The organism is Novosphingobium sp. AAP93, assembly GCF_001296055.1.
Taxonomy (GTDB): domain Bacteria; phylum Pseudomonadota; class Alphaproteobacteria; order Sphingomonadales; family Sphingomonadaceae; genus Novosphingobium.
Window position 1 is genome coordinate 1 of the sequence record NZ_LJHZ01000016.1, and the last position, 97,729, is coordinate 97,729.

The 97,729-nt window shown below is 66.9% G+C and carries 99 protein-coding genes and 1 tRNA gene; 60 read left to right on the top strand and 40 right to left on the bottom strand.

Going from position 1 to position 97,729, the window contains the following annotated elements; all coding sequences use genetic code 11:
• Positions 1–93: 93 nt before the first annotated feature.
• Both IP83_RS02735 and IP83_RS02740 read right to left on the bottom strand, forming a co-directional pair.
• Positions 94–1,383, bottom strand: coding sequence for an acyl-CoA dehydrogenase family protein (locus IP83_RS02735; protein ID WP_054120677.1), 1,290 nt, complete (start codon positions 1,381–1,383; stop codon positions 94–96).
• Between the two features lie 92 nt (positions 1,384–1,475).
• Entirely contained in the window at positions 1,476–2,342 is an 867-nt protein-coding gene (locus IP83_RS02740; RefSeq protein ID WP_054120678.1) for an SDR family NAD(P)-dependent oxidoreductase, read from the bottom strand.
• Between the two features lie 185 nt (positions 2,343–2,527).
• Here IP83_RS02740 and IP83_RS02745 point away from each other — a divergent pair, with 185 nt between their 5' ends.
• From IP83_RS02745 to IP83_RS02755, 3 genes are all read left to right on the top strand, one after another.
• Positions 2,528–3,688: an acyl-CoA dehydrogenase family protein gene (locus tag IP83_RS02745; protein WP_054120679.1), complete on the top strand. Its 1,161-nt coding sequence runs from the start codon at positions 2,528–2,530 to the stop codon at positions 3,686–3,688.
• 156 nt (positions 3,689–3,844) lie between these two features.
• The gene (locus IP83_RS02750) at positions 3,845–4,984 is read left to right on the top strand and encodes an acyl-CoA dehydrogenase family protein (protein WP_054120680.1); all 1,140 of its coding nucleotides are present in this window, start codon (positions 3,845–3,847) and stop codon (positions 4,982–4,984) included.
• An 11-nt stretch (positions 4,985–4,995) separates the two neighbouring features.
• A complete protein-coding gene (locus tag IP83_RS02755; protein WP_054120681.1) occupies positions 4,996–5,796 on the top strand; it encodes an SDR family oxidoreductase in 801 nt (266 codons plus the stop codon).
• 18 nt (positions 5,797–5,814) lie between these two features.
• On the opposite strand, the gene IP83_RS19800 is transcribed toward IP83_RS02755, so the two are convergent.
• From IP83_RS19800 to IP83_RS02770, 4 genes are all read right to left on the bottom strand, one after another.
• Entirely contained in the window at positions 5,815–6,543 is a 729-nt protein-coding gene (locus IP83_RS19800; RefSeq protein WP_156309552.1) for a hypothetical protein, read from the bottom strand.
• A 132-nt stretch (positions 6,544–6,675) separates the two neighbouring features.
• Positions 6,676–7,329, bottom strand: a complete 654-nt coding sequence (gmk, locus tag IP83_RS02760; protein WP_054120682.1) for a guanylate kinase — start codon at positions 7,327–7,329, stop codon at positions 6,676–6,678.
• Positions 7,330–7,360: 31 nt separating this feature from the next.
• Positions 7,361–7,741, bottom strand: coding sequence for a hypothetical protein (locus IP83_RS02765; protein WP_231624877.1), 381 nt, complete (start codon positions 7,739–7,741; stop codon positions 7,361–7,363).
• A 2-nt stretch (positions 7,742–7,743) separates the two neighbouring features.
• Complete coding sequence (locus IP83_RS02770; protein WP_054120684.1) at positions 7,744–8,235, bottom strand: SspB family protein; 492 nt, start codon at positions 8,233–8,235, stop codon at positions 7,744–7,746.
• 93 nt (positions 8,236–8,328) lie between these two features.
• On the opposite strand from IP83_RS02770, the gene hisB reads away from it, so the two are divergent.
• The 15 genes from hisB to IP83_RS02840 all read left to right on the top strand — a co-directional run bounded on the left by hisB (position 8,329) and on the right by IP83_RS02840 (position 17,542).
• Positions 8,329–8,922 carry an imidazoleglycerol-phosphate dehydratase HisB gene (gene hisB, locus IP83_RS02775; RefSeq protein WP_054120685.1) on the top strand — a complete coding sequence of 198 codons (594 nt, stop codon included), beginning with the start codon at positions 8,329–8,331 and terminating at the stop codon, positions 8,920–8,922.
• Entirely contained in the window at positions 8,915–9,535 is a 621-nt protein-coding gene (gene hisH, locus IP83_RS02780) for an imidazole glycerol phosphate synthase subunit HisH (protein ID WP_082364437.1), read from the top strand. The genes hisB and hisH overlap by 8 nt, the downstream gene beginning before the upstream one ends.
• Complete coding sequence (gene hisA, locus IP83_RS02785; RefSeq protein ID WP_054120759.1) at positions 9,532–10,257, top strand: 1-(5-phosphoribosyl)-5-[(5-phosphoribosylamino)methylideneamino]imidazole-4-carboxamide isomerase; 726 nt, start codon at positions 9,532–9,534, stop codon at positions 10,255–10,257. The genes hisH and hisA overlap by 4 nt, the downstream gene beginning before the upstream one ends.
• Positions 10,254–10,463, top strand: a complete 210-nt coding sequence (locus IP83_RS02790) for a hypothetical protein (RefSeq protein WP_156309553.1) — start codon at positions 10,254–10,256, stop codon at positions 10,461–10,463. Before hisA ends, IP83_RS02790 begins: the two co-directional genes overlap by 4 nt.
• Positions 10,460–11,221 (top strand): imidazole glycerol phosphate synthase subunit HisF, encoded by a 762-nt coding sequence (hisF, locus tag IP83_RS02795; RefSeq protein WP_054120688.1) that lies wholly within the window; start codon positions 10,460–10,462, stop codon positions 11,219–11,221. The genes IP83_RS02790 and hisF overlap by 4 nt, the downstream gene beginning before the upstream one ends.
• 158 nt (positions 11,222–11,379) lie before the next feature.
• Positions 11,380–11,541, top strand: a complete 162-nt coding sequence (locus IP83_RS19805) for a PEP-CTERM sorting domain-containing protein (protein WP_304437611.1) — start codon at positions 11,380–11,382, stop codon at positions 11,539–11,541.
• Positions 11,542–11,667: 126 nt separating this feature from the next.
• Positions 11,668–11,991: a phosphoribosyl-ATP diphosphatase gene (locus IP83_RS02800; RefSeq protein ID WP_054120689.1), complete on the top strand. Its 324-nt coding sequence runs from the start codon at positions 11,668–11,670 to the stop codon at positions 11,989–11,991.
• Positions 11,992–11,993: 2 nt separating this feature from the next.
• Entirely contained in the window at positions 11,994–12,377 is a 384-nt protein-coding gene (locus tag IP83_RS02805) for a histidine triad nucleotide-binding protein (RefSeq protein ID WP_054120690.1), read from the top strand.
• 90 nt (positions 12,378–12,467) lie between these two features.
• Positions 12,468–12,935: a YbgC/FadM family acyl-CoA thioesterase gene (locus IP83_RS02810; RefSeq protein WP_054120691.1), complete on the top strand. Its 468-nt coding sequence runs from the start codon at positions 12,468–12,470 to the stop codon at positions 12,933–12,935.
• Positions 12,932–13,645 carry a protein TolQ gene (gene tolQ / locus IP83_RS02815; RefSeq protein ID WP_054120692.1) on the top strand — a complete coding sequence of 238 codons (714 nt, stop codon included), beginning with the start codon at positions 12,932–12,934 and terminating at the stop codon, positions 13,643–13,645. The genes IP83_RS02810 and tolQ overlap by 4 nt, the downstream gene beginning before the upstream one ends.
• A 3-nt stretch (positions 13,646–13,648) precedes the next feature.
• Positions 13,649–14,110, top strand: a complete 462-nt coding sequence (gene tolR / locus IP83_RS02820) for a protein TolR (protein WP_054120693.1) — start codon at positions 13,649–13,651, stop codon at positions 14,108–14,110.
• 10 nt (positions 14,111–14,120) lie between these two features.
• Positions 14,121–14,999, top strand: a complete 879-nt coding sequence (locus IP83_RS02825) for a hypothetical protein (protein WP_054120694.1) — start codon at positions 14,121–14,123, stop codon at positions 14,997–14,999.
• Positions 15,000–15,003: 4 nt separating this feature from the next.
• On the top strand, positions 15,004–16,380 hold the full coding sequence (gene tolB / locus IP83_RS02830) for a Tol-Pal system beta propeller repeat protein TolB (RefSeq protein ID WP_054120695.1): 1,377 nt from the start codon (positions 15,004–15,006) through the stop codon (positions 16,378–16,380).
• Between the two features lie 54 nt (positions 16,381–16,434).
• A complete protein-coding gene (gene pal, locus IP83_RS02835) occupies positions 16,435–16,974 on the top strand; it encodes a peptidoglycan-associated lipoprotein Pal (RefSeq protein ID WP_054120696.1) in 540 nt (179 codons plus the stop codon).
• A 22-nt stretch (positions 16,975–16,996) separates the two neighbouring features.
• Positions 16,997–17,542: a J domain-containing protein gene (locus tag IP83_RS02840; RefSeq protein WP_054120697.1), complete on the top strand. Its 546-nt coding sequence runs from the start codon at positions 16,997–16,999 to the stop codon at positions 17,540–17,542.
• Here the strand turns inward: IP83_RS02840 and IP83_RS02845 are convergent.
• From IP83_RS02845 to IP83_RS02870, 6 genes are all read right to left on the bottom strand, one after another.
• A complete protein-coding gene (locus IP83_RS02845) occupies positions 17,528–18,721 on the bottom strand; it encodes a CCA tRNA nucleotidyltransferase (RefSeq protein WP_054120698.1) in 1,194 nt (397 codons plus the stop codon). The two genes, IP83_RS02840 and IP83_RS02845, sit on opposite strands and share 15 nt — an antisense overlap.
• Entirely contained in the window at positions 18,714–19,316 is a 603-nt protein-coding gene (locus IP83_RS02850) for a CoA pyrophosphatase (RefSeq protein WP_054120699.1), read from the bottom strand. The genes IP83_RS02845 and IP83_RS02850 overlap by 8 nt, the downstream gene beginning before the upstream one ends.
• On the bottom strand, positions 19,313–19,882 hold the full coding sequence (locus IP83_RS02855) for a DUF1285 domain-containing protein (protein WP_054120700.1): 570 nt from the start codon (positions 19,880–19,882) through the stop codon (positions 19,313–19,315). The genes IP83_RS02850 and IP83_RS02855 overlap by 4 nt, the downstream gene beginning before the upstream one ends.
• A gap of 22 nt (positions 19,883–19,904) precedes the next feature.
• Positions 19,905–20,414, bottom strand: a complete 510-nt coding sequence (locus IP83_RS02860) for a GNAT family N-acetyltransferase (protein WP_054120701.1) — start codon at positions 20,412–20,414, stop codon at positions 19,905–19,907.
• Between the two features lie 73 nt (positions 20,415–20,487).
• Positions 20,488–21,153, bottom strand: coding sequence for an SDR family NAD(P)-dependent oxidoreductase (locus IP83_RS02865; protein ID WP_054120702.1), 666 nt, complete (start codon positions 21,151–21,153; stop codon positions 20,488–20,490).
• Between the two features lie 44 nt (positions 21,154–21,197).
• Positions 21,198–22,313, bottom strand: a complete 1,116-nt coding sequence (locus IP83_RS02870; RefSeq protein WP_054120703.1) for a TauD/TfdA family dioxygenase — start codon at positions 22,311–22,313, stop codon at positions 21,198–21,200.
• A gap of 240 nt (positions 22,314–22,553) precedes the next feature.
• Here IP83_RS02870 and IP83_RS02875 point away from each other — a divergent pair, with 240 nt between their 5' ends.
• Entirely contained in the window at positions 22,554–23,729 is a 1,176-nt protein-coding gene (locus IP83_RS02875) for an MFS transporter (protein ID WP_054120704.1), read from the top strand.
• A gap of 274 nt (positions 23,730–24,003) precedes the next feature.
• Positions 24,004–26,325: a hypothetical protein gene (locus IP83_RS02880; RefSeq protein WP_054120705.1), complete on the top strand. Its 2,322-nt coding sequence runs from the start codon at positions 24,004–24,006 to the stop codon at positions 26,323–26,325.
• 3 nt (positions 26,326–26,328) lie between these two features.
• On the opposite strand, the gene add is transcribed toward IP83_RS02880, so the two are convergent.
• Positions 26,329–27,441 carry an adenosine deaminase gene (gene add, locus IP83_RS02885; protein ID WP_231624878.1) on the bottom strand — a complete coding sequence of 371 codons (1,113 nt, stop codon included), beginning with the start codon at positions 27,439–27,441 and terminating at the stop codon, positions 26,329–26,331.
• Between the two features lie 258 nt (positions 27,442–27,699).
• Positions 27,700–29,094 carry a short-chain fatty acyl-CoA regulator family protein gene (locus IP83_RS02890; RefSeq protein ID WP_054120706.1) on the bottom strand — a complete coding sequence of 465 codons (1,395 nt, stop codon included), beginning with the start codon at positions 29,092–29,094 and terminating at the stop codon, positions 27,700–27,702.
• Positions 29,095–29,251: 157 nt separating this feature from the next.
• On the opposite strand from IP83_RS02890, the gene IP83_RS02895 reads away from it, so the two are divergent.
• The 3 genes from IP83_RS02895 to IP83_RS19810 all read left to right on the top strand — a co-directional run bounded on the left by IP83_RS02895 (position 29,252) and on the right by IP83_RS19810 (position 31,503).
• The gene (locus IP83_RS02895) at positions 29,252–30,847 is read left to right on the top strand and encodes an isocitrate lyase (protein ID WP_054120707.1); all 1,596 of its coding nucleotides are present in this window, start codon (positions 29,252–29,254) and stop codon (positions 30,845–30,847) included.
• A gap of 16 nt (positions 30,848–30,863) precedes the next feature.
• Positions 30,864–31,022 (top strand): hypothetical protein, encoded by a 159-nt coding sequence (locus IP83_RS20430; protein ID WP_169793754.1) that lies wholly within the window; start codon positions 30,864–30,866, stop codon positions 31,020–31,022.
• Positions 31,023–31,335: 313 nt separating this feature from the next.
• Positions 31,336–31,503 carry a hypothetical protein gene (locus IP83_RS19810; protein ID WP_197274255.1) on the top strand — a complete coding sequence of 56 codons (168 nt, stop codon included), beginning with the start codon at positions 31,336–31,338 and terminating at the stop codon, positions 31,501–31,503.
• A 4-nt stretch (positions 31,504–31,507) separates the two neighbouring features.
• Here IP83_RS19810 and ftrA read toward each other — a convergent pair whose 3' ends face one another.
• Positions 31,508–32,485, bottom strand: coding sequence for a transcriptional regulator FtrA (gene ftrA, locus IP83_RS02900; protein WP_197274256.1), 978 nt, complete (start codon positions 32,483–32,485; stop codon positions 31,508–31,510).
• Between the two features lie 84 nt (positions 32,486–32,569).
• Between ftrA and IP83_RS02905 the strand changes: the two genes are divergently transcribed.
• From IP83_RS02905 to IP83_RS02915, 3 genes are all read left to right on the top strand, one after another.
• Entirely contained in the window at positions 32,570–32,965 is a 396-nt protein-coding gene (locus IP83_RS02905) for a rhodanese-like domain-containing protein (protein ID WP_054120709.1), read from the top strand.
• Between the two features lie 6 nt (positions 32,966–32,971).
• Complete coding sequence (locus tag IP83_RS02910; protein ID WP_054120710.1) at positions 32,972–33,415, top strand: GNAT family N-acetyltransferase; 444 nt, start codon at positions 32,972–32,974, stop codon at positions 33,413–33,415.
• A 111-nt stretch (positions 33,416–33,526) separates the two neighbouring features.
• Positions 33,527–34,222: a glutamine amidotransferase gene (locus IP83_RS02915; RefSeq protein ID WP_054120711.1), complete on the top strand. Its 696-nt coding sequence runs from the start codon at positions 33,527–33,529 to the stop codon at positions 34,220–34,222.
• Here the strand turns inward: IP83_RS02915 and IP83_RS02920 are convergent.
• The 4 genes from IP83_RS02920 to IP83_RS02935 all read right to left on the bottom strand — a co-directional run bounded on the left by IP83_RS02920 (position 34,219) and on the right by IP83_RS02935 (position 37,386).
• Positions 34,219–35,388: an aminotransferase gene (locus IP83_RS02920; protein WP_054120712.1), complete on the bottom strand. Its 1,170-nt coding sequence runs from the start codon at positions 35,386–35,388 to the stop codon at positions 34,219–34,221. The two genes, IP83_RS02915 and IP83_RS02920, sit on opposite strands and share 4 nt — an antisense overlap.
• A gap of 113 nt (positions 35,389–35,501) precedes the next feature.
• Positions 35,502–35,576: transfer RNA gene (locus IP83_RS02925), tRNA-Gln, on the bottom strand.
• A 185-nt stretch (positions 35,577–35,761) separates the two neighbouring features.
• On the bottom strand, positions 35,762–36,607 hold the full coding sequence (yghU, locus tag IP83_RS02930; protein ID WP_054120713.1) for a glutathione-dependent disulfide-bond oxidoreductase: 846 nt from the start codon (positions 36,605–36,607) through the stop codon (positions 35,762–35,764).
• A 104-nt stretch (positions 36,608–36,711) separates the two neighbouring features.
• On the bottom strand, positions 36,712–37,386 hold the full coding sequence (locus IP83_RS02935) for an HAD-IA family hydrolase (RefSeq protein WP_054120714.1): 675 nt from the start codon (positions 37,384–37,386) through the stop codon (positions 36,712–36,714).
• Positions 37,387–37,445: 59 nt separating this feature from the next.
• On the opposite strand from IP83_RS02935, the gene glmU reads away from it, so the two are divergent.
• The 3 genes from glmU to IP83_RS02950 are packed head-to-tail and all read left to right on the top strand — an operon-like array spanning position 37,446 to position 39,712.
• Positions 37,446–38,807, top strand: coding sequence for a bifunctional UDP-N-acetylglucosamine diphosphorylase/glucosamine-1-phosphate N-acetyltransferase GlmU (glmU, locus tag IP83_RS02940; protein ID WP_054120715.1), 1,362 nt, complete (start codon positions 37,446–37,448; stop codon positions 38,805–38,807).
• Between the two features lie 5 nt (positions 38,808–38,812).
• Entirely contained in the window at positions 38,813–39,247 is a 435-nt protein-coding gene (aac(6'), locus tag IP83_RS02945; protein ID WP_054120761.1) for an aminoglycoside 6'-N-acetyltransferase, read from the top strand.
• A 12-nt stretch (positions 39,248–39,259) separates the two neighbouring features.
• The gene (locus IP83_RS02950; RefSeq protein WP_054120716.1) at positions 39,260–39,712 is read left to right on the top strand and encodes a DUF3291 domain-containing protein; all 453 of its coding nucleotides are present in this window, start codon (positions 39,260–39,262) and stop codon (positions 39,710–39,712) included.
• Positions 39,713–39,720: 8 nt separating this feature from the next.
• On the opposite strand, the gene IP83_RS02955 is transcribed toward IP83_RS02950, so the two are convergent.
• Positions 39,721–40,365 (bottom strand): hypothetical protein, encoded by a 645-nt coding sequence (locus tag IP83_RS02955; protein ID WP_054120717.1) that lies wholly within the window; start codon positions 40,363–40,365, stop codon positions 39,721–39,723.
• A 184-nt stretch (positions 40,366–40,549) separates the two neighbouring features.
• Positions 40,550–41,263 (bottom strand): glutathione S-transferase family protein, encoded by a 714-nt coding sequence (locus IP83_RS02960; protein WP_054120718.1) that lies wholly within the window; start codon positions 41,261–41,263, stop codon positions 40,550–40,552.
• 127 nt (positions 41,264–41,390) lie between these two features.
• On the opposite strand from IP83_RS02960, the gene IP83_RS02965 reads away from it, so the two are divergent.
• From IP83_RS02965 to IP83_RS02980, 4 genes are read left to right on the top strand one after another with little or no spacing between them, the layout of a single operon-like run.
• Positions 41,391–41,759, top strand: coding sequence for a ribbon-helix-helix protein, CopG family (locus IP83_RS02965; RefSeq protein ID WP_054120719.1), 369 nt, complete (start codon positions 41,391–41,393; stop codon positions 41,757–41,759).
• Positions 41,756–42,136, top strand: a complete 381-nt coding sequence (locus IP83_RS02970) for a PIN domain-containing protein (protein ID WP_054120720.1) — start codon at positions 41,756–41,758, stop codon at positions 42,134–42,136. Before IP83_RS02965 ends, IP83_RS02970 begins: the two co-directional genes overlap by 4 nt.
• A gap of 16 nt (positions 42,137–42,152) precedes the next feature.
• The gene (gene glmS, locus IP83_RS02975; RefSeq protein WP_054120721.1) at positions 42,153–43,976 is read left to right on the top strand and encodes a glutamine--fructose-6-phosphate transaminase (isomerizing); all 1,824 of its coding nucleotides are present in this window, start codon (positions 42,153–42,155) and stop codon (positions 43,974–43,976) included.
• Entirely contained in the window at positions 43,973–45,430 is a 1,458-nt protein-coding gene (locus IP83_RS02980) for a glycosyltransferase family 39 protein (protein WP_054120722.1), read from the top strand. The genes glmS and IP83_RS02980 overlap by 4 nt, the downstream gene beginning before the upstream one ends.
• On the opposite strand, the gene IP83_RS02985 is transcribed toward IP83_RS02980, so the two are convergent.
• Both IP83_RS02985 and IP83_RS02990 read right to left on the bottom strand, forming a co-directional pair.
• Complete coding sequence (locus IP83_RS02985; RefSeq protein WP_054120723.1) at positions 45,427–46,275, bottom strand: RMD1 family protein; 849 nt, start codon at positions 46,273–46,275, stop codon at positions 45,427–45,429. The two genes, IP83_RS02980 and IP83_RS02985, sit on opposite strands and share 4 nt — an antisense overlap.
• Entirely contained in the window at positions 46,268–47,167 is a 900-nt protein-coding gene (locus IP83_RS02990) for a homocysteine S-methyltransferase family protein (RefSeq protein WP_054120724.1), read from the bottom strand. Before IP83_RS02990 ends, IP83_RS02985 begins: the two co-directional genes overlap by 8 nt.
• 267 nt (positions 47,168–47,434) lie before the next feature.
• On the opposite strand from IP83_RS02990, the gene IP83_RS02995 reads away from it, so the two are divergent.
• On the top strand, positions 47,435–49,771 hold the full coding sequence (locus IP83_RS02995; protein WP_054120762.1) for a bifunctional diguanylate cyclase/phosphodiesterase: 2,337 nt from the start codon (positions 47,435–47,437) through the stop codon (positions 49,769–49,771).
• Positions 49,772–49,774: 3 nt separating this feature from the next.
• Here IP83_RS02995 and purQ read toward each other — a convergent pair whose 3' ends face one another.
• On the bottom strand, positions 49,775–50,455 hold the full coding sequence (gene purQ / locus IP83_RS03000; RefSeq protein ID WP_054120725.1) for a phosphoribosylformylglycinamidine synthase subunit PurQ: 681 nt from the start codon (positions 50,453–50,455) through the stop codon (positions 49,775–49,777).
• 106 nt (positions 50,456–50,561) lie between these two features.
• Positions 50,562–50,795, bottom strand: a complete 234-nt coding sequence (purS, locus tag IP83_RS03005; protein ID WP_054120726.1) for a phosphoribosylformylglycinamidine synthase subunit PurS — start codon at positions 50,793–50,795, stop codon at positions 50,562–50,564.
• A gap of 284 nt (positions 50,796–51,079) precedes the next feature.
• Here purS and IP83_RS03010 point away from each other — a divergent pair, with 284 nt between their 5' ends.
• From IP83_RS03010 to IP83_RS03025, 4 genes are all read left to right on the top strand, one after another.
• Positions 51,080–51,706 carry a TetR/AcrR family transcriptional regulator gene (locus IP83_RS03010; RefSeq protein ID WP_054120727.1) on the top strand — a complete coding sequence of 209 codons (627 nt, stop codon included), beginning with the start codon at positions 51,080–51,082 and terminating at the stop codon, positions 51,704–51,706.
• Positions 51,703–52,671, top strand: a complete 969-nt coding sequence (locus IP83_RS03015) for an HlyD family secretion protein (protein WP_054120728.1) — start codon at positions 51,703–51,705, stop codon at positions 52,669–52,671. Before IP83_RS03010 ends, IP83_RS03015 begins: the two co-directional genes overlap by 4 nt.
• Positions 52,672–52,808: 137 nt before the next feature.
• Positions 52,809–53,732, top strand: a complete 924-nt coding sequence (locus tag IP83_RS03020; protein ID WP_231624880.1) for an ABC transporter ATP-binding protein — start codon at positions 52,809–52,811, stop codon at positions 53,730–53,732.
• Positions 53,729–54,862, top strand: a complete 1,134-nt coding sequence (locus IP83_RS03025) for an ABC transporter permease (protein ID WP_054120729.1) — start codon at positions 53,729–53,731, stop codon at positions 54,860–54,862. The genes IP83_RS03020 and IP83_RS03025 overlap by 4 nt, the downstream gene beginning before the upstream one ends.
• Before the next feature lie 55 nt (positions 54,863–54,917).
• Here the strand turns inward: IP83_RS03025 and IP83_RS03030 are convergent, their stop codons facing one another.
• Positions 54,918–55,292, bottom strand: coding sequence for a hypothetical protein (locus tag IP83_RS03030; protein ID WP_054120730.1), 375 nt, complete (start codon positions 55,290–55,292; stop codon positions 54,918–54,920).
• A gap of 76 nt (positions 55,293–55,368) precedes the next feature.
• Complete coding sequence (locus IP83_RS03035) at positions 55,369–58,209, bottom strand: pitrilysin family protein (protein ID WP_054120731.1); 2,841 nt, start codon at positions 58,207–58,209, stop codon at positions 55,369–55,371.
• Positions 58,210–58,310: 101 nt separating this feature from the next.
• On the opposite strand from IP83_RS03035, the gene IP83_RS03040 reads away from it, so the two are divergent.
• Positions 58,311–60,212, top strand: a complete 1,902-nt coding sequence (locus IP83_RS03040; RefSeq protein ID WP_054120764.1) for a CocE/NonD family hydrolase — start codon at positions 58,311–58,313, stop codon at positions 60,210–60,212.
• A 135-nt stretch (positions 60,213–60,347) separates the two neighbouring features.
• Positions 60,348–60,815, top strand: a complete 468-nt coding sequence (locus IP83_RS21090; protein WP_072379701.1) for a DUF1643 domain-containing protein — start codon at positions 60,348–60,350, stop codon at positions 60,813–60,815.
• Positions 60,816–61,166: 351 nt separating this feature from the next.
• On the opposite strand, the gene purC is transcribed toward IP83_RS21090, so the two are convergent.
• On the bottom strand, positions 61,167–61,952 hold the full coding sequence (gene purC / locus IP83_RS03045; RefSeq protein ID WP_054120732.1) for a phosphoribosylaminoimidazolesuccinocarboxamide synthase: 786 nt from the start codon (positions 61,950–61,952) through the stop codon (positions 61,167–61,169).
• A gap of 299 nt (positions 61,953–62,251) precedes the next feature.
• Between purC and wrbA the strand changes: the two genes are divergently transcribed.
• The 8 genes from wrbA to IP83_RS03085 all read left to right on the top strand — a co-directional run bounded on the left by wrbA (position 62,252) and on the right by IP83_RS03085 (position 70,012).
• Complete coding sequence (gene wrbA, locus IP83_RS03050; RefSeq protein ID WP_054120733.1) at positions 62,252–62,851, top strand: NAD(P)H:quinone oxidoreductase; 600 nt, start codon at positions 62,252–62,254, stop codon at positions 62,849–62,851.
• A gap of 218 nt (positions 62,852–63,069) precedes the next feature.
• Entirely contained in the window at positions 63,070–63,480 is a 411-nt protein-coding gene (locus IP83_RS03055) for a ketosteroid isomerase-related protein (protein WP_054120734.1), read from the top strand.
• Entirely contained in the window at positions 63,477–64,064 is a 588-nt protein-coding gene (locus IP83_RS03060; RefSeq protein ID WP_082364441.1) for a GNAT family N-acetyltransferase, read from the top strand. The genes IP83_RS03055 and IP83_RS03060 overlap by 4 nt, the downstream gene beginning before the upstream one ends.
• Positions 64,064–64,963, top strand: a complete 900-nt coding sequence (locus IP83_RS03065) for a carbon-nitrogen hydrolase family protein (protein WP_054120735.1) — start codon at positions 64,064–64,066, stop codon at positions 64,961–64,963. Before IP83_RS03060 ends, IP83_RS03065 begins: the two co-directional genes overlap by 1 nt.
• A 41-nt stretch (positions 64,964–65,004) precedes the next feature.
• A complete protein-coding gene (locus IP83_RS03070) occupies positions 65,005–66,069 on the top strand; it encodes a glycerophosphodiester phosphodiesterase family protein (RefSeq protein WP_156309555.1) in 1,065 nt (354 codons plus the stop codon).
• A gap of 61 nt (positions 66,070–66,130) precedes the next feature.
• Positions 66,131–68,329, top strand: a complete 2,199-nt coding sequence (locus IP83_RS03075; protein WP_054120737.1) for an alpha-ketoacid dehydrogenase subunit alpha/beta — start codon at positions 66,131–66,133, stop codon at positions 68,327–68,329.
• Positions 68,330–68,482: 153 nt separating this feature from the next.
• Positions 68,483–69,511 (top strand): ACP S-malonyltransferase, encoded by a 1,029-nt coding sequence (locus tag IP83_RS03080; protein WP_054120738.1) that lies wholly within the window; start codon positions 68,483–68,485, stop codon positions 69,509–69,511.
• A 3-nt stretch (positions 69,512–69,514) separates the two neighbouring features.
• A complete protein-coding gene (locus IP83_RS03085) occupies positions 69,515–70,012 on the top strand; it encodes a low molecular weight protein-tyrosine-phosphatase (RefSeq protein WP_054120739.1) in 498 nt (165 codons plus the stop codon).
• Here the strand turns inward: IP83_RS03085 and ada are convergent.
• The 3 genes from ada to putA form a co-directional block, all read right to left on the bottom strand.
• Positions 69,996–71,066, bottom strand: coding sequence for a bifunctional DNA-binding transcriptional regulator/O6-methylguanine-DNA methyltransferase Ada (gene ada / locus IP83_RS03090; protein WP_054120740.1), 1,071 nt, complete (start codon positions 71,064–71,066; stop codon positions 69,996–69,998). The genes IP83_RS03085 and ada overlap by 17 nt on opposite strands.
• 20 nt (positions 71,067–71,086) lie before the next feature.
• Positions 71,087–71,761 (bottom strand): flavin reductase family protein, encoded by a 675-nt coding sequence (locus IP83_RS03095; RefSeq protein WP_054120741.1) that lies wholly within the window; start codon positions 71,759–71,761, stop codon positions 71,087–71,089.
• 91 nt (positions 71,762–71,852) lie between these two features.
• Positions 71,853–75,461: a bifunctional proline dehydrogenase/L-glutamate gamma-semialdehyde dehydrogenase PutA gene (gene putA / locus IP83_RS03100; protein ID WP_054120742.1), complete on the bottom strand. Its 3,609-nt coding sequence runs from the start codon at positions 75,459–75,461 to the stop codon at positions 71,853–71,855.
• Positions 75,462–75,555: 94 nt separating this feature from the next.
• Between putA and IP83_RS03105 the strand changes: the two genes are divergently transcribed.
• Positions 75,556–76,029 carry an Lrp/AsnC family transcriptional regulator gene (locus IP83_RS03105; RefSeq protein ID WP_054120766.1) on the top strand — a complete coding sequence of 158 codons (474 nt, stop codon included), beginning with the start codon at positions 75,556–75,558 and terminating at the stop codon, positions 76,027–76,029.
• 12 nt (positions 76,030–76,041) lie between these two features.
• Here the strand turns inward: IP83_RS03105 and IP83_RS03110 are convergent, their stop codons facing one another.
• Positions 76,042–76,494, bottom strand: a complete 453-nt coding sequence (locus IP83_RS03110; protein WP_054120743.1) for a MarR family winged helix-turn-helix transcriptional regulator — start codon at positions 76,492–76,494, stop codon at positions 76,042–76,044.
• 75 nt (positions 76,495–76,569) lie between these two features.
• Here IP83_RS03110 and IP83_RS03115 point away from each other — a divergent pair, with 75 nt between their 5' ends.
• From IP83_RS03115 to IP83_RS03130, 4 genes are read left to right on the top strand one after another with little or no spacing between them, the layout of a single operon-like run.
• Positions 76,570–77,361 carry a MipA/OmpV family protein gene (locus IP83_RS03115; RefSeq protein ID WP_054120744.1) on the top strand — a complete coding sequence of 264 codons (792 nt, stop codon included), beginning with the start codon at positions 76,570–76,572 and terminating at the stop codon, positions 77,359–77,361.
• Complete coding sequence (locus IP83_RS03120) at positions 77,358–77,819, top strand: tryptophan-rich sensory protein (RefSeq protein WP_054120745.1); 462 nt, start codon at positions 77,358–77,360, stop codon at positions 77,817–77,819. Before IP83_RS03115 ends, IP83_RS03120 begins: the two co-directional genes overlap by 4 nt.
• Before the next feature lie 25 nt (positions 77,820–77,844).
• Complete coding sequence (locus IP83_RS03125) at positions 77,845–78,624, top strand: hypothetical protein (protein ID WP_054120746.1); 780 nt, start codon at positions 77,845–77,847, stop codon at positions 78,622–78,624.
• A 47-nt stretch (positions 78,625–78,671) separates the two neighbouring features.
• Entirely contained in the window at positions 78,672–80,012 is a 1,341-nt protein-coding gene (locus IP83_RS03130) for an FAD-binding oxidoreductase (protein WP_082364442.1), read from the top strand.
• A 214-nt stretch (positions 80,013–80,226) separates the two neighbouring features.
• Here IP83_RS03130 and IP83_RS03135 read toward each other — a convergent pair whose 3' ends face one another.
• From IP83_RS03135 to IP83_RS03145, 3 genes are read right to left on the bottom strand one after another with little or no spacing between them, the layout of a single operon-like run.
• On the bottom strand, positions 80,227–81,201 hold the full coding sequence (locus tag IP83_RS03135) for a phosphotransferase enzyme family protein (RefSeq protein WP_054120747.1): 975 nt from the start codon (positions 81,199–81,201) through the stop codon (positions 80,227–80,229).
• Positions 81,194–82,471 carry an aspartate aminotransferase family protein gene (locus IP83_RS03140; RefSeq protein ID WP_054120748.1) on the bottom strand — a complete coding sequence of 426 codons (1,278 nt, stop codon included), beginning with the start codon at positions 82,469–82,471 and terminating at the stop codon, positions 81,194–81,196. Before IP83_RS03140 ends, IP83_RS03135 begins: the two co-directional genes overlap by 8 nt.
• Positions 82,446–83,837 carry a glutamine synthetase family protein gene (locus IP83_RS03145; RefSeq protein ID WP_054120749.1) on the bottom strand — a complete coding sequence of 464 codons (1,392 nt, stop codon included), beginning with the start codon at positions 83,835–83,837 and terminating at the stop codon, positions 82,446–82,448. The genes IP83_RS03140 and IP83_RS03145 overlap by 26 nt, the downstream gene beginning before the upstream one ends.
• Before the next feature lie 103 nt (positions 83,838–83,940).
• Here IP83_RS03145 and IP83_RS03150 point away from each other — a divergent pair, with 103 nt between their 5' ends.
• The 4 genes from IP83_RS03150 (at position 83,941) to IP83_RS03165 (ending at position 88,381) form a co-directional block, all read left to right on the top strand.
• Complete coding sequence (locus IP83_RS03150; RefSeq protein ID WP_082364443.1) at positions 83,941–84,687, top strand: GntR family transcriptional regulator; 747 nt, start codon at positions 83,941–83,943, stop codon at positions 84,685–84,687.
• 18 nt (positions 84,688–84,705) lie between these two features.
• On the top strand, positions 84,706–86,079 hold the full coding sequence (locus tag IP83_RS03155) for an APC family permease (RefSeq protein ID WP_054120750.1): 1,374 nt from the start codon (positions 84,706–84,708) through the stop codon (positions 86,077–86,079).
• 86 nt (positions 86,080–86,165) lie between these two features.
• Positions 86,166–87,332 carry a GNAT family N-acetyltransferase gene (locus IP83_RS03160; protein WP_231624881.1) on the top strand — a complete coding sequence of 389 codons (1,167 nt, stop codon included), beginning with the start codon at positions 86,166–86,168 and terminating at the stop codon, positions 87,330–87,332.
• Positions 87,333–87,463: 131 nt separating this feature from the next.
• The gene (locus IP83_RS03165; RefSeq protein WP_054120768.1) at positions 87,464–88,381 is read left to right on the top strand and encodes an acyl-CoA thioesterase II; all 918 of its coding nucleotides are present in this window, start codon (positions 87,464–87,466) and stop codon (positions 88,379–88,381) included.
• A gap of 1 nt (position 88,382) precedes the next feature.
• On the opposite strand, the gene IP83_RS03170 is transcribed toward IP83_RS03165, so the two are convergent.
• The 4 genes from IP83_RS03170 to uvrC form a co-directional block, all read right to left on the bottom strand.
• A complete protein-coding gene (locus IP83_RS03170; protein ID WP_143146604.1) occupies positions 88,383–89,144 on the bottom strand; it encodes a hypothetical protein in 762 nt (253 codons plus the stop codon).
• On the bottom strand, positions 89,141–90,445 hold the full coding sequence (locus tag IP83_RS03175; protein ID WP_054120753.1) for a hypothetical protein: 1,305 nt from the start codon (positions 90,443–90,445) through the stop codon (positions 89,141–89,143). Before IP83_RS03175 ends, IP83_RS03170 begins: the two co-directional genes overlap by 4 nt.
• A gap of 172 nt (positions 90,446–90,617) precedes the next feature.
• Positions 90,618–91,571, bottom strand: coding sequence for a hypothetical protein (locus tag IP83_RS03180; protein ID WP_054120754.1), 954 nt, complete (start codon positions 91,569–91,571; stop codon positions 90,618–90,620).
• 146 nt (positions 91,572–91,717) lie between these two features.
• Positions 91,718–93,697, bottom strand: a complete 1,980-nt coding sequence (gene uvrC / locus IP83_RS03185; RefSeq protein WP_197274258.1) for an excinuclease ABC subunit UvrC — start codon at positions 93,695–93,697, stop codon at positions 91,718–91,720.
• A gap of 131 nt (positions 93,698–93,828) precedes the next feature.
• Between uvrC and IP83_RS03190 the strand changes: the two genes are divergently transcribed.
• Complete coding sequence (locus IP83_RS03190) at positions 93,829–94,254, top strand: PilZ domain-containing protein (RefSeq protein WP_054120756.1); 426 nt, start codon at positions 93,829–93,831, stop codon at positions 94,252–94,254.
• Here IP83_RS03190 and IP83_RS03195 read toward each other — a convergent pair whose 3' ends face one another.
• Positions 94,255–96,762 carry a TonB-dependent receptor plug domain-containing protein gene (locus tag IP83_RS03195; protein ID WP_054120757.1) on the bottom strand — a complete coding sequence of 836 codons (2,508 nt, stop codon included), beginning with the start codon at positions 96,760–96,762 and terminating at the stop codon, positions 94,255–94,257.
• 242 nt (positions 96,763–97,004) lie between these two features.
• Here IP83_RS03195 and infA point away from each other — a divergent pair, with 242 nt between their 5' ends.
• The gene (infA, locus tag IP83_RS03200; protein ID WP_054120758.1) at positions 97,005–97,250 is read left to right on the top strand and encodes a translation initiation factor IF-1; all 246 of its coding nucleotides are present in this window, start codon (positions 97,005–97,007) and stop codon (positions 97,248–97,250) included.
• 43 nt (positions 97,251–97,293) lie between these two features.
• Positions 97,294–97,729, top strand: a 436-nt coding sequence (locus IP83_RS03205; protein WP_369816984.1) for a nucleoside triphosphate pyrophosphatase, incomplete at its 3' end; no start/stop codon positions are given.

Below are 97,729 nucleotides of genomic sequence, written 5' to 3' on the forward strand. Positions count from 1 at the left end.
GGGGGGGGGGGGGGGGGGGGGGGTGTGTTGGGGTTGAGCTCGAACATGCCCTCCCCCGGCCCCTCCCGCAAGCGGGAGGGGAGATTTCTGGCCTTACCGCGAGATCGCCATGTCGCCCGAGCTGAAGCCCGGATCGCTCGGCAGATCGGTGTGGCGCGCGTATTCGATGCGGGCGACGGCTCGGGCGTGGACTTCGTCCGGACCGTCCGCCAGCCGCAGCGTGCGCTGGTGCGCGTAGGCTTCGGCGAGGCCGAAGTCTTCCGAGACGCCGCCGCCGCCGTGGGCCTGGATCGCATCGTCGATGATGCGCAGCGCCATGTTGGGTGCCTGCACCTTGATCATCGCGATTTCGAGCGCGGCGGCCTTGTTGCCGACCTTGTCCATCATGTCCGCCGCCTTCAGGCAGAGCAGGCGGGTCATCTCGATATCGATGCGGGCGCGGGCGATGCGTTCTTCCCACACCGAATGCTCGGAAATCCGCTTGCCGAACGCGACGCGCGACTGGAGGCGGCGTGCCATCTTGGCGAGCGCTTCTTCGGCGACGCCGATGGTGCGCATGCAGTGGTGGATGCGGCCCGGCCCGAGGCGGCCTTGCGCGATCTCGAACCCGCGCCCTTCGCCGAGAACGACGTTGGAGACGGGGACGCGGACGTTCTCGAGCACGACTTCCATGTGGCCATGCGGCGCATCATCGTAGCCGAACACCGGAAGGTGGCGGATGATGTTCACCCCCGGCGCGTCCATCGGAACAAGCACCTGCGATTGCTGCTGGTGACGCTTGGCCGACGTGTCGGTCTTGCCCATGACGATCGCGATCTTGCAGCGCGGATCGCCGAGGCCCGATGACCACCACTTGCGGCCGTTGATGACGTATTCGTCGCCTTCGCGGACCATGCGGGTTTCGATGTTGGTGGCGTCCGACGAGGCGACCAGCGGCTCGGTCATCAGGAAGGCGGAGCGGATCTCGCCGTTCATCAACGGGCGCAGCCAGCGCTCCTTCTGCTCCAGCGTGCCGTAGCGGTGGAACACTTCCATGTTGCCGGTATCGGGCGCGGAGCAGTTGAACACTTCGCTGGCCCACGAAATGCGGCCCATTTCCTCGGCGCAGAGCGCATACTCGAGGTTGGTGAGGCCGGGGCCTTCAAACTCGAATGTGTCTTCCACATGGTGATGCCCGGCGTTGCGCGGGGGCATGAACAGGTTCCAGATGCCGGCGGCCTTGGCCTTGGCCTTCTCTTCCTCGACCACCTGCAGCACCTTCCAGCGGCCACCGCTGGCCTGCTCGGCCTTGTAGTCCTTGTGGCGCGGGCGGACGTTGGTCTCGATGAAATCGCGCACGCGATTGCGCCAGTAGACCTGCCGTTCGGTGGGTTCGAAATCCATGTTTGCTCTCCTGCGGTGCGCCGGGCGGCACCGTTCTTGTCTCTTGATTTAATCTGTCGGTTAAACCTTGCGCCAGATCAAGCGCAGAAAGTTCAGGCCTGTGCTTCGGCCGCCGCTTTCATCTGGCGGAGCGCTTCGAACATATCGGGCATTTCCGGATCCCACGAGTGGCGCGGGCCAATGGTGAGGCCGCCGTCGACGATGATCGAGGTGCCGTTCACGAAGCTTGCCGCCTCGCTGCACAGGTACGCCACGGCTTCGGCAATGTCGCTCGGCTGGCCGCCGCGCGCGACGGGCTGGGCGGCCTGGCTCATCATCGCGATGGCGCCCTTGGCCTGCGCTTCGAGCTCGGCGGGGACTTCGAGCGAGGTGGTGAAGATGTTGGTGTTGATGAAGCCGGGCTGCACCGCGTTCACGCGGATCTGGTGGCGGGCAAGATCGGCGGCGCTGGTCTTGGTGAGGTGGAGCACGCCCGCCTTGGCCACGGCATAGGCGTTGGGCGAGTAGCCCGGGCCGACCGCGGCGACGCTGGAGGTGTTGACGATGGCTGCGCCCCCTGTTCGTGTAGATGGGCGGCCGATCATGTGCGGCACGGCATAGCGGATGCCGAAGGCGACCGAGCGCAGCAGGAGGTGCATCGTGCGGTCCCAGCCGTCGGGCTCGATCTCGTCGATCTTGGCCATGTCGCCGCCCGCGCCCGCATTGTTGAACACGGCGTCGATCCCGCCGGTTTCGGCAGCGGCGCGGTCCATCAGCGCCTTGATGTCCTCGCAGTTGCAGACGTCGCAGCGCACGGTGTGCACCTCGCCGTTGGACTCGGCAGCGGTCTGCGCGAGGCCGGCTTCGTCGATATCGGCGGCATAGACCTTCGCGCCCTCGGCGGCGAACAGCAACGCGGTGGCGCGGCCGATGCCCGATGCGGCGCCGGTGACGACGACGGTCTTGTTGTGGAATCGCATGAGAACCTCTCCGTTGTTCTGATTTTGCCGCGAGCTTAGGCTCAAGCGGCTCCTCGTCAATGCCGAACGGCTTTACGCTACGGCATGCGGGGGCTGCGCGATTGGCGGAAAACCTTGGCAAAATCGGCGCTTGCCAGCGCGCGGCGAGTCGCCTTAACCTCTCGATTAAGAGAGGAGCAAAAGCCATGTCGGAGCTGGAAGCTTTCCGCGCGGAAATCCGCGCGTGGATCGAGGCGAACTGCCCGGAAGAGATGCGCAAGCCCGTGCAGGGCGAGGACGACATCTGCTGGGGCGGGCGCAATTTCGTGTTCAAGAGCGCGGCGCAGAAAGCCTGGATGGAGGTCTGCGCGGCCAAGGGCTATACCGTGCCCGATTGGCCCAAGCCCTATGGCGGCGCCGGGATGAGCCCGCCGGAAGCCAAGATCTGGCGCGAGGAGCTGGCACGCGCAGGGGCGCGGCCGCCGCTTTCAAGCTTCGGCATCTGGATGCTCGGGCCGGCGCTGCTGAAGTTCGGCACCGAAGAGCAGAAGGTACTCTACCTCAATCAGATTGCGCGGGGCGAGATTCGCTGGTGCCAGGGCTATTCGGAGCCGGGTTCGGGTTCGGACCTCGTCTCGCTCCAGACTTACGGCGAGGATAAGGGCGACCACTGGGTGGTCAACGGCCATAAGATCTGGACGAGCTATGCCGACAAGGCTGACTGGATTTTCTGCCTCGTCCGCACCGACAAGACCAATGTCTATCAGGGGATTTCGTTCCTGCTGTTCGACATGACGACGCCGGGCGTGACGACCAAGCCGATCAAGCTGATCAGCGGCAATTCGCCGTTCTGCGAGACGTTCTTCGACAACGTGGTGGTGCCCAAGCACCAGATCGTCGGTCAGCTCAACCGGGGCTGGGACGTGGCGAAGTACCTCCTCGGCCACGAGCGCGAGATGATCTCTGGCGCGGGCGGCGGCGAGCAGACTTCGACGATCGGCAAGGTGCTGACGCGCAATGGTCTCGACGATCCGATGCTGCGCGCGGAGCTTGCCCAGTTCGATATCGATGCGCTGGCCTTTGCGGCCTGCGGGGAGAAGTTCCTCGACGAGATCAAGGTAGGCAAAGCGCACCCCGCCAAGCCCAACATGATGAAGTACGCCGGGACCGAGCTCAACAAGCGGCGGCACGAGCTGCTGATGGCGGCGGGCGGCAGCACGGCGCTGGAGTGGGAAAGCGAGGAAACACGCGGCGGCGCACCGGCGCGTTCATGGCTGCGCACCAAGGCCAACTCGATCGAGGGCGGCACGAGCGAGGTCATGCTCAACGTCGTCGCCAAGCGCATTCTCGAACTGCCGGGGGCGTAAGGCTCGCACACCCCCACACCCCGCTCACCCTGAGCTCATCCTGAGCTTGTCGAAGGACGAAGGGTGCTGGCGCAACCGTCGGGCATGATGCTTCGACAAGCTCAGCATGAGCGGGATTGGGTTTTTTGATGTTATTCAAGGCTTAGGAGTGCATCCATGCCGCTGTACCATACCGAAGATCAAGCCATGCTGGCCGAGAGCGTCACCGGCTTCATGGCCGATGAAGGCGGGATCAAGAAGCAGCTGCGCCACTGGCGCGACATCAATTGCAAGGACGGCTTCGGCCACGGCTTGTGGAAGCAGTTTGCCGAGATGGGCCTCACCGGCATGCTGGCCGACGAGGCAGACGGCGGCCTTGCCATGGGCCACGTCGAGGCGGGGATCGTGCTCGCCGAGATCGGTCGCAACCTGACACCGTCGCCGTTCCTGACGACATCGGTGATGGGCGTGACCGCGCTGAACCACGCGTCGGACGACCTGCGCGGGCGCTGGCTGCCGGGGATCATCGCGGGCGAGACCGTGCTGGCCATGGCCATCGACGAAGGCGCCAAGCACAAGCCGGAGAAGATCGCCTGCCGGGCCGAGAAGGCGGGCAACGGCTTCCGCCTGACTGGCACCAAGGACTTCGTCATTCATGGCACGTCGGCGGATGCGATTATCGTGGCGGCGCGTACGTCCGGCAGCGATAGCGATGCCGACGGCGTGACGCTGTTTGCCGTGCCCAAGGACGCGGCGGGCATCGGGCACAATGCGGTGCGGCTGGTCGATAGCTCCATCGCCAGCCACGTTCGCTTTGATGGCGTGGAGCTCGATGGTTCGAGCGTGATCGGCGAAGTCGATGGCGGGCGCGCGGTGCTGAACAAGGTGCTCAGCGCGGGGCGCATCGGTGCGGCGGCGGAGCAGACCGGTGTGGCCGGCGGTGCCTTCGCGATGACGACCGGGTACCTCAAGACGCGCAAGCAGTTCGGCAAGCTGATCGGCGAGTTCCAGGCGCTGCAGCACCGCGCGGCGCATCTCTATTCAGAGCTGGAGATCGCCGAGGCGGTGGTGATCAAGGCGCAGCAGCTGCTCGACGGCGGCTCGGAGCGGGCGGAGCTGATGGTCTCGGTCGCCAAGGCCAAGGCGGCGCGCGCGTGCAACCTTGCCGTGCGCGAGGGCGTGCAGATGCACGGCGGCGTGGGCATGACCGACGAATACGACATCGGGCTCTACATGAAGCGCGAGCGTGCGCTGACCGAGTTCATGGGCGATGCCAATTACCATGCCGAGCGCGTCGCGCAGCTCAGCGGCTACTAAGGATACCTGACATGGATTTTGCCAAGCTTTTCAGCCTCGAAGGCCGCGTCGCGGTGGTGACGGGCGGTTCGCGCGGGATCGGGCGGATGATTGCCGAAGGCTTCATCGCGGCGGGCTGCGAGCGGGTCTACATCACGGCGCGCAAGGCTGCTGTGGTCGAGGAAACCGCCGCCGAACTCGGGCCCAAATGCATCGCGCTGCCGGGCGATATCTCGACCTTTGCGGGGATCGAGGCGCTGGCCGAGGACCTGGCCCAGCGCGAGAGCCGGATCGACATCCTCGTCAACAATGCGGGCGTCGCGTGGGGCGCGGAGTTCGACGATTTCCCGGAAATGGGCTGGGACAAGGTGATGAACCTCAACGTCAAGACGCCGTTCTTCCTGACGCAGAAGCTGCATGGCCTGCTCAAGGCGGCGGCAGGTGAGCATCCGGCCAAGGTGATCAACATCGCCTCGATCGACGGCCTGCGCGTCAACCCGTGGGAGACCTACAGCTATCAGGCCTCGAAGGCGGCGCTGGTGCACCTGACACGGCGCATGGCGGCGCGGCTGGTGAAGGACAACATCATCGTCAACGCGATCTGCCCGGGCGCCTTCGCTTCGGAAATGAACAAGGCGGCGGCGAAGAACCCTGAGGCTTCGGCGCGGGGCATCCCCTTGAAGCGCATCGGCAATCTGGAAGATATGGCGGGCGGGGCAATCTTCCTTGCAAGCCGCGCGGGCGACTATGTGATCGGTACGCCGCTGCCAATCGATGGCGGCATCGTGAACGCGTGGATCCCGGACAACCACATCAACCCGCTGGGGGAATGAGGGGGCTGCACTGTTTTCCTAGCGGAGAGATACTGGCTTATTCTTGCTAGGACTTTGGAGGTAAATCTTGGCTTGTCTGCTGCCGATAAAGTACCCAGCTGCGGTGATCAGCATGAATATTACATATCCCGATAGCGCGTTGGGAGAGAAAATCGTCTCCTCAAATCTGAAAAGGTAGGGGTACCAGCCGAAGTAACAAATTAGACAGCTGGATATAGACGCTACAAGCGCAAAGGGTGCAGGTCTCAATCGGCGCTTTCCGGCAAAGAATGCCAAAACTGCCGCATGTGCGAGGCAAACTAAAAATATACCCAATGACTCGATGTGATCATATAGGAGGTTTTGCCAAAATTGATCCCACGCAGCTTTGGTTCGGGCATCCCGATCGGCAAACCACTCAGGAGAACCGGGTGCGAGTGCCACTTTACCGTTCCAAGGCATGCGTGCCGAATTAGGGATTGTCATGTGGACCTGAGGGGACTGGCTTGGAGCTTGTTCTTTGCCAAATTTTTCTCCCGCATGGAGGATTCGCTCAATTTCAGGATCAAGCGTGGGTTTCGATTTTGGGGGCGGAGGTGATTTGGTGTGCGCAGAGGCGTCAATCGCGGCCTGCATCTTTGCGCCGATCTCTTTGAGACGAGCAATCTCGGGGTCGTCTGATGAGGCAGATGCCGTCGGCGCTGCAGCAAGTGCAAGGGCAAGCAAGAATGGCACGTTCAGTTCATCCGTAGTGACGATGAATGGCATAGTAACCCGGCTCGGGTGATTTGTCGCGCACAAGAGAACATCAGATCAAATGTCTGTCTGCATGAGATAACTTGCAAGCTACCGGCGCAGAGCCTCTCTCCCAACTCTCTCCCCTGAAGGGGAGAGCGCCATTCAGGGCCGCATCAATTCCCGCACGAAGCCGATCAGGCCCGTCTGGCGGGCGCGCTTCATGCGTTCGGCGTGGAGGATTTCGCGCACCTTGGCGAAGCACTGCTCGATATCGTCGTTGACGACGACGTAATCGTAGCCGTCCCAGTGGCTGATTTCGGCGCGGGCGCGTTCCATGCGAGCGGTGATGACTTCGGCGCTGTCCGTGCCGCGACCGGTCAGGCGGCGGCGCAGTTCGTCGATGCTGGGGGGCAGGAGGAAGACGCGGACCACGTCGGTCTCAAGCTTCTGGTAGAGCTGCTGCGTGCCCTGCCAGTCGATATCGAAGAGGAAGTCCTCGCCCGCGCGCAGGCCTGCCTTCACTTGCGCCTTGGGGGTGCCGTAGCTGTGGCCGAAGACGTGCGCCCATTCGAGGAACTGCTCGTCCTCGATCATCTGGTCGAACTGCTCCTGCGTGACGAAGTGGTAGTCCTTCCCGTCGACTTCGCCAGGCCGCATCGGGCGCGTGGTGGCGGAAACGGAGAGGCGGAGCGCGGGATCGCCTTCGAGCAGCATGCGCGAGATCGTCGTCTTGCCCGCGCCCGAGGGCGAGGACAGGATGAACATCAGGCCGCGGCGGTGGAGCGCGTCGGAAGTCTGGGGAGTCGGCTGGACCATGCGCGCTGTTGGCGCATGCCTGCCCTCCGGGTCAAGGGCGCTTGGCCTTTGGGCGGTTCTTGCGGTGCTCGTGGAGCGTCTTGGCGAGCAATGCGCCGCCGACGACGATGGCGCCGGGAACCGAGCGCGTGGCGATGCGCGTGGCGGCGGCGGTGATCAGGCGCATGCCGATGCCGCGCTTGGGCCTGGGTACTTTGGCGGCCTTTTCCGCCGCTTTTGCGCCCGCAGCCTTGGCGGCCGACTTCAGCACTTCGGGCGCGGCGCCGAGGATGCCGCGGTCGACGCCTTGCTTCAGCAGCCGGGAACCCGCGCGCATCGCGATGCCGGCAAGGATCGTGCGGGTAAGGGGACCGACCGGATCGGGCGATTCGGCAGGGACCTCGGAAGCTTCCGGAGCCGGCTTGCCGGGCACGGTCACTTCTTGCGGCCGAAATCCACGGTGACGACGTTGGAGCCGTCATCGGAGCCCGTCGGCTCGTTGCCTTCAGGCGAATCGTTCTCCGCGTCGTGCAGCGCTTCGTCTTCCTCGACATCGCCCGAGGTCTGGAACTGCAGGCCGAAATCGACAGCCGGATCGACAAAGGCGGTGATTGCGCTGAACGGGACCACCAGCGTGGACGGGATCTGGTTGAACGAGAGGCCGACGCTGAACCCTTCGGACGTGACTTTCAGGTCCCAGAACTTGTTCTGGAGCACGATGGTCATCTCGTCCGGAAAACGCTCCTTGAGGCGCGGCGGGATGGCCACGCCGGGGGCGCCGGTCTTGAACGTGATGTAGAAATGGTGCGCGCCGGGCAGCATGCCGCCCGCGCTTTCGACCTGGCCGAGCACGCGGCCGACCACTGCGCGCAGGGCTTCCTGCACGATTTCGTCGTAGGGGATCAGGCTGTCGGGTCCGTCGCTCATCACCCCCAAGGTGGCTTGGTGCGCCGCGCGGGTCAAGGGGGAGCGGTGTGCAGGCAATTGATTTTGGCCGGAAGTGGCCTATAGGCCGCCCTCATGCGCACCGGATCGATCGCCCGCACCACGCACGAAACCGACATCAAGGTCGCCGTGAACCTCGATGGCACCGGCACGTTCGATGTGAACACCGGGATCGGTTTTCTCGACCACATGATCGAGCAGTTCAGCCGCCATTCGCTGATCGACGTGACCTGCCACGTGAAGGGCGACCTCCACGTCGACCAGCACCACACGACCGAAGACAGCGCCATCGCGCTGGGGCAGGCGATCGCGCAGGCGCTCGGCGACAAGAAGGGCATCGCCCGCTACGGCACGGCCTATTCACCGATGGACGAGGCGCTGGCCCGCGTGGCGCTGGATATTTCCGGTCGTCCGGTGCTGGTGTGGAAGGCACAGTTCACGCAGCCGCGTCTTGGTGAGATGGATACCGAGCTGTTCGAGCACTGGTTCCAGTCGATCAGCCAGGCCGCCGGGATCACGCTGCATATCGAATGCCTCTACGGTTCGAACAACCACCATATCATCGAAAGCATCTACAAGGGCTTTGCCCGCGCGATGCGCAGTGCGGTCGAGATCGATCCGCGAAAAGGGGATGCGGTGCCGAGCACCAAGGGTATCCTCGGTGGCTGAAGTCCTCGCCTTGGTCGACTACGGCGCGGGTAACTTGCGCTCGGTCGCCAATGCACTGAAGGCGGCTGGCGCGGAAGGCGTCGCGGTGACGGCGGACCCCAATGTGGTGCGTGCGGCGGATCGCATCGTGCTGCCGGGTGTCGGCGCGTTCAAGGCCTGCATCGAGGCGCTGAAGGCGGTGCCGGGGCTGGTCGAGGCGATGAGCGAACGCGTGCTGGTGGGCGGCGCGCCATTCCTTGGCATTTGCGTGGGGATGCAGCTGCTGGCGGACCGGGGCATCGAGTTCGGCGTGACCGAGGGGTTGGGCTGGATCGGCGGCGAAGTGCGCGCGATCGAGCCGAGTGACCCGGCGATCAAGGTGCCGCACATGGGCTGGAACGATGTCGCCCCGATGCACCACAACGAGCTGATCGTGCCGGGCGAGGCCTATTTCCTGCATTCCTACCACTTCGTGCCCGAGGAAGGCGCGAGCATTGCGGCGATGACCGACCATGGCGGCGGATTGGTCGCGGCGGTGGGGCAGGACAATGTGCTCGGCGTTCAGTTCCATCCCGAGAAGAGCCAGGATTACGGGCTGGCCTTGCTCGCAAGATTTCTGGAGTGGAAGCCTTGATCGTATTTCCGGCCATTGATTTGAAGGGCGGACAGGTCGTGCGGCTGGCTGAGGGCGATATGGCGCGCGCGACGGTCTATGGCGATGATCCGGCGGCGCAGGCCATGCTGTTTGCCGAAGCCGGTTCGCAGTACCTCCATGTCGTGGACCTCGATGGCGCGTTCGCGGGCGAGGCGGTGAACCGCGCGGCGGTCGAGGGAATTCTAAAGGTCTTTCCCGGCCACGTGCAGCTGGGCGGGGGCATCCGCAACCCGATTGCGGTCGATGGCTGGTTCGATCTGGGCGTGAGCCGGGTGGTGATCGGTACGGCGGCGCTGAAGGACCCGCAGTTCGTGAAGGACATGGCCAAGGCCTATCCGGGCGGGATCGTGGTGGCGGTCGATGCGCGTGACGGGATGGTCGCGACCGAAGGCTGGGCGGAAGTCTCTGACGTTTCGATCGTGGACATGGCGCGGCGGTTCGAGGATGCGGGGGTCGCCTCGATCCTGTTTACCGATGTGGGGCGCGATGGCCTCCTCAAGGGCTGCAATATCGACGCGACGCTGGACCTCGCGCGAGCGACGCGGCTGCCGGTGATCGCCAGCGGCGGGGTGAAGGGCATCGACGATATCCGCATGCTGAAGATCCACGAGGCGGACGGCATCGAGGGCGTGATTACCGGGCGCGCGCTGTTTGAAGGGCGGTTGGATCTTGCCGCTGCGATTGCGATGGCTGAGGCGTGATGGTTTACCTTTGGGCCCTCGGAGTTGCGCTGGTGCTCTGGGAAATCATTGTCGGCATCCAGGCGAGAAAGATCTCACCGCTCGGTTATGTCTATCTTCGAGCGCATCGAGACAAAGAGCCGGTCCGGTTCTGGTTGTTTTTCAGCTTTGATGCGTTGTTTCTGATTGTTTTCGCTTTCTTACTCGTTGGTGAGCTTCGCCCATGACCGTCCGCGTCCGCGTCATTCCCTGCCTCGATGTGCGCGATGGGCGCGTGGTGAAGGGCGTGAACTTCGTCGATCTGCGCGATGCGGGCGATCCGGTCGAGCAGGCGCGGGCCTATGACAAGGCGGGCGCGGACGAGCTGTGTTTTCTCGATATTTCAGCGAGCCACGAAGGGCGCGGCACGCTGCTCGATGTCGTGGCGCGCACCGCAGAAGTCTGCTTCATGCCGCTGACTGTGGGCGGCGGGGTGAGGAGCGCCGAGGATGCGCGCGCGCTGCTGCTCGCGGGGGCGGACAAGGTGGCGGTCAATTCCGCGGCCGTCGCGCGGCCCGAACTGGTGCGCGACATTGCCGAGCGGTTCGGCGCGCAATGCGTGGTCGGCTCGGTCGATGCGCGGCGCACCGGTCCGGGCAAGTGGGAGATTTTTACCCATGGCGGGCGCAAGGCGACCGGGATCGACGCGCTGGCCCATGCCGAGCACCTCGCCACGCTTGGCGCGGGCGAACTGCTTGTCACTTCGATGGACGGGGATGGCACGCAGGCCGGCTACGACCTTGAACTGACGCGCACGATTGCCGATGCGGTGCCGGTGCCGGTGATCGCGAGCGGGGGTGTCGGCAATCTGGACCATCTCGTCGCGGGCGTGCGCGAGGGGCATGCGAGCGCAGTGCTGGCGGCCTCGATCTTTCACTTCGGCACGCACTCGATTGCCGAGGCCCATGCGGCCCTGCGCACGGCGGGGATTCCGGCGCGCGGATAGCCCTGCCGACTGTCGGAATTTCTGACAAATGCCGCCGGAACGCTGCGGACGTTAACTAGCGAAACCTGCTTATATCCTTGATTTTTCGGTTCTTGGCACAGGCATTGCATTAACTTTTTAGTCATCTTTGCTTCCCTAGGAACCTTCGCGTGTCGCGAATGCTCTCTGCCCTTGTCGTCCTTGTCCTCACCGCCGGCCCTGCCTTTGCGCAGGCGAGCGGGGGGACGGCGATTCCGGAACCCACCGATGGCGCGCTTTTCGCGATCGGGCTGGCCGGCCTGATCATTGGCCGCCGGGTGGCGAAGCGCAAAGAGGACTGAGCGCCCGGCGCCAGGTGTCTCGACTTCGCTCGACACGAACGGATGTACTTCGCCAGGCACGAACGGATGGCGGGTGCTGCTCCGCCAAACTTGACCTTCCCAATCCAGCACGCCATGCCCGCGCGCATGGACGAAACCACCCTCCTGTCCCGCCTCGAAGCCACCATCGCCGCGCGCCGCGCCGGTGATCCGGATGCCAGCTACGTCGCGCGCCTCAACGCCAAGGGGCGCGGCAAGATGGCGCAGAAGGTGGGCGAGGAAGCGACCGAAGTGGTGATCGCCGCGCTGACCGGAAGCCCCGAGGCGCTGGTCGGCGAAGCGGCGGACCTGCTGTTCCACCTGCTGGTGCTGATGGGCGATTGCGGCATTTCGCTCGCCGAGGTGACGGCGGAGCTGGAGCGGCGCGAGGGAACGTCCGGGATTGCCGAGAAAGCCAGCAGGAGCTCTTGAACATGGCGGTCGATGCCACGCAAGCCTATGACGACCAGAACGTCTTCGCGAAGATCCTGCGCGGAGAGATCCCGTGCCGGAAAGTCTACGAGGACGCGTGGAGCCTCGCTTTCCACGACATCAACCCGCAATCGCCGACGCACATTCTGGTGATCCCCAAGGGCGCCTATGTGAGCTGGGACGACTTTTCGGCGAAGGCCTCTGATGCCGAGATCACCGGCTTCGTGCGCGCGGTTGGCCATGTCGCGCGCGAGGCGGGGCTGGTGGCGCCGGGGTATCGGCTGCTCGCCAACACCGGCACCAACAGCCACCAGGAAGTACCGCACCTGCATGTGCACGTGTTTGCGGGCCGGCAGCTGGGGCCGTTGCTGGCGCGGGTGGACTGAAGCCGGGGCTGGGCTTCACCGTAATGGGTTAACAAATCGCAGCCTTTGATCTTGCCTCGCGAGTCGCGGCAAGGCTAGGACAGGCCGCGCATGCCTCTCCCGCTCCCCCCCTCCGGCTGTTTCGACGGCGCGCGGCACCTTTATGCGGTACGCGTATACTTTGAGGACACCGATCTTTCCGGGGTGGTCTATCACGCGAATTACCTACGCTGGTTCGAACGCGCGCGCTCGGACATGCTGCGTCTGCTGGGTATCGACCAGCGGGGCGCGCAGGAAGCGGGCGAGGGCGCGTTTGCCGTCACCGATCTGGCGCTCAAATATGCCCGCCCGGCGCGGCTTGACGACGATGTGCTGATCGAGAGCACTGTCGCCGAAGTTTCACGCGTGACGTGCAGTCTGGTCCAGAAGGCGTGGCGCGGCGAGGAACTGCTGGCCGACGGTCAGGTGCGTGTCGCTTTCGTCTCGCCGCAAGGCCGCGCGCGGCGGTTGCCGGCGCATTTCCATACCGCATTCACGGCGCTCACGGCGCCATCGCCCGAAGGGTCCGTCCATCCATGATGCTTTCCGTTCTTGCCGCTGCCGCAACAGGCATAACTGCTGGCATGCCGACCCGGCTCAACCCGGTCGCGCTGTTTCTCCATGCCGATATCGTGGTGCAGGTGGTGATGGGCGCGCTGGTGCTCGCCTCGGTGTGGGTGTGGATGATCATTGTCTCGTTCTCGCTCCGCATGGGGAGCGTCCAGCGCAAGTGCGACAAGTACGAGACCGCCTTCTGGGAAGCGCGCGATGTCGACGCCTTCCACAAGGAAAACGGCAGCAAGGACGTGCCGAGCGCGCGGGTGGTGACGGCGGCGCTGGCGGAGTGGCGGCGCTCGACCTCGGGCAAGACGATTGACCGCGAAGGCACGCGCCAGCGCCTCAACAGCGCGATGGAAAGCGTGGTGACGTCGGAGACCGACCGGCTGGCGGGCCGGCTCAATTTCCTCGCGACAGTGGGTTCGGTCGCGCCCTTTGTCGGCCTGTTCGGCACGGTGTGGGGCATCATGGACAGCTTCTTCAATATCGGCGCGCAGCAGAATTCCTCGCTCGCGGTGGTGGCGCCGGGCATTTCGGAAGCGCTCTTCGCAACCGCCATCGGTCTCTTCGCGGCGATCCCGGCAGTGATTGCCTACAACCGCTTCTCGCACCGCGTGAACCGCTTCGAGACGCGGCTGTTCCGCTTTGCCGACCGCTTTCATGCCACCTTGAGCCGCGAGCTGGAGCAGTAGGCCGTGGCGATGAACATGGCCTCGGGGGGCAGTGGCGGCCGGCGCGGACGGCGCGGACGGCGCAGCGCGGCGATGAGCGAGATCAACGTCACGCCGCTGGTCGACGTGATGCTGGTGCTGCTGATCATCTTCATGGTGACCGCACCGATGCTGACTGCGGGCGTGCCGATCGATCTGCCGGACAGCCAGGCCGAGGCGCTCAAGACCGAGCAGAAGGCGATCACCGTCAGCATGGACGGCGAGGGGCGCATCTTCCTCGACGATCAGGAACTCGCGCCGGGTGAACTCTCGGACCGCCTGACGGGCCTTGCCGTGGCAGGGCCGGACGGCAAGCTGCCGCAAGTGACGCTGCGCGCTGATCGCGGGCTTGATTATGGCCGCGTGGTGGCGGTGATGGGCGCGCTCAATGCGGCGGGGTTCAAGTCGATCTCGCTGGTCACCAACGGTTCAGTAACGGCGCCGTAGGCGGACGGGAATGAGCGCCTCTTCCTCCTCATCGGGCCTCTCGCGCGAGGAAGCGCTGGCGCTGGTCATCGCGCTCGCGGCGCATGCCGGGCTGATCGCGGCGCTGACGCTGTCGCCGCCAGGCAAGTCGATCATGTCCCCGCCCGAGCGGCTGACAGTGACCTTCGCCGACGAGACGGCGGAGACTTCGACGTCGCCCAATCCGAACGAGGAAGCCGCGCCTGAAACCGCGCCGGTGCTGGGCGAGCCTGCGCCGGAACCCGCGCCGCCGCAGCCGGTCCCGCAGGTCGCGCAGCCGCAGCCGAAGCCGGTTCCGCCCCCGCCTCCACCTCAGGCCAAGCCCGCACCGCAGCCCAAACCGGCGCCGCGCCCCACGCCCGTAGCGCAGCCGCGCGTGGCTCCGGCGCCCCCGCCCAAGCCCGCCGCCAAACCGGCTACCGTATCGCCCGCGCCGGACAATCGCCAGCGCCGCCGGCCGGACGCGCCGAGCGGGGCGAGCCAGATCGGCACCGATTTCCTCTCCGGTATCCCCACCGGCACGCGCCCCGGCGCGAAAGGCAATCCGGCCGATGCGGTGAGCGCCGAGGCCAAGGCGGCGATCCGCGTGACGATCAACCGCAAGGTGGTTCCGCCGTGGAACAGCTGCCCGCTGAGTGGTGTCGAGATCGAGAAGCTGCGCGCCAAAGTGACCTTCCAGCTAGACCGCGCCGGGAACATCACCAGCATTGCATCGCCGGTGCTTTCCGGCCAGACTCCCGCCAACTCGCCGCAAGTGGGCCGCTTCACCGAATGCGCGGTGCGCGCGATCCGGACGGCGGCTCCGTTCAACCTTCCACCGGAATCGTACGATTTCTGGAAGACCTACACGCTCAATTTCAGGAAAGAGTAGAGCCTTGCGTAGCACTCTTGTCGCCGGCCTTTGCGCGTTCCTTGCCGTCTCGCCTGCTCTGGCGCAGCAGGTGCCGTCTCCGCAGCCCAGCGCATCGGCGGCGGCGCCTGCGGACACCTCGCCGGAAGAGGATGTCGTCGGCACGATCAACAACGACGCGGCGATCGCGATTCCGGTGTTTCCGACCAACGAGATGCTGCCGACCGCAGCCGAGGGCGGGAACACCGAGGCGCTGGGCCGCAATCTGGCGCGGGTGATCTACGGCGATCTCAAGAACAACGGCCTGTTCCGCCCGGTCGGCCCCGATGCGCTGCCGGGTATCGGCTATGGCGAGGTGACCGCGCCGCAGTTTCCGAACTGGCGCGCCCGTTCGGCGGAGATGCTGGTGCAGGGCTTCGTCAAGGCGGGCGCGGACGGGCGGCTGACGGTCGGCTGCTACCTCTACGACGTGGCGCTGGGCAGCGAACTGGCGCGGCAAGGCTATGTGGTGAAGCCCGAGGAATGGCGGCGTGCGGCGCACAAGTGCGCGGACATGGTCTATTCGCGGCTTTCCGGCGAAAGCCCGTTCTTCGACAGCAAGATCGCCTATATCGCCGAGACGGGGCCGAAGGGAAACCGCCGCAAGCAGCTGGCGATCATGGATTCGGACGGGGCGAACCACCGCTTCATCACCAACGGACAGGCCACCGCGCTGACCCCGCGCTATTCGCCCGATTACTCCAAGATTGCCTACCTCAGCTTTCTGAATGGCACCCCGCGCATCTATGTCTACGATATCGGCAGCGGGCAGCAGCGATTGGTGACCGAAGGCAAGGGGCCGACCTTCGCGCCGCGCTGGTCGCCCGATGGCAAGTACATCCTCTATTCGATGGCGATTGCCGGCAACACCGACATCTACCGCGTGCCCGCGACCGGCGGGGACTCGGTGAAGCTGACGGATTCGCCGGGGATCGACGTGGGCGGCAGCTACTCGCCCGATGGCAGCAAGATCGTGTTCGAAAGCGACCGGTCTGGCAGCCAGCAGATCTACGTGATGAACGCGGACGGCACGAACCAGAAGCGCATCAGCTTCTTCGGCGGCCGGGCGGCGACGCCTGAATGGAGCCCGCGCGGGGACCAGATCGCCTTCACGCATATCGCGGGCAACTTGCGCATCGCGGTGATGAACCCGGGCGGAGGCGACATGCGCTACCTGACCGACAGCTGGCAGGACGAAGCGCCGACGTGGTCGCCCAACGGGCGCATCGTGCAATTCTTCCGCACCGCCAAGACCAGCGGCAAGACCTCGATCTGGCAGGTGGACCTGACCGGGCGCAACGAGCGCAAGCTCAACACGCCGGTTGATGCCTCGGACCCGGCGTGGGGCCCGGTATTGCCATAAACCGGTGGCAAAACTGATTGCCGATTCGCCTTGTGCAATGCACTGTGGCGCTGAATGACCAAAGGAGACAGCCTCGTGAACCGCAAGATTCTGACTGCCCTGCTGCTCACCTCCGGCCTCGCGCTGGCGGGCTGTGCCACCAAGCCCAAGGAACTGCCGCCGCAGCCGAGCGGTGCAACGACGACCACGACGACCCCGCCGCCGCCGGTAACCACGCCGTCGGGGCCGGTGCCGGGCAGCCGCGCTGATTTCATGGCTTCGGTGCTGGGCGACACGATCCTGTTCGACACCGACCGCTACAACATCGACAGCGAGGATCAGGGCATCCTGCAGAGCCAGGCGCAGTGGCTGGCACGCTATCCGGGCAAGCGCGTGACCGTGGAAGGCCACGCCGACGAGCGCGGCACGCGGGACTACAACCTCGCGCTCGGCGAGCGCCGTGCCAATGCGGCGAAGAACTATCTCGTCAGCCTCGGGATCGACGCCTCGCGCATCACCACGGTGAGCTATGGCAAGGAGCGGCCTGTCGCGCTGGGTTCGGATGAAGCGAGCTGGGCCAAGAACCGCCGCGCGGTGACCGTCACGGTCGAGTAAGCGAGGACGCGGGACCGCAGGGGTGGCACGGCAGGGCAGATCGGCAGACTGGGGGTTCCCCCGGTGGCGCGGCTATGAAAGCGCGCGCGAAGCTGCCCCTGTGCGCCTGTGCGACCGCGCTGGCTGCAACGAAAAGGGCGAGTGTCCGGCGCCCAAATCGCCCAACAGCCCTGAGCGCTGGTACTTCTGCGTGGCCCACGCCTCGGAATACAACCAGGGCTGGAACTACTTCGAAGGGCTCGACAAGGAAGAAGCCGAACTGCGCGAGAAGGCCGAGCGCGGCGAGGCTTCGGGCTATGCGCAATCGGCCTATCAGGCCTGGGCCGGTCCCGGCGACGGGAGCCGCAGCCGCGACGAGATGCGCGCGCTGGAAGCGCTGGGGCTTGAGGTCGACGCCGACTTCGAGGCGGTGCGCAAGGCGTGGCGCAGCAAGGCCAAGGAAGTCCACCCCGATGTGCGACCGGGCGACAAGGAAGCCGCAGCCGAGTTCCTGAAGCTGCAGACCGCCTATGAAGTGCTGCGCGCTGCGGAAGAGCGGCGCGAGTGGAAGGGCTCAGACGGGGCCTGAACGCCCCGCAATTTCCGCATCGAGCAGCGCCATTACGCGCGCTTCATCGGGGAATTTTTCCTCGACCCACTGCGCTTCGACGGTGCGAAGGATACGGGCGACTTCGGGGCCGGCGGTGATGCCGCGCGCGACGATCATGCCGCCTTTGAGGGGGAACTGCGGGATATCCCAGCCAGCGAGCGGGGTGATGTCGCCGCCTGTGATCAGCAGGCGATCGCGTGCGGCTTCGCGGCCCACGCGGTAGGCCAGCGGGCGCGCGGCTTCTTCAGGGACAGTGCGCGCGGCAACCGTGGCGAGGTGCTTGCGCTGGGCGATGGAGAGGCGAAGGCGCGCGCCGACCTGTTCGGCGAGTGCAGGCTCGGCGGGGAGCAGCGCGGCGAGGCGGCGCAGGGGTTCGGGCACGATGGCTTGGGCCTGCTCGGCAGTGACGAGCGGGGGCAGCGCGGCGGGGTCTGCTTCGGGCAGGATTACTGCGAGCACGCCCAGTTCAGCCATGCGTGACACCGTGGGGGCGGGATTGGGCAGGGCGAGGAGCAGCAAGAGCTCGCTGGCGATGCGTTCGCGCGAGAGGCCCTTGAGGCCGGGGGCGAGCGCGCTGCAGGCGGCTTCGGCGGTAGCGTCTGCGGGCAGCGAGCCGAAGCGGGCCTGAAAGCGGAAATAGCGCAGGATGCGCAGGTAATCCTCGCGGATGCGCTGCTCGGCATCGCCGATGAAGCGCAGGCGGCGTGCATCGAGGTCGTCGAGGCCGCCGAAGTAGTCATGGACGGTGAGGTCCCTCGGATCGGCATAGAGCGCGTTGATCGTGAAATCGCGGCGGGCGGCGTCTTCCTGCCAGCATTGCGAGAAGGCTACGGTGGCATGGCGGCCATCGGTGGCAACATCGCGGCGCAAGGTGGTGATCTCGACCGGTCCGCCTTCCAGCACGGCGGTGACGGTGCCGTGAGCGAGGCCAGTGGGCACGCTGCGGATGCCAGCTGCGGCGAGGTGCTCGATCACCGCAGGCGGCTCGAGCGGAGTCGCCATGTCGATGTCCTTCACCGCGATGCCGAGCAGCGTATCGCGCACCGCACCGCCGACATAGCGGACAAGGCCTTTGCCGTGAGGATCGAGCGCGGCCACCAGTGAGGCGAGGTCCTCGCGCTGGGTCCAGTCGGCAGCGGGGAGGCGGGCGTCAGCCATGCCAGCGGATCCGCTGCGCCAGATTGGCGATGATCCCGGCGGTGACGCCCCAGATGCGGTGCTCCTGCCACAGGATCTCGATGTAGCTGCCGCGCCGGCCGGACCATTCGCCGGTGTGGCGGACGTGGTTTTCTGCATCGAGCACGAAGCCCAGCGGCGGCTCGAACCAGCCGGCGACTTCGGCGGGATTGGGCTGGATCGGCAGGTCGGGCGGGACCATCGCGAGGACGGGCGTGATGTCGTAGCCGGTGCCGGTGCGGTACTGGTCAGTCGCGCCGATCACGTCGACAAGCGCGGGATCGATGCCGAGCTCTTCGTTCGCCTCGCGCAGGGCGGCCTCAATGGGTGTTTCGCCGGGATCGAGCTTGCCGCCGGGAAACGCCGCCTGCCCGGGATGCGCGCGCATATGCGATGGGCGGTGGATGAGAAGTACGCCGGGGCCTTCGGGATGATCGGGTCGGTCCGTGACGGCGATCAGCACGGCGGCGGGGCGCAGCGGTGTATCGGGGAGCGGGCGCCAATCCTCATAGGCCGGGGGCACCGGCGCCGCGTGGCCCACGTCGAACAGCTCGGCAAGGCGCGCGCGCAGGCTCATGCGGGGAGCAGGGCGAAGCGGGCGCCCCTGCTTTCGACGGCGAGAGCTTCGGGCTCGGAAAGCGTCAGCGCGTGGTCGATCAGCTGGCCGTAGGTGCTGCGGTTGAGCCGTGCCTCGGTGCCATGGCGCACGGCGAGGTAGTAGGCCGGGACGTCGGCGGTGCCGCGCACGATCAGCGGATGATCCGGGCCGGCGAGCACCACGTCGTCGGTGTTGAGGCGGAAGGCGATGACCGGGCGGCCTGCCTCGTCGTGGCGCACTTCCATGTCGGTGGCGATGAAGGCGGCGTCATCCACCTCGATGGAGAGGCGCTCGTAAGGCGTCATCAGCCAGTGTTGGCCAGTATCGTCGCGGGTGAGCAGGCCGGAGAAGGCGCGGACCATGGCCGGGCGCGTGATCCGGCCACCTTCGTGGAACCATGTACCGTCCGCGGCAATGCGCATGTGGCTGTCGCCCTCGCGCACCGGAGTCCAGCTGGCAAGCGGCGGCAGGCGGCGCGCGGCCACAGCTTCGGCCAGTTCGGCGAGCGAGAGTTTGGCGAGATCGGCAGGCGGTTCGTAAGGCACGCTCCGCCGATGCCAGATCAGATCAGCCGCGCCAAGGGCCGAGCATGCCCTCCGCGGGCAGGACGGCAGGATTGGCGGTCCGGCAGAGCAGGCGCGACGGGTCCCACGGGCCGGGGAGCTTCCACCCGCAGGTGTTCGCGGCGGAGAACCCGAAGAAGCGGCCGTAGTAATCGAGATCACCGATCATCACCTGCGGCAGCGGCGCGCGCGGATCGATCGCGGTGAGGCTGGCGGTGACGAGCGCCTTGCCATAGCCCTGCCCCTGCAGGCCGGGGAGCACGGCGACCGGGCCGACCATGATCATCGGGTGCGCGCGGCCGTTCGGGTCAGTCAGCGCAACCGGCCAGCACTGGATCGTGCCCGCGATATGCTCGCCTTCATCGAGCGCGGCGAAGGACAGGCCGGGGAGCCAGTCAGTCCCTTCGCGCACCTTGTAGGCCGTGCGCGCGAAACGGTCCGTCCCGAAGGCGGCGTCGAGCACGTCCTCGATCAGCGCAGGATCGATATCGGCAAGCGGAATCAGCGTGGCCAAGGCGGACGGCTTTCGGGCAGCGGCAAGGAAGCGCGCCGATAGCGGGCGAGGGGGCCGGGGACAAGCTGCGCGTTTAGAGGATGACTTCCACGGGCGCAGGGGCGGGCTTGCTGTGCAGCTCCCAGAAGCGCTGAGCGATGGTTTCGGGTGCGAGCGGCGTGCCGGGGAGGATCTGGCCGGTGACAGTGACCGTGCCGATGCGGATCGGGCTTCCCTCCATTTCCTTGTGCAGGCTTTGGGCGAGATTGCGGATGCCGGCCTTGCCCACGGCGAGAGATGCGGCGGGCAGCCAGCCGGTGGGATCGAGTGCAAGGCCGCCGCCGGTGAGGAGGATCGAGCCTTTTTCGCGTGCCTGCATGGCGGGCAGCACGGCCTGCGCCGCCGCCAGCGCGCCGCCGACATTGACGCGGAAATCGGCAACCAGGGCATCCAGCGGGATCTGCGAGGGGACTGCGGGGGTGGCGCTGTAGGCGTTGTAGACCAGCACCTCGACCGGGCCGAGCTGGTCCTCCACCGCACGCACAGCTGAAGCCAGCGCGGCGAAATCCCCCGCATCGACGGCGCGCAGATCGAGCTTGTGGCCCTGCTCGGCCAGTTCGGCCGCGAGGGCGGCGGACTTCTCCGGACTGCGCGCGAAACCGGCGATGACATAGCCGCCGGCGGCAAAGCGTTGCGCCAGTGCTGCGGAAAGGCCGGGGCCCATGCCGATGATGAGCGCGACGGGATTGGCGGAGGACATGGCTGCGGGTTCCTATTGTGGCCACGCCCCCGACCAGGAGGCGCTCAGTGGGTTCTACGCGCCAGCAGCCTGAGCCGCGAGTTGAATTCGCCGCGATCGACGTAGCAGCCGTGGAGATGGCGGAAGCCGGTCGAGGGATCGAACGCCTCGCGCCCGTGGAGCACGCGGCGGTTGTCGAACACGATCATCTCGCCCGCCTTGAGCTTGAAAGTGAGCTGGTACGCCGGGTCGCGCGTCATCGCCATGAAGGCGCGGTAGGCCCGGTAGTAGGCGGGCATGATGTCCGCGGGCATGTCGAACGTGGCGGCGATGTGTGCGTTCCAGCGGATTTCGCTGACCTTCCCGGCGCGGTCCAGCGTGATCACCGGCGCATGGGTGCGGATATCGACATCGCGGTCGTGGAAGCGGAAGGGGATGGCGACTTCGCTGAGCAGGCGGAACGCCTCCGGGTCCTTGGCGCGCAAGTCTTCGGCGAGGGCGTAGCCATCGGCGAACAACGAGCCGCCGCCTTCCGCTTCGTTGGCAAGGCAGTGGAGGAACTGGAAGCCCGGCGGCACTTCCTGATTCGGCAGGTCCGTATGCAGCGGCAAGGTCACAGCGGTGTAAGCCAGGTTGTTGGGATCAGGCTTGCTGACGACCTCGAAGGTCATGCCGAAGTTGGTTTCGCGCAGGAAGCCGATCTTGCAGGCGATGTCGACGCCGGCGTCGATCCGGTCGTCGAGGCTGTCGACGATCGACAGGCCGACCGCGGCGGTATCCTGCATCCACGCCCGCAGTTCGCAGTCGTTCTCTAGAATGCGGTTGGCGGCATGGCGCGGCAGGCCAGTCGGAGTGAGATCGGCGCGCCACAGGCGGGGAGCAATGGCGGCGGGATCGGCGGCGCGGCGGCCCGGGCGATGCGCGGCGAGCACGTGAACCGGCATATGGCTGACGTGCCCATCGCGATAGTGCAGGATCACGGTCTCGCCGGTCTGTTCCGCGAGGACGAGGACCGGCTCATCGTCGAGCGAGAGCAGATCGAGCACGCGCTCTTCGGTCTGCGGATGGAAGGCGCTGGGGCAATTGTCGCGCAGCCAGAGCGCGGGATAAACGGCGTGGCCTTCCGGTGACCATGTGGCGAGGAGGGCGTCAGGCCGCACCTTGAGAGCAGAAATCTTCATGGGAACATCCCGTCGTGTCGCAAGAGTGATCGCGGTTCGGCAGATCAGTCCTTGCGTGGCGGCGGGCGCCAGTCCTGCACTTTGCCATAGCGGAACGACGCCGGGCGCCGGCCGTGGATCAGGTCTGGGCGGAAACACGTCATCAATCGATAGAATATGGCGTATCGATTGCTTGGACAACCGTAAAACAAGGCGTGCCCGCATTGCTACCTGCGGCCTGGCGTGCCACCTCTCTCGCCGATGAATACGACGCAAGGCAGCGCGCACAGCACCGCGAGAGGGACTTTCCCCTTCCTCCCCACCCTGATCGGCATCGGCGCGGCTACCGCCGCAGCACACATCGGCAACAATTTCACGACCTATCTCGTCGGCGGCCTGATGGACAAGTTCGGTTTCACGCCGTTCGCGATGGGCGCATGGAACATGGCCGAGACCTTGAGCTATGCGGCCGCGATGTTCCTCGTCGCGCCGCGTGCGCGGCATCTCGATGCGCGGGTGCTGGCGATGCTGGCGAGCGTGGTGGTGATCGCGGCACAGGCCGGCTCGGCGCTGACGGGGGCCTATGCGCTGCTGTTTGCCGGGCGCATCGGGACGGGGCTGGGCTTTGGCCTGATGAACAGCGCGCTCAATCTGGCGGCGGGGCGGACGGGCAATCCGGCGCGGTGGATCTCGCTGGGCATCGCGGTGCAGACTTTGCTGTATGCCGGCATTGCCATTCTGGTGCCGCTGATCGGGCGCGACTACGGGGCGCAGGGCATGTTCTTCGGGCTGGCAGGGATTTCGGTGCTGTTCGGCCTGTGCGCGCTGCTGCTGCCAGGGGGCAAGGGCGATGTCGATGAAGCCACGACTGGCGCACCGCCGCTGGGCGCAGACGGTTATCGCGTGCTGGCGGCAATGGCGCTTTTCTCGTTCGGATCGCTTGCGATCTGGCCCTTCATCGAGCGTACCGCGCATGCCATCGGCATCCCGGCGACCGAGTTCGGACTGTACCAGAGCGTCGCCGTGCTCGCGAGCGCGGTTGGGAATGCCGGGCTCGCGCTGGTGATCGGCCGCCTGCCGCGCGCGTGGCCGCTGGCGGCGGCGCTGGGCCTTTGCGCGCTGATGTGCAGCCTCCTGACGACGATGGGCAGCGCATTGGCGTTCGGCGCGGCGTTCGTGGTGTTCATGGTCAGCTGGTTCCTGACCTACCCGCTGCTGATCCGCCTCGCTTATGCGCAGCCCGGCGGCGAGCGGCTGGCGGTGATGACTTCGGGCACCTGGCTGCTGGCGCAAAGCCTCGGTAGCCTTGCTGCAGGCGCGATGGCGCAGGGCTTTGGCGCCTATACGCTGATCGGGCCAGTCGGCGGGGTGATCTGCGCGCTGGCGATCGTGGCGGCGATGCCGGTGGCAGTGAGGCTGGACCGCGCCTACGCTTGAGATCTGGCGCTTGAGATCTGGCGCTTGAGATCTGGCGCTTGAGATCTGGCGCTTGAAATCTGGTTGCTGCCGCATTCAGTGAACTCGTCAATTTCCGTTTACCGGCAGCGCATTAGCAAGGAACGGCGGCGAGCCTGCCGCGCGTGGTGGAGAACGCGCGCGGTGTGATCTGAGGTATGATCCGATGCACCGACTCTGGGACTGCCGCCCGGGTCTGCGCCGTTCTGGCGCGGCCCTGCCCCTTGCCTGCTGCGCTCTCGCGCTGGCCCTGCCCATGGCGGGAACCGCTCATGCGCAGACGGCGACCACCACCCTGCCCACATATGCCGGCAAGACGCAGGTGATTACCCTGCCGACCAACGAAGTGACGCTGACGGGCCGCATCGATGGCGTGCGTGCAAGATGGGTGGTGATCGGGACGGCGGCGGGAGTCGCGCTCACGGATCCGGCGAGCGTCGTCACCTCCGCGCGGTTCGTGGCGCCGGGGACCTACATGTTCGAACTGCAGTCGCTCAACGCCAGCGGCGCGGTGATCAGCCGGTCGACCACGCGCGTGGTAGTCGGCGCGGCGCCAGCGGCCGGCGTGTTCCGCGAGCGGCTGCTGACGCCGGCGGGCGGGATCAATGCGGCGGAGTACCGCTTCCTTGCTGCGCATATCACCGATCCGGACGTGGTCGACTACCGGCTCGGGCCGAAATATGAGCATTTCGATCATACCGGTGAAGCACCCGCGCCGACCTTGTGGGGCCCGGACATGACCAGCGGGCAGGGCCTATGGCCTTTCGGCATCCTGCCTGCGAACAATCCGGGCGAGCCTGAAAAGTGCCTGCCGCCTAGCCAGCTGCCGCGCAGCGACGAGGAGGAACTGGCACGCGGGCTCGACGGGGCGGGCTGGCTGGTTGGCGGTCAGCAGGCATTCCTGCCCGACAATCCGCTCGATCCCGATTTCCGCTTCGGCGTCGCGAACACGCGCGGCGCGGATGGAGCCGTGTTCAACGCGCGGCGCTTCCGCAACACCGAAGGGGGCCTGTGCATGCGCATGATCGCCTCGTGGTATCCCGACTGGTGGAACCGCAACGGGATCGCGCAGCCCTACAACAGCCAGGTGCGGCGTCTGGTCGAGACCACGCGGCCCGACTTGCCGCTGGTCCCGGTCGTCATCGCGCGCGGGCGCGCCAATGCCAGCCAGATCAGCTTCGCCGCGTTCAAGGACGGCACGATCGTGCCGATGATCATCGGTAACTCGGCGCCCGAGCTGTTCGATGCGACGCCGCTGCAATTGCCCAAGGGCATGGTGCCGACCGCGATGGCGGTGACGCCGTACAACGAGTTTCTTGTCGTTTCGGTGTGGGATACCAACACCGTATCGGGCAGGCTCGCTTTCATCGCGCTGCGTCCGCGCGAGATGGCGGTGGGATCACCCGAGCAGACGCCCAACACGCGCTGGTACTGGGGTCTGCCGGGCGCATGGACCAATCGCGGGATGAAGCTGCTGGGCATGGTGAACCTGCCTTTCGCCGCGCCGACCAGTCTCGATGTGTCCAACAACCTCGTTCTGGGCAACCCGCGGGGGTATGGTGCGAACGATGACCCGGCGCGCGGCGATCTGGCGAGGGCATCGGCACGGGCGATCTGGAGCAAGATCAATCCGATCTATCCGCCCTTCGGGGCGGACGGCATTCCCGATCCGGACTGGAGCCAGACGGCGTCGGGCGGCTATGCAGTGGTCGCCTCGCGCGCCGAGAACAAGGTGGCGTTCGTCGATATGACGCCGCTCTACCAATACTACCGCTCGATGTATCTCACCTCTCAGCGCAACTACGACCGGACCGTCGATGCCAGCACCACGGACCCGGCGAAGTGGCCCTATACCTTTGCCGTCAAACCCAGCCAGCGTCCGCGTGTGGTCTCGACGATCACGGTATCGCAGCCGACGAGTGTCAACGCGGGGCTGCAGGTGCGGGGCGCCCTTTCGGATCGCAGCACCGATATCTTCGAGCGGCTGGGGCGGCGCAGCCCGCGCGAGGCCTGGTCGAACAGCGAGCCCGAGCGCTATCTCGCGCGCAGCCGCGCGTTCGTCGCCGCGATGGATGGCACGGTGCGCATCTTCAACGTGCAGGGGCTGATGTTCCCGAAGTCGCCCGTGGGGCCGAGCGTGCCGGCCGAGCCGCTGGGCACGTTCAAGGCCGGACGCAACCCGCGCTTCGCCTTCGTCAACGGCACCTCGACGGCGGCGGGCGACGATCTGTGGCTGGTGAGCCGGGGCGACCGCCGTGTGACCTTCGCCTGGCCGACCGGCGAGGTGCAGTACAGTTTCACCGACAGCCGCCTCAAGGACCCGGTCGGCGGCGCGGTCTCGTTCAACGCTGCCGGGTTCGGCGGGCGGGGGCCGGGCAAGGCGGTGCTCGCGCCGTTCATCTCGATCACCGACTTCGGCGGCAAGGCCATCGCGACTTATGCGGTCGAGCCGCGGCGCGGGGAACTGGGCGAGCTTTATCCGTTCCGCTCGCCCGCCGGGCCGGTCGATGCGCTGTTCGGCTCGATCGCGCCCTTCCCCGGCAGGCCCTTCATGATCGATTTGGAGGAGATCATCTGAGCCTCACGCCGAGGCGAGGTAGGCATCGAGGCGGGCAAGCAGAAGGCGCTTGTCCGCCTCCGGCAACCAGGCCGCCTCGAAGCCGTTGCGGGCGATCTGCGCGAGTTCGGCGCGGCTGAGATTGCTGCGGGTGACCGCGCGCAGCAGAACGTCGTTGATGTATTCGCTCGCCATGTATGCTGGATCGTCGGACGAGATAGTCACCTTGAGGCCCGCATCGAGCATCGCACGCACGACATCGACCGGCTGGTCAAGGCCCTTGCGCAAGGTGCCGGAGAAGGTGGGGCAGACGGTGAAATACATGCTGCGCTGTATCGCGATGGCGACCAGTTCCGGCGACTGGACGATATTGCCGCCATGGTCGATGCGGTCGACCTTGAGGTCGACCAGCGCGGTGCGGATGTTGGTGAGCGTGCCGGGCTGATCGATATCGCAGTGCGCTGTCACGTGGAGGCCGTTGGCGCGAGCCTTGGCGAAGTGGGCGGCGAACTTTTCGGGCGGGTGCCCGGCTTCATCTGAATCGAGCCCGACGCCGACGAGATATTGCTTGAACGGCAACGCCGCATCGAGCGCAGCCATGGCGCTTTCGGCCGAGGAATCGCGCACGAAGCAAAGGATGAGCTGCGAGCGGATGCCCAGCATGGTCTCCGCCTCCCGCCGCGCGCGGGTGATGCCCATGATCACCGCTTCCATCGGCACGCCGCGCTTGAGGTGCTCCTGCGGATCGAAGAACATCTCGGTATAGATGACGTTCTGCGCCGCGGCCCTGGCGAGGTAGGCATAGGCGAGGTCGCGGAAGTCCTGCTCTTTCAGCAGCACTTTCATGCCGTCGTAGTAGATCGCGAGGAAGCTCGCGAGGTCGTGATAGTTGTAGCTCGCCTTCATCGCGGCGACATCGACGAAGGGCAGGCCCAGCCCGTTGCGCCTGGCGAGCGCGAACTTCATTTCCGCCTCGAGCGTGCCTTCGAGGTGCACGTGGTATTCGCTTTTGGGCAGGCCCTTGATGAATTGCACCAGCGCGGGATCGACGCCGTCTGCAGGCGCGGCGGCATAAGCCCAGCGCGGGAGCGCAGCTGCGGCGGCGAGGCCTGCCATGAGAGTGCGGCGTGTGATCATGTGGCTTGCCCCCTGTTTTTCCCTTTCCGGAAGCTTCGGGGGGCATGCGGGCTGCGTCAATCTGGTTTTGCGCAAGGGGGTGTGCGGGAAAAGAGAAATGCCCCTCCGTCAGCCCTTCCTTCGACAGGCTCAGGATGAGCGGGGCTGCCACCTCCCCATTTGTCCCTGCGGGAAAAATGGAGAGGACTTTCTCCCTCCCCATTTTCACGAAGTGCAAGTGGGGAGGTGGCCTGCCGTCAGGCAGGTCGGAGGGGTTCTTCAGCTCTCCGCGAACACGAATGGTTCGGGCGTCTTGCGGTAGTCGTCCGGCAGGATCTCGCGGCCCAGCGGCGGTTCGGCGCGCGCGGTGCAGGTGGCGCGGTTGCAGAGGCGGCAGGTGACGCCGATGGGAGTGGCCGCGGGTTGTTCGCCGCGGGCGTAGATCAGTTTGGGGGCATGCTCGGCGGTGCAGCCGAGCGCAATCGCGCGCCGCACGGCCGGCTTGCCATGCGCGCCGCCGCCCGAGGTGACACTGTGCGCGACGCTGAAGAAACGCTCGCCGTTTGGCAGTTCGAGCCACTGGGTGAGCACTTCGCCGGGACGCCGGAAGCAATCGTGGAGCGTCCACAGCGGGCAGCCGCCACCGTGCGCGGCAAAGGGGAAGCCCGCACCGTCGAGCCGCTTGGAGACGTTGCCCGCTGCATCGACGCGGATGAAGAAGAACGGCACGCGCTCCTGCCCGGGGCGATTGAGCGTGGTGAGGCGGTGCGCGACTTGCTCGAAGCTGGCGCCAAACTGGCCTGAAAGCGCTTCGATATCGTAGGCGCGCGCCTCCACCGCGCGGGCGAAGCGATCGTAGGGCATGATGAGCGCGGCGGCGCCATAGGCGGCGAGCGCGCGGCGGACGAGCTGCGCGGCGGTCTCGCTCGAGAAGCTGGCGCCGCGCACCATGGCCGCGATTTCACTGCGCAAGGCGGTGTAGGCGATGTGCAGCGCCATCTGCCAGCGCCGCGCTTGCGGCCCCAGCGCCTCGTCGATCAGCAGCTGTTCGGCATGGCGATCATAGCGGCGCAGCGCGTCCATCATGATCTCGGCGGGCATCAGGCGCACGCGCAGGCCTTGGCTGCGCAGATACTCGGCAAGTCCGCCTTCCTGCAGGCCGCCCAGCTTCTCGATCTCCTCGGCAAGCGCTTCGGCCTTGCTGTCGAGCGCGGGGAAGTAGTTGCGGCGCTGGGCCACGAAGCGGCGCGCTTCGGCGAGGGGGTCGGCCTCGGTGCTGGCACCGCCGCGCAAGCCTGCGAGCGCCTGCTGTTCGCGCATGTAGGCGGTGTGGAGGCGCAGCATGGCCTCGGTAATGCCGGGATAGCTCGTGGCGACGTCGGCCACTTCCAGCGCGGGCAGGTCGATCTCGGCGAAGATCGGGTCCTTGAGGACGTCCGAGAGGCGGCGGGCGTAGTCGTCGCGTTCGTCCGCCGCGAGTTCGCTGACATCGAGCTTGTAGGCCTTGGCGAGTCGCAGCAGCAGGTCCGCCGTCAGCGGGCGCTGGTTGCGTTCGAGCAGTGCGATGTAGCTGGGCGAAATCGCGAGGTCTTCCGCCATCACGGCTTGGGTGAGGCCGAGTTCGCGGCGCAAGCGCTTGAGCCGGGGGCCGAGGTAGAGCGGGCGCGATTCCATGGCTTGTCAGGTTCCTGTGCAGCCCGAGTCTAGGCTGTACAACTTTACAAGCATATTCTGTAAAGTTTGACAACATGACCGCGCTGCGGGTTTCGTGTGTGCTTTTGCGGGTCTAGCCGGGGCTCACAAGCCTACCCCCAACAGGAAGCGGACGACCATGACCTACTCGCAGACCATCAACGAAGCCGCCAAGGCGATCGCGCCCTATGGCAAGCCCTGGGATGGGATCGACGCCGCCTCGGTGGCGCGGATGCGTCTGCAGAACCGCTTCCAGACCGGGCTCGACATCGCGCGCTACACCGCCAAGATCATGCGCGCCGATATGGCCGCCTACGATGCGGACCCTGCCAAGTACACGCAGTCGCTCGGCTGCTGGCACGGGTTCATCGGCCAGCAGAAGATGATCTCGATCAAGAAGCACTTCGGCACGACCAAGGGCCGCTACCTTTACCTTTCGGGCTGGATGGTCGCCGCGCTGCGCAGCGAGTTCGGTCCGCTGCCCGACCAGTCGATGCACGAGAAGACCAGCGTTCCGGCGCTGATCGAGGAACTCTACACCTTCCTGCGCCAGGCCGATGCGCGCGAACTGGGCATGCTGTTCCGCGAGCTCGATGCCGCGAAGGCTGCGGGCGACGCGGTCGGCGTCCACCGCCTTCTGCACAAGATCGACGAGTACGAAACCCACATCGTGCCGATCATCGCCGATATCGACGCCGGGTTCGGCAATGCCGAGGCGACCTACCTGCTCGCCAAGAAGTTCATCGAGGCGGGCGCCTGCTGCATCCAGATCGAGAATCAGGTCTCGGACGAAAAGCAGTGCGGCCACCAGGACGGCAAGGTCACCGTGCCGCACGAGGACTTCCTCGCGAAGATCCGCGCTGTCCGCTATGCGTTCATGGAACTCGGCGTCGAAGACGGCGTGATCGTGGCGCGCACCGACAGCCTCGGCGCCGGCCTCACCAAGCAGATTGCCTATGTGAAGGAGCCGGGCGACCTCGGTGACCAGTACAACGCGTTCCTCGATTGCGAGGAAGTCGATGCGGCGAACCTTGGCCACGGCGATGTGCTGATCAGCCGCGACGGCAAGCTGCTGCGCCCCAAGCGCCTGCCTTCGAACCTCTACCAGTTCCGCCCCGGCACCGGTGAGGACCGCTGCGTGCTCGATTGCATCACGAGCCTGCAGAACGGCGCCGACCTGCTCTGGATCGAGACCGAGAAGCCCCACATCGGCCAGATCGGCGGCATGGTGAACCGCATCCGCGAAGTGATCCCGAACGCCAAGCTGGTCTACAACAACTCGCCCAGCTTCAACTGGACACTGAACTTCCGCCAGCAGGTGTTCGACGCCTGGACCGCTGAAGGCCGCGACATGAGCGCCTATGACCGCGCCAAGCTGATGAGCGTGGACTACGACGGCACCGAACTGGCCGACGAGGCCGACGAGCGCATCCGCACCTTCCAGCGCGATGCGGCGCGCGAGGCGGGGATCTTCCACCACCTCATCACGCTGCCGACCTATCACACCGCGGCGCTCAGCACCGACAACCTGGCGAAGGAATACTTCGGCGAGGCGGGCATGCTGGGCTACGTCAAGAACGTCCAGCGCGCGGAAATCCGCCAGGGCATCGCCTGCGTGAAGCACCAGAACATGGCCGGCTCGGACATCGGCGACGACCACAAGGAATACTTCGCCGGCGAAGCGGCCCTGAAGGCGGGCGGCGCGCACAACACCATGAACCAGTTCGCGGCTTAAGAGAGGAGCAACGACAATGGCTGAACCGACCCGGGCCCGTGCGGTCCTTTCCACCGAAGACTTCAAGCTCATCCGCGAGGCGGTGCTGCACTACCTCAAGGTGATCGAGGACCAGCCGGAATCGGTGAAGTTCTCGCACCTCTACCACCGGCTCGGGAGCGCCATGGGCCGCTGAGGCCCCCTCTGCGCCCCACACGCAACTTTCCTGGGGAGGAAAGCTGGCCCGCCGTGCGACACGATCGCGCGGCGGGCCTTTCTGCATGGGCCTGAAGCAAAACTTTCGGGTGCTCCAGAAATCCTGTCGGGACAAAACTCAAGCAATAAAGTAGAGAAATAATGTGCGCCGGGGATGCGTCCTCTCCCCTCTCCCAAGTCCCCGGCGCCACCGCGGCTTTTGATGGATGTCAGCTTGCTCCGCGTCACCAACGGCTAAAGCGCACGGACTGAGGCGGCCTCGCCAGATTCGTGTTCCGATCCAAGGAGATACGATGATGACGAGAGTTTCGGGCCACCCCCGCCGTGTCCACAAGCCTGCCCCTGTTGCCAACGCTGCCACAGCGCGCATGCCGCATCCCTCGTGGCGTCTGTTTGGCGAAACCGCGACAGGCGAACGGACGCTATCGGCCGAGGATTTCTGGCAGAAGCTGGGGCTCTGACGTTTCAAGCGGCGATGGCGTGTTCGCGGCGATAAGCGGTAGGCGTCAGGCTGACGAGGCTGCGGAAATGGTGGCGAAGCGCATGGGCGCTGCCGAAGCCGACCGCCTGAGCGATCGTTTCCATGGAGCCGCCGCTGCGCACGAGGAGGTCTTTGGCGGCCTCGACGCGCTCGGTAACCAGCCATTGGCCGGGGCCTTGTCCGGTTGCCTCCCCAAAGCGACGCTCGAAGGTGCGGCGGCTCATGCCGACTGTGGTCGCCATGCGGGCGATGGTCCAGTCACTGGCGAGATCAGCGCGGATGTGATCGAGCAGCGCCGGGATCGCCCCATCGCCGCGTGGGCGCACCGGTCGCTCGAGGAACTGGGCTTGGCTGCCGGTGCGATGCGCGGGCATGACAAGGCGGCGCGCGACCGAATTGGCAGCGTCGGGCCCGAAATCGCGGCGCACGATCTCGACCATCAGATCGATGCCGGCGGCGCTGCCGGCGGAGGTGAATATCCGGTCTTCGGCGTGATAGAGCGAGGCTTCGTCGACCGTGAGCGCGGGGCGGGTGCGCCGCAGCGCATCGGCGTAGCGCCAATGCGTGGTGGCGCGCTTGCCATCGAGCAGGCCGGTGGCGGCGAGTACGAAGGCGCCGGAGCAAATCGAGGCGAGCCGCGCACCGCGCCCGTGGGCCGCGCGCAGGGTTTCGATCAGGCTTTCCGGTACCGGTACGGCGGCGCCTTTCCAGCCAGGCACGACGATGAGATCAGCCTCCTCCAGCAGGTCAGCACCGCCATCGGGCAGGATGCGGAAGCCGCCGTGTGCAGTGAGAGGACCCGGCTCGATCGCGGCGCTGCGGAAGCGGTACCAGCCGGAGCCCATCTCGGGCCGGGCGAGGCCGAAGACTTCGGCGACAATGCCGAACTCGAAGGTGCAGAGGCTATCGTAAAGCAAGGCGACGACCAGCGGGCCGGTCAGGGGAGTAGGAGCAGTTGGCATGATCCTTACGAATATTGTCATCTGTGCCAATTGCAAGCGGTGCGCCCGATCCGGCATTCCGGGCGGCGAAAGGAGCACCTCGCCATGCCGACTGCCGTAACTGCCATTGCCCCCGCCGAGAGCGCCGCCGCGCGCGCGCACTTTGCCGCCTCGTTCACGTTCGAAACCGATTGCTGGGACGTGCACGCCTCGCTGGCGGAAGGCCCTGACTTTGTGCTGCTGGATGTGCGCAGCCCGGCGCTCTTCGCCAAGGGACATGTGCCGGGCGCGATCAGCCTGCCGCACGGCAAGATCGTCGCCTCGAAGATGGCGGCGTGGGAAGCCGATACAGTGTTCGTGGTCTATTGTGCCGGGCCGCATTGCAACGGCGCGGCGCGGGCGGCGTTGCGGCTGGCGGACTTGGGTCGGCCGGTGAAGCTGATGGCGGGCGGGATCACCGGCTGGCTGGACGAAGGCTTTGCGCTGGTAAGCGAGGACTGAACCGCGATGGAAGTCTGCATCCGCCGCGCGCGGCCGGGGGATGACGCGGCGTTGCTTGCGCTGATCCGCGCGCATGCCTTGTTCGAGCAGGCAGAGGCGACGATCGATGGAGAAGCGCTAGCCGAGCTGCTGGCAAATCCGGCACCGCCCTGCCTGCTTTTCGTGGCGGCACAGGGCAGAGGGCTGGTGGGCTATGCTGCGCTCACGCTGGACTTTGCTCTATGGCGCGGGCGCTGGTGGGGACACCTGGACTGCCTCTATGTGGATGCGGCGGAGCGTGGACGGGCCATCGGGCCAAGGTTGATGCTGGCGGCGGCGGAGGCGGCGCGGACACGCGGCGCAGATCGGATGGAGTGGCAGACGCCTGCGTGGAACCGGCGGGCCATGGCGTTCTATCGCCGCGAAGGAGCGTCGCTCATAGCCAAGGCGCGGTTTGCCATGGCACTGTGATCAGCCGCGCCTGCAAGGCAGAAAGCGCGGCTATCGCGAAGCCAATCTGATCTCGCTGGTTTTAGTCTATCGTTTTAGTAGAAATAAGCTTCCGACTCGGGAGCCGCATCGATGAAATCCGCCCTCATCATCCGCCATGTCCCGCGCGAAGGCGTCGCGGGCTTCCGCGCGCCGATCGAGGCGGCGGGCTATGTGATCGACCGGGTGGATGTGGATGATCAGGATTTCCATGCGCTTGATCTCGTCTCGCCCGATCTGGTGGTGATGATGGGCGGGCCGATGGGGGTCTACGAGCGCGAGGCGCATCCGTGGATTTCGTGCCAGCTGAAGCTGCTGGCGCGGCGGCTCGCGGCGGATCGGCCGACGCTCGGCGTGTGCTTCGGCGCGCAGATGATCGCGGCAGCGCTGGGGGCCGAGGTCTATGCCGGGCCGGTGAAGGAAATCGGCTTCGGTCCGGTCACGATCCACGACACGGCAGGGCCGCTGCGCCATCTCGCGGACGTGCCCGTGCTGCACTGGCATGGCGATACGTTCACCTTGCCCGAGGGCGCGGAGCTGTTGGCCTCAAGTTCGCTCTATCAGCATCAGGCGTTCCGAAAGGGCCGCAATGTGCTGGCGCTGCAGTTCCATGCCGAGATGGGCGAGGACGAGCGCTTCGAGGACTGGATCGTGCAGGACTTCGACTACCTGACTGCAGCGGGTCGCTGCGCCGGCGAATTGCGTGAAGCGCATGCCGCGCATGGACCGGGCGCGGTTGCGGCGGGCCGCGCGATGATCGCGGATTGGCTGGCTGGGCTGGAGAGCTAGAGGCTCTCGCGCCACCTGCTCAGCCGCGCGACGGCGTCCTCCAGCATCGCGGGCGGCTTGCAGTGGCACAGACGCAGGATGGTGCTCGGGCCGCCTTCTCCCCCCTCCCACAGCGCCGAGAGCGGGATCGAGGCCACACCAGCCTCACGCACCGCGCGTTCGCTGAATGTGCGGTCGTCCAATGCGATGCCGCTGGCGGGCAGGTCGATACAGGCGAACCACGTGGCGGTGCTCTCGAGCACCTTGAACCCGGCCGCGGCGAGGCCATCGATCAGCACGCGGCGCGAGGCGGACCATTCGGCATGGAGCGCCCGGGTGATCGCCGGATCGGCCAGCCCTTCGGCAGCGCCCCATTGCAGCATCGGCGGAGTGGTAAAGGTAAGGAACTGGTGCGCTTTGCCGAGAACGGTCGCCAGCGCCGCATCGCCAACCATCCAGCCGACTTTCCAGCCCGTCGCGCCGAAGATCTTGCCCGCCGAGCCGATCTTGATCGTGCGCTCCGCCATGCCAGGCTCGGCCAGCAGCGAGCGGTGCGACAGGCCATCGAAGCGGACGGCTTCCCATACCTCATCACAGATTGCGACGAGATCGTGCTCGCAGGCAATCCGGGCGAGGAGCGCGAGTTCCTCCGCGCTGGCGACCGATCCGGTCGGGTTGAGCGGATCGTTGAGGATCAGCGCGCGGGTACGTGGGGTGATCGCGGCACGGATCGCGGCGTCGTCATAACCCCACGCAGGCGGGGCGAGGGGCACGAACACCGGCACCCCGCCTGCGCGGCGCACCAGCGGCGCATAGGCATCATAGGCGGGGGAGAACAGCAGCACTTCATCGCCAGTGCCGACCACGGCGAGGATCGCGGCGGCAATGGCTTCGGTGGCGCCCGAGGTGACGACGATCTGCTCACGGGTGAGATCCAGCCCCTGCTCACGCCTATAGAAGGCGGCGACCGCATCGCGCAGTTCGGGCACGCCCATGCTTGGCGGGTATTGCTGCGAGCGCGTTTCCATTGCGCGCACGGCAGCGGCGGTCAGTGCCGCGGGCGGCGGCGTATCGGGAAAGCCCTGGCCCAGATTGATCGCGCCGAAGCTGCGGGCGAGGCCCGACATATGCTCGAACACGGTGACGGGCATCTCGGCGTAGATCGGATTGAGCTGCAGGTGGGTCATCGCGCCGCACGCTAGCGTGGTGTTTGCTTCGTGCCCACCCCCGACCCCGCCCGCACGCGGGAGGGGCTTTAGGGGCGGCGGCAGGCCGCGCATCGCTGCAATATCCAGAAGGCTGGCTGGGGCGGCAGGATTCGAACCTGCGGATGGCGGTACCAAAAACCGCTGCCTTACCACTTGGCGACGCCCCATCAGGGTGGCGCGCTTATAGCGGCGGGTTTGCATTGGACAAGGGGCGGATGGGGCAGATGCACCCTCTTCATTCACACCATTCCCTGCACCCGCTCATGCTGAGCTTGTCGAAGCATCACACGCGGCGGTCGCGTCAGCACCCTTCGACAGGCTCAGGGTGAGCGGATGTGGGAGGATAGTGGCTTTAAAGCGTGCCTTCCGGCAGCGCGTCGAAGTCGGCCGCGCTGTGGCGTTCAAGGATGCCCTTGTTGGTGTTGACGAGGCGGCCGCGCTTGGCGCCCGGACGCGCGTCGATTTCCGCGACCCAGCGGCCGACGGCTTCGTATTCGTGCATCGAAAGGAACGTCGCCGCATCGCCGTAGGCTTCGCCGCGGTAAATGTTGCCCAGCCACGGATAGGCCGCCATGTCGGCGATCGTGTACTCGTCGCCCGCAAGGAAGCGAGTCTTCTTCAGCTGGTTGTTGGCGACGTCGAACAGCCGCTTGGTTTCCATGGAATAGCGGTCGATCGCATATTCGATCTTGAACGGCGCATAGGCATAGAAGTGTCCGAAGCCGCCGCCCATGAACGGCGCCGAGCCGACCTGCCAGAACAGCCACGAGAGCACTTCGGCGCGCGCAGGGCCTGAGGCGGGGATGAACTGGCCGAACTTGTCCGCCAGATGGAGCAGCATCGCGCCCGATTCGAACAGCCGAAACGGCTCGGGCCCGCTCTTGTCGAGCATCGCGGGGATCTTGGAATTGGGATTGAGATCGACGAAGCCACTGCCGAACTGGTCGCCTTCGAAGATCTTGATCAGCCAGGCATCATACTCGGCTTCCGCGATGCCCAGCTCGAGCAGCTCCTCGAGCATGATCGTGACTTTCTGACCGTTGGGCGTGCCGAGCGAATAGAGCTGGAACGGATGCTCGCCGACCGGGAGTTCCACGTCCTTCTGCGCACCGGCGGTGGGGCGGTTGACGCCCGCAAAGGCGCCTCCGTTGGCCTTGTCCCAGACCCAGACCTTGGGCGGCACGTATTCTTCGGACATATGAATCTCCTCTTGGGAATGGCGTGCCCCAAGAGTGGCGTCGCGGTGTGACGATGGCAAGGCGGACGGGGGGCGCAGATATTCTGCTGGCGCCCCACCTTTTTCTATCGCGACAGGGCTTCCAGCGCAGAGACGAGCTCGTCGAAATGGTCGATCACCGTGTCAGCGCCGAGTTCGCGCGCAGGCAGATCGTTGAACCCGAAGCTCACGGCGACGACCGGCAGGCCCGCCGCGCGCGCTGCTCCCACGTCGAACGTCGTGTCCCCCACGAATGCAGCCCTCCCGCCGCCACAGCGCGCCACCATTTCGTGGAGCATGTCCGGCGCGGGCTTGGCGCGGCCCGGCCCCAGCGTGTTGCCCCCGATGATCGTGGCGAAGCGCGGGGTGAGGCCCATTTCGTCGAACAGGCGGCGGGCAAGGTCCTCGCGCTTGTTGGTGGCGATGGCGAGGTGGACGCCGCGCGCGGCAAGCGCGTCCAGCATGGCCTCGCCGCCGGAGAACAGTGCGGTGTGGCGGGCAATGTTCTCGGCATAGAAGCCGACCAGCACGTCTTGCAGCGCCGTCACGTCGATCCCGTCTGCGCTGCCGCCATGAGCGAGCGCCGCGCGCAGCATCTGCCCGGTGCCCCCGCCGATGAAGGTGCGGGCGAGATCGAGCGAGACGGGTTCGCGGCCGATATGGCCCAGTGCATGGTTGAGGGCATGGGCCAGGTCCGCCGCCGTGTCGAGCAAGGTGCCGTCGAGGTCGAAGCCGACGATCTGGAAGGGAAAATCCGTCATGCCCCGCTCCGTGGCGGCGCATTCTGGAAACTGCAAGGAAATGCTGGCAAGGAACGCGCATGACTGATGCTCCCGCTCCGCTCGCTCTTGTCGTCCTTGCCGCCGGCAAGGGCACCCGCATGAAAAGTGACCTGCACAAGGTGCTCCACCCGATCGCCGGGCGGCCGATGTTGATGCACTTGCTGGCCAGCGCCGATGCGCTGGAACCGGCGCGCAAGGTCGTCGTGGTGGGGGCCGGGCGCGAGCAACTCGAGAAGGCGCTGGGCGGCACTGCGGACCTTGCCGTGCAAGACCCGCAGCTCGGCACCGGTCACGCCGTGCAGCAGGCCGAAGGCGCGCTGGCGGGCTTCGCAGGCGATGTGCTGATTCTCTACGGCGACGTTCCTTTCGTGCGAACCGAGACAATGCGTGCGATGCTGGAGCGGCTGCATGGTGACGATAATCCGGCGGTGGTCGTGTTGGGCTTCGAGCCCGAGGATGCACTGCAATATGGCCGCGTGATCGCCGAGAACGGCGTGGTCACGAAGATGGTCGAGCACAAGGATGCGACCGAAGCCGAGCGCGCTTGCCGTTTGTGCAATTCAGGCCTGATGGCGGTGCGCGGGAGCGAACTGTTCGCCCTGCTGGCGCGGGTCGGCAACGACAATGCGCAAGGCGAATACTACCTCACCGACATCGTCAACGTGGCGAACGGCGATGGCCGAGTCTGCGCGGTGGTGGTGACGGACGACGCCGACGAAGTGGCGGGGATCAACAGCCGCGCCGAACTCGCCGAAGCCGAAGCGCGCTGGCAGAAGAAGCGCCGGCTGCAAGCGATGGCGGACGGCGCCAGCCTCGTCGCGCCCGAGACGGTGTGGTTTGCCTGGGACACTGTGCTCGGCCGCGATGTGACGGTGGAGCAGAACGTGGTGTTTGGCCCCGGCGTGACGGTGGCGGACAACGTGGTGATCCACGCCTTCTGCCACATCGAGGGCGCGCGGCTGGAGCCGGGCGTTTCGGTTGGCCCCTTCGCGCGGCTGCGGCCGGGCGCGGTGCTGGAAGAGAAGGCGCGCGTCGGCAATTTCGTGGAAGTGAAGAACGCGGTATTGCACGCAGGAGCCAAGGCCAACCACCTGACCTACCTCGGCGATGCCGATGTGGGCGCGGGCGCGAACATCGGCGCGGGCACGATCACCTGCAATTATGACGGTTACTTCAAGTATCGCACGGTGATCGGCGAGCGGGCATTCATCGGCTCCAACTCGGCGCTGATCGCCCCGGTGAAGATCGGCGCGGACGCCATCGTCGCCGCAGGCAGCGCGGTGAGTCGCGATGTCGCCGATGGCGAACTGCGGCTGGTGCGCGGCGAACAGCTGGTCAAGCCGGGCTGGGCGGACCGCTTCCACGATGCGATGAAGAAGAAGAAGGCCGAGCGCAAGTGAATGCCATAGTCCCGGCGACCGAGGAGCACCTCGATGGCTGGGCGGCGCTGCGCCATGCGCTGTGGGACGAGCTGACCGCGGCGGAACATCGCGCCGAGGCGCAGGAACAGCTGGGCGAGCCGGAGCGCCTGCTCAATCTGGTCGCGCTCGATGGTGACAAGGTCGTCGGCTTTGCGGAAGCCGCCCTGCGGCATGACTATGTGAACGGGTGCGAGACCTCGCCCGTGGTGTTTCTGGAAGGCATTTACGTCGATGCATCGGCGCGCGGGCAGGGCCTTGCGCGGCGGCTGTGCGATGCGGTGGCAGACTGGGGCCGGGCGCACGAGTGCAGCGAATTTGCCTCCGATGCGCTGGAGGATGATGCGGATAGCCACGCATTCCACCGCGCCGCAGGATTTGCCGAGACCGAGCGCGTCGTCTATTTCCGCCGCGAACTCTGACAAGAGATTTCGATGCCGATTGCCCAGCTCAATGTCGCCCGCTTCCGCCGCCCCAAGGCGGACCCCGCCAACCAGTCGTTCATGGATGCGCTCGATCACGTGAACGCGCAGGCCGACGTGGCGGACGGGTTCGTGTGGCGGCTGGTGGGTGAGGGCGATGCCAACGATGCGACCGCGATCGAGGCGGTGGCCGGGGACGCCGATTTCATCGTCAACCTCTCGGTCTGGCGCGATGTGCCTTCGCTCGAGGCCTTCGCCTACCGCCAGGCCGATCACCGCAGCGTGCTGGCGCGGCGGGGCGAGTGGTTCGAGCCGATGGAGCCTTCGCTGGCGCTGTGGGAGGTGCCGGAGGGCCACATCCCGAGCGTGGCCGAGGCGCTCGACAAGCTGGCCGAGCTGGGCCGTGACGGGCCGAGCGCGGCGGTGTGCACGTTCAAATGGTGGCGAGCAAATCGTTCGGGTTGACCAGGCATTCAAGTGCTTCGGTGTTTGCGCAGTCTGGCGATGTATTCGAGCTCGTGTTTGGCGGCATTGCTGTCTGGATCGTATTTCTGCGATTCCAGCATGTGCTTTTCGGCATCATCCAGCTTGCCAAGTTCGATTTCCGTATAGCCCATGCCGCGCAGCGCCCGCGCACGGTATTTGGGCTGGCTTTCGTCGTCAGCGTAGCTTGCTTTGTCCAGAGCTTCGGCGAACAGATCATGCGCGCGCTGCCACTGGCCAGCCATCTTGTACCACTCGGCGTATTCGTTGAGGAAATGCGCGTTGAGAGGTTCTCCCTCGTGCGCACGGCGCAGGAAGGTCTCGGCCTCAGCATTCCGGCCCATGTCAACCATGACATAGCCCTTCAGGAAGAGAGCGATGCAGAAGGCTTCGTTGACCACAACGGTCTTGCCGCCGGGGGCTGAAGACTTGCCCTCGTTATGATCCGAGGCTGCGGTGAGAAGCAGCGCGAGGGTCTGCTTTTGATTTTCGCTACAGAACGTCGCGCTCCTTGCCTGCATCGATTCAAACGCTGCGATGACGGGATCGAGCAGCGGAATGACGCCTTCGAGATTGCCACGCTTTTGTTCGGCGAAGGCAGCATTGACGGCCGCCTGTGCCTGCTCTGGCGTCATGTCTGCCGCACAGGCTGTGCTTGCGCCAGCGGCAAGGCTACCGGCTGCGAGGAGAGTGCCTATACCAAACCGCAGGCCGCCCATTCGCTTCTCCGCTGGCTCTGAGATTGGAAGATGATATGGCGGAGGAGTTGGGGCGGTCAAACGCAACCTTCATCGCTGTGGCGGGTTTGTCTCAGGGCCATCAACTGTAATACTTCGCCGCAAACCGGTCGATGAAGGCGACGAGGTTGGGCGTCTGGCCGATGGCGCGGCGCACTTCGCTTTCGAACGGCGCGCGCCAGATGTTGACAAGCTGGGCATAGGCAACCGCATCGATCGTGCTGGGCGTATCGCCGAAGAACCAGTCCTGATCACCGAGGATCGCCGCCAGCGCATTCACATCCCTCCGGCCGATGGCGGCGATTTCCTCGGGTTCATGTATGCCGATGCCGTGGCCTTCGAGCTGCTTCTTGACGCCGCGCCGCGCGATGGGGCCAAGCACCCGGCGGACGGGCAAGGCAAGCCCGCCGAGTACGATATCGCGGAATTGCTTCCAGTTGGCCTCGTTCATCCAGCGATCATGGACCATCGTCCAGTAGAGGTTCTCGTCGATCAGGCGCTGGATCGCCACCGCCACGCCATGCTGGGCCGGCGTGAGGTGCGCATCGGGATCGACGCCGAACCGCTCCGCCAGATGGGCCACGATGAAGGTCGAATCGCCGAGCTTCTTCCCGTCGAGTTCGATCCACGGCGCCTTGCCCTTGGGTCCGGCGAAGGGGGTGGGCGCGGTGATGCTCTCGTGCGGGATGCCCGTCATCCGCAACCAGGCATCGAGCTTGAGGCAGAACGGGCTGACCGTGGGAAGACCCCACGCGCCGGGCAGGTGATAGACCTTGAGGGTGGACGCATCGGCCATCTCGGCTCCCTTTCCCGCATCGGCAGTACGGACTTGTTTACCACTGCAAGATTACCGTGCGGCGAAAGGGTGGCAAGCCCCGCAAATGGCTTGACATGATATCATGATATGATATCGCGATATCATTATGACGCGCATCCTTGCTGATCTGCCGGAAGAAGATATCCAGTGGCTCGACGCCCGCGCGGCGGAGCAAGGCAAGTCTCGCGCATCGGTGCTGCGTGAAGCCGTGGCGACCTACAGGGCGCAGGCCGCATCTGCGGGCACGGACTGGATCGATAGCGGCTTCGGCCTGTGGAAGCATCGCACCGACATCGGCGATTCCGTCGAATGGCAGCGGCGTGAGCGGGCGTCGTGGACGCGCCCCTGGGATGACGACTACGAGGCGACCAAGGCGGAGTTCCCGGACCTGTTCGATGCCGAAGATGATCGTCAGCGCGCCGTCTATCTGGCCATGCGCCATGCCGCCGGCAAGCCGGAAGATGGTGACGCGTGAGCGACTATGCGTTCGATGCCAACATCGTGATCGACGCGCTGCTTGGGCTTGACCGCGCGCGGACCGAGCTCAAGCGCGCGGCTTCGGCAGGGCGGCGGCTGTGGCTGAGCCGCATGGCCTGGGTCGAGATTCTTTCCAAAGGCGAAGGCCAGACCTTGCGCGAGACCGAAGCATTCCTTGACCGGTTCGCCATTGACGAGATCGATATGGAAATCGCGTCACGCGCCGCGGCCTTGCGGCGCGAACGGCCTCGGCTGAAATCGCCCGATGCCATCATCCTCGCGACGGCGCTCACCCGCGGCCGCGTCCTCGTTACCCGCAATACCAAGGATTTTCCGGCGGAAATGCCGGGTATCCGCGTCCCCTACACTCTTTAGCGAAAGCGCAGTCCCCATGTGCGGAATTATCGGAATTGTCGGCAAGGAACAGGTGGCGGACCGGCTGGTCGATGGCCTGCGCCGGATGGAATACCGCGGCTATGACAGCGCGGGGATCTGTCTGGTGGAGGATGGCCAGCTCATTCGCCGCCGCGCCGAGGGCAAGCTCAATAACCTCGTACTCGAACTGGTGCGGCATCCCGCCTCGGGCCTCATCGGCATTGCCCACACGCGCTGGGCCACGCACGGCGCGCCCAACACCGCCAACGCCCACCCGCATGCAACGGAGGAAGTGGCGCTCGTCCACAACGGGATCATCGAGAACTTCAAGCCGCTGCGCGATGCCCTGATCGCGCGGGGGCGCAAGTTCGAGAGCGAGACGGATACCGAAGTGGTGGCGCATCTCGTTTCGGAGCAGGTCGAGGCGGGGCTGAGCCCGCAGGATGCGGTCAAAGCCGTGCTGCCCACGCTGCGCGGGGCTTTCGCGCTCGCCATCGCCTTCCGCCAGCACGATGACATGCTCATCGGCGCGCGGCTCGGTTCGCCGCTGGTGGTTGGTTATGGCGAAGGCGAGACCTATCTCGGTTCCGACGCGCTGGCGCTGGCGCCGCTGACGCAGCGCATCACCTATCTCGAAGAGGGCGACTGGGTGGTGATCACGCGCGAGGGCGCGACGATTTATGACGTCGACAACAACCAGGTGACGCGCCCCATCGTCGCCTCGGGCGCGACGGCGGCGGCGATCGAGAAGGGCGAGTTCCGCCACTTCATGCAGAAGGAAATCTTCGAGCAGCCGACCGTGGTGGCGCAGACCTTGCGCAGCTATTTGCGCCGGATCGACCAGACCGTCGCGCTGCCGCAGATCGATTTCGACCTGACCAGCATCAGCCGCGTGACCATCGTCGCCTGCGGGACAAGCTTCTATGCGGGCATGGTCGCGAAGTACTGGTTCGAACAGTTCGCAAGGCTTCCCGTCGATATCGATGTGGCGAGCGAGTTCCGCTACCGCGATCCGGTACTCGAGCCGGGCGGCCTTGCGCTGTTCATTTCGCAGAGCGGCGAGACGGCGGATACCCTCGCCGCGCTGCGCCATTGCAAGGCGGAAGGGCAGACCATCGCGGTCGTCGTCAACGTGCCGACCAGTTCGATGGCGCGCGAGGCGGACCTGCTGCTGCCGACGCACGCCGGGCCGGAAATCGGCGTCGCCTCGACCAAGGCGTTCACCTGCCAGCTTGCCGTGCTCGCCGCGCTAGCCGCACACCTAGCGGTCAAGCGCGGGCGGCTGACGCGCGCGGAAGAGGCGGATATCGTCAACCAGCTGGCCGAGACGCCTGCCGCCCTGAATGCCGCGCTGAGCCACGACGACGAAATCGCCGCGATGGCGCACCTCATCGCCCCGGCACGTGACGTGCTCTATCTGGGCCGCGGTCCGGATTTTCCGCTTGCGCTGGAAGGTGCGCTGAAGCTCAAGGAAATCAGCTACATCCACGCCGAAGGCTATGCCTCGGGCGAAATGAAGCATGGGCCCATCGCGCTGATCGACGAGGCGGTGCCGGTGATCGTGCTCGCGCCCTCCGGCCCGCTGTTCGAAAAGACCGTGAGCAACATGCAGGAAGTGCGCGCGCGCGGCGGCAAGGTCGTGCTCATCTCCGACAAGGCGGGCATCGAGGAAGCGGGCGAGGGCTGCCTCGCCACCATCGAGATGCCCAAGGTCCACCCGCTGATCGCGCCGCTGGTCTATGCCGTGCCGGTGCAGCTCTTGGCCTACCATGTCGCGGTGGCCAAGGGGACGGACGTCGATCAGCCGCGCAATCTGGCGAAGTCGGTCACCGTCGAATGACCGCTGCGCCGGTGGAGCGCGGTTGGGCGCGCGCTCTCCTGCGCGAGGTGCCGGTCCTGCTGTTCATCGCCGCATGCTCGCTGCTGGTGCGCGGGTGGTGGATGGACAACCCCGTCGTCGACCACGACGAGCAGTTCTATTCCTATGTCGCCAAGGCCATGCTGCAGGGGCAGCTGGTCTATGTCGACATCTGGGACCGCAAGCCGCTCGGGCTGTTCCTGCTCTATGTCGCCGCGCACGGCCTGCTGGGCCCGGCGCCCTGGGCCTATCTCGTCATGGCGAACCTCTTCGCCTGCGTGGGCGCATGGCTGGCCTACCGCATCGCCGCGCTGCTGGCGGACCGGCGGACGGGCTGGGTGGCGGCGCTGCTGTACCTGCTGGCGATGACGGTGTTCGGATGCCGAGGGGCGCAGAGCGAGCTGCTGTTTGCGCCGCTGTGCCTCGGCATGATGTATCTCGCGATGGTCCGGCCGGGATCGCTCGGGGCGATGCTGCTAGCCATGCTGCTCGGCGGGCTCGCGATCCAGATCAAGTATACGGCCGCGCCCTACTGCGCGGTGTTTGCCCTGTTCGTGTTGATCGAGGACTGGCGCCGCACCCGCGCCCTGTCGCCAGTGCTGGGCCGCGCCTGCCTCTATGCGCTGGTCGGCCTCGCGCCGACGCTGGCGATTGCCGCGTGGTATGCTGCGATCGGCCATTTCGACGACTTTGTCTTCGCCAACTTCGTCTCGATCTTCCAGCGCAAGGTCAGCGTCGGGCGCTTCCATCCCAAGACGCTGACGGTGATCGCACCGTTCCTGCTGATGATCGCGGCGGGGGTCTGGGCGTGGTTCCGCCTCGGCCAGACCTATCCGCGCCGCGCCAGCCTGCTCGTGGCGGTGATGGCAGTGGGCGCACTGGCCTCGATCTACTTCCCCAGCAACGTGCTGGCCTACTACTATGCCTTCCTCGCGCCGTTCGCGGTCCTGCTCGCGGTGCCGTTCTACGATCTGCGCCAGCGCGCCGGGTGGTTCGGCGCGGGGCTGCTTGCCGCCGCGCTCGTGGTGATCGGCAATTTCCCCGCGGCCATCGCCGGCGGGCGAGCCGACGAGGCGCAATTTCAGACACTGGTTCAGCGGATCAACGCGGGCGGGGAGGGTCGCACGCTCTATGTCTTCTCAGGTCCGACCGCGACCTACACGGCCACCGGCACGAGCCCCAAGACAAAGTATCCCTTCCCGTTCCACAGCGCCGAATACTTCGAGCAGGGATCGCTGGGCCGGCCGCAGGAGGAGATCGTCGCGGAGTTCCTCGCCCGCCGACCGTTGTTCGTGCTGACCCGCTCGGACACCAGCCTCTACTACGGGTCCTACACCGCGCCGACTGTGCTGGCCGAGATGCGCGCACATTACCGCGAGGCCGGGCGCTACCTGATCCTTGGCGACGGCTTGATCCTCTGGCAGCGTCGGCCCTAGCCGCCGATCGCCTTGCTGATCGAGAGCAGCAGTTCGACGGCAATCAGCGCGATGATCGCGACCTCGAGGCGCACCGCGCGCTTGTCCTGCGCGATATCGAGCAGCACTTCGGTGAAATCGCCCAGCGCGCCGAACTTGCGCTCGAGCACCTCGGCGCGCTCACCCAGTTCGTACTCGGCCTCGAGCCGGGTGTAGAGCCGGTCAAGATCGGGGTGGTCCCAGAGGAGGTCGGGCCGCTCGCCCGCCTGCGCGGTGCCCATCACACGGTGGCGTGCAGCGAGCACCCCGCCGACCATGCGCATGCATTCGGGGATCGAGAGCCGCGCCTTGCCGTTGACCTGCAAGTCCGCGACCAAGGGCACACTCGAATTGAACACGTCCGAGACAAGCATTTCGTCGCGCGAGAGCATCACCGAATGCGCCAGCACGGTGGCAACGAGGAGCAGGCGCGGCTCCTCGTCATCGGCGAGGTGGATCACGCCGTCGTCGTCAACGCGCTCCTTGCCGCCGTCGGTGATAAGCACCGTGGCCGTCTCGATCTCCTGATGTTCGGCGGGTTCCCGCACATGCGCGAGGAGCGCCTTGTCGAGCGCGGGGATGCGATTGACCGTGGTGCAGAACGTGACCGCGACGCCATAACGAAACGCGAAGGTCAGCCCGGCGGCAGCGGCCAGTTCGCGCAGCACCGTATCGGCGGCGAGCCCGCGTGTGTCGATGCGGGTGCCGAGATGGCGCGCGTGGACTATCAGCGTCTCGCCCGGCGGGAGCGCGCCCAGTGCCACTTCGTCGGGCCAGCCCGGCGGCTTGGTCGTGGCAGGCTGGGCGCGGCTCCCGCTGTCAGGCATGTACAGCGCTCGTTCGCAGTGCGGCGATATGCTCCGGCCCGATCCCGCAGCACCCGCCCAGGATCGAGGCGCCTGCCGCGCTCCAGGCTGCGGCAAACTTGCCATATCCTTCGGGCGTCAGGTCCAAGCGGATCGGGCTGAGCCCGGCGTTGGCTTCGTGATCGGCGGCCATCGGCGGGAAGGCATTGGCATAGACGCCGATGCGGATGGTGCTGTCCGGCCCCAATTCGTCCTTGGCGGCGCGGACGGCGGCTTCCATCACTTCCGGCTGGCTGCAGTTGAACAGCAGCGCCGCCGCGCCGAGTTCCTGCGCCGCGCGGGCCGCTGCGCGCACGGTTTCGCCGGAACGCAGGGCAGGTTCGGCGGTGGGCTTCTCGTCCTCCAGCGTGAAGGACAGCCAAAGCGGCTTGCCCGAGGGCGCGGTGAGCGATGCGGCCAGGCGTGCTTCGACGAGCGACGAGAGGGTCTCGGCGAGCCAGAGATCGACATTGGGCGCGAGCGCGGCGACGAGAACTTCGAGCACCGGGCGGGCGCGGTCGAGATCGACAAGGTCCGGGCGGTAGGAGCCGCAGACCGGCGGCAGCGATCCTGCGACGAGGACCTTCCTTTCCGCAGAATCGGCGACTTCGCGCGCCAGCTTGCCTGCAAGAGCGGCCAGCGCCGTACCCCGTTCGGCAAACCGCTCCTCGCCGATATGGAAGGGGACGACGGCGTAGGAATTGGTCGTGATCACGTCCGCCCCGGCCGCGACATAGGCGCGGTGGACGGCGCTGACGAAATGCGGTCCCTCGATCAGCGCCAGCGCGGACCATTCGGGCTGGCGAAACGGCGCTCCGCTGCGGGCCAATTCGCGGCCGGTGCCGCCATCGAGGATGAGAAGGGGAGCGGTCATGGTCGTCGCGAAACTCTCTTTGAAGGGCTTGGCATGGGGCTAGCACGGCCTCTTGCGGAGCGGCAGGGGCAAGCTGCTGCCGATGGGCAGATGGCAGCAAAAAACTTGCTCAACAATTTGCTACCGGCCGGGATAGTGCTGTTACATTTCAGAGGCTTGTGGAAAGTCCGGATTGGTGTTGTTTGTAGTGAAGATGCCCGGGCGCTTACCTTTGCGCAAGGTTTCTCCACTAAGCCGGGAGGCGTGACCCGACCGACCGATCAAACCATGCCCGCCTTGCCGCGGGAGCTGCCGGCCATGGCCGTGCTGGGCCTGTCCGATTCGGCGGAAGGTGACTGGGGGCGGCTGCGCGGACTGCAGTATTCCGGCCTTGCGCGGCTCACCCGGCCGCGGCTTGCCGCACATGGTCTGGCGGCGATGCTCGTCGTTCAGGCGCTGTGGGGCGCGATCCACATTGCAGTCCTGCTCGGCTGGGCCGCGGTGCTTGCCGGGATTCTGGTCTGGGGTGCGAGTTTCGACCGTACGCTGGAAGATGCCGACCGCCGCCGGATGACCCGGCAGGAAATCCACCGCCATACCGTCTGCACCGTTGCGGCGGGGGTGGTGTGGGTGCTCCCGATCCTCGTGATGGGGCCTTTCGCGTCGCCCGAGCAGCGGCTGCTGGTTTGGTCGATCATGGCGATGCTGATGGCGGGCACCGCGCTCGCCTTCGCCGCCGTGCCGCTCGGCGCGGTGCTGTTCAATGCCATCCTCGGCGCGGCGAGCATCGTGGTGTTCCTCGCTTTCGGCAAGGTGACGGCGGCAGGTGCTGCGGTCACTTTCGTGATCTTCCTGTGGGTCGGCAGTCTTGAAGCCGCGCGCATGTTCCTTGCGGGCAAGGTTGCCGAAGCGGGCGTTGCGGAGAAGAGCGAGGTTGTCTCGCTGCTGCTGCGCGAGTTCGAGGAAGGCGAGGCGGACTGGTTGTGGCAGACCGACTCTACCCGCCGCGTCCGCGCTGCATCCCCCCGCTTTGCCTTCGCGCTCGGAGAAGACCCTGAAGACATCGACGGCAAGCCGCTGATCCAGCTGATCGCCGGTTCCGCCTGGGAAAGCGGGCACTTCCATTCCTCGCTCCACGACCTCGCCGAACGGCTGAAGCGGCGCGAGAGCTTCTCGAACCTGCTTGTCCATGTCACGCTGCACGGCAGCAATCGCTGGTGGGAGCTCTCCGCTTCGCCGCGCTTTGACGACAACGGCAACTTCATCGGCTTCCGCGGCGTCGGTTCGGACGTGACCGAGCAGCGCGAAAGCGCCGACAAGATCGCCTATCTCGCGCGCTATGACACGCTCACGGGCCTGCCGAACCGCCTGATGCTCACCGAAACGCTGGGCGATGCCATGCGGGAGGCGGATCGCTGGCGGATGCGCTGCGGATTCATGATGATCGACCTCGACCGGTTCAAGGCGGTCAACGATACGCTGGGGCACCTTGTCGGCGACCAGCTGCTCGCGAAGGTTTCGGATCGCCTCAAGTCGCTGATGAGCGAGAACGAACTGTGCGGACGGCTGGGCGGCGACGAGTTCGCCATCGTGGTGCGCGATGCGGGTGACGGGATGCGCATCCGGGTGGTGGCGGAGGCGGTGATCACCGCGCTGTCGCAGCCCTACGAGATCGATCACCACACGCTTTTTGTCGGCGCCAGCGTCGGCTCGGCAATCGGGCCGCGCGACGGGGCGACGGTCGAGACGCTGATGCGCAATGCCGACCTCGCGCTCTACCGCGCCAAGGACGAGGGCGGCGGGCTGCACTTCGACTACGAGCCGGCGCTGCATGCCCATGCCGAGGAGCGGCGCAAGCTTGAGTTCTCGCTGCGTCATGCGCTGGAGCGCGGGGAGTTCCAGCTCGCCTACCAGCCGGTGGTCGATGCGCTGACCGAGGAGCCGGTGAGCTTCGAGGCGCTGCTGCGCTGGCACTCGGCGGACCACGGCCCGGTGAGTCCGGCCAAGTTCATCCCGCTCGCCGAGGATACCCGCCTGATCGTGCCGATCGGCGAATGGGTGCTGCGCACCGCGTGCTTCGAGGCGACCAACTGGCCTGATCCGATCAAGGTGGCGGTCAACGTTTCGGGCGAGCAGCTGCTTGATCCGAGCTTTGCCGAAGTCGTCGTCTCCGCGCTGGCTGCCAGCGGTCTGCCGCCGCACCGGCTCGAGATCGAAGTGACCGAGAGCATCTTCGTGCGCGACGGGACGGCGGCGCAGATGACGCTCGAGCGGATCATGTCGCTCGGCTGCGGCGTGGCGCTCGATGACTTCGGGACGGGCTATTCCTCGCTGGGGTACCTCCGGAAACTGCGGTTCTCGACGATCAAGGTTGATCGCAGCTTCGTGCAGGGCGCGGCGAAGGACAATCCGGAGAGCCTTGCGATCGTGCGCGCCGTCGTCGCGATGGCGGACAGCCTCGAGATGTCGACCACGGCGGAAGGTGTTGAAACCGAAGAAGAACTCGCCGTGATCCGCCGCCTCGGCTGCAAGAAGATCCAGGGCTACTACTTCGGCCGCCCGATGACCGCGCGCGATGCGAGCGGGCTGTTCGACCGGATCGGCTGGCAGCGCCGGCAGGCCTGACGATCAGGCGGCGACGCCGAGGCCGGCCAGCACGCTCTCGAACAAGGCCCGGCCATCGCTGCCGCCCTGTGCGGGCTCGATCATCCGTTCGGGGTGGGGCATCATGCCGAGCACATTGCCCGCATCATTGAGCACGCCCGCGATATCGCGCTGCGAGCCGTTGACGGGTTCGCCGTAGCGGAAGGCAACGCGGCCTTCGCCTTCGAGGCGGTCGAGCGTCTCGGCGTCGGCGAAGTAATTGCCATCGTGGTGCGCGACGGGGATCGTGATGCGCTGGCCGGCGGTGTAGCGCGCGGTGAACAGCGACTGGTTGTTTTCTACCACCAAGGGCACATCGCGGCAGACGAAGCGGATGCCGGCGTTGCGCATCAGCGCGCCGGGGAGGAGCCCCGCTTCGGTGAGGACCTGGAAGCCGTTGCACACGCCGAGCACGGTGACGCCCCGGCTGGCGGCGGCGACGACCGCCTGCATCACCGGCGAGCGCGCGGCCATGGCGCCGGAGCGCAAGTAGTCGCCGTAGGAGAAGCCGCCGGGAAGGGCGATGAAATCGAGGCCGGCGGGAAGCTCCGCATCGCCGTGCCAGACGCGGTGGACCGTGCCGCCGGTGATCTGCTCGACCGCCACGGCCATGTCACGGTCGCAGTTGGAGCCGGGGAAGGTGATGACGGCGGCGGTGAAGGGCATGGGCTTGGCTTTCCTGTATCTCGACTTCGCCCCCTCGACTTCGCTCGGGATATTCGGGTGTCTCGACTTCGCTCGACACGAACGGGCGGGAGGGGGATTGGGTTCCTTACGCGACCTTTTCGATGCGGAAGTTCTCGATCACCTGGTTGGCGAGGAGCTTGCGGCACATGTCTTCGAGCGCGGCGTCGGTGGTGCTGTCGGCCACGTCCATCTCGATCAGGCGGCCGGCGCGGACATCGTTGACGCCTTCGAAGCCGAGACCTTCGAGCGCATGGTGGATGGCGCGGCCCTGCGGATCGAGCACGCCGTTCTTGAGGCTGACGTGGACGCGGATCTTCATGGGCGGCAGGCCTTTCCGGGCAACTTTGGGGAGAATCGGGTGCGCCTATGCTCCGGTGCGGACCGAAGCGCAAGCTGGCGGGAGGTTGACACGGTTGACACAATCCAGAGCGAAAATGGACGAGCCCGGTGCAGCGGCGAAACGGTGGGCCGATCAAGCTGCGAAGGGGCGGAAATCCGGGGCATTAGGGCTCTGTAGCAGATTGCGGCAGTGTAGGAAAATCGGCGCTCGCTCCAGCCGCTCCCGCTTTTAAATAACAGACGCGTCTGTTATTTATTCTGTCCATGGCCCGAGTCACGCCCCCCGATCGCCTTGACCGCGTGCTGGAAGCCGCGCGCGATGCCTTTGCGACGCGAGGTTTCGCCGCGACGCCGATGGACGACATCGCCCAGCGCGTGGGGATCAGTCGCAGCGCGCTCTACAGCCTGTTCGAAAGCAAGGAGGCGCTGTTCCGCGCGCTGGTCGAAGGGATGATCGAGCACGTGCTGCCCGAGGCGATCCCGGACCTGGGTGACTATCCGGCACCCGAAGCGCTGCGGCGGTTCATCCGGGTGGTGATGATCCGCATGGGAACCGGCAACATCGCCTTCCTGCCACGTCTGATCATCGGCGAGGGGCAGGCGTTCCCCGATCTGGTGAAGTATTATCACGATGCCGCGATCACCAAGGTGTTCGGGGCGATCGAGGCGATCATCCGCCACGGCGTGAAGCGCGGCGAGTTTGCCTGCGCGGACCCATCGCTGGCGGCGCGCAGCGTGGCGGGGGGCATGATCCTGACCGCACTGTGGCGGATCGTGTTTGTGCCGGTGGGCGCCAAGCCGATGGATATCGAGGCGATGGCGGCGAGCCATGCCGATCTGCTCATCGGCGGCCTGATGGCCAGCCCGACGAGCCGGGGAGTTTCCGCATGAGCCTGCGCCAACGCCTGCCGATCCTTGTGCTGCTGGCGGTGCTGGTCGGGGCTGCGATCTGGTACTTCACCCGGCAGACCGCGCCCGATCCGTGGCTGGGCTATGTCGAGGGCGAGGCGCTTTATGTGGCGGCGCCGGTTTCGGGCACGCTGGCGAGCCGCCCGGTGGAGCGCGGCGGGCGGGTGAGCGTGGGCGCGACCTTGTTTGCGCTCGATCCGCGCACGGCGGATGCGAGCGCGGCGCAGGCGGCGGCGCAAGTTGCGGGGGCGGAAGCCTCGCTCAGCGATCTTGGCGCGGCGCGCGAGCGCAGGCCGGAAATCGATGTGGCGCGGGCGGCGGAAGCTTCGGCGCGGGCGCAGCTGGTGAAAGCCGAGGCAGATTACCGGCGCTTCGCCGATCTAGCAGCCAAGGGCTTTGCCAGCCGCACGCAGCTGGATGCCGCACGCGCGGCGCGCGATAGCGCGGCGGCCAGTGTGGCACAGGCACAGGCGCAGCAGCGCAGCGGCGCGCTGACCGTGGGGCGCGAGAGCCAGCAGGCGGCGGCAGCAGCCCAAGTGCAGGGGGCGAAGGCGGCGCTGGCGGCGGAAGCGCGGCGGCGGCAGGAAATCGCGCCGATTTCTGCGGTGAGCGGGCAGGTAGAGCAGACCTATTTCAATCCGGGCGAATGGGTGCCTGCGAACCAGCCGGTGGTTTCGATCATTCCCGATGACAAGCGCAAGATCCGCTTCTTCGTGCCGCAGGACAGGGTGGCGGGGCTGCGGATGGGGCAGGCGGTGCGGTTCAGCTGCGATGGCTGCGGCGGGGAGCGGACGGCGACGGTGCGCTACATCGCGCCGCGCGCGGAGTATACGCCCCCGGTAATCTACAGCGAGCATGCGCGGGCGAAGCTGGTGTTCATGGTGGAGGCGATATTGCCGGTGGACAAGCCGTTGCCGTTGGGGTTGCCGGTGGCGGTAATGCCGTGACATTACCCCTCCACCACCCTTCGGCCACGGGCGCGCCAGCGCGCCCGGCTTCGCCGGATGGCCTGCCCCCGGCAGGCCATTTGGACCGGCTACGCCCCCCTCCCCGTTCCGGGGAGGTTCTGGATCTTGTTATCGATGTGCGGGGGCTGACCAAGCGGTTCGGGGGGCGGACCGTGGTGGATGCGGTGAACCTGTCTGTGGCGCGGGGGCGGATTTGCGGGTTTCTGGGGCCGAACGGGTCGGGCAAGACGACGACCTTGCGGATGATCTGCGGGCTCTTGATCCCCGATGCGGGCGAAGGGACGGTGCTGGGGCAGGACCTCAGGGCGAAGCGCAGCGCGATCAAGGCGCGCGTCGGCTACATGACGCAGAAGTTCGGGCTGTTTTCCGATCTGACGATCGCGGAGAATCTGGAGTTCTTTGCGCGGGTGCATGGGCTGCCCCGGCGGCGGGAGCGCGTGGCCGAGGCGCTGGAGCAACTGGGGCTGGCGACGCGCAGCGACCAGCTGGCGGGCAAGCTTTCGGGCGGGTGGAAGCAGCGGCTGGCACTGGCGGCCTGCGTGCTGCACGATCCCGAAATCCTGTTGCTGGACGAGCCCACCGCGGGCGTCGACCCGCAGGCGCGGCGCGAGTTCTGGGACCAGATCCATGGGCTGGCGGCGGGCGGGATGACCGTGCTGGTTTCCACCCACTACATGGACGAGGCCGAGCGCTGCCACGAGATCGCCTATATCGCCTATGGCCGGATGCTGGCGCGGGGGAGCATTGCGGAAGTGGTCTCGGGCTCGGGGCTGAAGGCGCTGCAGGGCGAGGGGCACCTGCCTGATGGAACGGGTGCGGACCGGCTGGCGGCGGCGATCGAGGCGCGGCCCGGGGTGGCGATGGCGGCGCCGTTCGGCACGGCGCTGCATGTCTGCGGGCCGGACATGGCGGCGCTGCATGAAGCGGTAGCGCCCTGGGCGGATACGATCACCTTCCGTGAGGCGGTGCCGAGTCTGGAGGACGTGTTCATCCATCTGATGCGCGGGGCCGAGGACAATTCGGTGGTGGTGCACGCATGAGCGCGACCCCGCTGCAGCGCATCGGCGCGATGGTGTTCAAGGAAGTGCGGCAGATGCTGCGCGACCGGGGCACGGTGGGCATGATGCTGGTCATGCCGCTGATGCAGCTGATGATCTTCGGCTATGCGATCAACAACGATCCGCGCGGGCTGCCGATGGCGATCGAGCGGGGGGACAATTCGGTGTTTGCGCGTTCGATCGATGCGGCGCTGCGGAACACGACCTATTTCAAGGTGACCGAGCTGGTCGAGACGCCGGGCGCCGGGGACCGCCTGCTGCAAGACGGCAAGGTGCAGTTCGTGGTGACGATCCCGCCGGACTTCGGGCGCGATCTGGTGCGCGGGCGGCGACCGCAATTGCTGGTGACGGCGGACGCGACCGATCCCGCCGCGACGGGGCCGGCGCTGAGCGCGATCGGCGATGCGGTGTCTACCGCGCTGGGGCATGATCTGATCGGGCCTCTGGGAGCCCGCGCGGCGGGGCCATCGCCGGTCGAGCTGGTGCTGCACCGGAGCTACAATCCGGAAGGGATCACCAGCCACAACGTCGTGCCGGGGCTGCTGGCCATCGTGCTTTCGATGACGATGGTGATGCTGACGGCCTTGTCGGTGACGCGCGAGGTGGAGCAGGGGACGATGGAGAACCTGCTGGCAACGCCGCTGCGGCCCTTCGAGGTGATGGTGGGCAAGATCGTGCCCTACCTCGGCATCGGGATCGTGCAGCTGACGGTGATCCTGCTCGCGGCGCGGTTCCTGTTCGACGTGCCGTTTGCGGGGCCGCTGCCGCTGCTGCTGGGATCGACCTTGCTGTTCATGGTGACCAGTCTGGGGCTGGGGTTCACGCTCTCCACCCTGGCGCAGAGCCAGTTGCAGGCGATGCAGATGAGCTTTTTCTACATCCTGCCTTCGGTGCTGCTGTCGGGCTTTGCCTTTCCCTATCGCGGCATGCCGGTGTGGGCGCAGACGCTGGCCGAAGTGCTGCCGACGACGCATTTCATCCGGCTGGTGCGCGGGGTGATGCTGAAGGGGTGGGGGCTGCTTGATGCGCTGCCCGAAATGGGGGTGCTGGCGGGTATGCTGGTGCTGCTGGGATCGCTGGCGGTGCGGCGGTATCAGGATACGGTGGCGTGACCCCTCCACCACCCGCTTCGCGGGCGGTCCCCCTCGCCGTTCCGGGGAGGTCCTGTCAGTCCTTCTGGGGGAGCAAGTAGGCCATCGAGAGGCTCGACGGGCTGCCGGTGAAATCGACGCTGAGGTGCGCGGTTTCGCTGGTCGACTTGTTGCGGATCATCGCGATCTCGCCGGGTCCGTAGGCATGCTTGAAGCTGGCGCCCGGGGCGACGGTGGCGATCAGCACTTCGGGCGAGGACCCGTCCGTTGCCGAGAGCACCGCAACAGTGGTCTGGCCGGTGTTGCGGCCCGAGACGACCATGTCGGACTTCTGTTCGCCGCCGAGGAGGAAGGTGTCGGCAGGCGGGACGTCAAGCTCGCTGTGGCCAGCCATGACGGCGGCGGGGACGAGCGCAAGCGCGGCGGCGGCGATGACGAGACGGGTGAGCATGGCGGGTGGTCCCTTCGGCGAGCTGAATGTCCGCAAGAAGGGAGGCTACGCTGAATCGGCAAAACGCCCAGCCTCCCTAACGGGCAGGCGCGGGGGCGCCTTCAGGCAGGACGAGCGCGACGACGGCCTGATCGGGCGCGAGGTAGCGCCTGGCGAGGGCCTGCAGGTCGGCCGCGGTCAGTGCGTCGAGGCGCTGGCGGGCCAGCTGGTATCGCGCGATGCGGTCGGGCTGGCTCTGGGCGCGGTCGACAAGGGCGAGCCAGCCGCCGTTGGTCTTGAGCAGGTTGTCGATCCGCTCGCGCATCGGGGCGCGGGCGCGGGCGAGAATGTCGTCGTCGACCGGCTTGGCGGCGAGGCCAGCGATCGTGCTCTCGATGGCGCTGCGGGTGGCGGCGACATCGGCCAGATCGACCGAGGCATTGACGGTAAACGTGCCCCAGCCGCGCCAGACCCGGCTGAGCGAGGAAGCGGCGCCGGGGGAATAGGCTTTGCCCAAGGCCTCGCGCACGGTGTCGAGCACTTCGATGCCGGTGACTTCCTGCAGCAGTTCGAGGCCGATGCTGGTGACCGGGTCGCTGTCGTCGGTGGTGGGCCAGACGTAGCGGACGATGGCCTGGTTGGGCGCGCCCTTGTGGCGGATGACGGTGATGCCGCGCTTGGGGGTGAAGCTGCGCTCGCGTTCGGCGGTGTAGGGGAGGAAATCGGGCTCGCGCGGGGGGAGGGCGCCGAAGGTGCGGGCGACCATCGCGACGGCAGCTTCGGGATCGAAATCGCCGACCATGGTGAGTTCGATCGCGCCATGCGCGAGGCGGCCGCCGATATCGGCCTTGAGGCGCGCCATGGTGAGCGCCTGATAGGTTTCAGGCGCCTGGACCGTGAAGCGCGGGTCGCCGCCGGAGAGCAGGCTCGGCAGCCTGTTGGCGAGCGCGGAGGACGGGGTGGCGTCGATCCGGGCGAAGAAGTTCGTCATCGTCTGATGGTAGATGACGCCCGCCGAGGTGCGCCAGCCGGGATCGGTGATCTGCGCGGCCATGAGATCGAGTTGCAACTCCAGATCGCGGCGCGTGGTGGCGGCGGCCATGGCGAAGGTATCGCCCGAGGATGCGATGTTCGTGCCGACCGAGCGGCCGGCGAGCAGCGTCTGCAGGTCATCGAGGCTGTGCTTGCCGAGGCCGCCGGTGGGGAGCATCGCGGTCATCTCGGTGGCGGTGGGGTTGGCCTTGGTATCGAGCAGCTCGCCGCCATCGATGTGGAGGCGCAGGAGCACGCGGTCCGCCTCGAGATCGGTGCGCTTGAGATTGAAGCGGACGCCGTTGGCGAAGCGGATCTGGCGCAGGCCGAAATCGGCGCGGGTCGTGTCGCTGGCCACGGCGCCGGGGGGGCCGAAATCGGTGTAGGCAAACGTGCCGGAGGTGGTGCTGGTGGCGGCCTGCAGGGGCGCGGCTTGCGCTTCGTTCCAGGCGGCACGCAGGGCCTGCCCACCGCCTTCAGGCGCGGAGCGGCCCTGGAAGCGGATCAGCGGATTGGCGAGCGGGATCGCGTCGGCGCGCAGTGCGGCAAGCACGGCGGCGGGGGTGAAGCTGGCGGCGTGGCGGTTCAGGCGTTCGAGCGATGAAGCGGGTGTGGTGGGCACCTTGTCATCGCGCAGGAGCTGGAGAACGGCGCCGACGAGCGCGTCGTTGCTGCGCGTATCGGCGGAGGCGGCGGCGTTTTCGATGGCGGTGCGGGTGCCGGCGAGCTGTTCGGCCACTTCCGCCTCGGTGAAGCCCTTGGCCAGCGCCTCGCGGTAGACCCGTGCGGCCGCGAGGAGGCCCTTGCGCCAGCCTTTGTCGGCGGTGTCGACGACAAGGTTGGTGGTGCGGCCAATGTGGAAGACCTCGCTGGTGCCGACACCGGCGCCGCGGAACGGCGGCTGCGCGATGCGGCTGAGGCGCTGCATCCGCCGGTTGATCACGCCGTAGCCGATCTGGCGCAGCAGATTGACGCGGCGGCTTTCCTCGGTGTCCGGCTCCTTCCGCCAGCGGCCGTGGCGCGAGACGGTGACGCGTTCGGACAGGGCGGGATCGAGATGGATGCGGCTCGCGCCCTGCTGGTCGGGAAAGACGCGGCCCTGATCCGGGCGCTTGGCGGGCTTTCGCGCGGGCCAATCGGCGAAGCGCGCCTTGATCGCTGCCTCGACCGCATCGGCATCGAAATCGCCGACGACGATCAGCGTGGCCTTCGCGGGCACATATTCGCGCGCCCAGAAGGCCCTGAGCGCTTCTGCCGTGGCGGCCTTCAGCGATTCCACCGTGCCGATCGGGAGGCGGTCGCGAAAGTTCGCTGCGGGGTAGAGGAAGGCCATCTGGTCCTTGTTGTTCTCCAGCGCATAGCCTTGCCCGTCACGCAGTTCGGAGAGGACCACGCCGCGTTCGCGCGCGACCGCCTCGGGTGCGAAGCTGAGCTCGCTCGCGGTCTCGCGCATCAGCATGAGCGCGGTGTCGAGGAGCGCCGGTTCGGCGCGCGGCAGGCTCAGCATGTAGAGCGTATATTCGAAGCTGGTCTGCGCGTTGGTATCGGCCCCGAAGGCAAGGCCCGCGCGCTCGAGCAGCTTGACCATCTCGCCCTCGGGCACATGCGTGCTGCCGTTGAAGGCCATGTGCTCGACGAAGTGGGCAAAGCCGCGCTCGCTGTCGCGTTCATCGAGCGAGCCGGCATCGATCTGGAGGCGGACTTCGGCGGTGGCCTTGGGCGTGGCATTGTGGCGGATCACATAGCGCATGCCATTGGGCAGGCGGCCGAAGCGGAAGCCGGGATCGGGCGCAAGGTCGCTTTTCTCGAAGGCCCAGACGGGCGCGGGTTTTGCGGCGGCCGGGGCGAGCGGCACGGCGACGAGGACAAGCAGGGCGAGGAGGCGGACAAGAAAGCGGTGAAGCATCGCCGGCGGTTGTGGCGGCTAAGGGCTTAATGCGCAATGACGCTTGGCACCGGACCGGCGGGTGTTAAGCTCGCGGCGGTTTGGCAAGGGGGAATGGCATGATGAAGCTGCGCGCGGGTCTGGCTCTGGGGCTTCTGCTGGCGAGTGCCGGGACGACATGGGCGGCGCCCGCGAAGGGGCCGGTCTATGACGAGCGGCCCGCGACGATCACGCAACCGGTCATGGCGCGCGACTACGAGCGGCGCGCGGTCGATATCCCGATGCGCGACGGGGTGAAGCTGCACACCGTGATCATGATTCCCAAGGGGGCGAAGGGAGCCGCGATGCTGCTCACGCGCACGCCCTACAATGCCGAGGAGATGACCAGCCAGCATGGCTCGCCGATCATGGCGGTGGCGCTCGATGGCTATGACCATGCGCCCGATGTGGTGAGCGCGGGCGGCTATATCCGCGTGGTGCAGGATGTGCGCGGCAAGTATGGCTCCGAAGGCACTTATGTGATGAACCGGCCTTTCGTGGGCACTTCACTGAATCCCACGAAGACCGACCACGCGACGGACACGTATGACACCATCGACTGGCTGGTGAAGAACGTGCCCGAAAGCAACGGGCGGGTGGGGATCATCGGCATCAGCTATGACGGCTTCACCGCGCTCGCCGCGCTGGTGAACCCGCATCCGGCGCTGAAAGTGGCGGTGCCGATGAACCCGATGGTCGACGGCTGGCGCGGGGACGACTGGTTCCACAACGGCGCGTTCCGCCAGATCGGCCTGAGCTACATCTGGGAGCAGGTCGCGACGCGGGGCAACGAGAACAAGTATGAAGTGGCGGAGGCCGACGCCTATGCGCACTTCATGAAGTACGGATCGGCCGGCGCGCTGGCGACGGCGCAGGGGCTGGATCAGATCGGGTTCTGGCAGAAGATCAAGGCGCATCAGGCGTGGGACAGCTTCTGGCAGGAACAGGCGATGGACAAAGTGCTGGCCAAGGCGCCGCTGACCGTGCCGACGCTGCTGGTCCATTCGCTGTGGGATCAGGAGGACATCTATGGCGCCCCGGCGGTGTGGAAGGCGCTGAAGCCGCAGGATAAATCCGGCAACCTCTATATGTCGATCGGGCCGTGGTATCACGGGCAGGCGATCGAGCCTTCGGACCACACCGGCGCGATCAAGTGGGACATGGAAACGGGCAAGTGGTGGCGGATGAACGTGCTCGCGCCGTTCCTTGCGCACTATCTCTATGACAAGCCGATGGATGTGCCCACGGTGACCGCGTTCCAGAGCGGGACCAACCAGTGGCAGAAGCTGGGCGGCTGGCCTGCTGCGAAGGCGGAAAAGAAGCTCTACCTGCTGCCGGGCGAGGGGCTGGGGTTCGAGCCTGCGGCGACGGCGGGGACGGTGGACTATGTCTCCGACCCGGCCAAGCCCGTCACCTACTACCCGCGCCCCAACCAGCAGGAGGGCTATGACGGCAACCCCTGGCCGACCTGGCTGGTGGGCGACCAGCGCGCGGTTTCGGGGCGGCCCGATGTGCTGGCCTTCGTCGGCCCGGTGCTGGAGAAGCCGGTGACGATTGCAGGCGCGCCGGTGGTGCATCTGACCGCCTCGACCAGCGGCACCGACAGCGACTGGGTGGTCAAGCTGATCGACGTCTATCCCGATGCCGTGCCGGGCGACCGGGCAATGGGCGGCTACCAGCTGGCGGTGGGCATGGACATCTTCCGCGGGCGGTTCCGCGAGACCTTGAGCGAGGCGCGGCCTTTGAAGGCGGGGGCGCCGCTGGAATACGTGTTTGAACTGCCGCAGGCGAACCACGTGTTCCTGCCGGGGCACCGGATCATGGTGCAGGTGCAATCGAGCTGGTTCCCGCTCTACGACCGCAATCCGCAGACGTTCGTGCCTTCGATCCTGGACGCGAAGCCGGGGGATTATGTGAAGGCGGTGCAGAAAGTGAGCGTTGGGGGCGAAGGCGGGAGCTATATTGCGCTGCCGGTGGTGGAGTGAGGGGGGGTACTCAAACCTCGTTCTGTAATGAACACTTCACAATAGAACGGTTGGTTGCTTATCGCAGATCTGCACCCGATGAGGTGATTTAGAACGATCTGATGTGATCCGTCTGAAGAGTTATGGGGGACTGAAATGTACCGAGACGCTGTCATTTCACCCTGCAGTCGCTATCGTTATTCCCTGACCCGTAAGTGGGGAGATGGGCCGCAAGTCCTGTTTGTAATGCTGAACCCTTCAACTGCCGATGCCACGACCGATGATCGCACAATCGGTCGGTGCATTTCCTTTGCTGATTCGTGGGGCTTTGGCTCGTTGGTTGTCGGCAACTTGTTTGCTTTCCGGACGCCGTCACCTGCCGAACTCATGTCAGCCGATGAACCGGTTGGTCCCGAGAACGATCACTGGCTGGAGAAGCTTGGCGAACAAGCTTCGCTTACCGTCGCGGCTTGGGGAAATGCAGGCAGCTACCTCGGAAGGGCGGCATTGGTGTCTCCTCGTCTGGTCAGGCCGCACTTTCTCAGGCTTACCAGTGCCGGACAGCCATCCCACCCGCTTTACGTCTCGGGCGACACGCGCCCTACGCCGTGGGAACCACAGTGACACATTACTAAAACCCCAAATCCTGAGGGTGACGCCGTTTGGGATTACGGGGATTACGGTAACACTTTGGGATTACGGTGACACTTTACTTAATCCCCAATTTCGGGCGCGGCGCCGTGTGGGCAGCTCTGGATTCCCGCCTTCGCGGGAATGACGATGGTGGGGAATGCGGAACAGACATTCTGAGCCGCTTGAGGCGGGCGCTGCGGTCAAATCGAGCGCATAGCTGAGTGATGGGATGCAAGGGCTGTGGCCCTTGCCCGACGGAGGCGCTCTTTTACCCCTCCGTCAGCCCTGCGGGCTGCCACCTCCCCATTTGCACTTCGTGAAAATGGGGAGGACCTTGGCGGCTTACTTCTTGCCGCGCAGTTTGCGGTGGGCGCCGAGGTCGAAGACTTCGCTGGGGCCGCCGTCGTTTTCGAGCAGGCCGAGGCGGCGGGCGACTTCCTGGTAGGCTTCTTCCTCACCGCCGAGATCGCGGCGGAAGCGGTCCTTGTCGAGCTTTTCGCCGGTGACCATGTCCCACAGGCGGCAGCCATCGGGGCTGATCTCGTCGGCGAGGATGACGCGGCTGTAGTCGCCGTCCCAGATGCGGCCGAACTCGAGCTTGAAATCGACGAGGCGGATGTTGATCGCCGCGAACATGCCGACCATGAAGTCGTTCACGCGGATCGCCATCGAGGAAATGTCCTGCATCTCCTCGTTGCTGGCCCAGCCGAAGCAGGCGATGTGCTCTTCGGCGACCATCGGATCGCCCAGCGCATCGTCCTTGTAGTAGTATTCGATCAGGGTATGGGGCAGCGGCTCACCCTCGGGGATGCCGAGGCGCTTGCTGATCGAGCCGGCGGCGACATTGCGCACGACGACTTCGATCGGGATGATCTCGACCTGCCGCACGAGCTGTTCGCGCATGTTGAGGCGGCGGATGAAGTGGGTGGGGATGCCGATGTGGGCGAGGCGGGTGAACACATACTCGCTGATGCGGTTGTTGATCACGCCCTTGCCGTTGATCGTGCCGCGCTTCTGCGCGTTGAAGGCGGTGGCATCGTCCTTGAAATACTGGATGATCGTGCCGGGTTCGGGGCCTTCGTAGAGGATCTTGGCCTTGCCTTCGTAGATCTGGCGGCGACGGGACATGGGCGATTCTTTCCTTGGCGCTGCCGCAAAGATAGGCGCGGCGCGTTAAATCAAAAGCCCCGGCGGGGCGGGTATTCCACCAGACGGCGAAAACCTGCGCTGGGCCGGGGCAGTTGGCGAGGCCCATAGGACAAAACGCGCGTCCACGCAAATGGACACATATGTGGCCGTTTGTTCGATAATCTTGAACAAGGAAGACAGTTTTATCCGGCTGAACCGGACCATCGGAGCGTCGTAGAAAGGCTTCACACGATGCGGCAGGCACGATTCGGTGCCCCGCGCAGCAAAGGATACATCCGATGGCAAAGGTTCTGGTGCTCTATCATTCGGCTTATGGCCATGTCGAAACGATGGCGAACGCAATCGCCGAAGGTGCGCGCGCGGCGGGCGCCGAAGTCGATGTGAAGCGGGTGCCCGAGACGGTGCCCGAGGAAGTGGCCAAGGCGCATCACTTCAAGCTGGATCAGGCCGCGCCCGTCGCGACGGTGGCGGAGTTGGAGCACTACGACGCGATCGTGGTCGGCACCGGCACGCGGTTTGGCCGGATTTCCAGCCAGATGGCGGCGTTCCTCGATCAGGCCGGCGGCCTGTGGGCGCGCGGTGCGCTGAACGGCAAGGTCGGCGCGGCGTTCGTTTCGACCGCGACCCAGCATGGTGGGCAGGAGACGACGCTGTTTTCGGTGATCACCAACCTGCTGCACTTCGGCATGACCATCGTGGGCCTCGACTATGGCCATCAGGGCCAGATGCGGCATGACGAAGTCGTCGGCGGCGCGCCTTACGGGGCGACCACGGTGGCGGGCGGCGACGGCAGCCGCCAGCCGAGCGAGACCGAACTGGAAGGCGCCCGCTACCTCGGCCAGCGTGTGGCGACGACGGCGGCGAAGCTGTTCGGGTAAGACCCCTCCACCACCCTTCGGGCGGTCCCCCTCCCCGTTCCGGGGAGGTAGTACCCCTCCGTCAGCCCTTCCTTCGACAAGCTCAGGATGAGCGAGGCTGCCACCTCCCCATTTGTCCTTGCGGAAAAATGGGGAGGACTGGCGGCGTTTTGCGTTTTTGTAATGTGGTGCATTACCGCAGCCACCGCTAGAAGCGCGACGCTGAAGGAGACCGTCCCATGAGCCGTGCTGACACCATTGCCCTGCTGACCCGCTATTACGCCGCGTTCAATGCGGGCAACTGGCAGGGGATGCTTGATTGCCTTGCCGACGATGTCGCGCATGACGTGAACCAGGGCGAGCGGGTCATCGGCAAGGACAAGTTCGCCGCGTTCCTTGGCCACATGGAGCGCTGCTACAAGGAAGAATTGAAGGACATCGTGCTGATGGCGACCGATGACGGTGCGCGCGCGGCGGCGGAGTTCGTGGTGCATGGCGCCTACCTTGCGACCGACGAGGGGCTGCCCGAGGCCGATGGCCAGACTTATGTGCTGCCGGCGGGCGCGTTTATCGCGGTGGACGGCGGCAGGATCACGCGGCTGACGATGTACTACAACCTGGCGGACTGGACCGCGCAGGTGGTCGGGTGAGCGTCACCGTCCGCCCGCTGACCGGCGCGGAAATCGGCGCGGCGCTGGCTGATCTGGCGCAGCTGCGGATCAAGGTCTTCGCGGCCTATCCCTATCTGTATGACGGCGATGCGGCTTATGAGGCCGAATATCTGGCCGAGTATGCAGCGGCGGCGGATGCGGTGCTGGTGGCGGCGTTCGATGGGGAGCGGATCGTGGGCGCGGCGACGGCGGCGCCGATGATCCATCAGAAGGCGGAGTTCCGCGAGCCGTTTGCGGCACGGGGCCTCGATGTGGGCCGATTGTTCTACTTTGGCGAGAGCGTGCTGCTGCCGGAATACCGCGGGCAGGGCGTGGGCCACGCGTTCTTCGATCACCGCGAGGCGCAGGCCAAGGCGTGCGGGGCGACGGCGGCGTGCTTTGCGGCGGTGATCCGGCCCGATGACCATCCGGCGAAGCCTGCGGGCTATGTGCCGCACGATGCGTTCTGGACGAAGCGCGGCTATGCGGTGGTGCCGGGGCTGGTGACGGAACTGGCGTGGAAGGAGCACGGCGAGGAGGGCGAGAGCCTGAAGGCCATGCAGTATTGGCTGAGGAGTTGGTGATGAACCGCTACACCATCGCCGCCGCGCAGTATCCGATTCATCAGCTGGCCGATTGGGACGCCTACGAGGCCAAGCTGACGCGCTGGGTGGCGAGTGCGGCGGAAAGCGGCGCGGCGCTGGCGGTGTTTCCCGAATATGGCGGGATGGAGCTGGCGAGCCTCGAGCCTGCGACGATGGGGGATCTGGCGGGATCGCTGGCGAGCGTGGCCGCGCTGGTACCACAGGTGGATGCGCTGCATGCCGAGCTGGCCAAGCGGTTTGGCCTGCATATTCTGGCGGCGAGCCTGCCGCGCCTCGATGCCGATGGTCGCTATCGCAATGCGGCGCGGCTGTTTGCGCCCAGCGGCAAGGCGGGCGTTCAGGACAAGCTGGTGATGACGCGCTTCGAGCGTGAGCAGTGGTTTGTTTCGGCGGGGGTGGATGGCCTCACGCTGTTCGAGACGGCGCTGGGCAAGCTGGCGGTGCTGATCTGCTATGACAGCGAGTTTCCGCTGCTGGCGCGCGCGGCGGTGGATGCCGGGGCCGAAGTGCTGCTGGTGCCGAGCTGCACCGACAGCCTGCATGGCTATTGGCGTGTGCGGCTGGGCGCGCAGGCGCGGGCGCTCGAAGGCCAATGCTATGCGGTGCAATCGCCGACGGTGGGTGAGGCTGAATGGTCTCCGGCGGTGGACGTGAACCGGGGCGCGGCGGGGGTCTATGGGCCGCCGGATCGCGGGATGCCCGAGGACGGCGTGATCGCGATTGGTGCCGAGGGTGAGAGCCAGTGGGTGTTTGCCGAGATCGATCTTGGCAAGGTGGCAGAATTGCGCGCGGACGGCGGCGTGCTCAATGCGCGCGATTGGCGTGATCAGCCGGGGGCGGGACCACTGCCGGCCTTGCACGTGGTCTCTCTGCTGTAACCGATACGGCATAGCGGGTGCATTCCACCGGGAGTTTCGCCATGATGGTCCGCTTGCTGCTGGTTCTGGGACTGGTGATGACCACTGCGCCGCTTGCCGCCAAACCGCTGATTTTCGCGCATCGCGGCGCTTCCGCGTGGCTGCCGGAGGAGACGCTGGCAGCCTATGAGCGGGCAATTGCGGACGGGGCAGATTTCATCGAGCCCGACCTCGTGCCGACGAAGGACGGCGTGCTGGTGGCGCGGCACGAGAGCAACATCGCCGAGACGACGGATGTGGCGAGCCACCCGGAGTTTGCCGCGCGGCGCGTGGTGAAAGTGATCGACGGGCGCGCCCAAGAGGGCTGGTTTACCGAGGACTTCACGCTGGCGGAACTGAAGACGCTGCGCGCGAAGGAGCGGCTGGGGGCTCTGCGACCGGAGAGCAAGGCGCATGATGGCCAGTTCGAGGTGGCGACCTTAGGCGAGATCGTGGCGCTCGCGGCGCGCAGCAAGCGGCGGGTGGGGCTGGTCCCGGAGCTGAAGCATCCAACGTACTTCGCGGGGCTGGGGTTCGATACGCCGGGCATGCTGGTCGCGGCGATCAAGGGCACGGCATACCTGCGGCGCGCGCCGGTGATTGTGCAATGTTTTGAAATCGCGACCTTGAAGCGGTTGCACAAGGAACTGGCGGAGCAGCGCAATGTGGAATTGCTGCAGCTGATTCAGGGGCCGGAGGTCAGGCAGCCGGCGGATGTGGTCTTGGCGAGTGGGGCGCTGACGTTCGAGGATATGGTGACGCCTGCCGGGCTGGCCGAGATCGCGACCTATGCGCAGTGGATTTCGCCGCCGCTGCGGCGGGTGATCCCGCTGGATGCGGCGGGCCAATCCGGGCCGCCTGCCGCGCTCATCGCCGATGCGCACAAGGCTGGGCTGAAGGTCAGCGTGTTCACATTTCGCCCGGAGAACCAGTTTCTGCCGGTGAACTTGCGCGGCGGCGATGCTAATGCGCGGTGGCCGCAGGGGATGGTGGCAGATGTGCGGGCGTTCGTGGCGGCGGGGGTGGACGGGTTCTTTACCGATGATCCGGCGCTGGGGTGGGCGGCTTTGGCGCCTCACAAGGGGTGACGGCCTGCGTACCTTTCGCTAGGGCTGGCGAAATGATCACGACTGAAACTGGTTCGCGCTGATGGACGCCGCACAGCAGGTCCATGAGCAGTTTGTTGCCGCGCTGGACGCGGGGACATTGCAGCGCAGGAGCAACTTGGGACTGGCTGCGGTCGGCCTCGATCCGAAGCGCGCGGCGGCAATCCTGCATAGCCAGATGGTGAGCCGCCAGCTCGACCGGCTTTCGCGCAAGCTGCAGGCGCGTGGCGAGGGGTTTTATACCATCGGCTCTTCGGGGCATGAGGGGAATGCCGCGCTGGCCGAGGCGCTGCGGGTGGATGACATCGCCTTCCTGCATTATCGCGATGCCGCGTTCCAGATCCACCGCGCAAACCGTGTGCCGGGCGAAAACCCGATGTGGGACATGCTGCTTTCGTTCACCGCGAGCGCGGAGGACCCGATTTCGGGCGGGCGGCACAAGGTGCTGGGTTCGAAGCGGCTGGCGATTCCGCCGCAGACTTCGACGATCGCGAGCCACTTGCCCAAGGCGGTGGGGGCGGCGTTTTCCATCGGGATCGCGCGGCGGATGGGGCTGGAGGAAACGACGCTCGCCAAGGATGGCGTGGTGCTGTGCTCGTTCGGCGATGCTTCGGCCAACCACTCGACGGCGGTGGGTGCGCTGAACACGGCGGCCTGGGCGGCGTTTCAGGGGACGCCGATGCCCATCGTGTTCCTGTGCGAAGACAACGGGATCGGCATTTCGACCAAGACGCCGATGGGCTGGATCGAGGCGAACTGGTCCACGCGCGCGGGGCTGCATTACATCCAATGCGACGGCTGCGATCTGGCCGATGCGTGGCGCGGGGCGAGCGAGGCGGTGGACTACGCGCGGCGTTACCGGAAGCCGGTGTTCCTGCATATGAAGACGGTGCGGCTCTATGGCCATGCCGGGAACGATGTGCAGGGCGTGTACCTCAGCAAGGAGGAAATCGCGGCGGACAATGCGCGCGATCCCTTGCTGGCAAGTGCAGCCTTGCTGATCGAGGAAGGCGTGATGAGCGCGGCCGATGTGCGGCGCGAGTACGACGCCATCGAGGCGCAATTGCTGCGGCAGGTGGAGCTGGCGATTCTGCGCCCGAAGCTCCCTGATGCGGCGGCGGTGATGGCGAGCATCGTGCCGCCGAGGCGCGAGGGCGTGGAGCGTCCGCTGGCGAGCGCAGAGGCGCGGGCGGCGGTGTTTGCCGATGAAGCGGCGGTGATGGAGAAGCCGCAGCATATGGCGCGGCTCATCTCGTGGGCCATTGCGGACCTGCTGCTGCAATATCCCAACGTGATCGTCTGCGGCGAGGACGTGGGGCCGAAGGGCGGGGTTTATAACGCGACGGCGCGGCTGCATGCGCGGTTCGGTTCGGCGCGGGTGATCAATACGCTTCTGGATGAGCAGGCGATTCTGGGGCTGGCGATCGGCGCGGCGCACAACGGGCTGCTGCCGATGCCGGAGATCCAGTTCCTCGCCTACGTCCATAATGCCGAGGACCAGATCCGGGGCGAGGCGGCGACTTTGTCGTTCTTCTCGAACGGGCAGTATACCAACCCGATGGTCGTGCGGATTGCCGGGCTGCCCTATCAGAAAGGGTTTGGCGGGCACTTCCACAACGACAACAGCCTTGCCGTGTTCCGCGACATTCCGGGGCTGGTCATCGCGGTGCCGTCTTGCGGGCGCGAGGCGGTGCTGATGCTGCGCGAATGCGTGCGGCTGGCGCATGAGGAGCAGCGCGTCGTGATCTTCGTGGAGCCGATTGCGCTCTACATGACGCGCGATCTCCATGCGGAAGGCGATGGGCTGTGGACATCGGTCTATGAGGCGCCGGGCCAAGCCGAGATTCGCGTCGGCGAAATCGGGGTGCATGGAGAGGGCACGGACCTTGCCATCGTCACCTATGGCAACGGGGTGTACCTTTCGCTGCAGGCGCAGAAGCTGCTGGCGGAGCAGGGCGTCAACGTGCGGGTGATCGACTTGCGCTGGGTTGCACCGCTGGCGGAAGACGCGCTGCTGGAGGCGGTGGCGTCGTGCGGGCGGGTGCTGGTGGTGGACGAGTGCCGCGAGACGGGTTCGCAGAGCGAGGCGCTGCTGGCGCTCCTCGCCTTGCGCGCGCCGGACAAGGCGCTCGGCGTGCTGGCGGCGACGGACAGCTTCATCCCGCTGGCGCGCGCGGCGACGCATACGCTGCCGAGCCGCGACGGGATCGTCGCCAAGGCGCTGGAGATGGTCGGGCGCTGATGCAGTTTCCCATCCCATTTTCTCGTCATGCTGAACTTGTTTCAGCATCCATGTCGCGCCCGGGCGCTGAACCCGCAGACTCGGCGCGGGCTGAGGGATGGACCCTGAAACAAGTTCAGGGTGACGAAGGGGTGGTTGGAGGAGAGGTTGCTCGTGGCTGCTGAGAGCCCCAAGGAAACGGTCGTCGTCGTGTGCCCGGGGCGGGGCACGTACAATGCGCCGGAGCTGGGCTATCTGGCGCGGCACCATGCCGGATCGCCGTGGCTGGCGCATTTCGACGGGGTGCGGGGCGCGGCGGGGAAGCCGACGCTGAGCGAGCTCGACGGCGCCAAGAAGTTTGATGCGAAGCTCCATCCGCGCGGGGATGTGGCGGCGCCGCTGATCCATGCCTGCGCGTTTCTGGATTTCCTGACGCTGGACCGCGAGCGCTTCGAGGTGGTTGCCGTCACCGGCAATTCGATGGGCTGGTATACGGCGCTGGCCTGTGCGGGGGCGGTTTCGGGCGAGCATGGCTTTGCCATTGCCGATGCAATGGGGGTGAACTCGCAGAAGCATGAGCCCGGAGGGCAGGCGGTGATCGTGATGGCGGGCGAGGACTGGCGGGTCGACCCCGCGACCGAGCGCGCGGTGGAAGCAGCCTGCGCGCGAGTGGGCGTTTTGCCTTCGATCCGGCTGGGCGGGATGCTGGTGGTGGCGGGGCCGGAGCGCGCGCTCGATGCCTTGAATGCAGCGCTGCCGCCCTTGCCGCGTGCGCCGCTGCGGCTGGCTGGGCATGGGCCGTTCCACACGCCTTTGATGCAGGCGAGTGCGGATGCGGCGCGCGCGTCGCTGCCGGCGGACTGGTTCGGCGCGCCGCAAGTGCCGCTGATCGACGGGCGCGGCAAGGTGTGGCGGCAGTTCGAGACCGATGCGGCGGAGCTGTGGGACTATACTTTCGGGCACCAGATCCTGGAGGCCTATGACTTCACCGCCGCGATCACCGTGGCGCTGAGGGAGTTTGCACCGGATCGGATCGTGCTGCTGGGGCCGGGCGAAACGCTGGGCGGCGCCATCGGGCAGGCGATTGTTGCGCATCGCTGGCTGGACATTGACAGCAAATCCGTGTTTTCACGTAGGCAGGAAGAGGATCCGTTTCTCGTCGCGATGGGCCGCGAAGCCCAGCGGCGGCTTGTCGCCAACTGACCCATGAGGCCCCTCGTGAGCCAGCCGTCCGTCCTGTTCGTGTGCCTGGGGAATATCTGCCGCTCGCCGCTCGCCGAGGCCGCTTTGCGGGCCGAGGCCGTTGCTGCCGGTCTCGCGGTGACCATCGATTCGGCCGGAACCGGGGGCTGGCATGCCGGTGATCCGCCGGACCGCCGCGCGATTGCCGAAGCGGCCCGGCATGGGATCGACATTTCGGGCTATCGCGCGCGGCAGGTGCGACGCGAAGACTTCCGCCGCTTCGGCCATATCTATGCGCTCGATCAGCAGAACTTGCGCGATCTGAAGCGGATCGAGCCAAAAGGGTTCATGGGCCGCCCGCTCGCAGGGCCCAATGCGCGGCTGAGCCTGCTGATGGACCTTGTGCCGGGCCGCGAAGGGACGGCGGTGATCGATCCCTATGGCGGGAGCGAGGAGGATTTCGCGGTGACCTGGGCGGACGTGACCGCGGCGGCGCAGGCGATCGTCAGCCGGCTGCGCTGACCCGCCGCTCCGCATCGAGCAGGGCGCGCTTGCGCTCAAGCCCCCAGCGATAGCCGCCGAGGCTGCCATCGGCGCGCAAGGCGCGGTGGCAGGGGATGAGCACGGCGATCCGATTGGCGGCGCAGGCCGAAGCGGCGGCGCGGATGGCGCGCGGCTTGCCGGCGCCCTCGGCGAGCTCGCTGTAGCTGACCACGTCGCCCGGCTTCACCGACATCAGGAAGCGCCAGACGCTGATCTGGAACGCCGTGCCGCGCAAGTCGAGCGGGAGATCGGGGCGCGGGGCGGCCTGTTCGAGATGGGCGGCGAGAGCGGCCATCCAGGCATCGAGCGGGCCTTCGGCGGCTTCGCCGGCGGGGCTGAGCGCCGCCTTGGGAAACTCGGCGGCAAGCTGCGCGAGGAGAGCCTCCGCGCTTGGCCCGAACTGGACGAAACAGACACCGCGCTGCGTGGCGGCCATCATCAAAGGGCCAAGCGTGGTATCGCGGACCGCATATGTGATCGCTTCACCGGCACCGCCCGCGCGGTAGGCGCTGGGGGTCATGCCGAGGCCGCCGTCGATGGCTTCGTACACGCGGCTGGTGGAACCGTAGCCCGCGTCGATCCCGGCCTCGAGCACGCCTTCGCCTCCGCGCAGGGCCAGTTTGAAGCGGGAGAGGCGCCGGGCCGCCTGATATTCGCGCGGGGAAACGCCGAGCGCGGCCTTGAAGGCGCGCTGGAAGTGGGTGGGGCTCATCCCGGCCTGATCGGCAAGGCGGGCGAGCGGAAGACTCTCTTCCGCATGCTGCGTGATGTAGGCGGCCATGGCCTGCATCAGCGAGGTCGCAGGTTCCTGCACGGCGGCAGGGTGGCAGCGGCGGCAGGGGCGGAACCCGGCGGCTTCGGCCTCGGCCGGGGCGGTGTAGAACGCGACGTTGGCGCGCTTGGCCTGCCGCGAGGGGCAGGAGGGGCGGCAATAGACGCCGGTGGTCTTCACAGCATAGACGAAGGTGCCGTCCGCCGCGCGATTGCGGGTGGTGACGTCGTTCCAGCGGGTTTCATCGAGGGTATCGGTCATGGTCTTGCCTTTCTTCGCTATCACGCGGCGCGGGCGCGGTCGACGTCGGGGCTGCGGTAGACCGCCTCCGGGATCGTCGCGAGGGTGGAGGGGCGAAGCTGCGGGCCGAGGCCGTAGAACTTCTGGAAGCTCATGATGAGGGGGAGCCACAGGTCGGGATCGACCCGGTTGGGGTCGCTCGCCATGACGATGCTTTCGTGCAGGTGGACGCGGGTGATGCGGGCCTCGAAGGTGAGGATCTTGCCGGCGAGATCATCGTCGTGGCGGGCCAGCGAATGCATTGCCTCGATCCGCGCTTCGAGCTGGACGGGGGCCTCGGCGGCGCGGGGCGGGACGACTGTCTCTGACGGGATCGGGGTCAGCCCGGCGCGGGCGAACTTGTCGGCCACGTGGCGGTAGCCGCGCGCGGCCTTGTAGTCGGGGACCGGATCGCAAGCGGTGGTGAGCGCGAGCGCATCGACATGCGCGGCCATCGCCGAGGACGGCAGGTTGATCACCACTTCGCCGTGATCGATCAGGTTGCGCGCGGTCTGCGAGGCGGCGGCAAGGCCGAGCACTGCGCGCCAGCCGAGCCAGAACACCGAGGACATCGGCGCGAGATTGGCGCTGCCGTCCGGGTTCAGCGTGCTGAGCAGCGCGACGGGGGTGCCGAAATAGAGGATAGCGGGTTCGCTGGTGACTGAACTGGGGGGCATTGGGGCGGGCATGGGGGCTTCTCCTGCTGGGCAGGATCGGATTACCCCCATCGCGCTCCCGACGCGCTCCGATGCTTGTTGTGCAATTCCGTCAGGCGATGGCCATCAGGCTGGCGTTGCCGCCCGCGGCGGTCGTGTTGACCGAGAGGGTGACTTCCTCGAGCAGCAGGTGCAGCGGGGTGCCGGCGTGCAGCGGGACGATGGCGCCTTCGCGCTGCGCCAGCTCGTGGCTGGCCTCGGCGATGCGGTCTGCGGGGCCTTCGATCAGCATGGCGGTGAGATCGGGGATCTGCGTCAGGTTCTGAGTGGTCCACTCGACGCGGGCGGCGAGGCTGGCGGGGAAGCCGGCGGGGCGGGTGGCGACCGGGCTGGGCGCGGTGATGACAGCGGTGTTGCCGGTGGCAAGCACGGCGGCGATCTGGTTCCACAGCGCTTCGACACTGGTGGCGGAGCAGGCGATCCGGCCGCGCGGGGCGAGGCGCCAGGTGTTGCGTTCGCCGACCGGGCCGGGGAGCTCGATGGTATGGCCGAGGGGAGACGCCTTCGCGGCTCGCCATGCGGCCTGGGCGGTGGCGGCGAGGCCCTGGGCGGAAGCCCACTGGGCGAAAGTGGCGAGCGCCGAGTCTGGCTCGGCAGCGGGCAGGCTGGGCGCGGCATTGGCGGCAAAGCGCGTGAGATAGAGCGGGCCGCCCGCCTTGGGGCCGGTGCCGGAAAGACCGCGCCCGCCGAAGGGCTGCACGCCGACGACCGCGCCGATCATGTTGCGGTTCACGTAGAGATTGCCCGCGTGGATGCGCTCGCACACGCGCTCCACGGTCTGATCGATGCGGGTGTGGAGGCCGAAAGTGAGGCCGTAGCCCGAGGCGTTGATGGCTTCGAGCAGGGTGTCGATCGCGTCTGCGCGGAAGCGGACGATGTGGAGGACGGGGCCGAAGATTTCGGCCTTGAGCTCGCGGGGACCCGCCAGTTCGATCAGGGTGGGGGCGATGAAAGTGCCGTGGGCGGTTTCGGCGCCGAGCGGCATTTCCGTGACGGGGAACCCGGCGGCGCGCATGGCGCTGACGTGCGCGGCGATGCCGGACCGGGCGCGCTCTGAAATGACCGGGCCGACGTCTGTCGCTAGCGCGGCGGGGTTGCCCGCGGCGAGTTCGGCCATGGCGGCCTTGAGCATGGTGAGGGTGCGGTCGGCCACATCCTCCTGCAGGCAGAGCAGGCGCAGCGCCGAGCAGCGCTGGCCTGCGCTGTCGAAGGCGGAGGCGAGGACGTCGGCCACGACTTGTTCGGCGAGCGCGGAGCTGTCGACCACCATCGCGTTGAGACCGCCGGTTTCGGCGATGAGGGGGATGGGCTGGCCGTGCCGGTTCAGCCGCCCGGCGAGGGCACGCTGGATGGCACGGGCGGTCTGGGTGGAGCCGGTGAAGACGACGCCTTGGACGTCAGGCGCGGCGACGAGGGCGGCGCCGATGTCGCCGCCGCCCGGGAGGAAGTGGAGCGCGTCCGCTGGTACACCGCTCTCGTGCAGGATGCGGACGGCCTCGGCGGCGACCAGCGGCGTTTCGGGGGCGGGCTTGGCGAGGACGGGATTGCCGGCGGCCAGCGCGGCGGCGATCTGGCCGGCGAAAATGGCGAGCGGGAAGTTCCACGGGCTGATGCAGACGATTGGTCCGAGCGGCTGGGCTGTTTCCGGCAGATCGCGGGCCTGCGCCGCGTAGTAGCGCAGGAAATCGACCGCTTCGCGCACTTCGGCGAGCGCATTGGCGGCGCTTTTACCGGCCTCGCGGATGAGGAGCGCGATCAGGGGAATGCGCGCCGATTCCATCGCATCGGCGGCGCGCTCGAGCGCGGCGGCGCGGGTTTCGACGGGCGTGGCGGGCCAGTGCGAGGCGGCAGCCAGCGTGGGGGCGCGGGCGGCGTCTTCGGTGGTGGCCGGGTGGACATGGCCGACGATGTCGCGGTGGTCGGCGGGGTTTAGGACCGGTTCAGCGTGGCGGATGGGGTCGCCGGCGCGGTGGTCTTGCGCGGCGCTCTGTCTTAGTGCCTCGGCGAGTGCGGCGAGGGTCGGTTCGTCGGCGAGATCGAGGCCCTTGGCGTTGGTGCGATCAGTGAAAAGGGCTTGCGGGAGGGCGATGGCCTCGTGCGGGGCGCCGGGCTGCGGTTCGGCGGCGACAACCATGGCGGGGTCTTCGATCAGGGCTTCGACCGGCACGTCCGGATCGGCGATGCGGTTGACGAAGGAGGAATTCGCGCCGTTTTCGAGGAGGCGGCGGACGAGGTAGGCCAGCAGCGTCTCGTGCGTGCCGACGGGGGCGTAGACGCGGCACGGGCGGGCGAGCTTGTCCGCGCCGACGACTTCCTCGTAGAGCGGTTCGCCCATGCCGTGGAGGCACTGGAACTCGTAGTCGCCGGGGGTGAAGTCCGGCCCGGCGAGGCGGAGCACGCTGGCAAGGGTGTGCGCGTTGTGCGTGGCGAACTGGGGGAACACGGCGTCGCGCGCGGCGAGCAATTTGCGGGCGCAGGCGACATAGGCGAGGTCGGTGTGGACCTTGCGGGTGTAGACCGGGAAATCGGCGAGCCCGGCTTCCTGCGCGCGCTTGATTTCGGCATCCCAGTAAGCGCCCTTGACGAGGCGGACCATGATGCGGCGGCTGGTCCGGCGGGCGAGATCGATGATCCAGTCGATCACCATGGGGCAGCGCTTCTGGTAGGCCTGGATGACGAAGCCGAGGCCGTTCCATCCCGCGAGGCTGGGGGCGTGGGCCAGCTTCTCGAGGATATCGAGCGAGAGTTCGAGGCGGTCGGTTTCCTCGGCGTCGATGTTGAAGCCGATGTCGTAGCTCTTCGCGAGTTCGGCCAGCATGAGGACGCGCGGGGCGAGTTCGGCCATGACGCGGCGGGCTTGCGCGCGGGTGTAGCGCGGGTGGAGCGCAGAAAGCTTGATCGAGATGCCGGGCCCCGCAAACACGCCGCGGCCTGCGCTGGCCTTGCCGATGGCGTGGATGGCGGCGGTGTAGGCGTCGAGATACCGGGCGGCATCCTGTGCGGTCGCGGCGGCTTCGCCCAGCATGTCGTAACTGAAGGCGAACCCTTGCGCTTCGCGGCGGCGGGCGCGGGCGAGGGCTTCCTCGATGGTTTCGCCCATCACGAACTGCTCGCCCATCATGCGCATGGCCGTATCGACGCCGCGGCGGATGACGGGCTCGCCGAGGCGGTGGACCATGCGGGTGAGCGCGTGGCCAAGGCCGGTCGCATCGACGCTGGCGGTGAGCTTGCCGGTGATGACGAGGCCCCATGTGGCGGCGTTGACGAAGAGCGGCTTGTCCCCGCCGAGATGCGCGGCCCAGTTGCCGGTGGCGAGCTTGTCGCGGATCAGCGCGTCGCGCGTGGCGTCGTCGGGGATCCGCAACAGCGCCTCGGCGAGGCACATCAACGCGACGCCTTCGTGGCTGGAGAGCGCGAATTCCTGCACCAGCGCCTGCACGCCTCCGGGGCGGGCCTTGGCGCGCAGGGCCTCGATCAGCTGGCGCGCGGTGGCTGCGATAGCGGCGCGGTCTGCATCGGGGAGCTTGGCGGCGGCGAGGAGCGGGCGGATCGCCTCAGGCTCCGGGATGCGCGTGGCCGCCGTGATGGTGCGGCGCAGCGGGGTGTCGGGCGAGAGGCGCGGGGCGAAGGCGGGGAGGCTGGGGGCAGGGACGCTGGGCATGAAGCGAGAATACCAGATTGCACGCAGGCGGTTTGCCTGATTTGCGTTGTCTGAAAGTATATATCGCCCTAAGTTTACCGCCATGGCGGGCGATATGGATACTGATGCTGGCAATGGCGGTCCACTCGACCGGTTTGACCGTGCTATCCTGGATATTCTGGCCGTCGATGGCCGCCTGCCGATCACCGAACTGGCGCAGCGCATCGGCCTTTCCAAATCGCCGACGCAGGCGCGGCTGAAGCGGCTGCTGGCGGAGGGCTATATCCGGGGCTTTCGGGCGATTCTCGACAACCGGAAGCTGGGGCTGGACCATGTCGCCTTCACCGAGGTGAAGCTGTCCGACACGCGCGAGGCGGCGCTCGAGGCGTTCCGGCAGGCCGTACTGCGCATTCCCGAGATCGAGGAATGCCACATGATCGCATCGAGCTTCGATTACCTGCTCAAGGTGCGCACGGCGGATATCCGCCGCTACCGCGAAGTGCTGGGCGAGAAGATCTCGAGCCTGCCGCATGTGGCGAGCACCTCCACTTTCGTTGCGATGGAGACGGTGCGCGAGTCGCATGATTGAGGAGCGCCGTGCTCAGGAGCGTGGTTCTGCCGGGGGCTGGGCCTGCTGGCGGGCCATGCAGGCGTTGACCATTTCCAGATAGCGCGCGACCGTCTCGCGCTCGGCCTCGCTCATGTGCGCAGCGGCGGCAATCATGGCTTCGGCCACGGGCATGAGATCCAGCGCGGCGCGTTCCATGGCAATCGGTGTCAGTCCGACAAGCACGCCGCGCCGGTCAGCGGGATTGGCCCTGCGCTCGATCATGCGTTTGCCTTCAAGTCGATCGAGCAGCGCAGTCACCGAGGCAGAGGGCATCGAAAGCCGCTTGCCGAGATCGCCCGGCGAAAGCGCGCCAGCAACCTGAAGGTGCTCGAGCGCGGCGACTTCGGCGAGTCCGATTTTCATGCGCCGACCGGCGAACGAGGTGAAGCTGAACAGTGCGGCAGCATGGTGCTGCCAGGCGAAGGTGAGGGCCTCAGGTTGCATAATATCTCTCACATTTCGAGATAGAAGATATTTTGGTATTTCGAATCCCGAGATTAACCGATAGATGGACCGACCATGAGCATGCAAGCCCCTCTTGCGCCGCTGATGGCTCTGGCCCTTGGCATGGCGTTTTGTCCCACTCCGGCGCACGCCGCTGATACCACCATTGGCTTCGGGCTGGGCGTGGCCCCGCCCTATCCCGGCGCGCGCGAGGTGATCGCCGTGCCGCTGCCTTCGCTGGAGATCGCGGGCGATACGGTGACCTGGCGCACCAACAACTTCGGCCTCGAAGCGGGCTTCGACCTGGGCGGCGGCGTGAGCGCGGGACCGATCCTGCGCGTCGATGCGGGGCGCGGCTCGCTGTTTGCCGTGAAGGATGCCGTGGTAGCCCGGCTGGCGCGGGTCAAGGCCGCACCCGAGGCTGGCGGGTTTGTCGAGTTTGGCGGGCCGCTTGCCGGTTCCGTCCGCTGGCGCGGCCGGGCTTCGCTGGTGCAGGGCTTCGGTGCCGGGCACGGCGGGTTGCTGGGCGAAGCGAGCGCGGGCGTGCTGATCCCGGCGGGCCGGCGTGCGGTGCTGGCGCTCTCGGTGCAGGCAAGCTGGCAGGACCGGCGCTATGCACAGGCCTATTTCGGGGTCGATGCGGCGGGCGCGATGGAGTCCGGCCTGCCGGTCTTCCGGGCGAATGCGGGGCTGCGCGATATCGGCGTCGGCGGGGTCTACACCCGTACCTTGTCGAAGCGCTGGTCGCTGAGCGTGCTGGGCACCTTGAGCCGCATGCAAGGCGCGGCGTCGCGATCGCCGATTGTCCGCGAGCGGGGGCGCGAATGGCAGCCGTTTGCGGGCCTCGCGCTGAGTTATCGGCTGTGAGCCCGGTCGTTCGTGGCAGCCTGCTCGGCGCGGTGCTCGCGCTCGGCGTGAACCTTGTCATCCAGCTCGCCGGGTGGGGCGAGGAGCCAGCCGGCACGGCCTATCCGGGGCCGGTGAACAGCGTGATCTATGCAATCGTGCCGTTCGTGTGGATCGGCCTGTTTGCCGCGATGGGGACGGCCCTGTTCGCCTTGCGCGCGCGGGGGATGATGCGCCCCGCGCGCGCGGTCGGCGTGCTGCTCGCCAACTGTGCGCTCTATCCGGTCTATACGCTCGGCTTCTCGTCGCGCGCGCTGGGACTTGCCGGGAACGGGTTGACGGCGGTGCTGGCGGCTTTCGCAATTGGCATGATGTTGGAGCGGGCGCCGCGTCTGGCGCCGCTGATCGTGCCGGTGATCGTCTGGGTCGCGCTTGCCTCGATCGGTCTCGTGGCGGTCATGACCGGACGGACTTTCTGAACATCAAACAGACAGGAGTTGGCGCATGATCGCGGTGACTGGGCGCTTGCGGCAGCTGGCGGTGATCGGGGCGGCAGTGCTGATGCTGGCCTGCAATCTGGGCTTCGACCCGGCACCGACCGATCTGGAAGCCGCAGGCCAGCGCGGCATGTATGCGGCCTATCCGGTCGCCTTCGCGCCGCATCCCTTCACCTTCGCGATCTGGCTGCCGATCTTTCTGGGTGCAGTGGCCTTCGCCGTCTACCAGGCGTGGCCTATGCGGCGCGACGATCCGCAGCTGGACCGGATCGGCGGGCGCGCTGCGGCGGGCTATCTGCTGGTTGGCGGGACCGCGTTCACGCCGCTGGGGCCGAGCAATCTCGTTGTCACCACAGCTTTCGTATGCCTTGCCGGAGCCTTGCTGGCTGCGCGGCCCTTTAGCGTTGGGGCCGGGCGCTGGCTGGTGCGCGCGCCTCTCGGCCTGTTTGCCGGCTGGCTGCTGGTCGCGACCACCTTGAATGCCTGCCAGCTGGCGCAGAGCCTTGAGGTTCCGACTGGACCGCTGGCGGCGGCAGCCCTGATGATCGGGGCCTCGCTCGCGGCGATGGTGCTGGCACGTCGAAGCAACGAGCAGGCGGTGCTTGTCGCGGTGATCTGGGCGCTTGCCGGGATCACCGCCGCCAATCCCGACGCCGGGATCATCTGGGCTGCCTGGGGCACCTCGCTGCTGGTGATCACCACACTGCTTCGGGTCGAACGTGATCACAATCCTGCCCGGCAAGCGGAGCGGGAGTATGGCATCTGGGCAAAGGCTCGAAAAATGTGATCACAATTTGCATTGACGCAAGGACAGGTGCGATCTATCCAACAGGGATGAGCGCACCTGTCTTGTCCCCGACTGCCGACCGCGTGATCGACACGTTCTCCCCCGCTTCGCCCTATGCGGGCATGCCGACCTATTATGCAGCGAGCGCGAATCCGACGCCGCGGCGGCCGGAGCTGCTGGGCGAGGAAGTGGCCGACATCTGCGTGGTGGGCGCGGGCTTCACCGGCATGGGCGCGGCGCTTGAGCTGGCCGAGCGCGGCTACAAGGTGATCGTGGTCGAAGGCGAGCGCGTGGGCTGGGGCGCTTCGGGGCGCAACGGCGGGCAGCTCGTCAATGGCTACAGCCGGCGGATGCTGGAAGTGCGCCAGCATTACGGGCCGGAGGCGGAGAAGGCGTTCGGCGCGATGGCGCTGGAAGGCCAGGGCATCATTCGCGAGCGCGTGGCGAAGTACGGAATCGCATGCGACCTGCGCGCGGGCAACGCGATCATGGCGATGAGCAAGCCGCAGCTGAAGACGCTGGCCGAGCGCACCGAGGAATGGCACCGCCACGGGCACACGCAGATGTTCCTCGCGGAAGGCGCGGCGGCGCGCGAGCATATCAATTCGGACCGCTACATCGGCGGCATGTTCGATCCCATCGGCGGGCACATGCATTCGCTGAACTATGTGCTGGGCGAAGCGGCGGCGTTCGAAAGCCTCGGCGGGCGCATCTTCGAGCATTCGCGGGTCACGCATGTCGACCGGGGAGCGGAGCCGGTGGTGCATACGGCCAAGGGCAAGGTGCGCGCGAACAAGGTGCTGGTCTGCGGCAATGCCTATCTGGGCGATGCGGCGCCTGATCTTTCGGGGCGCATCCTGCCGGTCTCCAGCCAGGTGATCGCGACCGAAGTGCTGGGGGATGACCTGCTCGAGACGCTGTTTCCGACCAACTACTGCATCGAGGATATCCGCTATATCCCCGATTACTACCGGCGCACGGCGGACGGGCGGCTGCTCTATGGCGGCGGCACGATCTATGGCGGATTCGATCCCGCCTCGATCGAGGGCAAGATCCTGCCGCAGCTCCACCAGACCTTCCCGCAGCTCAAGGGCACCAAGGTCGAGTTCCAGTGGAGCGGCAATTTCGCGCTGACGATGACGCGCTATCCGCAGATGGGGCGCGTTTCGGACAGCGTCTATTTCTCGCAGGGTGACAGCGGGCACGGCGTGACCACGACGCAGATGCTCGGGCGCCGTCTGGCCGAGGCAATCGACGGTCAGATGACCAAGTTCGACGTGTTTGCCTCGCTGCCCTATATCCCGTTCGTGGGCGGCAAGCTGTTTCGCGTGCCCTACTGCGTGCTGGGCGCGTGGTACTACGGGATGAGGGATCGCCTTGGAATCTAGGGATGAATCTTGAATCTAAAGTGAGCTTTAGGTCCGATTCCGGTTCCTGATTCCTTTCAATGACTTGATTCGTGCGGCTGGCGCTGCGGTGCCGGTTCGCATGGGGCGTAGCACTCCTCCTTCGTCATTCCCGCGCAGGCGGGAATCCAGGGGTTGAAGCGCTGTGCCAGCCGCTCTGGATTCCCGCCTGCGCGGGAATGAAGAAGGTGGGGTTTCAGGAGAGGTGTGCGAGCGCCACGCGGACCTTGTCGATCAGACCGGGCTTCCATTCCTCAGGTGCGCCGACCACTTCGGGGCGGTCCGCGCACCAGCCGATCAGCATGAGTGTGCGCATCAGGAGGAAGAAGTCGAGCTGTTCGAGCGCGTCGTCCGGTAGCGGGCGGTGCGCGGCATAGCCGGCTAGGAAGCGGCCCCGCAGCTGCGCGAAATCCGGTTCGCTGGAGGCGCTCCACAGACAGACGGCGAGGTCGAACATCGGCCAGCCCCACGCGCAATCGTCGAAATCGATGAGGCCGAGCGTGTCCCCGCTGATGAGGACGTTGGCGGGGTGGGCATCGGCGTGGATGAGGATCAGGGGATCGGTGAGCGCGGAAAGGCGGATGAGGACGTGTTCGCGGGCTTGGCTCAGCAGGTTGCGCTCGTCGTCGGTCAGGCACTCGAGGTCCCAGAAGCAGCCCCAGAACGGACTGTCGCCGCCGAGCCCCTCTGCATCGAGACGGTGGCGGGTGAAGCCGGCGGGCGGGATCAAGTCTGCTGTGGCGTTGTGCAGATCGGCGAGAAGTGCGCCGCTGCGTTCGAACCAGGGCCAGGTGGCGGGGCCGCGGTCGTCGCCGATCAGGTCGGCGAGCGTCTGGCCGGGGTGCCAGAGCGTCAAGCCGGCGAGGCGACTGCCTTCGGGATCGGGGGTGGGGACTTCGGCATACCACGCGCCGGTTGTGGTGCGGCGGCCGGTGGGGACAAGGAGACCGCTTGCCGCGAGGTGCGCGGTGAGCAGGCGGTCGGATTCCAGGGCGGGGAGCGCGTGGTAGCCGGGGCGGTGAAGGCGCAGCGCCCATCTCGTGCCATCCGGCGCATCGGCGCGGAAGACGACGTTCTCGCTCTTGCCGATGGGGTGGGGTTCGGTTTCGGGGAGGCCGAACGCGCGCAGTGCGGAGCGGGCGGCGGGGAGGTAGTCCAAGATCTCAGGCACTGGCCGTCACGCGGTCGAAGGCATCGAGGAAGGCGTGTGCGTCTTCGCGCGGGAGGACGAGCGGGGGGCGGATCTTGACGCAGTTGTTGAAGGCGCCGTCGACCGAGGTGAGGAAGCCTTCGCGGCGGAGCGCGCAGACGAGCGCGAAGGCGTGGGGCGCATCGGGATTGCCTTCGCCATCGACGAATTCGGCGGCGAGGAACAGGCCCTTGCCGCGCACGTCGAGGAGGCCGGGGGTGTGGCCGAGCCGTTGCTGGAGTCCGGCCTTGAGTTCGGCGCCCACGGTGCGGGCGTGGTCGATCAGGCCCTCCTCCTCGATCACATCAAGCACGGCGAGGCCGACCGCGCCTTGCAGGGGGCTGGCGGCGAAAGTGTTGAAATAGCGGGCCTCTGCGCGGAAGGCCTCGACCACGTCGCGTTTCGCGCACGTGGCGGCAAGGGGAAGGCCCGCGCCCATCGGCTTTCCGGTGACGACAATGTCCGGCGTCAGGCCGACCTTGTCATAGCCCCACCATTGGCCGGTGCGGCCGTAGCCTGCCTGCACTTCGTCGGCGATGACGAGGCTGCCCTCGGCGCGGACCAGCGCGGCGGCCTTGGCCATGAAGCCCTCCGGGATATCGGGCAGGCCTTCGTTGGCGAGGATCGGGCAGAGGATGAGGGCGGCGAAGCCCAGGCCGGTGGATTTGAGGTCGTCGATCGCGGCCCTCAGGCGCGCGACGTAGGCATCCGCCAGCGCGTCGCCGGGGGCGAGGGGGCGCAGCGTTTCGGGGAAGGGGATCGAGCGGAGAGCGGGGTGGCGGGTGTCGCCTGCGGGGAGGTTGGTGAGCGCACCGACGACCGTGTTGTTGCCGTGGTAGGTATGGTTAGTGCAGACGATCCCCTGCGCAGCCGTAGCCATGCGGGCCATGCGCATCGCGATCTCGATGGCTTCGGTGCCGGAGCAGCTGAACACCGCGCTTTCCGTTACGCGCTGGAGCGCGGTGAGGCGTTCGGCCAGCGCTATGGCGGGTTCGCTGAGGTAGCGGCTGTGGGTGTTGAGCGTGGCCTGTTGGCGCGCCATCGCCTCGACAATGCGCGGGTGCGCGTGGCCGACGCAGGGCACGTTGTTGTACATGTCGACGTAGCGGCGGCCGTCCGCGCCGAACAAGTTTGCCCCTTGGCCCCGCACCAGATGGAGCGGCTCGTCGTAAAACAGCTTGGCGCCGCGCCCGAAGGCGCGGTCGCGGCGCTGGATCAGGTCGCCGTCAGGCGTTGCGGAGGTACCAGTCATAATCGAGCGCGGTGACCTCGCTGTAGAAGCGGTCCTGTTCGGTGCGCTTCACCGCGCAGTACATCTCGACGAAGGTATCGCCGAGGTAGTCGCGCATGATGGGGGAAGCGTGGAGCGCATCGACCGCGGCGTACCAGTTGCCGGGGACCTGATAGGGGCTGTCCGCCGCGGCCTTGTAGCCATCGCCGACGACGGCCGGGCCGGGATTGATGCGGTTCACCATGCCATGATGGACGCCCGCGAGCATCGCGGCGAGCGCGAGGTAGGGGTTGGCGTCCGCCCCGGCGAAGCGGTGCTCGACATGACGCGAGGCGGCGGGGCCGGCGGGGATGCGCAAGCTTACCGAGCGGTTGTTGACGCCCCAGATCGGCGCGGTGGGTGCGTAGGAGTTGGCGCGGAAGCGGCGGTAGGAATTGGCGTTGGGGGCGAAGATGCCGAAGGCCTGGGACTGGGTTTCGCGCAAGCCGCCGATGGCGTGGCGCATCTGCTCGGTGCCTTCGGGGTCCTCGCTGGCAAAGACGTTCTTGCCCGCAGCGTCCGCCATGCTGAAGTGGAGGTGCATCGAGCTGCCGGCGGAGTGGCTGAACGGCTTGGCCATGAAGGTGGCGGCCATGCCTTGCGTCTGCGCGACGCCTTTGGCGAGGCGCTTGTACATCTGCGCTTCGTCGCCCGCGCGCAGGGCGTCGGGGCGGTGGTGGAGGGTGAGTTCGACCTGGCCTTGCGCGTACTCGGAAATCACCGCTTCGAGCGGGATACCCTGCACGTCCGCCTGCCGCCACAGTTCCTTGAAGAAGGGGGCGAAGTCCTGCACGTCGGTGAGGCTGAACACGTCGATGAGGTGGGGCTGCGCCAAGGAATGCGGCGAGCGGGCGAGGTGGACTTCGCCCTTGGGGCCGCGCACCGGATCGACGAGGTAATATTCGATCTCGCAGGCGACGACCGGGGTGAGGCCGAGCGGCTTGAAGCGGTCCACCACGCGGGCGAGCACGTGGCGCGGATCGAGTTCGCAGGGGGTGCCGTCCGCGTAGTACATCGATGTGATCACTTGCGCGACGTCATCGCCCAGCCACGGCGCCTTGACGAGCGTGCCGGGGACGGGGCGCAGCATGTAGTCCGGATCGCCGTTGCCCCAGACGAGGCCGGTGTCTTCGCAGTCCTGCCCGGTAATGTCCGCCACCAGCATCGAGCTCGGGAACAGGCGGCCATTCTCGTAGATCGCGAGCAGTTCGCTCTTGCGGACGCGCTTGCCGCGCGGGACGCCGGAGAGCGCGGTGAAGATCACTTCGATGAAGGCGATTTCGGGATTGGCGGCGAGGAAATCGCGCGCTTCGGCCGGGTCGGCGATCATGCTGGCGGGGGTTGTCATCGGTCTTGGCGGTCCTCGGGAACTTCGTATCGGGTGGTATGGAGCAGGGCGAGGGGTGTCAATCTTGCTTGGCCTCGGCGCAAAATTGTGATCACATGGCGGCATGGCAGCAACAGGCCCACTCGCCGATGACGATGCGCGCACCTTGCACCAGCAGGTGCTGGCGCGGCTGCGCGAGAATATCCTGCTCGGGCGGATCGAGCCGGGGCAGGCGCTGACGATCCGGGGGCTGGCGGCGGAGCTGGGGGTGAGCGCCATGCCGGTGCGCGAAGCCCTGCGCCAGCTGGTGGCCGAGCGCGCGCTGGAGCTGATGGACAACCGCCGCGTGCGCATCCCGCCGATGACCATCGAGCGCTTCGAGGACCTGATCGCGGCGCGGATCGTGCTGGAAGCCGAAGCCGCGGCGCGGGCCATGCCCTATGTGACGGATGCCTTGATCGCGCGGCTGGAAGCGGAGGATGTGGCGATCAACGCAGCGGTGGCGGAGCGCGACTATGACCGCTGGATCAGCGCGAACTATGCCTTTCATTCAGCGCTTTACGGGGCGGCGGGGCAATCGGCGTTCCTGCCGTTGATCGAGAGCCTGTGGCTTCAGGTGGGGCCGTTCCTGCGCCGGGCGATCCGGACCATTTCGGGGCACTATACCGTCGACCGGCACAGCGAGGCGCTGGCGGCGCTGCGGCGGCGCGATACGATGGCGCTCAGGATCGCGATCGAGGCCGATATCCGCGACGGGATTGCGCATATCGGCTCCACGCTGATCCGAAGCGAGTCGCTGGGGGCGACGGTTGTGCAAGGGACCCTTCGACAAGCTCAGGGTGAGCGAGTTTTGGGGGAAGCACCAAGTTAACGCGGGGGACACTATGGCATGAGCGAGCAGCAGAGCCTGGCTAAGGGCGCGCTTTCGGCGCTGGAATCGACGATCATGGGGATCGCGGGGACATCGCCCGCCTTCACCGTCGCGGTGACGACAGGCACGATCTATGCCGCGATCGGGCCGCTTTCGGTCGGGAGCCTGCTCTACAGCGGCGTGATCATGCTGGGCATCATGTTCGCTTTCGCCAAGCTCAACCGGGTGATGCCCGATGCGGGCGCCGCGTTTGCGTGGGTGGGCAAGGTGTTTGGCCCGACCTGGGGGTTCTTTGCCGGGTGGGGCCTGATGGTCGCCTCGGTGGTGTTCATGGTTTCCGCCACGCTGCCCGCCGCGACCGCGACCTTGCTGCTGCTCGCGCCCGATCAGGTGGAGAACACGCCGCTCGTCACCGCCATCGCGGCCATCTGGCTCACGCTGGTGACATGGATCGTGCTGCGCGGGATCAAGCACGCCAGCACCGCGCAGGTGACGGTGACGGTGATCGAGGCGGTGATCGTGGTCGCGCTGCTGGCGGCGGCGGTCTACTGGTTCGGCAGCCATCCCGCGCATGTGCCTTCGGTGGCATGGGTCTCGCCCGCCTCGTTTACGTTCAAATCGTTTGCCGATGGGGCGATTGTCTCGGTTTTCTTCTACTGGGGCTGGGACGTGACGATGAACCTCGGCGAGGAGACCGAGCCGGAGGACGCCTCCAAGGGCGCGTTCTGGGCGATGATCAACCTCATCGTGTTCTTCGTGATCCTGATGACGGTGGTGCTGATTGCCCTCAGCGACAAGGAGATCGCCGCAGCCAATACCAACGTGCTCTATGCGATCTCGGCCAAGATCTTCCCCGCGCCGTGGAGCTATCTGGTGGTGCTGGCGACAGTGCTGAGCACGGTCGGCGCGCTGGAGACGCAGATCCTGCAGTTCAGCCGCAGCATGTATTCGATGGCGCGCGCGGATGTCCTGCCGCCCTTCTGCGCCGCCGTGCACCGTGATTGGCAGACTCCCTGGGTTGCAACGCTGGTGATCTGGGCGCTGGGGCTCGTGCTCCTGTTCGGCGCTTCTTACATGCCGTCTGTCGCCGAAATCCTGCAAAGTTCGATCGAGGCGATTGGCCTCCAGATCTGTTTCTACATGGGGCTGACCGGTTACGCCTCGGCCTGGCATTTCCGGACGTTGCTGCGGACGGACCTGCGCGAGGCATTTACCCATGTTATCATGCCGTTGTTCGGCGCGCTGTTCATGACCGGGGTCGCCGTATGGGTGATCCCGACTTTCAGCCAAGCGGTTCTTGTCGTGGGGATCGGCGGTCTGTTGTCCGGCTTTCTGCCGCTGCTACTGTGGGCGGCGTGGAAGGCATGGGTGAGACGGCCTGTCGCAACCTGAGACCCCGGTCTTCGTTGCAAAATATGCCTAGACATTAACCGCATGTTCGCTCCGGACTGCTAGGCCTGCAGGCCGGAGACCGAGGTTTGAACGACGAATCCTTTACCATGCGGCCGGGGAAGCCCTTGCTCCCCGGAGCCGGCGGGGCTGGTGCCAGCTTTGCCGTGCTGCCGTGGCGCGCGTGGGGTTCGGCGGAGGCGCGCGCGGCGTGGGATGCGCTGAGTGCGCGGGCGAGCACGCCCAATCCGTTTTTCGAGACGTGGTATTTGCTGCCCGGTCTGGGGCGGTTCGATCCCTATGGGCGCGTGCAGATCGCGGCCTTGATGCAGGACGCTGCGCCGCTGGGGCTGCTGCCGCTGCAGCGGGCGCGGCGCTATGGGCGGCATCCGCTGCCGCATCTGGCGGTGTGGCTCCATGCCAATGCCTTTCTGGGGGCGCCGCTGGTGGCGGAAGGTGCGGAGGAAGCGTTCTGGGAAGCGCTGCTCGATTGGGCGGACCGCCATGCCGGTACGGCCGCGTTCCTCCATCTTGCTGCCTTGCCGCTGGATGCGGCGCTGACCGAAGCCTTGCAGGCAGTCGGCGCGCGGCAGCGGCGGCAGGTCGAGCTGGTGCACCGCGAGGAGCGCGCGATGCTGTCTTCGCCGCTGGGGCCGGCGGCCTATCTGGAGCATGCGCTGCCGGGCAAGAAGCGCAAGGAGCTGCGCCGCCAGCAGGCACGGCTGGCTGAGCAGGGCGAGCTGCGCGTTGTCCGTCGCGACGATGAGACCGGGATCGGGCTCTGGATCGAGACGTTCCTGGCGCTGGAGGCGCTGGGTTGGAAGGGCGCTGCGGGGAGCGCGCTGGCCTGCGCGGGAGAGACCGCTGGGCTGTTTCGCGAAAGCATGGCGGCGGCGGCGGCGCGCGGGTGTCTCGAGCGGTTGAGCCTCGAGCTTGATGGGCGGCCGATCGCGATGCTGGCGACCTTGATTTCGCCGCCGGGGGCGTTTTCGTACAAGACCGCGTTCGACCAGCGCTATGCGCGGTTCTCGCCGGGGGTGCTGCTGCAACTCGAGAACCTGGCGCTGCTGGAGCGGCCGGGGGTGCGCTGGGCGGACAGCTGCGCGGCGCCGGACCATCCGATGATCGATTCGCTGTGGCGCGAGCGGCGGGGGATCGGGCGTTTTTCCATTGCGATCGGCGGCGCTGCGCGGCGGGCGCTGTTCGGGCGGATCGCGTCCTACGAGCTGTCGCGCAATCCGCAGGGGCTGGGCTGAAGCGGCGGAAGTCGTATCGGCATCCTTCGACAGGCTCAGGATGAGCGGGTGGGGGGTGTGACCCGTTGTGCAAGAGTCGAGGCGGCAGCTTTCCGTTGACGCAAACGTCAGCTTGGGCAATGCCGCCCCGCATGAGCGACGCACCCGAAAGTTCCGATCCCGCGGCATTGGTCGATGGCCTGCTGCGGCTGCTTGATGTGGCCGACGAGGGAGATGACCATTTTGCCGGGGCGCGCAAGCCCGGCGGGGTGGGCCGCGTGTTCGGCGGGCAGGTGATCGGTCAGGCGCTGGCGAGTGCCGAGCGCACGGTGCCCGAGGACCGTCCGGTCCATTCGCTCCACGCCTATTTCCTGCGCGGCGGGAACGAGGATTTCGGCATCGATTTCGAGGTCATGCGCGATCTCGATGGCGGCAGCTTTGCCAACCGGCGCGTGGTGGCGAGCCAGCAGGGCCAAGATGGCACTCCAAGGCCCATTCTCACGATGGTCGCCTCGTTCCACAAGCGTGAGCCGGGTGTGGAGCATGCGGAAGCGATGCCCCAGGTGCCCGCGCCCGAGAGCCTGCGCAGCGAGGCGGAACTGCGCGCGGAATATGCCGACAAGGTGCCCGAGCGCCTGCGCAAGCAGATGCTCACCCCGCGCCCGATCGAGCTGCGCCCGGTGGAATCGCGCCACTGGATGGGCGGCCCCCCGCGCGAGCCGTTGTCGCACACCTGGATGCGCGCGGTGGCGCCGCTGCCGGATGATCCCAAGCTGCACCGCGCGGTGCTTGCCTACGCGAGCGACATGACCCTGCTCGGCACCGCGACCCTGCCGCACGAGATCAGCTGGTCCAAGGGCAACATGATGGGCGCCAGCCTCGACCATGCGATCTGGTTCCATGACGACTTCCGCGCCGATGAATGGATGCTCTACGTGTGCGACAGCCCCTGGGCGGGGCGCGCGCGCGGGTTCAACCGGGGGCGTATCTTCACCCGCGAAGGCAAGCTGATCGCGAATGTGGCGCAGGAAGGGCTGATCCGGCCGCTTGCCAGGAAGGCCGAGGGCTGAGCTATTTCTTGCCCGCCGGGCAGTTGACGATGGCTTCGAGCAGGGTGGCTTGCACCAGCGACGAGGAGACCATCGTCAGCAGGCGGTCCGTGTTGGTCTTGTCGCCCAGCGAAAGCACGATGGCATCGAAGGCCTTGCAGCGCTGCAAGGTGGTCATCCCGGCGCCGTACTGGTTGCCGATCATCGTGAGATAGCGGTCATAGGGATCGGTGCGGCGCGAGACTTTGGTGGCGGGCTTGGCGGGGGCAGCGGGCGTGGCGGCTGCGGCGGCGGTGCCTAGCGCCGCCTTGCGCGGTTTTGCCACTGTCGCGCCGGCCATGGCAGCGGGCGAGGCAAGCGGGCGCTTGCCCGGTGCGGCTTTGGCGGCGGCCAGTTTGCCCGGTGCAGGCTTGCCGGCCGCGGGTTTGGCCTGCACCTCGGCTGCCGGTGTGCTGGCGGTCATGGCGGGCGGCGCCGCGCCGGGGGCGGGCCTGGTGTTGAGGCTGCGCAAGTAGGCGGCGACACGGTCGTTCGCGCTGGTGAACATGGTGCGGCGCGCGGTGGTCATGCCATCGAGATGATCGGCAATGGGCACACCGACGTGGCGGCAGCGCACCGCGACACCCATCATCATTGTCTGGAATTCGACGAGGCGGGCGGCCTGCACCGTCGCCGCATCGGGACAGACCGTCTCGGCTGCCGCCAACTCTGTCGCGACCGGGGCGAGCACGAGCACCAGCGCTCCGGCCAGCCCGGCGGGGCGGGAATACCGGGGGGCGGTCACGGCTGTCTCGGGGCCTCGCACGCCCGGATCGGCACGGCCATCAGCGTGCTGAAGGCGCTGACCAGAATCGACTGGGCGGTGAAGGCAGCGGCGGCGACAGGGCTGTAGGACTGCGATTCGGCGGCTACCGCATTGATCGGGTTCGTATCGCCCCGCAGCTGGTTGGTATCGTAAAGGTCCTGCAGCTGGCGCATGTAGGTGATCGTGGCGTCGTTGTTGCGCTTCGCCGCCTCGACCGCGGCGACGTAAGCGCTGTCGTGGAACGCGTTGCGCGCTTCTGCCGAGCAGAAGCTGGATGGGAAGATCAGCGGCGGGATCGCGGCAAGCTGCGGGCGCGGCGGCAATTTGAAGTCCGGCGGCAGCAGGCCGACCGCGATGGGATGCGGATCGGTCGCCGGTGTGGAGGTGAGCGAGAGCTGCACGGCATCGGGCACCGCCACGGCTCGCCCGCCTGCTTCGATCCTGCCCGTCTCGACCCTGCCCGTCTCGACCCTGCTCGTCTCGATGAGGCGTGGCGGCGAAGCGGACGGCGTGGCCATCGGCGTCTGGCGCAATGCCAGCGAAGCCTGCGGTTCAGGCAGGGTGGAGGGGTTGAGCGGAGCGGTAGACGGGGCCGGAGTGACCGCGCCGGCAGGTACAACTTCGGCTGCGTCGACGATCGGTGCAGGCGTGACGGCGCCGAGGCGCTGGCTGTCGCCCAGTGCACCGAGCAGGCGGCGCAGGGCATCGCTGTCGCTGCTTTCCGGTTCCGGCTCCTGCGGGAGAGTTGTCACATAGGGTGCCGAATCCGGATCGGGCTTCGGAACCGAAGCGACGTTCGGCGCGGGCAGCGCTGCCGAGCGCGAGGCTCGGGAAGCGAGCTGCTGCTTGATGGGGGGCGTCGCAGAAGGTTTGGCGGCAGGTGTAGAGGCGGCCAGGTGCGGTGCGGTGACGGGTGCGGGGGGCGGCGGCACAGGTGCGGGCGGCGTTACCGCGGTGACGACGGCGGCTGGCACGATCTGCGCCTGAGCCGGAGGCGTCGGCAGGACCGGTTGCTGGGCGGGGGCCGGAACCGGCGCGGGCGTCACCGGGGCCGCAAGCTGGCGCAATTTGGCCAGCTTGACGCGCGCGACGGTGGCAAATGTGCCGGTGGGGTACTGCGCCAGATAGGCTTCGTAGAGCGCAGGATCGCTGCCGCTTTCGACCGACTGCCAGAAGGTCAGTTCGAACTGTGAGCCGACCCCGGTGGCGGCCACGCCTTGCGCCAGTGCCGAGGTCGCGGTGGATAGTGCCAGCGCGGCACAGGCAGCAACGAACGGCATTGGCACATGCCACACCTGTGCGTGACCGCCTCCGGATGCCTTCCTGTTCACCGCGCCCCTCGGTTCGCCTGTCGCTATCCGCGATAGGTAAGTGGCCTTACCACACGATAGTAAAGATTCGAAGTCGATATGGCCCATTGCGCGCCAGGATGCCTTCCCTATCGGACAGGGGTTATTGGACCGGCGCCGCACATGGGCGTAGCGGCACGGCCATCATCGCATCGAACTGGCGAACCAGCGCGGCCTGCACCGAATAGGCGCGCGCGGCCTCGGCCTGATAGGCGCGGGCTTCGGCGGCGATGGCGTTGAGCACAGCCGTGTCGCGGCCGAGCTGCCCGCGGTCATACGTCTGCTGGAGCTGGCGCAGATAGGCGACGGCGGCTTCGTTGTTGCGCGTCGCGACTTCCACCGCCGGGCGATAGGCATTGTTATGGAATTCGTTGCGCGCATCGTTGCTGCAGAAATAGGCGGGGAGGACAACCTCGGGTACCGGGATCAGGAACGGGCGGCCCGAGGCGTAGCTGACGGCAGGCGTGACGGCAGGCGTGGCGGCGGGCGTGAGCGCTGCGGCCGGTGCCTGGAGCGGCTGCGCGGGGGCTGCGACGACGACAGTCGGCTGCGGGGCGGGTTCGCCATTGGCGGCGCGCAATTGCGCCAGCAGGCGGGCCATCGGCGAAGGCGCGGCTTCGGCCAGGGCGACGGGGGCTGCGGCCGGGGCAGGCGTGACGACCGCGGCGGCCGGCGTTGGCGCAAGCGGGGCTTCGGCCGCAGGCATGGTCAGTACCGCAGGCGCGGGCTGTGGCGCGGGAACGGGAGCGGCGGTGGGCGCCGCAGCGGGGGCGGTGGCGGGCTGCACGGCCATTGCGCGCTGGATCGCGGCGATGCGCGCGCGGGCAAGGCCGCTGAAGGTGCCATCGGGATAGCGCGCGAGATAGGCCTCGTAGCTCGCGACATCCTCGCTGCCGGTGACGGATTGCCAGAACGTGAGCTCGAACGCGGAGCCGACGCCGTTGGGCGTGGAGGACGCCGCCGGGGCGGCGGTCTGGGCGGCGACCGGCGCGGCGGTGACGGCGATCAGCGCGCTGACCAGTACCGGAGCGATCAGGCGAAAGCGGTTCGTGCGCATCACGGGCTCCCCATAGGACGGGTGACGGCCCGTTCCGCGGCTCGCCATCCCTTTGCATTCTCCCTTTGACAGCAGGTTAGAAGCGAATGGTGGACGAGCGCCCAAAGCTTGCGGTTAACCCGAAAGTCACCGTGTTTCGGGGCGAATTATGCGCCGGGGTGGTAGAAATCGTAGACGGCCTGCGCGACGGCGACGCTGACCCCGGGGGCGCGCTGCAAGTCTTCGAGGCTGGCGGCGCGCACCTTTCCGGCGGTGCCGAAGTGGAGCAGTAGCGCGCGCTTGCGCGCCGGACCGATGCCGGGCACCTCGTCGAGCGGGCTGGCGGTGATCGCGCGGCTGCGCTTGGCGCGGTGCGCGCCGATGGCGAAGCGGTGGACTTCATCGCGCAGGCGCTGGAGGTGGAACAGCACGGGAGAATTGACCGGGAGCATCTTCTCGCGCCCATCCATGAAGTGGAACACCTCGCGCCCTTCGCGCCCGTGGTGCGGCCCCTTGGCGATGCCGATGAGCGTGACGTCCTCGATCCCCATCGTCTCCAGCGTCTCGCGCGCGGCGGAAAGCTGGCCCTTGCCGCCGTCGATGAGCACGAGATCGGGCCACATCCCGGCCTCGCGGTCCGGATCGTCGTCCTGCGCTTTTGCGAAACGGCGCTGGAACACTTCGCGCATCATGCCGAAGTCGTCATTGGTCTGCGCGGTCTTGATGTTCCACTTGCGGTACTGGCCGGTCAAGAAGCCTTCCGGCCCCGCGACGATCATCGCGCCGAGCGCATGGGCGCCCTGCACGTGGGAGTTGTCGTAGACTTCGACGCGCTGGGGCGGTTCGCCGAGTTCGAGGAATTCGGCCATTTCGCGCCAGGTGCGCGCCTTGGTGCCGCTTTCGGCCATGCGCCGCTCGAGCGCTTCGACCGCATTGCGCTGGGCCTGTTCCATCAGGCGGCGGCGATCGCCGCGCTGGGGGACCGAGATCTCGACCTTGCCGCCCGCGGCGCCGAGGAGCGCTTCTGCGAGGAGGTCTGCCTCGGGGAGCTCGCGATCGACGAGGATCAGGCGCGGCGGGGGCACTTCCTCGTAGAACTGGGCGAGGAAGCTGGTGAGGACTTCGGGTTCCTCCAGCCCCTCGGTATGGCCGGGGAAGAAGGCGCGGTGGCCCCAGTTCTGGCCGCCGCGGATGAAGAAGGCCTGCACGCTGATCTGGCCGCCTTTGCTGGCCATCGCGAACACGTCCGCATCCCCGACGCCTTCGGCATTCACCGCCTGACTGCCCTGGATGAAAGTAGCGGCGCGGAGGCGATCCCGCAGCATGGCGGCGCGTTCGAAGTCGAGCGCTTCGGCCGCCGTGCTCATCTGCGCCTCGATCTCCTTCTGCACCGCGCCCGATTTGCCGCCGAGGAAGTCCTTTGCCTGCCGCACAAGCTCGGCATAGTCCTCCTCGCTGATGCGATCCACGCAAGGGGCCGAACAGCGCTTGATCTGGTAAAGCAGGCAGGGCCGGTCGCGCCGCGACATGTAGCCATCGTTGCAGCTGCGCAGCAGGAACAGCTTCTGCAGCGCGTTGATCGTGGTGTTGACCGAGCCGGCGCTGGCGAAGGGGCCGTAGTAATTGCCCATGGCGCGGCGCGCGCCGCGGTGCTTGCTGATGCGCGGGAAGGCGTGATCGGCGCGCAGGAGAATGAAGGGGAACGATTTGTCGTCGCGCAGCAGCACATTGTAGGGCGGGCGATAGCGCTTGATCAGCTGCGCCTCGAGCAGCAGCGCCTCGGCCTCGGAATTGGTCGTCACGATGGTCATCGAGCGCGTCTGGCTGACCATGCGCTTGAGCCGCTGCGGCAGGCGCTCGACTTGCGTGTAGTTGGCGACGCGGTTCTTCAGCGCGCGCGCCTTGCCTACATAGAGCACATCGCCGCGCGCATCCTGCATGCGGTAGACGCCGGGCTTGGGCTTTAGCGTGGCGACGACTTCGCGGATGGCGGCGACGCCGCGCTCGATGTCGGGCTGGTCCGAGCCGCGCACCGTATAAGTCGCCTTGTCCTCGTTGAACCGCTCCGAAGCCTTGGGCAGCAAGGGCTCGGGCACTTGCGGGCCGGAGTGGTGGTCAGGGGCAGGGGGAGGGGTGCGGCGCGCCATGGCAAGGCCGGAGATAATGCTTCGGCCCGGGCTTGGGGAGGGGCGGCGGGCAGATATCCCCGCGCGGAAATGTGGCCTCTAGGGGTATCCTGCTAGGACCATCTCAACGCTCGCATAATCTCTTCTGGCGCATGCACACGCGCATCATGAGCCCGCAGCCCTCCCAGTCGATCATCCCGATGCCGCGCATCACCGGACGCCGCGCGACCCCCCGCGTGCGGCTGTTTATTCCGGCGACGGTACTGCTGCTGCACGGCAAGGAGAATTGCCTGCTCGATGATCTTTCGCAGGCGGGCGCGCGGGTGACGATTGCGGCCAGGCTGCCCGGTGTCGGCGCCGGCGTGGTGCTGGAAGCCGCCGGGCTCGACGTGTTCGGCACGGTAATCTGGTCGCAAGGAGCGCGCTTCGGCATCCAGTTCGAGGAGCCGTTGCCGCTGCACGAAGTGGTCAACGTGCGCCACCACGCCGATGCGCGGGCACGGCAGGAAGCGGCGAATGTCCAGCGCCATGGGCGCAGCCCGCTGCAGGGCCGCCCGCGTCTGCGCCCGTTCTCCTGATCAGAACTGCTTGCGCAATTCGATGCTGAACACGCGGCCCTCGGGATTGAGGTAGCCGCGCTGGTAGCGCAGCGGGGTGGCGCCGGTCTGGTCGGTCACTTTCTGCACGGCATCGAACACGTTGTTCACGCCGAAGGCGACGCGGGCGCCCTTGAAGAACGGCGCGCGGCCGATGAGATTGCCCATGCGGCTGAGATCGATGAAGCCGCGCAGATTGAACGTCGCCAGATCGCCGAAATCGAGGCGCGAGGCTCCGGGTACGCCTGAACCATCGACATGGGTGCCGCTGGCGTAAGTGCCTGAAATGCGAAGGCCGAAACCGCGATAGAAGCCGCCGCCCTCCAGCGTCGCGCTGCTGCGCGAGATGCCCGCGCCGGACAGGGCATCGCCGTTCAGCAAATCGAGCACGCGGCTGCCGGGAACGATCCGCGCGGTCTCGTCAAGCTCCTGCGTGTAGGCGAGGCTGAGGTTCCAGTGTCCGCGTCCGTCACCGCCGGGGCCGCCACGCCCGCCGCCGCCCCCACCGCTGCCGGGACGTGCCCCGCCGCCGGGCCTGCGCATGCCGGCAAAGGCGCTGCGCCGGGCATTGGGATCGGGCTTGCCGAAGGGGCCGCCGAAATTGAGGCTGGCGCGCAGGCGCGAGCCGGTTGTCTCGGCAAAGGTCACCGCGCGCTGATCGACGCTGACGATGCGGCCGGTGGCGTCGCGGGTGACGCGGCCGGGGAAGGCTGCCTCGACATCGGGGGTGAGCAGCGGGAAGGCATTGGTCGTATCGAGCGAGCGGTTGCGGAAGTATTCGAGCAGCAGCGCGGATTCCTTGCCGATGGGCAGGTCCCAGTTGGCCGAAAGCTTGATGTCGCGCTGGCGTTCCTTCTTGAGCGCGGGATTGCCGCCGGTGATGACCGTGGCGAGCACGCTTTCCCCGCGCGTAAAGTCATACAGCGCGACGCCGGTGGTGATGGTGACCGGCGCGCCGAGGTTGGCAAGACCCGGCGCTTTCTCGCTCGCGATATAATTGGCGGCGAAGGTCAGCTTGGGGGTGACGCCCCAGGTGATGCCCGCGCCATAGGCGGTGAGGCCGCCGAAGTCGGACACGTTGTGTACCTCGGCGTTCACGTTGAGCGAGATGTCGCCCAGCTTGCTGCCGAAGTTCTCGCGGCGGCTGGTGATCGGCAGATCGAGGCTGAAACCGGCCTGCGCATCGCCGCGCCTGAGATTGGCAGGGGCGGCAAGCTGGCGCGAATCCGAGGAGCGCAGGCCATTGTAGGCAAAGCCTGCCTTGAGCGTCAGCGCGGTCTGCCCGCCGGGGAGGCGCAGCGGCGATCCGGTGACGGTGGCGAGCGTGGTCGCCGTATCGGACTTGCTGCGCGCGACGCCTTGCGGGGTGGGCAGGATCGCATCGGCGGGCAGGGCGGCGAAGGGCGAGAGCGTGCCCTGATCGACCAGCGCCTGCAGCCCGGAAAGATCGGCGCGGGCATCGATCGTCGTCGTGGTGTTCACATGGCTGCCGTCCGCCGTCCATGCGAGCTGCCATGCGCCGATGGGCAGATTGAGCGAGGCGCCCGCGGAGTACGTGTCGGCCACGGTGCGGCTGGCAAGCGGGGCGGGGAGCAGCGTGGTGCGTTGGACGAGTGTGCCATCGGGCGCGGTCAGCACGATCGAATTGAGCCCGTTGAGGCTGCGATTGTCGTTGCGCTGGATAAGGCCGTTCAGCGTGAGCGAGGCGCCGGTGCCGAGCGACTTCGCATATGTGCCGTTGAGGATGGCGCTGCGCTGATCGGCAAGGAGCGTGCGGTAGTCGCCTTGCTTGGGATCGATCAGGCCAGTCTGCGCGCCGCTGATAGCAGGTTGCACGATCCCGCGCTCCGCCTCGGTGAGCGGCGAGCGGCGTTCGAGCGTGCCGGTGAGATTGAGGCGGCTGCCCTTGTCGATGCGGGTGAGCGTCAGTTCCTCGCTGAGATCGCTGAAGCCGCCCGCGCCGGGGAGCTTGGCTTCGGTTTCGGTGCCGAAGCTGCGGAACTTGTCCTTGAGGATGAAGTTGACCACGCGCTGGTCGGGCCGGAAGCCGTATTTGAGCGCGACTTCCTCGGGCAGGACTTCGACGCGCCGGATCGCTTCGGGCGGGATCGAGCGGATCTCGCGGAAATTGGCGATGCGCAGGCCGTTGAGCAGGACCGACGGCGCCCCGTCGCCGCGCCCGCGTCCGGTGCCTGTCTGCGGGGCGAGCGCGGCGAGCAGCGACTGGAGCGAACTGGCGCCATAGGCCGCGATATCCTCCTCGCCGAGCGTGACGATCGGCGGCGCGGCGGTCTCGACCTGACCGCGCACGCGGGTGGCGACAACGACGATGTCACCGTCGGCATCGATGGTCCCGTTGGTGCCGCCCACCGCCACCGGCGCATCGGCCTCGGCGGGCGGGGCGGGTGCGGTTTGTGGCCCGGTCGCCGCGAGTGCGGAAGCCGGGAGCAGGGCAAGTGCCAGCGCGGCGGAGCTTTGCGGCAGGGCCATCGAACGTATCCTGTTGGCGAGTCGGGGTTTCCGGCCCGGTTGCTGGTTCCTGCCCCCGCGACGGTCCTAAGTCGGCGCATAAGCCCCCGACAATGACCCTTTCGTATCAATTTGTCGCAGCGCAGCAATTGCCTTCGCGCTTTTCTTTTTGCGCCGAGATCGCTATGCGCCGCGCGCAAGGGCGCTTCTGGCGCCCGTGATGCGTGCATGCACCCAAGCGAAAAAGGCAGACGACCCCGCCTATGGCGAAAGAAGAACTCCTCGAGATGCGCGGCCAGGTGGTCGAACTGCTCCCCAACGCGATGTTCCGCGTGAAGCTGGAGAACGAGCACGAGATTCTGGGCCACACCGCCGGCAAGATGCGCAAGAACCGCATCCGCGTGCTGGTGGGCGACGAGGTGCTGGTCGAGCTGACGCCTTATGACCTGACCAAGGGCCGCATCACCTACCGCTTCATGCCCGGCCGCTCGGGGCCTGGCGGTTTCTGAGCTCGCTGCGGCAGCAGTGCCGTCAAATTCTGAAACACCCGCGCTGGTGCTGGCATCCGCCAGCCCGCGCCGCCGCGAGTTGCTGGCCCGGCTCGGTGTGACCGAACCGCTCATTCTCGCCACCGACATCGATGAAACCCCGCTGCCCGTCGAACTGCCGCGCGCCCATGCCGTGCGCCTTGCTGCCGGGAAGGCGCGTGCTGCGGCGGCGCTGGAACCCAAGGCGGTGATCCTCGCGGGCGATACCGTTGTCGGTGTCGGGCGGCGCATCCTCCCCAAGGCCGAGGACGAGGCGACGGCAAGGCGGTGTCTTGCGCTGCTCTCGGGCCGCCGCCACCGCGTGTTTTCCGCGATCGCCGTGCTTTCGCCCGACGGCACCCTGCGCGAGGCGCTGAGCGAGACGATCGTGCGCTTCAAGCGGCTCGAGCCCGCCGAGATCGAGGCCTATATCGCCGGGGGCGAGGGGCACGGCAAGGCGG

Bases quoted from the DNA above. Each gene is read 5' to 3' on its own strand.
- IP83_RS02735 (WP_054120677.1), bottom strand. From the start codon at position 1,383: ATGGATTTCGAACCCACCGAACGGCAGGTCTACTGGCGCAATCGCGTG.
- IP83_RS02740 (WP_054120678.1), bottom strand. From the start codon at position 2,342: ATGCGATTCCACAACAAGACCGTCGTCGTCACCGGCGCCGCATCGGGC.
- IP83_RS02745 (WP_054120679.1), top strand. From the start codon at position 2,528: ATGTCGGAGCTGGAAGCTTTCCGCGCGGAAATCCGCGCGTGGATCGAG.
- IP83_RS02750 (WP_054120680.1), top strand. From the start codon at position 3,845: ATGCCGCTGTACCATACCGAAGATCAAGCCATGCTGGCCGAGAGCGTC.
- IP83_RS02755 (WP_054120681.1), top strand. From the start codon at position 4,996: ATGGATTTTGCCAAGCTTTTCAGCCTCGAAGGCCGCGTCGCGGTGGTG.
- IP83_RS19800 (WP_156309552.1), bottom strand. From the start codon at position 6,543: ATGCCATTCATCGTCACTACGGATGAACTGAACGTGCCATTCTTGCTT.
- gmk (WP_054120682.1), bottom strand. From the start codon at position 7,329: ATGGTCCAGCCGACTCCCCAGACTTCCGACGCGCTCCACCGCCGCGGC.
- IP83_RS02770 (WP_054120684.1), bottom strand. From the start codon at position 8,235: ATGAGCGACGGACCCGACAGCCTGATCCCCTACGACGAAATCGTGCAG.
- hisB (WP_054120685.1), top strand. From the start codon at position 8,329: ATGCGCACCGGATCGATCGCCCGCACCACGCACGAAACCGACATCAAG.
- hisF (WP_054120688.1), top strand. From the start codon at position 10,460: ATGACCGTCCGCGTCCGCGTCATTCCCTGCCTCGATGTGCGCGATGGG.
- IP83_RS19805 (WP_304437611.1), top strand. From the start codon at position 11,380: ATGCTCTCTGCCCTTGTCGTCCTTGTCCTCACCGCCGGCCCTGCCTTT.
- IP83_RS02800 (WP_054120689.1), top strand. From the start codon at position 11,668: ATGGACGAAACCACCCTCCTGTCCCGCCTCGAAGCCACCATCGCCGCG.
- IP83_RS02805 (WP_054120690.1), top strand. From the start codon at position 11,994: ATGGCGGTCGATGCCACGCAAGCCTATGACGACCAGAACGTCTTCGCG.
- IP83_RS02810 (WP_054120691.1), top strand. From the start codon at position 12,468: ATGCCTCTCCCGCTCCCCCCCTCCGGCTGTTTCGACGGCGCGCGGCAC.
- tolQ (WP_054120692.1), top strand. From the start codon at position 12,932: ATGATGCTTTCCGTTCTTGCCGCTGCCGCAACAGGCATAACTGCTGGC.
- IP83_RS02825 (WP_054120694.1), top strand. From the start codon at position 14,121: ATGAGCGCCTCTTCCTCCTCATCGGGCCTCTCGCGCGAGGAAGCGCTG.
- pal (WP_054120696.1), top strand. From the start codon at position 16,435: ATGACCAAAGGAGACAGCCTCGTGAACCGCAAGATTCTGACTGCCCTG.
- IP83_RS02845 (WP_054120698.1), bottom strand. From the start codon at position 18,721: ATGGCTGACGCCCGCCTCCCCGCTGCCGACTGGACCCAGCGCGAGGAC.
- IP83_RS02850 (WP_054120699.1), bottom strand. From the start codon at position 19,316: ATGAGCCTGCGCGCGCGCCTTGCCGAGCTGTTCGACGTGGGCCACGCG.
- IP83_RS02865 (WP_054120702.1), bottom strand. From the start codon at position 21,153: ATGTCCTCCGCCAATCCCGTCGCGCTCATCATCGGCATGGGCCCCGGC.
- IP83_RS02870 (WP_054120703.1), bottom strand. From the start codon at position 22,313: ATGAAGATTTCTGCTCTCAAGGTGCGGCCTGACGCCCTCCTCGCCACA.
- IP83_RS02875 (WP_054120704.1), top strand. From the start codon at position 22,554: ATGAATACGACGCAAGGCAGCGCGCACAGCACCGCGAGAGGGACTTTC.
- IP83_RS02880 (WP_054120705.1), top strand. From the start codon at position 24,004: ATGGCGGGAACCGCTCATGCGCAGACGGCGACCACCACCCTGCCCACA.
- add (WP_231624878.1), bottom strand. From the start codon at position 27,441: ATGATCACACGCCGCACTCTCATGGCAGGCCTCGCCGCCGCAGCTGCG.
- IP83_RS02890 (WP_054120706.1), bottom strand. From the start codon at position 29,094: ATGGAATCGCGCCCGCTCTACCTCGGCCCCCGGCTCAAGCGCTTGCGC.
- IP83_RS02895 (WP_054120707.1), top strand. From the start codon at position 29,252: ATGACCTACTCGCAGACCATCAACGAAGCCGCCAAGGCGATCGCGCCC.
- IP83_RS20430 (WP_169793754.1), top strand. From the start codon at position 30,864: ATGGCTGAACCGACCCGGGCCCGTGCGGTCCTTTCCACCGAAGACTTC.
- IP83_RS19810 (WP_197274255.1), top strand. From the start codon at position 31,336: ATGATGACGAGAGTTTCGGGCCACCCCCGCCGTGTCCACAAGCCTGCC.
- ftrA (WP_197274256.1), bottom strand. From the start codon at position 32,485: ATGCCAACTGCTCCTACTCCCCTGACCGGCCCGCTGGTCGTCGCCTTG.
- IP83_RS02905 (WP_054120709.1), top strand. From the start codon at position 32,570: ATGCCGACTGCCGTAACTGCCATTGCCCCCGCCGAGAGCGCCGCCGCG.
- IP83_RS02910 (WP_054120710.1), top strand. From the start codon at position 32,972: ATGGAAGTCTGCATCCGCCGCGCGCGGCCGGGGGATGACGCGGCGTTG.
- IP83_RS02915 (WP_054120711.1), top strand. From the start codon at position 33,527: ATGAAATCCGCCCTCATCATCCGCCATGTCCCGCGCGAAGGCGTCGCG.
- IP83_RS02920 (WP_054120712.1), bottom strand. From the start codon at position 35,388: ATGACCCACCTGCAGCTCAATCCGATCTACGCCGAGATGCCCGTCACC.
- yghU (WP_054120713.1), bottom strand. From the start codon at position 36,607: ATGTCCGAAGAATACGTGCCGCCCAAGGTCTGGGTCTGGGACAAGGCC.
- IP83_RS02935 (WP_054120714.1), bottom strand. From the start codon at position 37,386: ATGACGGATTTTCCCTTCCAGATCGTCGGCTTCGACCTCGACGGCACC.
- glmU (WP_054120715.1), top strand. From the start codon at position 37,446: ATGACTGATGCTCCCGCTCCGCTCGCTCTTGTCGTCCTTGCCGCCGGC.
- IP83_RS02950 (WP_054120716.1), top strand. From the start codon at position 39,260: ATGCCGATTGCCCAGCTCAATGTCGCCCGCTTCCGCCGCCCCAAGGCG.
- IP83_RS02955 (WP_054120717.1), bottom strand. From the start codon at position 40,365: ATGACGCCAGAGCAGGCACAGGCGGCCGTCAATGCTGCCTTCGCCGAA.
- IP83_RS02960 (WP_054120718.1), bottom strand. From the start codon at position 41,263: ATGGCCGATGCGTCCACCCTCAAGGTCTATCACCTGCCCGGCGCGTGG.
- IP83_RS02965 (WP_054120719.1), top strand. From the start codon at position 41,391: ATGACGCGCATCCTTGCTGATCTGCCGGAAGAAGATATCCAGTGGCTC.
- glmS (WP_054120721.1), top strand. From the start codon at position 42,153: ATGTGCGGAATTATCGGAATTGTCGGCAAGGAACAGGTGGCGGACCGG.
- IP83_RS02980 (WP_054120722.1), top strand. From the start codon at position 43,973: ATGACCGCTGCGCCGGTGGAGCGCGGTTGGGCGCGCGCTCTCCTGCGC.
- IP83_RS02985 (WP_054120723.1), bottom strand. From the start codon at position 46,275: ATGCCTGACAGCGGGAGCCGCGCCCAGCCTGCCACGACCAAGCCGCCG.
- IP83_RS02990 (WP_054120724.1), bottom strand. From the start codon at position 47,167: ATGACCGCTCCCCTTCTCATCCTCGATGGCGGCACCGGCCGCGAATTG.
- IP83_RS02995 (WP_054120762.1), top strand. From the start codon at position 47,435: ATGCCCGCCTTGCCGCGGGAGCTGCCGGCCATGGCCGTGCTGGGCCTG.
- purQ (WP_054120725.1), bottom strand. From the start codon at position 50,455: ATGCCCTTCACCGCCGCCGTCATCACCTTCCCCGGCTCCAACTGCGAC.
- purS (WP_054120726.1), bottom strand. From the start codon at position 50,795: ATGAAGATCCGCGTCCACGTCAGCCTCAAGAACGGCGTGCTCGATCCG.
- IP83_RS03010 (WP_054120727.1), top strand. From the start codon at position 51,080: ATGGCCCGAGTCACGCCCCCCGATCGCCTTGACCGCGTGCTGGAAGCC.
- IP83_RS03015 (WP_054120728.1), top strand. From the start codon at position 51,703: ATGAGCCTGCGCCAACGCCTGCCGATCCTTGTGCTGCTGGCGGTGCTG.
- IP83_RS03025 (WP_054120729.1), top strand. From the start codon at position 53,729: ATGAGCGCGACCCCGCTGCAGCGCATCGGCGCGATGGTGTTCAAGGAA.
- IP83_RS03030 (WP_054120730.1), bottom strand. From the start codon at position 55,292: ATGCTCACCCGTCTCGTCATCGCCGCCGCCGCGCTTGCGCTCGTCCCC.
- IP83_RS03035 (WP_054120731.1), bottom strand. From the start codon at position 58,209: ATGCTTCACCGCTTTCTTGTCCGCCTCCTCGCCCTGCTTGTCCTCGTC.
- IP83_RS03040 (WP_054120764.1), top strand. From the start codon at position 58,311: ATGAAGCTGCGCGCGGGTCTGGCTCTGGGGCTTCTGCTGGCGAGTGCC.
- IP83_RS21090 (WP_072379701.1), top strand. From the start codon at position 60,348: ATGTACCGAGACGCTGTCATTTCACCCTGCAGTCGCTATCGTTATTCC.
- purC (WP_054120732.1), bottom strand. From the start codon at position 61,952: ATGTCCCGTCGCCGCCAGATCTACGAAGGCAAGGCCAAGATCCTCTAC.
- wrbA (WP_054120733.1), top strand. From the start codon at position 62,252: ATGGCAAAGGTTCTGGTGCTCTATCATTCGGCTTATGGCCATGTCGAA.
- IP83_RS03055 (WP_054120734.1), top strand. From the start codon at position 63,070: ATGAGCCGTGCTGACACCATTGCCCTGCTGACCCGCTATTACGCCGCG.
- IP83_RS03065 (WP_054120735.1), top strand. From the start codon at position 64,064: ATGAACCGCTACACCATCGCCGCCGCGCAGTATCCGATTCATCAGCTG.
- IP83_RS03070 (WP_156309555.1), top strand. From the start codon at position 65,005: ATGATGGTCCGCTTGCTGCTGGTTCTGGGACTGGTGATGACCACTGCG.
- IP83_RS03075 (WP_054120737.1), top strand. From the start codon at position 66,131: ATGGACGCCGCACAGCAGGTCCATGAGCAGTTTGTTGCCGCGCTGGAC.
- IP83_RS03085 (WP_054120739.1), top strand. From the start codon at position 69,515: ATGAGGCCCCTCGTGAGCCAGCCGTCCGTCCTGTTCGTGTGCCTGGGG.
- ada (WP_054120740.1), bottom strand. From the start codon at position 71,066: ATGACCGATACCCTCGATGAAACCCGCTGGAACGACGTCACCACCCGC.
- IP83_RS03095 (WP_054120741.1), bottom strand. From the start codon at position 71,761: ATGCCCCCCAGTTCAGTCACCAGCGAACCCGCTATCCTCTATTTCGGC.
- putA (WP_054120742.1), bottom strand. From the start codon at position 75,461: ATGCCCAGCGTCCCTGCCCCCAGCCTCCCCGCCTTCGCCCCGCGCCTC.
- IP83_RS03105 (WP_054120766.1), top strand. From the start codon at position 75,556: ATGGATACTGATGCTGGCAATGGCGGTCCACTCGACCGGTTTGACCGT.
- IP83_RS03110 (WP_054120743.1), bottom strand. From the start codon at position 76,494: ATGCAACCTGAGGCCCTCACCTTCGCCTGGCAGCACCATGCTGCCGCA.
- IP83_RS03115 (WP_054120744.1), top strand. From the start codon at position 76,570: ATGAGCATGCAAGCCCCTCTTGCGCCGCTGATGGCTCTGGCCCTTGGC.
- IP83_RS03125 (WP_054120746.1), top strand. From the start codon at position 77,845: ATGATCGCGGTGACTGGGCGCTTGCGGCAGCTGGCGGTGATCGGGGCG.
- IP83_RS03130 (WP_082364442.1), top strand. From the start codon at position 78,672: ATGAGCGCACCTGTCTTGTCCCCGACTGCCGACCGCGTGATCGACACG.
- IP83_RS03140 (WP_054120748.1), bottom strand. From the start codon at position 82,471: ATGACTGGTACCTCCGCAACGCCTGACGGCGACCTGATCCAGCGCCGC.
- IP83_RS03145 (WP_054120749.1), bottom strand. From the start codon at position 83,837: ATGACAACCCCCGCCAGCATGATCGCCGACCCGGCCGAAGCGCGCGAT.
- IP83_RS03150 (WP_082364443.1), top strand. From the start codon at position 83,941: ATGGCAGCAACAGGCCCACTCGCCGATGACGATGCGCGCACCTTGCAC.
- IP83_RS03155 (WP_054120750.1), top strand. From the start codon at position 84,706: ATGAGCGAGCAGCAGAGCCTGGCTAAGGGCGCGCTTTCGGCGCTGGAA.
- IP83_RS03165 (WP_054120768.1), top strand. From the start codon at position 87,464: ATGAGCGACGCACCCGAAAGTTCCGATCCCGCGGCATTGGTCGATGGC.
- IP83_RS03175 (WP_054120753.1), bottom strand. From the start codon at position 90,445: ATGCCGTTCGTTGCTGCCTGTGCCGCGCTGGCACTATCCACCGCGACC.
- IP83_RS03180 (WP_054120754.1), bottom strand. From the start codon at position 91,571: ATGCGCACGAACCGCTTTCGCCTGATCGCTCCGGTACTGGTCAGCGCG.
- uvrC (WP_197274258.1), bottom strand. From the start codon at position 93,697: ATGGCGCGCCGCACCCCTCCCCCTGCCCCTGACCACCACTCCGGCCCG.
- IP83_RS03190 (WP_054120756.1), top strand. From the start codon at position 93,829: ATGCACACGCGCATCATGAGCCCGCAGCCCTCCCAGTCGATCATCCCG.
- IP83_RS03195 (WP_054120757.1), bottom strand. From the start codon at position 96,762: ATGGCCCTGCCGCAAAGCTCCGCCGCGCTGGCACTTGCCCTGCTCCCG.
- infA (WP_054120758.1), top strand. From the start codon at position 97,005: ATGGCGAAAGAAGAACTCCTCGAGATGCGCGGCCAGGTGGTCGAACTG.